Origin of the sequence: Colwellia piezophila ATCC BAA-637 (genome assembly GCF_000378625.1) — a bacterium.
GTDB lineage: Bacteria > Pseudomonadota > Gammaproteobacteria > Enterobacterales > Alteromonadaceae > Colwellia > Colwellia piezophila.
Window position 1 is genome coordinate 159,223 of sequence record NZ_KB905160.1, and the last position, 115,343, is coordinate 274,565.

The 115,343-nt window shown below is 39.3% G+C and carries 101 protein-coding genes and 2 pseudogenes (1 of these 103 running past the window's edge); 68 read left to right on the forward strand and 35 right to left on the reverse strand.

The genetic code is table 11. From position 1 onward, the window contains the following. From F580_RS0100755 to recR, 16 genes are all read left to right on the forward strand, one after another. Nucleotides 1–71, forward strand: the end of a protein-coding gene (locus tag F580_RS0100755) for a class I SAM-dependent methyltransferase (RefSeq protein ID WP_019025782.1). It extends 904 nt beyond the left edge of the window; only the last 71 of its 975 coding nucleotides appear in the window; its start codon lies off the left edge, out of view; its stop codon occupies nt 69–71. Between the two features lie 131 nt (nt 72–202). Next, complete coding sequence (locus tag F580_RS0100760) at nt 203–661, forward strand: hypothetical protein (protein WP_019025783.1); 459 nt, start codon at nt 203–205, stop codon at nt 659–661. Nucleotides 662–1,130: 469 nt separating this feature from the next. Continuing rightward, complete coding sequence (locus F580_RS0100765) at nt 1,131–1,910, forward strand: DUF3450 domain-containing protein (RefSeq protein ID WP_019025784.1); 780 nt, start codon at nt 1,131–1,133, stop codon at nt 1,908–1,910. Beyond that, nucleotides 1,910–3,259, forward strand: a complete 1,350-nt coding sequence (locus tag F580_RS0100770) for a MotA/TolQ/ExbB proton channel family protein (protein WP_019025785.1) — start codon at nt 1,910–1,912, stop codon at nt 3,257–3,259. Before F580_RS0100765 ends, F580_RS0100770 begins: the two co-directional genes overlap by 1 nt. Further along, a complete protein-coding gene (locus F580_RS0100775) occupies nt 3,259–3,783 on the forward strand; it encodes a MotA/TolQ/ExbB proton channel family protein (protein WP_019025786.1) in 525 nt (174 codons plus the stop codon). Before F580_RS0100770 ends, F580_RS0100775 begins: the two co-directional genes overlap by 1 nt. A 12-nt stretch (nt 3,784–3,795) precedes the next feature. Then, nucleotides 3,796–4,197 carry an ExbD/TolR family protein gene (locus F580_RS0100780; protein ID WP_019025787.1) on the forward strand — a complete coding sequence of 134 codons (402 nt, stop codon included), beginning with the start codon at nt 3,796–3,798 and terminating at the stop codon, nt 4,195–4,197. Nucleotides 4,198–4,200: 3 nt separating this feature from the next. Continuing rightward, nucleotides 4,201–4,815, forward strand: coding sequence for an energy transducer TonB (locus F580_RS0100785; RefSeq protein WP_019025788.1), 615 nt, complete (start codon nt 4,201–4,203; stop codon nt 4,813–4,815). A gap of 2 nt (nt 4,816–4,817) precedes the next feature. Then, nucleotides 4,818–6,113, forward strand: coding sequence for a tetratricopeptide repeat protein (locus F580_RS0100790; RefSeq protein WP_019025789.1), 1,296 nt, complete (start codon nt 4,818–4,820; stop codon nt 6,111–6,113). A 192-nt stretch (nt 6,114–6,305) separates the two neighbouring features. After that, nucleotides 6,306–6,725: an HvfA family oxazolone/thioamide-modified RiPP metallophore gene (locus F580_RS0100795; protein WP_019025790.1), complete on the forward strand. Its 420-nt coding sequence runs from the start codon at nt 6,306–6,308 to the stop codon at nt 6,723–6,725. 156 nt (nt 6,726–6,881) lie between these two features. Further along, nucleotides 6,882–7,361 (forward strand): aminoacyl-tRNA deacylase, encoded by a 480-nt coding sequence (locus F580_RS0100800; protein WP_026301159.1) that lies wholly within the window; start codon nt 6,882–6,884, stop codon nt 7,359–7,361. 65 nt (nt 7,362–7,426) lie between these two features. Next, entirely contained in the window at nt 7,427–8,107 is a 681-nt protein-coding gene (locus tag F580_RS27205) for a DUF1456 family protein (protein ID WP_019025792.1), read from the forward strand. Nucleotides 8,108–8,278: 171 nt separating this feature from the next. Further along, nucleotides 8,279–8,674: a response regulator gene (locus tag F580_RS0100810; RefSeq protein ID WP_019025793.1), complete on the forward strand. Its 396-nt coding sequence runs from the start codon at nt 8,279–8,281 to the stop codon at nt 8,672–8,674. Between the two features lie 114 nt (nt 8,675–8,788). After that, nucleotides 8,789–9,334: an adenine phosphoribosyltransferase gene (apt, locus tag F580_RS0100815; RefSeq protein ID WP_019025794.1), complete on the forward strand. Its 546-nt coding sequence runs from the start codon at nt 8,789–8,791 to the stop codon at nt 9,332–9,334. A 29-nt stretch (nt 9,335–9,363) separates the two neighbouring features. Then, on the forward strand, nt 9,364–11,655 hold the full coding sequence (gene dnaX, locus F580_RS0100820) for a DNA polymerase III subunit gamma/tau (protein WP_019025795.1): 2,292 nt from the start codon (nt 9,364–9,366) through the stop codon (nt 11,653–11,655). A 251-nt stretch (nt 11,656–11,906) separates the two neighbouring features. Next, the gene (locus F580_RS0100825; protein WP_211215596.1) at nt 11,907–12,236 is read left to right on the forward strand and encodes a YbaB/EbfC family nucleoid-associated protein; all 330 of its coding nucleotides are present in this window, start codon (nt 11,907–11,909) and stop codon (nt 12,234–12,236) included. 758 nt (nt 12,237–12,994) lie between these two features. After that, nucleotides 12,995–13,600: a recombination mediator RecR gene (gene recR, locus F580_RS0100830; protein WP_019025797.1), complete on the forward strand. Its 606-nt coding sequence runs from the start codon at nt 12,995–12,997 to the stop codon at nt 13,598–13,600. Nucleotides 13,601–13,642: 42 nt separating this feature from the next. Here recR and F580_RS0100835 read toward each other — a convergent pair whose 3' ends face one another. From F580_RS0100835 to F580_RS0100845, 3 genes are all read right to left on the reverse strand, one after another. Continuing rightward, entirely contained in the window at nt 13,643–14,041 is a 399-nt protein-coding gene (locus F580_RS0100835; protein WP_019025798.1) for an SUI1 family translation initiation factor, read from the reverse strand. 213 nt (nt 14,042–14,254) lie between these two features. After that, the gene (locus F580_RS0100840; protein WP_019025799.1) at nt 14,255–15,181 is read right to left on the reverse strand and encodes an electron transfer flavoprotein subunit alpha/FixB family protein; all 927 of its coding nucleotides are present in this window, start codon (nt 15,179–15,181) and stop codon (nt 14,255–14,257) included. Beyond that, a complete protein-coding gene (locus F580_RS0100845; protein ID WP_019025800.1) occupies nt 15,178–15,930 on the reverse strand; it encodes an electron transfer flavoprotein subunit beta/FixA family protein in 753 nt (250 codons plus the stop codon). Before F580_RS0100845 ends, F580_RS0100840 begins: the two co-directional genes overlap by 4 nt. A gap of 546 nt (nt 15,931–16,476) precedes the next feature. Here F580_RS0100845 and F580_RS0100850 point away from each other — a divergent pair. Continuing rightward, entirely contained in the window at nt 16,477–18,138 is a 1,662-nt protein-coding gene (locus tag F580_RS0100850; protein ID WP_019025801.1) for an electron transfer flavoprotein-ubiquinone oxidoreductase, read from the forward strand. Between the two features lie 138 nt (nt 18,139–18,276). On the opposite strand, the gene F580_RS0100855 is transcribed toward F580_RS0100850, so the two are convergent. The 4 genes from F580_RS0100855 to F580_RS0100870 form a co-directional block, all read right to left on the reverse strand. After that, the gene (locus F580_RS0100855; RefSeq protein WP_245560574.1) at nt 18,277–19,029 is read right to left on the reverse strand and encodes a YggN family protein; all 753 of its coding nucleotides are present in this window, start codon (nt 19,027–19,029) and stop codon (nt 18,277–18,279) included. Between the two features lie 53 nt (nt 19,030–19,082). Beyond that, nucleotides 19,083–20,771: a flagellar assembly protein A gene (locus F580_RS0100860; protein ID WP_019025803.1), complete on the reverse strand. Its 1,689-nt coding sequence runs from the start codon at nt 20,769–20,771 to the stop codon at nt 19,083–19,085. A 114-nt stretch (nt 20,772–20,885) separates the two neighbouring features. Further along, nucleotides 20,886–21,212: a hypothetical protein gene (locus F580_RS0100865; RefSeq protein ID WP_019025804.1), complete on the reverse strand. Its 327-nt coding sequence runs from the start codon at nt 21,210–21,212 to the stop codon at nt 20,886–20,888. A 160-nt stretch (nt 21,213–21,372) separates the two neighbouring features. Further along, nucleotides 21,373–22,665 carry a CinA family nicotinamide mononucleotide deamidase-related protein gene (locus tag F580_RS0100870; RefSeq protein ID WP_019025805.1) on the reverse strand — a complete coding sequence of 431 codons (1,293 nt, stop codon included), beginning with the start codon at nt 22,663–22,665 and terminating at the stop codon, nt 21,373–21,375. 110 nt (nt 22,666–22,775) lie between these two features. On the opposite strand from F580_RS0100870, the gene F580_RS0100875 reads away from it, so the two are divergent. The 3 genes from F580_RS0100875 to dapA all read left to right on the forward strand — a co-directional run bounded on the left by F580_RS0100875 (nt 22,776) and on the right by dapA (nt 25,438). Then, the gene (locus F580_RS0100875) at nt 22,776–23,552 is read left to right on the forward strand and encodes a DUF4097 family beta strand repeat-containing protein (RefSeq protein ID WP_019025806.1); all 777 of its coding nucleotides are present in this window, start codon (nt 22,776–22,778) and stop codon (nt 23,550–23,552) included. A gap of 508 nt (nt 23,553–24,060) precedes the next feature. Continuing rightward, nucleotides 24,061–24,453, forward strand: coding sequence for a hypothetical protein (locus F580_RS0100880; protein WP_019025807.1), 393 nt, complete (start codon nt 24,061–24,063; stop codon nt 24,451–24,453). Nucleotides 24,454–24,517: 64 nt separating this feature from the next. Next, on the forward strand, nt 24,518–25,438 hold the full coding sequence (gene dapA, locus F580_RS0100885; protein ID WP_019025808.1) for a 4-hydroxy-tetrahydrodipicolinate synthase: 921 nt from the start codon (nt 24,518–24,520) through the stop codon (nt 25,436–25,438). A gap of 84 nt (nt 25,439–25,522) precedes the next feature. Here dapA and F580_RS0100890 read toward each other — a convergent pair whose 3' ends face one another. After that, entirely contained in the window at nt 25,523–26,521 is a 999-nt protein-coding gene (locus F580_RS0100890; protein WP_019025809.1) for a pseudouridine synthase family protein, read from the reverse strand. Nucleotides 26,522–26,648: 127 nt separating this feature from the next. Between F580_RS0100890 and F580_RS0100895 the strand changes: the two genes are divergently transcribed. Continuing rightward, nucleotides 26,649–26,987, forward strand: coding sequence for a ribonuclease E inhibitor RraB (locus tag F580_RS0100895; protein ID WP_019025810.1), 339 nt, complete (start codon nt 26,649–26,651; stop codon nt 26,985–26,987). A 79-nt stretch (nt 26,988–27,066) separates the two neighbouring features. Continuing rightward, on the forward strand, nt 27,067–27,282 hold the full coding sequence (locus F580_RS0100900; protein ID WP_019025811.1) for a hypothetical protein: 216 nt from the start codon (nt 27,067–27,069) through the stop codon (nt 27,280–27,282). 47 nt (nt 27,283–27,329) lie between these two features. Here F580_RS0100900 and F580_RS0100905 read toward each other — a convergent pair whose 3' ends face one another. Then, a complete protein-coding gene (locus tag F580_RS0100905) occupies nt 27,330–28,004 on the reverse strand; it encodes a nitroreductase family protein (RefSeq protein WP_019025812.1) in 675 nt (224 codons plus the stop codon). 242 nt (nt 28,005–28,246) lie between these two features. Next, nucleotides 28,247–32,206: a phosphoribosylformylglycinamidine synthase gene (gene purL / locus F580_RS0100910; protein ID WP_019025813.1), complete on the reverse strand. Its 3,960-nt coding sequence runs from the start codon at nt 32,204–32,206 to the stop codon at nt 28,247–28,249. Nucleotides 32,207–32,407: 201 nt separating this feature from the next. Between purL and mltF the strand changes: the two genes are divergently transcribed. From mltF to F580_RS26245, 3 genes are all read left to right on the forward strand, one after another. After that, nucleotides 32,408–33,958, forward strand: a complete 1,551-nt coding sequence (mltF, locus tag F580_RS23685; RefSeq protein WP_083926923.1) for a membrane-bound lytic murein transglycosylase MltF — start codon at nt 32,408–32,410, stop codon at nt 33,956–33,958. 489 nt (nt 33,959–34,447) lie between these two features. Beyond that, nucleotides 34,448–34,843: a DUF3718 domain-containing protein gene (locus F580_RS0100920; protein ID WP_083926924.1), complete on the forward strand. Its 396-nt coding sequence runs from the start codon at nt 34,448–34,450 to the stop codon at nt 34,841–34,843. 231 nt (nt 34,844–35,074) lie between these two features. Beyond that, a complete protein-coding gene (locus tag F580_RS26245) occupies nt 35,075–35,218 on the forward strand; it encodes a hypothetical protein (RefSeq protein ID WP_019025816.1) in 144 nt (47 codons plus the stop codon). A 324-nt stretch (nt 35,219–35,542) separates the two neighbouring features. Here F580_RS26245 and F580_RS0100930 read toward each other — a convergent pair whose 3' ends face one another. The 8 genes from F580_RS0100930 to F580_RS0100965 form a co-directional block, all read right to left on the reverse strand. Continuing rightward, nucleotides 35,543–36,277 carry a PP2C family protein-serine/threonine phosphatase gene (locus tag F580_RS0100930; RefSeq protein ID WP_019025817.1) on the reverse strand — a complete coding sequence of 245 codons (735 nt, stop codon included), beginning with the start codon at nt 36,275–36,277 and terminating at the stop codon, nt 35,543–35,545. A gap of 605 nt (nt 36,278–36,882) precedes the next feature. After that, on the reverse strand, nt 36,883–37,434 hold the full coding sequence (gene tadA / locus F580_RS23690) for a tRNA adenosine(34) deaminase TadA (protein WP_019025818.1): 552 nt from the start codon (nt 37,432–37,434) through the stop codon (nt 36,883–36,885). Next, entirely contained in the window at nt 37,431–38,588 is a 1,158-nt protein-coding gene (gene hemW, locus F580_RS0100940; RefSeq protein ID WP_019025819.1) for a radical SAM family heme chaperone HemW, read from the reverse strand. Before hemW ends, tadA begins: the two co-directional genes overlap by 4 nt. A 39-nt stretch (nt 38,589–38,627) precedes the next feature. Then, complete coding sequence (gene rdgB, locus F580_RS0100945; RefSeq protein ID WP_019025820.1) at nt 38,628–39,239, reverse strand: RdgB/HAM1 family non-canonical purine NTP pyrophosphatase; 612 nt, start codon at nt 39,237–39,239, stop codon at nt 38,628–38,630. 419 nt (nt 39,240–39,658) lie between these two features. After that, complete coding sequence (locus F580_RS0100950) at nt 39,659–40,099, reverse strand: DUF4426 domain-containing protein (protein ID WP_019025821.1); 441 nt, start codon at nt 40,097–40,099, stop codon at nt 39,659–39,661. Between the two features lie 105 nt (nt 40,100–40,204). Beyond that, the gene (locus F580_RS0100955; protein WP_019025822.1) at nt 40,205–40,750 is read right to left on the reverse strand and encodes a YggT family protein; all 546 of its coding nucleotides are present in this window, start codon (nt 40,748–40,750) and stop codon (nt 40,205–40,207) included. A 49-nt stretch (nt 40,751–40,799) separates the two neighbouring features. After that, nucleotides 40,800–41,621: a pyrroline-5-carboxylate reductase gene (proC, locus tag F580_RS0100960; protein WP_019025823.1), complete on the reverse strand. Its 822-nt coding sequence runs from the start codon at nt 41,619–41,621 to the stop codon at nt 40,800–40,802. A gap of 9 nt (nt 41,622–41,630) precedes the next feature. Further along, nucleotides 41,631–42,368, reverse strand: coding sequence for a YggS family pyridoxal phosphate-dependent enzyme (locus F580_RS0100965; RefSeq protein ID WP_019025824.1), 738 nt, complete (start codon nt 42,366–42,368; stop codon nt 41,631–41,633). 175 nt (nt 42,369–42,543) lie between these two features. Between F580_RS0100965 and F580_RS0100970 the strand changes: the two genes are divergently transcribed. Together F580_RS0100970 and F580_RS0100975 are read left to right on the forward strand one after the other, a co-directional pair. Beyond that, nucleotides 42,544–43,587: a type IV pilus twitching motility protein PilT gene (locus tag F580_RS0100970; RefSeq protein WP_019025825.1), complete on the forward strand. Its 1,044-nt coding sequence runs from the start codon at nt 42,544–42,546 to the stop codon at nt 43,585–43,587. Nucleotides 43,588–43,627: 40 nt separating this feature from the next. Beyond that, nucleotides 43,628–44,752, forward strand: a complete 1,125-nt coding sequence (locus tag F580_RS0100975) for a PilT/PilU family type 4a pilus ATPase (protein ID WP_019025826.1) — start codon at nt 43,628–43,630, stop codon at nt 44,750–44,752. Nucleotides 44,753–44,853: 101 nt separating this feature from the next. On the opposite strand, the gene F580_RS0100980 is transcribed toward F580_RS0100975, so the two are convergent. Then, nucleotides 44,854–45,408, reverse strand: coding sequence for a hypothetical protein (locus tag F580_RS0100980; RefSeq protein ID WP_019025827.1), 555 nt, complete (start codon nt 45,406–45,408; stop codon nt 44,854–44,856). Nucleotides 45,409–46,736: 1,328 nt separating this feature from the next. Between F580_RS0100980 and cobT the strand changes: the two genes are divergently transcribed. From cobT to F580_RS0101005, 5 genes are all read left to right on the forward strand, one after another. Continuing rightward, entirely contained in the window at nt 46,737–47,909 is a 1,173-nt protein-coding gene (cobT, locus tag F580_RS0100985; protein ID WP_019025828.1) for a nicotinate-nucleotide--dimethylbenzimidazole phosphoribosyltransferase, read from the forward strand. Further along, a complete protein-coding gene (locus F580_RS0100990; RefSeq protein ID WP_019025829.1) occupies nt 47,906–48,745 on the forward strand; it encodes an adenosylcobinamide-GDP ribazoletransferase in 840 nt (279 codons plus the stop codon). Before cobT ends, F580_RS0100990 begins: the two co-directional genes overlap by 4 nt. Then, nucleotides 48,742–49,311 carry a bifunctional adenosylcobinamide kinase/adenosylcobinamide-phosphate guanylyltransferase gene (gene cobU / locus F580_RS0100995; RefSeq protein ID WP_019025830.1) on the forward strand — a complete coding sequence of 190 codons (570 nt, stop codon included), beginning with the start codon at nt 48,742–48,744 and terminating at the stop codon, nt 49,309–49,311. Before F580_RS0100990 ends, cobU begins: the two co-directional genes overlap by 4 nt. A 22-nt stretch (nt 49,312–49,333) precedes the next feature. Further along, nucleotides 49,334–50,134, forward strand: coding sequence for a histidine phosphatase family protein (locus F580_RS0101000; RefSeq protein ID WP_019025831.1), 801 nt, complete (start codon nt 49,334–49,336; stop codon nt 50,132–50,134). Between the two features lie 107 nt (nt 50,135–50,241). Next, nucleotides 50,242–51,762, forward strand: coding sequence for a cobyric acid synthase (locus tag F580_RS0101005; RefSeq protein ID WP_040356699.1), 1,521 nt, complete (start codon nt 50,242–50,244; stop codon nt 51,760–51,762). A 180-nt stretch (nt 51,763–51,942) separates the two neighbouring features. Here the strand turns inward: F580_RS0101005 and F580_RS0101010 are convergent, their stop codons facing one another. From F580_RS0101010 to F580_RS0101020, 3 genes are all read right to left on the reverse strand, one after another. Next, nucleotides 51,943–53,112, reverse strand: a complete 1,170-nt coding sequence (locus tag F580_RS0101010; RefSeq protein ID WP_019025833.1) for a DUF805 domain-containing protein — start codon at nt 53,110–53,112, stop codon at nt 51,943–51,945. 126 nt (nt 53,113–53,238) lie between these two features. After that, nucleotides 53,239–53,541 (reverse strand): DUF3301 domain-containing protein, encoded by a 303-nt coding sequence (locus F580_RS0101015; protein WP_019025834.1) that lies wholly within the window; start codon nt 53,539–53,541, stop codon nt 53,239–53,241. A gap of 13 nt (nt 53,542–53,554) precedes the next feature. Next, nucleotides 53,555–54,619 carry a DUF3549 family protein gene (locus F580_RS0101020; protein ID WP_019025835.1) on the reverse strand — a complete coding sequence of 355 codons (1,065 nt, stop codon included), beginning with the start codon at nt 54,617–54,619 and terminating at the stop codon, nt 53,555–53,557. A 122-nt stretch (nt 54,620–54,741) separates the two neighbouring features. On the opposite strand from F580_RS0101020, the gene F580_RS0101025 reads away from it, so the two are divergent. Both F580_RS0101025 and F580_RS0101030 read left to right on the forward strand, forming a co-directional pair. Then, nucleotides 54,742–55,077 (forward strand): YqcC family protein, encoded by a 336-nt coding sequence (locus F580_RS0101025; RefSeq protein WP_157442953.1) that lies wholly within the window; start codon nt 54,742–54,744, stop codon nt 55,075–55,077. Between the two features lies 1 nt (nt 55,078). After that, nucleotides 55,079–55,993, forward strand: a complete 915-nt coding sequence (locus F580_RS0101030) for a tRNA pseudouridine(65) synthase TruC (protein ID WP_019025837.1) — start codon at nt 55,079–55,081, stop codon at nt 55,991–55,993. A gap of 95 nt (nt 55,994–56,088) precedes the next feature. Here F580_RS0101030 and F580_RS0101035 read toward each other — a convergent pair whose 3' ends face one another. Continuing rightward, complete coding sequence (locus F580_RS0101035; protein ID WP_019025838.1) at nt 56,089–56,688, reverse strand: 5-formyltetrahydrofolate cyclo-ligase; 600 nt, start codon at nt 56,686–56,688, stop codon at nt 56,089–56,091. Between the two features lie 92 nt (nt 56,689–56,780). Then, nucleotides 56,781–58,220, reverse strand: a pseudogene (locus F580_RS23695) (peptide MFS transporter). A gap of 398 nt (nt 58,221–58,618) precedes the next feature. On the opposite strand from F580_RS23695, the gene F580_RS0101045 reads away from it, so the two are divergent. From F580_RS0101045 to F580_RS0101085, 9 genes are all read left to right on the forward strand, one after another. Then, nucleotides 58,619–61,387, forward strand: a complete 2,769-nt coding sequence (locus F580_RS0101045; RefSeq protein ID WP_019025841.1) for an SLBB domain-containing protein — start codon at nt 58,619–58,621, stop codon at nt 61,385–61,387. Nucleotides 61,388–61,477: 90 nt separating this feature from the next. Continuing rightward, nucleotides 61,478–62,758 carry a Vi polysaccharide biosynthesis UDP-N-acetylglucosamine C-6 dehydrogenase TviB gene (tviB, locus tag F580_RS0101050; RefSeq protein ID WP_019025842.1) on the forward strand — a complete coding sequence of 427 codons (1,281 nt, stop codon included), beginning with the start codon at nt 61,478–61,480 and terminating at the stop codon, nt 62,756–62,758. Between the two features lie 119 nt (nt 62,759–62,877). Further along, a complete protein-coding gene (locus tag F580_RS0101055; RefSeq protein WP_019025843.1) occupies nt 62,878–63,921 on the forward strand; it encodes an NAD-dependent epimerase/dehydratase family protein in 1,044 nt (347 codons plus the stop codon). 235 nt (nt 63,922–64,156) lie between these two features. Next, nucleotides 64,157–66,487: a hypothetical protein gene (locus F580_RS0101060; RefSeq protein ID WP_019025844.1), complete on the forward strand. Its 2,331-nt coding sequence runs from the start codon at nt 64,157–64,159 to the stop codon at nt 66,485–66,487. A gap of 187 nt (nt 66,488–66,674) precedes the next feature. Then, nucleotides 66,675–68,312, forward strand: a complete 1,638-nt coding sequence (gene pstA, locus F580_RS0101065) for a phosphate ABC transporter permease PstA (protein WP_019025845.1) — start codon at nt 66,675–66,677, stop codon at nt 68,310–68,312. A 94-nt stretch (nt 68,313–68,406) separates the two neighbouring features. Further along, entirely contained in the window at nt 68,407–69,246 is an 840-nt protein-coding gene (pstB, locus tag F580_RS0101070) for a phosphate ABC transporter ATP-binding protein PstB (protein WP_019025846.1), read from the forward strand. Nucleotides 69,247–69,307: 61 nt separating this feature from the next. After that, a complete protein-coding gene (gene phoU / locus F580_RS0101075) occupies nt 69,308–70,018 on the forward strand; it encodes a phosphate signaling complex protein PhoU (RefSeq protein WP_019025847.1) in 711 nt (236 codons plus the stop codon). A 195-nt stretch (nt 70,019–70,213) separates the two neighbouring features. Continuing rightward, entirely contained in the window at nt 70,214–70,894 is a 681-nt protein-coding gene (locus tag F580_RS0101080) for a TIGR00153 family protein (RefSeq protein ID WP_019025848.1), read from the forward strand. 10 nt (nt 70,895–70,904) lie between these two features. Continuing rightward, complete coding sequence (locus F580_RS0101085) at nt 70,905–72,200, forward strand: inorganic phosphate transporter (RefSeq protein ID WP_019025849.1); 1,296 nt, start codon at nt 70,905–70,907, stop codon at nt 72,198–72,200. A 106-nt stretch (nt 72,201–72,306) separates the two neighbouring features. Here the strand turns inward: F580_RS0101085 and F580_RS0101090 are convergent, their stop codons facing one another. After that, a complete protein-coding gene (locus F580_RS0101090; protein ID WP_019025850.1) occupies nt 72,307–72,585 on the reverse strand; it encodes a peptidylprolyl isomerase in 279 nt (92 codons plus the stop codon). A 685-nt stretch (nt 72,586–73,270) separates the two neighbouring features. On the opposite strand from F580_RS0101090, the gene F580_RS0101095 reads away from it, so the two are divergent. The 9 genes from F580_RS0101095 (at nt 73,271) to F580_RS0101135 (ending at nt 83,571) form a co-directional block, all read left to right on the forward strand. Continuing rightward, the gene (locus F580_RS0101095; protein ID WP_019025851.1) at nt 73,271–73,822 is read left to right on the forward strand and encodes a DUF2058 domain-containing protein; all 552 of its coding nucleotides are present in this window, start codon (nt 73,271–73,273) and stop codon (nt 73,820–73,822) included. 209 nt (nt 73,823–74,031) lie between these two features. Then, nucleotides 74,032–74,400: a glutaredoxin family protein gene (locus tag F580_RS0101100; protein ID WP_019025852.1), complete on the forward strand. Its 369-nt coding sequence runs from the start codon at nt 74,032–74,034 to the stop codon at nt 74,398–74,400. A 369-nt stretch (nt 74,401–74,769) separates the two neighbouring features. Then, nucleotides 74,770–75,324, forward strand: a complete 555-nt coding sequence (locus F580_RS26665; RefSeq protein WP_019025853.1) for a hypothetical protein — start codon at nt 74,770–74,772, stop codon at nt 75,322–75,324. Between the two features lie 145 nt (nt 75,325–75,469). Continuing rightward, complete coding sequence (gene msrP / locus F580_RS0101110) at nt 75,470–76,480, forward strand: protein-methionine-sulfoxide reductase catalytic subunit MsrP (RefSeq protein ID WP_026301167.1); 1,011 nt, start codon at nt 75,470–75,472, stop codon at nt 76,478–76,480. A 6-nt stretch (nt 76,481–76,486) separates the two neighbouring features. Beyond that, nucleotides 76,487–77,116, forward strand: a complete 630-nt coding sequence (gene msrQ, locus F580_RS0101115; RefSeq protein WP_019025855.1) for a protein-methionine-sulfoxide reductase heme-binding subunit MsrQ — start codon at nt 76,487–76,489, stop codon at nt 77,114–77,116. Nucleotides 77,117–77,268: 152 nt separating this feature from the next. Next, nucleotides 77,269–78,783, forward strand: a complete 1,515-nt coding sequence (locus tag F580_RS23705) for an amidohydrolase (protein WP_019025856.1) — start codon at nt 77,269–77,271, stop codon at nt 78,781–78,783. An 11-nt stretch (nt 78,784–78,794) separates the two neighbouring features. Then, nucleotides 78,795–80,093 carry an amidohydrolase family protein gene (locus tag F580_RS0101125; protein WP_019025857.1) on the forward strand — a complete coding sequence of 433 codons (1,299 nt, stop codon included), beginning with the start codon at nt 78,795–78,797 and terminating at the stop codon, nt 80,091–80,093. 212 nt (nt 80,094–80,305) lie between these two features. After that, complete coding sequence (locus tag F580_RS0101130) at nt 80,306–82,513, forward strand: patatin-like phospholipase family protein (protein WP_019025858.1); 2,208 nt, start codon at nt 80,306–80,308, stop codon at nt 82,511–82,513. 143 nt (nt 82,514–82,656) lie between these two features. Beyond that, complete coding sequence (locus tag F580_RS0101135) at nt 82,657–83,571, forward strand: D-hexose-6-phosphate mutarotase (protein ID WP_019025859.1); 915 nt, start codon at nt 82,657–82,659, stop codon at nt 83,569–83,571. 37 nt (nt 83,572–83,608) lie between these two features. Here F580_RS0101135 and mutH read toward each other — a convergent pair whose 3' ends face one another. After that, nucleotides 83,609–84,298 carry a DNA mismatch repair endonuclease MutH gene (gene mutH / locus F580_RS0101140; RefSeq protein WP_019025860.1) on the reverse strand — a complete coding sequence of 230 codons (690 nt, stop codon included), beginning with the start codon at nt 84,296–84,298 and terminating at the stop codon, nt 83,609–83,611. Nucleotides 84,299–84,428: 130 nt separating this feature from the next. On the opposite strand from mutH, the gene rppH reads away from it, so the two are divergent. From rppH to F580_RS0101170, 6 genes are all read left to right on the forward strand, one after another. Beyond that, a complete protein-coding gene (rppH, locus tag F580_RS0101145) occupies nt 84,429–84,944 on the forward strand; it encodes an RNA pyrophosphohydrolase (RefSeq protein ID WP_019025861.1) in 516 nt (171 codons plus the stop codon). Between the two features lie 138 nt (nt 84,945–85,082). Further along, nucleotides 85,083–87,422 (forward strand): phosphoenolpyruvate--protein phosphotransferase, encoded by a 2,340-nt coding sequence (gene ptsP, locus F580_RS0101150; protein ID WP_019025862.1) that lies wholly within the window; start codon nt 85,083–85,085, stop codon nt 87,420–87,422. 109 nt (nt 87,423–87,531) lie between these two features. Next, nucleotides 87,532–88,404, forward strand: a complete 873-nt coding sequence (locus F580_RS0101155; RefSeq protein ID WP_019025863.1) for a sulfite exporter TauE/SafE family protein — start codon at nt 87,532–87,534, stop codon at nt 88,402–88,404. 153 nt (nt 88,405–88,557) lie between these two features. Beyond that, the gene (lgt, locus tag F580_RS0101160; protein ID WP_019025864.1) at nt 88,558–89,451 is read left to right on the forward strand and encodes a prolipoprotein diacylglyceryl transferase; all 894 of its coding nucleotides are present in this window, start codon (nt 88,558–88,560) and stop codon (nt 89,449–89,451) included. Further along, on the forward strand, nt 89,451–90,302 hold the full coding sequence (locus tag F580_RS0101165) for a thymidylate synthase (protein ID WP_019025865.1): 852 nt from the start codon (nt 89,451–89,453) through the stop codon (nt 90,300–90,302). The genes lgt and F580_RS0101165 overlap by 1 nt, the downstream gene beginning before the upstream one ends. A gap of 126 nt (nt 90,303–90,428) precedes the next feature. Next, nucleotides 90,429–92,933 carry a bifunctional diguanylate cyclase/phosphodiesterase gene (locus F580_RS0101170; protein WP_040356707.1) on the forward strand — a complete coding sequence of 835 codons (2,505 nt, stop codon included), beginning with the start codon at nt 90,429–90,431 and terminating at the stop codon, nt 92,931–92,933. Between the two features lie 63 nt (nt 92,934–92,996). On the opposite strand, the pseudogene F580_RS25825 reads toward F580_RS0101170, so the two are convergent. Next, nucleotides 92,997–93,522: pseudogene (locus F580_RS25825) on the reverse strand (aldehyde dehydrogenase family protein); the annotation flags it as partial. 154 nt (nt 93,523–93,676) lie between these two features. On the opposite strand from F580_RS25825, the gene F580_RS23710 reads away from it, so the two are divergent. The 3 genes from F580_RS23710 (at nt 93,677) to F580_RS0101195 (ending at nt 97,723) form a co-directional block, all read left to right on the forward strand. Continuing rightward, nucleotides 93,677–94,312 (forward strand): SRPBCC family protein, encoded by a 636-nt coding sequence (locus tag F580_RS23710; protein WP_019025867.1) that lies wholly within the window; start codon nt 93,677–93,679, stop codon nt 94,310–94,312. Nucleotide 94,313: 1 nt separating this feature from the next. Beyond that, on the forward strand, nt 94,314–95,186 hold the full coding sequence (locus F580_RS0101190) for a sterol desaturase family protein (protein ID WP_019025868.1): 873 nt from the start codon (nt 94,314–94,316) through the stop codon (nt 95,184–95,186). A gap of 320 nt (nt 95,187–95,506) precedes the next feature. After that, the gene (locus F580_RS0101195) at nt 95,507–97,723 is read left to right on the forward strand and encodes a TonB-dependent receptor family protein (RefSeq protein WP_019025869.1); all 2,217 of its coding nucleotides are present in this window, start codon (nt 95,507–95,509) and stop codon (nt 97,721–97,723) included. 141 nt (nt 97,724–97,864) lie between these two features. On the opposite strand, the gene F580_RS0101200 is transcribed toward F580_RS0101195, so the two are convergent. The 3 genes from F580_RS0101200 to pabB form a co-directional block, all read right to left on the reverse strand. After that, nucleotides 97,865–99,241: an L-serine ammonia-lyase gene (locus tag F580_RS0101200; protein WP_019025870.1), complete on the reverse strand. Its 1,377-nt coding sequence runs from the start codon at nt 99,239–99,241 to the stop codon at nt 97,865–97,867. A 587-nt stretch (nt 99,242–99,828) separates the two neighbouring features. Next, complete coding sequence (locus F580_RS0101205) at nt 99,829–100,404, reverse strand: CoA pyrophosphatase (protein ID WP_019025871.1); 576 nt, start codon at nt 100,402–100,404, stop codon at nt 99,829–99,831. A 143-nt stretch (nt 100,405–100,547) separates the two neighbouring features. Then, entirely contained in the window at nt 100,548–101,888 is a 1,341-nt protein-coding gene (gene pabB, locus F580_RS0101210; protein ID WP_425393309.1) for an aminodeoxychorismate synthase component I, read from the reverse strand. A 616-nt stretch (nt 101,889–102,504) separates the two neighbouring features. Here pabB and F580_RS0101215 point away from each other — a divergent pair. Further along, a complete protein-coding gene (locus tag F580_RS0101215; RefSeq protein WP_019025873.1) occupies nt 102,505–104,022 on the forward strand; it encodes a fumarate hydratase in 1,518 nt (505 codons plus the stop codon). Nucleotides 104,023–104,099: 77 nt separating this feature from the next. Here F580_RS0101215 and F580_RS0101220 read toward each other — a convergent pair whose 3' ends face one another. Together F580_RS0101220 and F580_RS0101225 are read right to left on the reverse strand one after the other, a co-directional pair. Then, complete coding sequence (locus F580_RS0101220) at nt 104,100–104,309, reverse strand: hypothetical protein (protein ID WP_019025874.1); 210 nt, start codon at nt 104,307–104,309, stop codon at nt 104,100–104,102. A gap of 133 nt (nt 104,310–104,442) precedes the next feature. Continuing rightward, a complete protein-coding gene (locus tag F580_RS0101225; protein ID WP_019025875.1) occupies nt 104,443–105,162 on the reverse strand; it encodes a pirin family protein in 720 nt (239 codons plus the stop codon). A gap of 209 nt (nt 105,163–105,371) precedes the next feature. On the opposite strand from F580_RS0101225, the gene F580_RS0101230 reads away from it, so the two are divergent. Beyond that, a complete protein-coding gene (locus F580_RS0101230; RefSeq protein ID WP_019025876.1) occupies nt 105,372–106,286 on the forward strand; it encodes a LysR family transcriptional regulator in 915 nt (304 codons plus the stop codon). Nucleotides 106,287–106,610: 324 nt separating this feature from the next. Further along, a complete protein-coding gene (locus F580_RS0101235; RefSeq protein ID WP_157442955.1) occupies nt 106,611–107,366 on the forward strand; it encodes a hypothetical protein in 756 nt (251 codons plus the stop codon). A 56-nt stretch (nt 107,367–107,422) separates the two neighbouring features. On the opposite strand, the gene F580_RS0101240 is transcribed toward F580_RS0101235, so the two are convergent. Next, nucleotides 107,423–108,346, reverse strand: coding sequence for a glutaminase (locus F580_RS0101240; RefSeq protein ID WP_019025878.1), 924 nt, complete (start codon nt 108,344–108,346; stop codon nt 107,423–107,425). 325 nt (nt 108,347–108,671) lie between these two features. On the opposite strand from F580_RS0101240, the gene F580_RS23715 reads away from it, so the two are divergent. Next, complete coding sequence (locus F580_RS23715) at nt 108,672–110,366, forward strand: methyl-accepting chemotaxis protein (protein ID WP_019025879.1); 1,695 nt, start codon at nt 108,672–108,674, stop codon at nt 110,364–110,366. A 207-nt stretch (nt 110,367–110,573) separates the two neighbouring features. Here the strand turns inward: F580_RS23715 and F580_RS0101250 are convergent, their stop codons facing one another. Then, on the reverse strand, nt 110,574–111,380 hold the full coding sequence (locus tag F580_RS0101250) for an AraC family transcriptional regulator (protein WP_019025880.1): 807 nt from the start codon (nt 111,378–111,380) through the stop codon (nt 110,574–110,576). Between the two features lie 159 nt (nt 111,381–111,539). Here F580_RS0101250 and F580_RS0101255 point away from each other — a divergent pair, with 159 nt between their 5' ends. Then, nucleotides 111,540–112,778 carry an MFS transporter gene (locus F580_RS0101255; RefSeq protein ID WP_019025881.1) on the forward strand — a complete coding sequence of 413 codons (1,239 nt, stop codon included), beginning with the start codon at nt 111,540–111,542 and terminating at the stop codon, nt 112,776–112,778. 111 nt (nt 112,779–112,889) lie between these two features. Here F580_RS0101255 and F580_RS0101265 read toward each other — a convergent pair whose 3' ends face one another. Beyond that, nucleotides 112,890–113,765, reverse strand: coding sequence for a LysR family transcriptional regulator (locus tag F580_RS0101265; RefSeq protein WP_026301172.1), 876 nt, complete (start codon nt 113,763–113,765; stop codon nt 112,890–112,892). Between the two features lie 209 nt (nt 113,766–113,974). On the opposite strand from F580_RS0101265, the gene F580_RS0101270 reads away from it, so the two are divergent. After that, the gene (locus tag F580_RS0101270) at nt 113,975–114,574 is read left to right on the forward strand and encodes a cytochrome b (protein ID WP_019025884.1); all 600 of its coding nucleotides are present in this window, start codon (nt 113,975–113,977) and stop codon (nt 114,572–114,574) included. 73 nt (nt 114,575–114,647) lie between these two features. Continuing rightward, the gene (locus F580_RS0101275) at nt 114,648–115,247 is read left to right on the forward strand and encodes a YceI family protein (protein WP_019025885.1); all 600 of its coding nucleotides are present in this window, start codon (nt 114,648–114,650) and stop codon (nt 115,245–115,247) included. Nucleotides 115,248–115,343 lie beyond the last annotated feature (96 nt).

Below are 115,343 nucleotides of genomic sequence, written 5' to 3' on the forward strand. Positions count from 1 at the left end.
CATTTACATTAACGGACGTGATTGACCCGCAGGGTAAAATTGCTTGTCAAATATCGGCAGTGAAGTCTTAGGGGGATTTTGATTGTATTTTGGCGATATTGTTACAAAAGTGTTTCAAGGAGAATGTTTACTTACATTAATTGACTGTTTAATACTTCAATCTATGCGTAATATTCAATGAAACTTAAATAAGGAAATTACAATGAATAACAAACTATTTTTGTCAGCCGCTTTATTGATGTCTATGACCTTTTCAGTATCAGCACAAGAGAATACTCCAGTCGCAGAGCCTTCAGGGCAGGCTGCAACTATTCAAGGATGTGGCGAGATTGTTTTATATAATAAGCCACCATCAACGCGTAATATGCACTTTGCCAGTATTGGTTCAATTGATGGTCAAACTGTCAGCCTTAAATCTAGAAGCTTTAATTTGTCAGCAGGTAAGCACATAATACGTGTACAAGAGCATATAACTGAAGCGTCACTTACTCGTCGTCGTGGCGAGGCAAAAAATTATCATTTAATTGAATTTGTAGTAGAAGCTAATAAGAAATATTCCTTAGGAGCAAAATATATTCGTAAAAATAGAAATAAGTTTGCAACGGGTGAGTACTGGGCCCCTGCGGTATGGAAAACAAGTGATGTGGAATGTAGCGCATAATAGTAATCCACATCACTTAAACAAGGTACGCCATAGCGTGCCTTATTTTTTTTCTGCTTTCACTCTAGGCAATACTTGCGCAACTATCAACCATTCTCACCACAGTTTTTCCAAACAGACGCTTTTTTAAACGTTTTATTCAAATAAATTTGACTTACTACGAAGATGTTAGTAAAACATACCTCTACAAAATTTTTGTCCCTCAAATGACTTAAGGTGATTTGAGTAATTTTGTTAGCAAAACGATACATTTTAGCGTTATTAATATGTGTAACGTTAAAATTTAATACATCGTCTTTACAGTCTCACCTTGACAGCTCTGCTGTCATTTGGGATTATTGCTCAGTTGTATTCATAAAAAGTTACATTTAAAAAAACGACAGACTTTTATATTCGCGGTAATCGACGTTCTAGCAAATCCTTTGTTTGAACAGGTTATTAAGATTAAAAATAGCAATGGTTGGGAACTATGTCCAAAGTAAGTAAGAAAAGCCTTATCGCAACAGCGATGGTTGGCGCACTAGCACTAGCGGGTAGCAATATCGCTGCTGCTGATGTATTAACAGACCTTCAAAAAGCTGAAGCGAAAATCTTCAAGCAATCAGCAAAGTCACAAAATAAAATCAACAGCATCTACGAGCAGACGCAAGATCTTCTTGCTGATTATCGTAATACTGTCGACGAAGCAGACGTATTACGCGGTTATAATGACCACGTTCAACGTATGGTTGATGATCAAAAAACCAGAATTGCTTCATTACAAAAGCAAATTGATAGTATTGATGGCGTTAAGCAAGGCGTTGTACCACTAATGTACAAAATGATTGACGCTCTTGATAAATTCATTGAATTAGATATGCCAATGAACATCGAACGTCGTAAAGAGCGTCTTGCTAATCTTCGTGATGTAATGAACGATTCAAACGTTACTGTTTCTGAGCAATTTCGTTTAGTACTTGAAGCCTATGAAATTGAAGCCAGTTACGGTGGTATTTTTGACGCATATCAAGGCGAACTTGACCTTGGTGATCGTACTTTAACTGCTGATTTCGTTCATATGGGCCGAATTGCTTTAGTTGCACAATCACTTGATGCGAAGAATTCTTGGTTATGGAACAATGAAACACGTTCATGGGATGAGTTAGGTGATGAGTATTTAAAGCCTATTACTGATGCTGTCCGTATGGCTCGTAAACAGTTGCCAATGGACCTAACTAGACTACCAATCTTTGCAGCAGGAGCGAAATAATGAAAAAAGTTTTAAATTTTGTATTGCTAGCAGCGTCTTTAACGACTGGTTTTGTAGCAACTACTCAAGCAAATCAATTAGATGATTTACTTAAACAAGTAAAAGCTGATCGTGTATCAGAAGCTAAGCTTGATAAAAAACGTGAAGCTGAATTTTTATCAGCTCGTGCTGATAAATCGGCTTTATTAACTAAAGCTAAAAATGAATTAGTTAATCAAAATACTCGTAACAAACGATTAACTAACGAATATGCCGCTAATGAAATTACTATCAATCAAAAGTCTGTTGAACTAGACAATGCCACTGGTACTTTAGGCGAAATGTTTGGTGTTTCACGTGCAGCGGCCGCTAATGCTTTTGGTCAAATTAGTACTTCAATTGTAAGTGCTGAATTTCCTAACCGTGGTGAGACGCTAAACCGTATCGCTAACTCAAAAGAAATTCCAAGTATTTCTGACCTTGAAGAACTATGGTTTGCTTTACAAACAGAAATGACTGAGTCTGGAAAAATCTCACAATTTAGTGTTGATGTAACTAACTTAGATGGTACTAAATCTACTGAAACGATTACTCGTATTGGTACATTCAACCTAATTTCTGCTAGAGGTTACTTAACTTATAATGATGAAGTTGGCCAAGTTCAGCCGCTACCTAAGCTGCCACCGGGCTATATCAATGAAACAGCAGAAAACTTTTCTGGTCTAACTTCTGGTTATGCACCGCTTTATGTCGATCCTTCACAAGGTGGTATCTTATCACTTGAAACACGTAAGAAAACGCTTGAGCAATTCTTCCATGAAGGTAAAGAAGTTGGTTACGCCATCACAGTATTATTCATTGTTGGTATTATTATCGTACTTGAACGTTTAATCGTTCTAGGCGGTATGGGTGCTGGTATTAAGGCACAAGAGAAAAACCTTGATAAGCCAAATGAAAATAACCCGCTAGGTCGTTTGCTTAAAGTTTTCTATGATAACCAATCAGCAGATGCTGAAACGTTAGAATTGAAACTTGATGAAGCGATACTTCGTGAAACCCCGCAAGTTGACCGTGGTGTTAACTTAATCAAAATGTTTGCTGCTATTGCTCCGTTAATGGGTCTATTAGGTACAGTAATCGGTATGATTATGACTTTCCAAACAATTATGTTGTTTGGTACCGGTGACCCGAAAATTATGGCGGGTAACATCTCTCTAGCTCTTGTAACTACGGCATTAGGTTTGATTTGTGCATTACCACTTATCTTATTACACTCAATTGTTGCTGGTAAAAGTAAGTCTATTTTACAAAAATTGGACGAGCAAAGCGCTGGTCTAATCGCTGCAATCGCAGAGAAGGGGTCTAAATAATGTTATTCCTGATAGAGCTTTGGGAATCTGTCAGGGGTTTTATTGCGACAGGTGGCAACGTACTTTATGCTGTTGCTTTCGCACTCTTATTAATGTGGATACTGATGATAGAACGTTTTTGGTTCTTATCATCAGAGTACCCAAAACTTAGAGATAGTATTATCGCTAATTGGGACGCTCGCAAGGACACTACGTCTTGGTATGCACATCGAATTAGAGAAACTTGGATCTCCGAAGCAGCAGTAAAACTTGAACAGAACATGATTACCATTAAAACCTTAGTGGCAATGTGTCCTCTTATTGGCCTACTGGGAACAGTAACCGGTATGATCGGCGTATTTGAAGTTATGGCTGAACAAGGTACTGGTAATCCGCGTCTAATGGCCGCTGGTATATCGCAAGCAACTATTCCGACTATGGCGGGTATGGTAGCAGCGCTATCTGGTGTGTTCTTTAGCTCAAGATTAGACGCTAAACTTAAACTAGCAAAGGCTAAACTGATTGACAGTTTACCTCATCACTAGAGAGAACTATTCATGGCACGTAAAAAAATCCGTGAGGACGAAGAAGCAATGATTGATATGACACCGATGTTAGACATCGTATTTATCATGCTGATCTTCTTCATCGTAACCACTTCTTTTGTAAAAGAAGCTGGTATTGAAGTTAATAAGCCTAAAGCGGCTAACCAAACTAAACAGAAAAATGCCAATATTTTTATTGCCATTAGAAAAAATGGTGAAATTTGGTTAGACAAAGGTCGAGTAGACATTGAACGTGTTGGCGCAAGAATTGAAAAATTACTTGCTGAGCAACCTACCGATGTTGTTATCATTCAAGCTGACAAAGATGCCAAACATGGTGTGGTTGTTAAAGTAATGGATGCAATAAAAGATGCTGGCATAGACCGAATTTCTATCGCGGCTGCTAAGGGGTAGTATATGGTTCGCTTTTTAGGATCAATACTACTAGGCGCTTTTGTTGCCTTTGGCTTATTTGCTTTTATGGCTTTTCTTGTTTCTAGCGGTGATAGAAATAAAGAAGATCAACAAGACAATATTATCGTAGAAGTAAATACTACGCCGCCAAAGTCTGCAGCAGAACAGCGACGACGTGTACCACCACCGCCGCCTCCGCCGCCTAAAACGCCACCGAAGCAACAAGCGCCGGAGCCTGAAACCAACAATAATACTGGTGGTATAAGCTTCAATATGCCAGGTGTACAGATGTCTAGTGCATCAACAGGTTTGAATGCTCCTGGAGCAGGTATGGGACGTGATGGCGATGCGACACCAATTGTTCGTATCGAGCCTAAGTATCCGATTCAAGCTGCTAGAGATGGTAAAGAAGGTTACGTTATTCTTTCCTTTACTATCAATAAAATTGGTGGTGTTGAAGATGTTAAAGTACTTGAAGCTAAACCTAAGCGTGTCTTCGATAAAGAAGCTCGACGTGCACTTAGGAAGTGGAAATACAAGCCGAAAGTTGTTGATGGTAAACCTTTAGTACAAAAAGGCTTAACCGTGCAACTTGACTTCAAGATGGGAGTTGATTAGTTATGTTTAATAAATTAGTGTTTAAAAATTTAAAACTTAAAAGATTATCAACTTCTCTTGTTGTGGTCGCTTCGCTACTTGTTGCTCAGGCACCTTTAGCAAATTATGCAGAAGCTGCCGGTGCAGAACAAGTTGAGAAGAAAAAGAAGCGTAAGACTCAACTAGTTGGTCCTCGTGTTGGCAAAAAAGTACAAAAAGCTTTTGAAGCTTTTAGTGCTGACGACGTCAAAGGTGCTTTAGCTATATTGTTAGAGGTTGATGCTTCAAAAGCTTATGATAAAGCCTATGTTGCTCGCATGATTGCCATTTTGTATGCTCAGTTAGGTGATAATGAGCAAAAAACCATTGATTATCTAAAAATAGCTATTGAGCCAGATATCCTTAATGAAGGTGATCAAAGCGAGTCTTTAAAGTTATTGGGTGACATGCAAATGCAAACCAAAGACTTTGAAGGCGCGTTAAAAGCTTATTATGCTTGGATGGATTTCTCTGGTAAAGAAGATGGACAAACCTATATAAAAATTGCTAATGCGTATTACTCATTAAAGCAATTAGATAAGGTTATTGTGCCAGCTGATAAAGCCATTGTTGCTTTTGGTGATAAACAGAACCAAAACCCGTATATCTTAAAGATTACTTCTTATTACGAACGTAAAAAGTATAAAGAAGCAGTTAAGGTGTTGGAAACGGTTATTCAACTTTTCCCAGAGAAACAGCAGTGGTGGGTTCAACTGCCAATGTTTTATTTACTGGTTGAAGATTATGATAAAGCAGCACAAACACTTGATTTAGCTTATAAGCTTGGTCATTTGACTAAAGAAGGCCAAATTAAAACTTTAGCAAGCTTATACTCTCAAACAGAAGTGCCTTATAAGGCGGCGATGTTATTAGAGAAATATATTGCTTCAGGTTTAATTAAACGTGATGATAAAAATATCTCCACGTTGGCTAATGCTTGGCATTCAGCACAACATATTGATAAAGCAGCAGGTTATTACGGTGAATTAGCCAAAATGACTAATAGTGCTAAGCATTATCGTAAACAAGGTATGTTGCTAAAACAAGATGAGCAGTTTGCTAAAGCTATTGTTGCTTTGAATAAAGCTCTTGAGTTAGGTGTTTCTAATCAAGGCCGAATTCATATGAGTATTGCTGAATCGTATTTCTATCTTGAGAAGTACAAGAAAGCCTATGCAGCTATTCAAATAGCAATGAAAGATCCTAGTGCACGTAAGTCCGCGAAGGGTTGGAAAAGCTTTATTGTTGACACAGCTAGAAGAAAGAACGTTCGCATCTAATAGAGTTTTATAAATGCAGCGTTGTGATAAAGCCAGCATATCTTTTTAGATATAGCTGGCTTTTTATTAACTAAAATTCGTTGCGGATGAAATTTTTACTTAACGTTACAGGTCTATTTAAAAAGTCATATAACTAAATCTCAAATATAATGAGACAGTTTAAAAATAAATAAAATCAAAAGGAAATAAATCATGAAAATAGTTAAAAAATCATCATTAGTCGCGGTAGTTAGCTTGCTAGCCTTTAGCCTTTTTGCCAGTAATGCTGCAAAAGCGGAAACAAACCCATTCGCAGCGAATGAACTTGCCACTATTGTTACCGCTCATACAGACAGTAAATGCGGCGAAGGTAAAATGAAAGACCATAAAAAAGGCAAGTGTGGTGAAGGGAAAATGAAAGATCACAAAAAAGGCAAGTGTGGTGAAGGGAAATGCGGCGAAGGTAAAATGAAAGACCACAAAAAAGGCAAGTGTGGCGAAGGTAAAATGAAAGACCATAAAAAAGGCAAGTGTGGTGAAGGGAAATGCGGCGAAGGTAAAATGAAAGACCACACAAAAGGTAAATGTGGTGAAGGTAAAATGAAAGACAAAAGTAAGAAGTGTGGTGGTTAATTGAGTTAGTGAAATAGAATTAGAGATATAAAATAAAGGGGCTTAGGCCCTTTTTTTATGTCTCTAATAAGTGACAAAAATAAAATTGTTAGGCAAGTGAATTGCAGTGATTATGGCTATACTGTTAACAGAGTCTCAACTAAATCCGAGGTTTATATGAACACTTCAACTAGACTTACTCGCTACTTGACTGAAAAGAGCATGCCCTTTAAGTTGTTACCACATTTCCATAGTAATAGCTCTGTTGGCTCAGCAATCACGGCTAACATATCATTAAAGCAATTAGCCAAAGCCGTATTGTTAATAAATCATGATGATAAGAAACTTATGGCAATATTGCCCGCAGCGAATAAAATTAACCTGTCAGCGCTTAATGATAGTTTACATGGTGTGTACCGGTTAATGACAGAAAAAGAAGTCTATCAACAGTTTTCAGATTGTAGTCATGGGGCTATACCTCCAGCGCCTGATTCTTATCATTTAAATATGGTTTTCGAGCAAGTATTAGAGCAACTAAGTGAAGTTTATCTTGAGTCGGGAGATCATGAAACTTTGATTTGCATCAGCCAAGCATCCTTTAAAGCATTAATGACCCAAGGAAAGCACCTTAACTTTAGCCGAGAAGTATTTCATTAACTGATTTGTCAGCTATTAGCGTATAATAGCCTGCTTATGCTTATGCTTATGTACTGGATACAACTGTGAACAATAATGATATTTTGCGCCGCTTGCGTTATACCTTTAACTTTAATGATAAACAAATGGTAGCTATCTTTGCCTCTACAGGTGAAGAGGTTAGCCGTGAGCAGATCAGTCAATGGCTGAAAAAGGATGATGATAGCGACTTCGTTGCTATTTTTGATACCAAGTTAGCTGTATTTTTAAATGGCTTCATTAATGAAAAGCGTGGCAAAAAGCCTGGTGCTCAAGCTATACCTGAAAAACGTTTATCAAATAATATCATTTTAACAAAACTTAAAATTGCCTTGAACCTGCAAGCTGAACAAATAATCTCCTTATTAGAAGAGGTAGGCTTTAACCTGGGTAAGGCGGAATTAAGTGCCTTTTCAAGAAAAGTTGACCATAAACACTATCGTGAATGTAAAGACCAAGTTTTACGTAATCTTCTTCAGGCTATTGATAAAAAATATCATGTTGAAAGGACCAGTAAAATAACAAGTCCAGCACAAGGTAGTGCTAAGTCACCGGCAAGTAACGCCAAAACGACTTATGATAAAAAGAGTTATGCTAAGAAAAAAACCGGTAAACCTGCACCTACATCGCCGTGGGTAGAAGGGGCAAGACCCAATGCCAGTAGTGTTTATATTAACCCGAAGAGCTCAACTACCCCAAAACGTAAACAACTTAAATTATCGAAATAAGTAATTTATTGTTGGGGTGAGTATCCATTGGCACAGAGTTTATACATAAATGTGCCGTTTATATTACAGCTGATTTTTTTTGCCTAAGCTGATTTTAGATAACCCTATATACTGTAATAGTTTTAGGGTAAAATCCGCGACAATTAGGTATTTCTGTTAAAAAAGTTGTATATGAATATATTAGTTGTTGATGATAATAAAGCAGTTCAGGATATGTTATGTGAGTTAATCAGCTCACAAGGGCATAATGTTGATAAGGCCATTAATGGCCTAGACGCGTTAGGGAAAGTACAACAAGGAAATTATCATCTATTTGTGATTGATCATTTAATGCCATTAATGAATGGTTTACAGCTTACTAAGAATATTAAAAACAATCCTGCATTAGCGGGTGCGAAAGTCATATTTATGACTACCCAGGGCATGGAAAGTATTAAAGGTCTGGCAGAATTTTCTCTTTTTGATAAAGCGATTGATAAGCCAATTGATACCGAACAATTTATTGCGGTGTTATCTGAGCTTACCGCTACCAACTATGAATGCGATACGCTGCAGGTTATTGGCTAATAACAGCCAAGCTATTATTTTATCGCTATAAAAACAGCATGAATTGTTTTATGCTCTGTCTATCTATTTATTACTATCAGATAAAGCTAAATCAAAGCTTTCTAATATACTTTCATGAATAATATACAACAGCAGCAGTTAATCAATGCGATCCGCACAGTACCAGACTATCCAGAAAAAGGTATCATGTTTCGTGATGTCACCAGTCTATTAGAGGATGCCGAAGCCTTCTCGTTAACCATCGAGCTATTAGCTGATGTTTACAAGAATAAAGGTTTTACTAAAATCGTTGGCACAGAAGCTCGTGGTTTTCTTTTTGGGGCTCCGTTAGCCTTAGCGTTAAATATCGGCTTTGTTCCAGTAAGGAAGCCGGGTAAGTTACCCCGTGACACCTTTGCGCAAGCTTATCAATTGGAATATGGCGAAGATATTTTAGAAATTCATCAAGATGCCCTAAAGCCAGAAGACAAAGTATTGATCATTGACGATTTACTAGCTACTGGTGGCACTATTGAAGCAACGACAAAATTGATTCGACGTCTAGGTGCACAAGTAGCAGATGCAGGATTTGTAATCTCCCTACCTGACTTAGGTGGTGAAAATCGTTTAGTGGCCCTTAATATTAAGCCTTACTCTTTAGTGCAGTATCAAGGCGAATAACCTCTCCCAGAACCAAAAAGTACTTTAATATGAGTTATCAAGTTTTAGCAAGAAAGTGGCGTCCTAAGAATTTTCAGCAGTTAATGGGACAAGAGCATGTGGTTAACGTGCTTGCCAATGCTTTGTCACAAAAACGCTTGCATCATGCTTATCTTTTTACCGGCACTCGTGGCGTTGGTAAAACTACTATTGCGCGTATTTTTGCTAAAAGTCTTAATTGTGATATTGGTATCACAGATACACCGTGCGGCATTTGTGATGCCTGTATTGATATTGACCAAGGGCGTTTCGTTGATTTACTAGAAATAGATGCCGCCTCAAAAACGAAAGTTGATGATACCCGTGAAATTCTTGACAATGTTCAATATGCTCCGAGTAGAGGGCGTTTTAAGGTATACCTGATAGATGAAGTTCATATGCTATCTCGCCATAGTTTTAATGCCTTACTCAAGACGTTAGAAGAGCCGCCGGAACATGTTAAATTTATTTTAGCAACTACCGATCCACAAAAATTGCCTATTACTGTCTTGTCACGCTGTTTACAGTTTCATTTAAAAGCGTTAACGGTAAAACAAATAGAAGAAAAACTTGCCGAGATTTTATTACACGAAAAAGTAACTTATGAACAAGGTTGTTTAACCTTATTAGCCAAGGCTGCTCGCGGTAGTATGCGAGATTCGTTAAGTTTAACCGATCAAGCTATTGCGCAAGGACAAGGCAATATTAGCTTAGCTAATATTCAACAAATGCTTGGCGGTATCGATCAAAACTGGGTTTACAAAGTTGTCATCGCTTTACTCAAACAAGACAGCCAAGGCTTGATGGCGTTATCACAAGAAATAGCGTCTTATGCACCAAGTTACAGTCGACTATTTGCTGAGTTAATTCAATTGTTTCACCAAATTGCCTTAATACAAATAGTTGACCAGCACTTTGATTTACCGGCTGACTTACTAGTTTTACTAAAGAAATTTAGTCAAGCCATGTCAGCAGAAGATGTACAGCTGTATTATCAAATATCCCTTAATGGTAGAAAGGACTTACCTTATACCTTTGATGAGCAAGCCGCGTTTGATATGACTCTGTTGCGACTTCTTGCCTTTAAGCCAATGATTAAATCACAGTTGGCTCAGCAATCTACACCCAATCAGGGACAACTCATCAGTGACACTAACTTCGATGAGGTTAAGTTCTCGACTACCGCGGTAAGCGATGACAGTGCTTTGGTTGCTCAATCGACCTCAGTATCATCAGTTCAGGTAGAGTTAACTGAAAGTGATACCTTCAAAATTGATTCAGATACAGAAAAAGGGCCTAATGTTATTGAACCTAAGGCCTTAGTTGAGCATCATTTAGTTGATGATGACTTAGTTAATAAAAATATCGATGAGCAAGCAGAGCCAAACGAGTTAAGTGTGTTAAATGAAGAAATGCGAAGTATTGAACAACACGCTGTTGAGCTTAAAACGGCTGATAATTCATTAATACATTCAACGCCGATAGAACCAGACGTCGCTCAAGAGCCGACACCCGCAACTATTATCTCAAAATCAATAGCGCAAACACCAGCTCAAGTACTAGTCGCGCCAGAAAAACAAGACAATAACGAACAACAACAGCCTGCGCCAGTGATATCAAATCCGCCACTTGTAACAAATGAGCCAGTAAACTCGCTGAGTATTAATAGCCCTGTAGCCTCGGTACTTGCTACTCGAAATATGTTACGTAGTCGAAAGAAAGAGTTGGAGAAGCAAGCAAAAAAGCCCGGTGACGCAGCTCTGCGTCACCCTAGTAATGAGGGCAGCAAAAAAATCAGCACTATCGAAACGTCTGCTAAAGGTTCCCATAGCGTAGTAGCTGAAAAGTTAGTGATAGCGCCGGAGCCTGAAGTCCCGTTTCACCAAGATAATATTGACCCTGCAAAAGTAAAAAAAGCTAATCAAGTTGATAAATGGGCGCATATGATTGACTCTATGCAGCTCACTGCGCGGATTCGACAATTAGCGATACACGCAACTATTAGTGAAGACTCCACTGATGATAACTTGATCCTCAAACTAGATCAGGCTACCAGGCACTTAAGTACTGAAGTCGCGCATCAGCAATTACAGCGTTATATTAGTGACTTCCTCGGTAGAGATATTACGGTCACGCTCGATATTGTTGATGAAACCGTGGCAGACCCGTACCAAATTCAAGTACAAATAAATGACAAGCGTCTTGAATACGCAAAAGCCTTGTTGAAAGAGGATGCGGTGGTGATTGCCTTACAAGATACTTTTCAAGCAGAGCTTAATGAAGACACGATATCACCACGTTAGCTGTTAACGATAACGTTGAACGCTTGTTTTGATCTAGCTGTTACCATTCAAAGTGCACTCTGAAATCTGAATTTTGATTGCTAACGGGTATGTAAGCAGTATTATATTACAATTAATTCATTTCATTTACGTTCAAAACTTGCAGTACTTCAGGTAAAATAGCTGCAATTACGTAATATACCCAAACCACATGAAACACGCAGCTTCAAGTCGCTTGGGTATATACAGACAACTTAGCAATATTGGAGAATATAATGATGAAAGGCGGAATGGGCAACTTAATGAAGCAAGCCCAACAAATGCAAGCCAAAATGGCTAAAGCGCAAGAAGAGTTAGCGAAAATGGAAGTTGTTGGTGAAGCCGGTGCTGGTTTGGTTAAAGTAACTATGACCGGTAGTCACAGCGTACGTCGTGTAGAGCTCGATGACAGCTTAATGGACGATGATAAAGACATGATAGAAGATTTACTTGCTGCAGCTGTAAATGATGCGGTACGTCGTGTTGAAGAGCAAAATAAAGATAAAATGGGTGCTTTAACTGGCGGTATGCAATTACCACCAGGTATGAAAATGCCGTTTTAATTTTTTAATAAAACAGTACTTACCAATAAAAAGCTCAAGAATTCCTTGAGCTTTTTTGTTTCTCAATTTAAGTTATCAAAAAGTCATTGTTTATTAGGCTATTAAAAAATTTGTTTAGATAAACCGCATCACCAATTAACCCCGATTGCCTCTCGGAGATAATCCAATTCGGTGGTATATAAGTCGGTGTTTTCTTTTTTAAATAGGGCATTGCCCTCTAACATCAAACCTCATTCTAAAACCCTTAATTCAAGGTGTGCTCGCCGAGAGTATTTGTATTGAATCGGCCTTTTTTTATTGCCCATTATTTGTTGTTTTTATGACATTTGTTATGGAGGGTGGCAGTCAAGAGAAAGCTGATTTTTAACTCAGCGGTTACTATCTGGTACGCGTATCAATGAAAGTGGCTTTACTGTTTTTATTCTTGCCTTGAAGGCGGTAAATATTATTTAACCTGAACTCTGGATAATGAGTGCTTGATGTTTAAGTAAAAACAACAATTTACGATTATTAAGAATAAATTTTACAAGGTTAAGTAGCGATATACTCTATCAATGTTTCAATTTATTCGATTATCAAGGCAAAACGTTTATGAATAACGGGTTATTTATCGACGTTTTAACGCTGATAATCAGATAAAGGGGAATATTGAGCAAGTGCTGCTTATCCAGAGTTCAGGTTATTTAAATAATGCACTACTATTTTGTGGTTAATTTTATTAAAATTAGTCACAATTATTGCAAAAAAAGTTGTTATCTATGAAATTTAGCCCCCTAGTTCAAGAGTTAATTGATTCACTAAAGTGTTTACAGGGCGTTGGCGCCAAGTCAGCCCAACGTATGGCATTTCAACTGCTTGAACGTAATCGCCGCGGTGGCAGTAAACTCGCGAGTACTTTGGCCAAAGCAATGACAAATATTGGTCATTGCCAACAATGTCGTAACTTTACCGAAGAAGTTTTATGTGAGATTTGCCAATCGCCTAAACGGAAAATCGCTACGACTTTGTGTATTGTTGAATCCCCAGGTGATGTGATTGCTATTGAACAAACCGGTGAGTTTTCTGGGCGATATTTTGTCTTGATGGGGCATTTATCACCGATTGATGGCATTGGACCAGATGATTTAGGTTTGGATATTCTTGCTAAGCAATTTACTAGTGGACAGTTTAGTGAGGTTATTTTGGCTACTAATCCTACGGTGGAAGGGGAGGCTACTGCTCATTATATTGCCGAACTTGCTCAGCAACATCAAGTTAATATCACTAGGATTGCCCATGGTGTTCCGGTAGGGGGGGAATTAGAATATGTTGATGGTAATACCTTGTCTCATGCTTTAGCAGGCCGAAAAAGTTATGAGCCTTAGCGAGTAAAGCTCGTTAGTGAAAAAGCCTAAAAAAGGTGAAAGTTAACCGCCGGTAAACTTAACTTTAAAACCAGATTTTTCTAAAACCTGTTGTATTACGTCTCTTTTATCGCCTTGAACCTCAATGGTTTCACCAACGACTGAGCCGCCACTACCGCAGGTTTTCTTTAATTTTTTTGCTAATTCTTTTAGTGCCTTACTGTCTAGACCTAGGCCGCTGATGACAATAACGCCTTTCCCTTTTCGTCCCTTAGTTTCACGCCTAACCTTGGCAAAACCATCACTTGGCGTAACCACTTTTTCTTTTTGTTGGTTAATGCGGCCAGTGTCCGTTGAATAGACCAGTGAGTCATCACTTGCGGGTGTCGATTTATCACGCTCAATGGGGGCTTTACCAAAAGCTGCGGCTAAATCACTTAAACTAGACAAACTATTTTTCATATCTCACTCAGTACTATTACTATTAATGATTTAACTTAACTAACCACATTGCAGATAAAATAAAACCACAACTTACTTTCGTAAGTGTGGTTTTATTATATCAATATTACTTTGTGCTTAGTACTGAATATTACTTTGTGCTTAGTACTGAATATTACTTTGTGCTTAGCCCTATTCGACAGGACTGCTTGAAAGTAAAACTCGGTGTTCGAGTTATAATTTACTTTCTAACTCAGGTAAAGCCTCAAATAAGTCAGCAACAATACCGTAATCGGCAACTTGGAAGATTGGTGCTTCAGGGTCTTTATTGATAGCAACAATGACTTTTGAATCTTTCATTCCGGCTAAATGCTGAATAGCACCGCTAATACCTACAGCAATATATAAGTCCGGTGCAACAATCTTACCTGTTTGACCAACTTGCATATCGTTAGGAACAAAACCAGCATCTACAGCAGCACGTGAAGCACCAATAGCAGCGCCAAGTTTATCGGCAATACCGTCAAGCAACTTAAAGTTCTCGCCATTTTGCATACCGCGACCACCTGAAATTATCACGGTAGCTGCGCCTAGGTCAGGTCGTTCAGAGACAGTGAACTCGTCACTTACATGGCTTGATATACCAGCATCAGTAACAGTATCTAACGTTACCACTTCAGCATTACCATCGGTCGCTACGGCATCAAAGCCAGTAGTACGGACCGTGATAACCTTTTTGCTATCTAAGCTTTGTACTGTGGCAATCGCGTTACCTGCATAGATAGGACGAACAAAAGTATCACTACTTTCAACGGCAATAATGTCAGAAATTTGCGCTACATCTAATAATGCAGCAACTCTAGGCATAAAGTTTTTGCCGGTAGTTAATGCCGTCGCTAAGATATGTTCATAATCAGCCGCTAATCCAGTGACTAATAAGCTGATATTTTCAGCAAGCTGATGTTCATAAGCGGCGTTATCACAAACTAATACTTTCTTTACGCCATTTATTTTCGCTGCGGCATCAACAACATTTTGACAATTAAAGCCAGCTACTAGCAAGGTGATATCACCACCAATTTTTTGCGCAGCGCCAACGGTTTTTAGCGTCTCAGTTTTTAACGAGCCGTTGTCGTGTTCAACAATTACTAAAATACTCATGAGATCACCTTGGCTTCATTTTTTAATTTATCAACTAATTCATCAATACTTTCGACTATCACACCGGCTTTACGCTCTGCTGGCGGGGTAACTTTCAATAATTTAGTACGTGGGCTTAAATCAATGCCAAAATCTGCCGCAGGTCTTACTACTAAGGGCTTACGCTTAGCTTTCATGATATTAGGTAAAGAAGCGTAGCGCGGTTCGTTTAAGCGTAAATCTGTGGTTACAATTGCAGGCAAATTTAGCGCAAGCGTTTGTAAACCGCCATCTACTTCACGGGTAACATTGACTTTATCGCCATCAAACTTCACTTCTGAAGCAAAGGTACCTTGAGGCATACCTGTTAGTGCCGCTAACATTTGGCCAGTTTGATTGTTATCACTATCAATAGACTGTTTACCTAAAATAACAAGTTGCGGTTGTTCTTCTTCAACCACTTTTTGTAATAATTTAGCTATGTTCAATGCATCTAGGCTTTCATCAGTTTCAATTTGAATGGCGCGATCGGCGCCTAAAGCTAATGCAGTACGTAATTGCTCTTGGCAAGACTTATCACCGATAGAAATTGCAATGACTTCTGTTGCTATACCCGCTTCTTTTAAACGTACAGCTTCTTCAATGGCAATTTCACAAAAAGGATTTATCGCCATTTTTGTGTTGGCAAGATCTACATTGGAATGATCGGGTTTTACTCGAACTTTGACGTTATAGTCAATAACACGTTTAATCGGAACTAGTACTTTCATCGTAGCCTCTGAGAAGTTTGTTAATTTACAATAATAGTTAAAAGATACCTTTGGTTTACGTCAACGTCAACGTAATCTTGGTGAAAACTTTTAAACTAAGATACAATCTATATAAATGCGTATACCAAGTCCATTAAGTTAGTTCACACTCAGAGCTTGCCAGCGGCTTGAGAACAAATAGAATTTTTTTGCATATAGTCATTCTATATGAAAGAAATTCTGTGCGGTTATCGAATCGCTGGTAAGCTCCCAAAGGGCGAGTTTAAAATGCTTAAACGCTGCGTTATTGATTTTGATAAGGGAATAACCATTATCTACACTCAATGCCTTGCCTCTAAGCTTTTTAACTCTCGCTGAGTGGGAAGAAACTTATTGGAATTGGTATTTATCAGTGCCTTGCTTGGACATCTGTTATAAGATACTATCAAACACTTGTTTGAATATCAAACGCACGTTTGAATTTAAAAATAATACCATAATTATACTGTAAATTTATAAATTATACTGTAAGTTTGAATGTAAAGATATATTACCCTGGGAGATCTTATGGAACGCGAATCGATGGAGTTTGACGTAGTCATTGTTGGTGCTGGCCCTGCCGGTTTATCAACTGCGTGTCGCTTAATGCAACTAGCACAAGAAAAACAGCAAGAGTTAATGGTTTGTGTGGTGGAAAAAGGCTCGGAAGTGGGCGCACATATTCTTTCTGGCGCTGTTTTTGAGCCAAGATCTTTAAATGAATTATTTCCTGATTGGCAAGAGCGCAATGCACCATTAACCACCAAAGTCACCGGTGATGACATTTATTTGTTAAATAGTGAGAGCTCGGGTATCAAACTACCTAATTTTTCTGTGCCAAAAACTATGCACAATGACGGTAATTACATTGTTAGCATGGGTAATGTTTGTCGTTGGTTAGCTGAGCAAGCCGAACAGCTAGGTGTTGAAATTTTCCCAGGTTTTCCTGCGCAAAGTGTTATTTATAATGATGACGGTAGTGTTGGCGGTATTATTACCGGTGATATGGGCTTAGATGCCGAGGGTAAAGAAAAAGATTCTTTTATGCCTGGTATGGAGCTACGAGCTAAATACACTGTTTTTGCTGAAGGTTGTCGCGGCCATTTAGGTAAAGAGTTAATTGAAAAGTTTAGTCTTGATAAACACAGCTCGCCACAGCATTACGGTTTAGGTTTTAAAGAAATCTGGGATATAGCACCAGAAAAGCATCAAGAAGGTTTAGTGGTACATACCGCAGGTTGGCCATTAGATAAAGATACTACCGGTGGTGGTTACCTTTATCACGCGGAAAATAACCAAGTATTTGTTGGTTTAATTGTCGATCTAAATTACAGCAATCCACATTTAAGTCCTTTTGATGAATTTCAACGTTATAAACATCACCCTAAAATTAGTCAGTACCTTGAAGGTGGTAAACGTGTTTCTTATGGTGCACGTGCTATGGCGAAAGGTGGTTTTAATTCTTTGCCTAAAATGACCATGCCGGGGGCATTATTGGTGGGTTGTGACGCGGGTACCATTAACTTTGCAAAAATTAAAGGCAACCACACTGCGATGAAGTCTGGCATGCTCGCTGCTGAAGCAATTGCCCAAGCGTTAATTGCTGGTGAAGGTATTGCCGAAGAGGGTAAGCAAGATTTAACTAACTTTACCCAGCTTTATAAAGATTCTTGGTTATATGAAGAGTTATACAATACCCGCAATTTTGGTCCAGCAATGCACAAGTTTGGCACCCTGTTAGGTGGCGCTTACAATACTTTAGATCAAAACTTCTTTGGCGGTAAATTACCCTTTAACTTTAAAGATGACAGTTTAGACTATGCGCAGTTAAAACCAGCAGCAGATATGCCGGTTATTAATTACGCTAAGCCTGATAATAAGCTAAGTTTTGATAAACTATCGTCAGTCTTCCTGTCAAATACTAACCATGAAGAAGAGCAACCTTGCCATTTAAAACTTAAAGATGCCGATATTCCAATTCAGGTGAATTTAACTAAATACAATGAGCCTGCGCAGCTTTACTGTCCTGCGGGAGTGTATGAGGTTGAAAAAACCGAAGAAGGCAATAAGTTTGTTATTAATGCGCAAAACTGTATTCATTGTAAAACTTGCGATATTAAAGACCCTAGTCAGAATATCACTTGGGTAACACCAGAAGGCACGGGTGGTCCAAATTACCCTAATATGTAATGCTCGCTGAGCAAACCATTGATTATAAAAAGGCCCAAGATACTTGCCGAGTATCTTGGGCCTTTTACTTGTAAGCGTGAGAAAGTAGTGGTAATTGCTAAGTCTTTTATAAGGGCTAGAGCCGGAGCAGATATATTACTAATTGGATGATTCGATAAGGTTATAGTTTTTTAAGGCTGGTATGGCTTGATGCAATTGAGCTTCTACCAGGTCTAGTTGCGTTAACTTTTGACAGAGGTGTGCTGCTTTTTTATCCAATGCTTTAGCTCTTTCGGTGACATCTAACTCCAAACCTTGACTAATGCTTGTTAGTCGTTTGTCATAAGTGCTAATGCGTGTTTCTCCGCCATATTCATTATTACTATTATCTGCAAGCATTGATTGACCAACCGCTTCTAATATTGAACCGATTGAAGCTGAAATCATCGCTTCAATTTCTTGCTCAAACTCCCCGGCAAACATTTTATCAAAATTATTTAAGTCTTGTGGGGCAATGTAGTAGTTATTGGCACTTTGGTTAAAACGCGCTCTTATCCGCCACTTTATTTCATCAAATTTAGCCTGTACTTTTTGCTGTGCGGCACTATTTTCACCGGTAAGACCGGCAACGACCTTATTAACCGCTTTTAAACCTATATCAGCACCTTCAATAGCAATTGAAACAATCTCTGGTACTTGTTGGCGGATGCCTTCACTGAAACTGTTAAGTAGCTGCTGTTGTTCATTAGATAAAGGGATTTCTCTACCTCGAATAAATAACTGTTTGCTATTATTTATTTGTACTTGCGTTTGGCCTTGTTCGACGATGCGAATATGTTTAGGATTAATGATGAGCCCATAGTTAAGGTTGATTGAGCACTCTTGGGCATAAGCCAGTTGGGAAAATGGCATTAGGGCTACGCCCAATACTGTGTAGTTAATTATTGAAAGATTGCTCATTATTTTTAAGTGTTCACTATTGGATCAATAATTACTTTTCTCTCACGATAAATCATCTTACTCGGTCCATATTCACGGCGAGATCTATCATTAAAATCACCGACAATTAACTCAACACCATGATAAAGCTTCACTGTTGCTTCAATATAAACACTCGCCATATACTCTTGTAAGCTTTGTTCAAGTGCTTCTTTATCATTAAGGATTTCACCCATACGTTTAGCATGAAATTGATAAGTAGGAATTATCTTGGCTAGTAATTCTGGTTTTGCTTTTCCTTTAGGAAGGTTTTTCAACTTCTTTATTGCGTTTTTTAATTCATTGGTAGCATTAGACTCGATTTTAAGTAGTGCGTCTACTTGATGAATATCTTCTTTAAATTTTAGGATTTTATGTTCAAAATTAACAATAGTATTACTTCCGGCGGTGGCGCCAATCATACCTGCATGAACGGAAGTTCCAACTTTAGTATAACCACCAATGAGCTTACCGTTAGCCTGTTCGTTATTGCCAATCCATAATCGGCCGTTTATATCCAATATGCTATGCAGTAATTGGTTTTCAATACGAACATCTTGGCTACAAGTGATTTGGGCATATTGACCATATTTAGCAAAAACATTACCCTTAGCATTGATATTTACACTCATGCGGACATGGGTAATCTGTGTTTTTTCAATATCATGTTTTCTACCAATAATACCACCAGAAATAGTGATGTCGCCACCCGCTTCAAGGATTGCTGATTCGACAAAACCACCGACAGTAATATCACCCGATGCTACCACTTTCATGCCTTCAGTGACATCGCCATCAATAATAACACTACCGGTAAAGTTGATATTACCAGTGGCGACAGTGACATTTTTAATCTTGTAAACTTCATCAACTTCCATACCATTATTAATGAGCTTGGGTAAGCCGACCTTCTCTGAAATAAGTAGGTTATTATTTTGTGGACTTATATTGGTTCCTTCTCCCACCACAAGTTCAATATCATTGCCTGGTTCAGGAGATAAAGGTGTGGCCGTAACGGTGTAACCTTGCACGCCCTGTGTTAAAGGAACCTTTTTTGCCAGGGGATCACCCACTTTAACGCAAATTATATCGCCTAAGTCTCGCATGTCGACACTACCATCGTCACGTTTTTTTGGTTGTAGAATCCGTGCTTGGGCACTTACCACTAAGGGTTGTATTAGGGCATCTTTCCCATTTACGGCGACTTTTCCGGTGGCTATTTGCAACTCCACTTGACAGTTGGGTGCTTCTTTAGCCGCTAGTTGGGCAAGCTCAATTAAATGCTCTTTGCTAAAGCCTTTCTTTACTCCCGCTTCTTGCGCGGCAGTTAATATCGCTTTTGCTGATAAATGCTTGCCACCTTGAGCACTAACTATTTCAGCGCTAGCACCCATCTCATCAGTTTCGATGGTTACATTGATAGTGGCATCAATGCGTTCAAGTACTTGATAGCGAATTGTTCGTCCAGATTTTTTATCTTGTAAGGGCTTAAGTACATCATCTAACTCAGCAACGGCATTTTTTATATTGCCATTATTTACGCGGAGTTTGTTAAATTCAGAGGCGGCAATTAACTCGGCGATACTTGCCGTCGTAATGCTGTCGCCACCTTTAATAGGCTCTAACACTAAGTCGATATTGTTCTTATTATTGCCGATTAAGCTAGCTGTGGTCATTTTTTATTCTCCCGCTAACCGCTAGATACTGCTGAGCTAAATAGCTGTAGGTGTTGTTCTTTTATTATAATTATGATGTGGAGTGTCGTGAATCAGGCTTTAGTGGTACTTAACCTACATATAATGGTTTTGATGAATTTTAATAAAGCTATTGGTATTTTCTTTACTGTAATCAATTTTATATTCAACACCATCAAGGGCCTGTATAAACACTAAAGTTTTCTCTTCACCAAAGACTTCTCTCGATGAAATATCAACAATGTCTTGATAAGATTTTTTGGCAATAGAGCGCTTAGCGGGTACTTCACCTTTATATATACCTATGCCTCGGTGGCTAATAATCACTACACACTTCTCTCCATTGATAATAAGTAAATCAAATTTTTTCACTTTATGTATTATGGTATTACGGCCGCTAGTTATAAAGTTTTTTTCTATCAAAATAAGCTCCTGATATTAGGTTGTCGTTTATCTTCATTATAGCTCTAATATATAAATTTTTACTAAACTAAGCAATGACTAAGCTGACCATTATCAACTGATAATGGTCTTCTAGTTGATAATTTTGTGGATATTCTTGTCTATACCCTTTGACATAGTATTAAGCGCTGGCCCTTTCTGTGACATAGCTAGGTGTTGTTATTAAATTTTTCTGGTATCGACGTAGAAAATCTAGCCCAATTTCTGCAACAAAATACTGAAATTGACGTCTGTCATAGGGTAATAATAAACATTGTGTTTTGATATCATTAAGACTACCCCAAGCAAACCATACCGTACCAACGGGCTTATTTTCACTACCGCCATTGGGACCCGCAATGCCTGATACCGCAATAGTTAAGTCTGCGTTTGATTTCAACAGAGCGCCTTTTGCCATCGCGATAACGACAGCCTTGCTTACGGCGCCATCTTGTTCAAAAAGCTGTGGCGGCACATCAAGCATTGCTGTTTTCATTACATTGCTATAAGTAACAAAACCCGCTTCAAAGCTGCTTGATGAGCCACTCACTTGTGTTAAATGGCTGGCAATTAAGCCGCCAGTACAAGACTCTGCTGTGGTTATCTTTAAGTTGTGTTGTTGTAATTGATTCAGAAGATGTTCAGCAAGCGATTTAGCTTTGCCTTGAACTTCTGCTATCAAATGATCGCCAAGTACGCTAGCTAGCTTCTCTTGCCATAGAGGTTTCAACGCTAGCCCTTTATTTGTATTGGTGGTGAGTTTTACTTCAAGTAATGGTAAGCCGGCCCGAAAACCCAGTTCTATCTCAGTTGGCCAGTTGGGTAATTGTTCATCTATCATCTTTTGTAAAGTTGACTCGCCTAAACCAAAAACTTGTAAGCGAGTGACACTAGCGATTAAATGATCGGGTAAGTTACTCTTAATCATGGGTACCATTTGCTCAGTCATCATTTTTTTAAGTTCATGAGGAACACCAGGCGTACAATAAATATCACAATCTTTATAACGCACGGTAAAACCGACGGCACTACCACAGCTATTCGCTATTATTTGGCAACCGTTAGGTAAAATGGCCTGTTTCCGATTCGGTGCATTTAGCTCGGTACCTCGTTGGCGGCACCACTGAGTGACATGTTTGAGTGCTTGAGGATGCTCAATAAGCTCTTCTTCTATGGTCAGCGCTAATGCTTGTGCCGTTAAATCATCAATGGTAGGGCCTAAACCGCCATTAATAATTAAGATGTCGCTAGTTGTTGCCATGTAATTAATTTCGTTAACAAGCAGTGTTAAATCATCGGCCACGGTAACTTTTCGACTCACCTCAAGGCCAAGTTCTTTTAATACTTGCGCCATCATGGCTGAATTACTGTCAACAATATCACCAGTCATTAATTCATTACCTGTTAAGAGTAATTGTACTTTTGGGGCAGACATCTTTCATTTTCCTAGCGGTAATTATTTGTTGATAAATTTAAACCTTTTTATCGGAACTTACATCTAATTTTTTTGAGAACGTAACAATAACTATAATTAAGGGAAAACCAATGGGTAAGATAATAAAAAATAGCTTGTTAAGTTTAGTGATCTTTATTTCATCTATTTTACTTAGTCTGCAAGTTGCAGCACAAATTAATGACCAAATTGAAAAGTCTTTTATCGTAGCTGATCAAAGTTATTTTAGTTTAGATAACATTAATGGTGAAGTAGCGATTACTAGCTGGCAAAAAAATACCATTAAGGTGGTGGCTACTATTAGCGCTGAATCACAAGAGTCTCGTGATGATGTAACTATTACAATGGCTCAGCATGGGCAAAAAGTATCAGTAACTACTGATTACAAAGAAAAATCTTATCGCCAAAATAAGCCGATGGCTAAAGTTGATTACCAAGTATGGTTACCAGCAGATACTAATTTATCAGGTATTGAACTCGTAAATGGCAGTTTAACAATAAAAAATATTGATGGAGAGGTAGAAGTTGAGGTTGTTAATGGTTCAATCTATGCCACAGGTTTAGGGGGCGATAGTGAGATAAGTGCTGTCAATGGCAGCGTAGATATTTTTTATAGCGTCGATGCTACTAACATTAATAACATTGACGTGGAAACTGTTAATGGCCGTATTAAATTGTACCTTCCAGAAAATATCAATGCTGATATTACGGCAGATACTATGCACGGCAGTATAAATACTGCTTTTGGGCTAGAAGCTAAAAAGAATAGTTTTATTGGTCGTAATTTGCGTGGAAAAATAGGTAGCGGTGGTAGTAAAATTAATTTAGATAGTGTCAATGGAACTATTAATATACTAAAAAGTGAATAGCTATCTGTTCCAAGTGAGTTAGGACATTATTACCATTAGTATTGAAAAAGAGAATTATTTTTATATATTGGTACTTTTTACCTCAATATAACCATAAACTTGTTGATTCAAGCTTATGGTTTTTTTATGATTATACCAATTTGATTAAATTCTTCCCAACTCAGAGCTCTGCTCAATGTTCAATAACAAGGGAAATTTGTTTCGGTTTAGTCATTCTAAATCAAATAAATTTAACGATGTTAGTGGGCATCGAGCAAGCTCCCAGAGGGCGAGTACCTAATAAAAGGCAAAGGCTTACATGCTGAGTTATTGATTTTGACAAGGACGCTGCATGGATGCAGCTTCTTAGAGAATGCAGGAGCATATTCTCCTGAATAACCATTCTCTTCAATCAATTCCTTGCCTATAAACCTTTTAACTCTCGCTGAGTGGGAAAGAACTTAATCAACTTGGTATTAACTAATAACTTAAAGTTCTAATTCCATATGGCAAAATTTGAGGGAAACACATGGTGAGTAAAAAGACTTATCCCCGAGGTTTACTTTTTGGTCGCTGGTATCGAAATGATATTGATGAGAAAGGTCATGAAACCGTTGAATATGCTCAGCTTAGCAGTGATGGCAGCTTTGAATTTACCTTTATAACACTTGATGAAAAGGGAGACGTTATTGAGGAAATCACCGAACTTGGTGATTGGGGGTTAGTAGGCGACATTCACTTTACCCTAACTAAAAATGAACTCATTAATGAAGAACTATATGCGTCAGATTTAAATAATGATGATAATTATCAAGCATATAAAGTACTAGCGTTGGATCATAAAAAATTTCATTACCAACATTTATTAACTGATGAAGAATATATTATGAGACGGGTTGTTGATGACCTCGGTCATTGTTAGAATAATGGCAAGAGTTTACTGATTTACCTAAATATTAAAATCAAATAAGAATTAGAGATAGTTAATGAAGCGATTAAAAGCAGCAAGTTTAATTACCGCAATAAAAACGCCCTACACTGAAAAAGGGGAAGTTTGTTTAAAAAGTTACGATTTCTTGATAAAAGAGCAAATCGCTGCAGGTGTTGATGGCATAGTCGTCGGTGGTACAACCGGTGAAGGCCATCTACTTAGCTGGGAAGAGCATTTAATGCTCATTGCTCATTGTGTCAATCACTTTGGTGATAAGTTAATTATTGTTGGTAATACGGGTAGTAATAATACTCGCGAGGCAATTAAAGCCACCGAATATGGTTTTGCTATCGGTATGGATGCAGCACTTCAAATTAATCCTTATTATGGCCGAACGTCTCTTAAAGGCGTAATAGAGCACTTTAAAAAAGTACTCGAAATTGGTCCTGCCTTTATTTATAATGTGCCTGGTCGAACAGGACAAGATTTAACACCCGAGTTCATTGAGCCTTTATCAACGCATAAAAACTTTATCGGCGTAAAAGAGTGTGCGGGTAACGATCGCATTGCCTATTATGAAAAACAAGGCATTGCTTGTTGGTCAGGTAATGATGATGAAAGTTATGCGGGTCGCCATGAATATGGCTCACATGGCGTGATTTCTGTGACTTCAAATATCATCCCGGGCATTATGCGCCAGTTAATGGATAAAGAGAATTTAACACAGACCACGCTTGTTAATGAGCAAGTGAAAGGTTTAATGGAATGGCTATTTTGTGAGCCTAATCCGATTGCCATTAATACTGCGTTAATGATGACAGATGCAGTACCTAAAAATATCCGTCTACCTTATCAAGCGCTCACTTTAGAGCAGCGTCAGCAAGGCTTTGAGTTATTAAAAGTGATTGCCAGCAAAGAGTTGGTTGGTGATAGCTTGTCTTTACTTGAAGATAGCGATTTTAATTACTGCATCTAAGCGACGTATATAGGCGCTATGTTCTGGTAAATATATTTCAGCGCGAGACAACCTATAAATTTAAAGCCTCAGTTCTAACATATGTTACAACTGAGGCTTTAATGTTTCTGGCAATTCAAAAAAGTGTTCTTGCTGCGTAGTAACCTTGTCAGCTGCAGGCGTTATCTTTGCAGGTAGTGGACAAACAAAGCGTAAGCTTACTGCACACAACTGCAAATTACTTTGCTCATTTTCATCTGCGATGCCATGTAATCTATCGCCAACTACAGGCATACCTATGCTCGCGGCATGGATGCGTATTTGATGTTTTCTACCACTGTCTATTTTTACTTTAATTAATGAACGTCCGGTAGCGCTATCATAAGCCAAACAAATAAAGGTACTACGGGCACTTTTACCATTAACATCACTGTCAATGATTTCGGGCTGCGGCCTTTTACTGTGATCACCATGGACAACGATTTGATAATGTTTTTCTAGTTGATGATGCTCAAACATTGTTGACAACGCTCGTGCCGATTTTTTACTGTGCGCGATAAGGATCAATCCTGTTGCCGCTCTATCTAATCTATGGACAATAAAAGCAGGGCGCTCATTCGGTAAGTTTTGTTGAGCGAAACGAGCAATAGTACAATGGTCACTCCATTTAGAGCCTTGTGATAACATGCCGTAAGGCTTATACCATACGCTGTAATCAATTAAGTCTTCAATGAGTATGGCTTGTGGAACTGGCGTTGACAGCACTGCACTATTGTAATAAAAATGCAGTTCATCACCTATCGATAATTGCTTTTTAACACGACGTAGACGTTGGGTTTGTTTTTTGTTCTTTGCTGGCGTTAACCATAATGCACCTTTACTTATGGCCAGTTTTAATTCAGCTTTAGACAGGGATTTTTGTGGTGAATTACTTTGTGCATCACGATAATTCTCTAATATTGAAATGGCAGTGCGATGTTCTTTTTCATTGGCGCTATTCTCAGTGCTCCTTTTATCGGTGACAACAATATGCCATTCAAAAGTTTGATGTTTATCAGTTGATTTTTCATCTTTATTATCTGAACGGCTTGGTTCTATTGGCATGCTTTAAATGGCTAACGAGGGCTTTGACGTTATTTTACTAGGTTTCTTGACTTAGCAAAGCTAAAATAGTGAATTGTGGATAATAATCCCTAAAATTGACCTGAATTAACAATAAATGAGAGTAAAGATGACACGTGATTTAGCACTTTTCCCTGAAGATGAAATCGGCACTACCCTTTGGCAGATGAGCCAAGATGGTGATGATCTTAATAGCGAGCGTGAAATTGAATTCTCAATGTTATTTCCTAGTCAAGAATTAGCGCTTAAGTTCGGCCAGTTATTATTAGAAAACAATCAAAAACTTTCTTTTACCCCTTCTGAAACGAATGCTGATTTACCTTGGGAAATTACTGCTTACCCGCAAATGCCAGCAAGCCATGAAAATATAATCGGCTATCAGCAATTGTTAGAGTCAAGCGGCGCACCTTTAAACGGCCAATTTGAAGGCGTTTATTTTATCGCTTAACAATTCTTAAAAATGGCTTAATTATCGTAATTTATTTAAATGTACCAATAGTTTTATTAATAGCGAGTGTGACAAGTATATGAGCATAGATCTTAAACAATTTTCAGCGTTACAAAAAGCCAGTAAAGACTCTTTTTTTGAGCAAAAGAAATTACTTAAACAAGTGATGTTAGGTAAAACCGTACTCTGTAGCGTCTGCAGACAACCGTTAAAACTCTATACCCCTGAGCAAAATGAGCCAACCGGCGTACGCTGCGTAAAAGGCTGTACCGATATATCATTAGACTTTGTTTAGCTAATTATTTCAATAATTGTCACTAGCGGGTTAGCTAGTACAAACTATTATAAAAAAGTTGCGATATCATCCAAGCTTTTTTTCACTTGTGCATGAGCAGGCACGGTTGCATCTTTACTTGGGTATCCGGCAATGAGCAACATATAAGCGCGCTCATTATCACCACGCTGACAAACCTGGTTTAAAAAGGACATTGGCTTTGGTGTATGCGTTAACGTGGCTAAACCGGCATTATGCAGAGCGGTAATCAATATGCCCGTGGCTATACCAACAGACTCATGGACATAATAATTAGTCTTTTTATCTTCCTCTGCAGTACCGCCTTTCTTTTGACTAAAAATAGCAATCAACCAAGGTGCATGTTCTAAATATGGCTTGTTAGCATCAGTACCTAAATCTTTTAATGCACCTAGCCACTCTTCTCCCGCACGGCCTTGATAAAAACCTCGCTCGTGAATTTCAGCTTGCTCTCTAATTTTTTTCTTAATATCGGGAGAGTTAACAGCAACAAAATGCCAAGGCTGATGATTTGCGCCACTGGGTGCTGTTCCTGCGGCTCTCAAACAGTTTTCTATGACTTCCTTATCGACAGGCCTATCACTAAAGCTTCGTACAGAATGACGGCGCTTTACTTCATCATAAAAATCTAACGATCGCGTTAACATTTCGGCGCTAGGGTATTCAATATAATCGCTGAGGGGAGAGCAGTCATGTTGTTGCATAAGCAAGGTTTCCTTTATTGTTTTAGTAATACGGTTTTAGTAGTTACGTTGTCTGATAGTTACAATATTTTAACATTGAAAAAAAGGCAATAAAAAACCGGGAAATCTCTTAACAGAAATTTACCGGTTCTATTTTATTGTTTATCTTGCAGCTAGTCAGTCCAAATCAAAGGAAAAAGCACGGAGCTGACGAATGTCAGTGAGTACTTTTGACAAATGATTTAGGCTTAATAGCAAAAAGATCAACCGATAAAAGCGCGAGCGTTACGAAACATACGCACCCAAGGTGAATCTTCACCCCAGCTATCTGGATGCCATGAGTTAGCAACGGTTCTAAATACACGCTCAGGATGTGGCATCATAATGGTGACACGACCATCGGTAGTCGTTAACGCTGTGATACCATCAACTGAGCCGTTAGGGTTAGCAGGGTATGTTTCCGTAACGTCACCGTAGTTATTAACGAAACGCATTGATACTGTGCCTGAGTTGTTGGCAGCATCAATAGCAGTATCCGAGCTAAATTCAGCATAACCTTCACCGTGCGATACCGCGATTGGCATACGTGAACCGGCCATGCCCTTGAATAATACCGACGGACTCTCTTGAATTTCAACTAATGAGAAACGTGCTTCAAAACGCTCTGATTTGTTTTGGACAAAGTGAGGCCAGTGTTCAGAGCCTGGGATGATGTCTTTTAAGTTTGACAACATTTGACAGCCGTTACACACACCTAAGGTGAAAGTATCTTGGCGCTCAAAGAATGTTTTAAACATAGTGCGTGCATCTTCGTTAAATAAGATTGATTTTGCCCAACCTTCACCAGCACCAAGTACATCACCGTAAGAGAAACCACCACAAGCAACTAAGCCGTTAAAGTCAGCTAAGTCAGCACGACCTGATAAGATATCAGACATATGTACATCAACAGCAACAAAACCAGCTCGGTCAAAAGCGGCCGCCATTTCTACATGAGAGTTAACACCTTGCTCACGTAAGATTGCAATACGTGGATTGGCTATACCATTGCTAGAGCTTTGCGCATCTTTTATGATTAAATCAGCAACAATATCTTCGTTGATATCAAAAGTAAGCTCAGTGTTTAAACCTGGATCTTCAGTATCAAATTTAACATCGTGCTCTTGTTGTGCACATTCTGGATTATCACGCAGTGACTGCATTCTATAAGTCGTTTGTGCCCAAACAGTACGGTAATACGTACGAGAATTTTCTAGGACAACTTTTCCATCACGGCTAAAGCGGATAGTATCTTCGTTGTTCAAATGACCAATGTCAGTACAATAATCGAGAATGCCATGTTCAGCTAAAATTGCGTCAATAGCTTCAACATCGCTTTCACGAATTTGCATAACTGCGCCAAGCTCTTCATTAAACAAGGTCGCTAAATCATCACTTGCGCCGTTTGATAACTTACTGATATCAATATCAACACCGGTATGACCAGCAAACGCCATTTCAGTCACGGTAGTGAATAAACCACCATCTGAAATATCATGATAAGCAACAAGCTTCTCTGCGCGTACCAGGGCTTGCATGGCGTTAAAGAAACCTTTTAGTACTTCAGGGCTATCAACATCAGGGGTTTCATTACCTAGCTGTTTGTAAACTTGCGCTAAACATGAGCCACCAAGGCGTTTTTTACCTTTTGATAAGTCGATAGCGACTAGACGTGTCTCGCCTTTGTCGCTGCGAAGCTCAGGCGTTACTGTTTTACGAATATCTTCAACAACACCAAAAGCGGTGATGATTAATGACATAGGTGAAGTGACAGATTTTTGTTCACCGTTTTCTTCCCACTGGGTACGCATTGACATTGAGTCTTTGCCTACCGGAATGGTTAAACCAAGGGCTGGACAAAGTTCTTCACCAATGGCTTTAACCGCTTCATATAAACCGGCATCTTCACCAGGGTGACCCGCAGGCGACATCCAGTTAGCAGAAAGTTTAATACGGTTTAAGTCGCCAATATCAGTACCGGCAATGTTAGTGAGTGATTCAGCTACGGCTAAACGAGCAGAAGCGCCAAAGTTCAATAAGGCAACTGGCGTACGCTCACCAAGAGACATTGCTTCACCATGGTATGAATCTAATGCAGAAGCGGTAACACCACAATCAGCTACTGGAACTTGCCAAGGCCCAACCATTTGGTCACGGTTAACCATGCCTGTTACGCTGCGATCGCCTATGGTAATTAGGAAGGTTTTTTCAGCAACCGTTGGTAAACTTAAAATACGGTCAGCAGCATCAGTTAAGGTGACATTGCTTAACTCTAATGAATCACCAGCAGCGGTTGCCGTTTTAACGTCTTTGAATATTTTAGGTGTTTTACCTAATAATACCTCAAGCGGTAAATCAATCGGCGTATTCAGTTTTTCGTTGTCACTAAAGTGTGCATCAGTAACGGTTAATTGTAATTCTTCGGTGGCACGACCAACAACAGCATACGGTGCACGTTCACGGGCACATATTTGTTCAAAAACGGCTAAGTTCTTGTCTGATACGGCAATAACATAACGTTCTTGAGATTCGTTACACCAGATTTCATGCGGCGCCATACTACGCTCATCGTTTGGTACGTTGCGCAGTTCAAAAACACCACCACGACCACCATCAGAAACGAGCTCAGGGAAAGCATTAGATAAACCACCAGCACCGACATCGTGAATAAAGGCGATAGGATTCTCTTCACCTAATTGCCAACACTTATCGATAACTTCTTGGCAACGACGTTCCATCTCTGGATTTTCACGTTGCACAGAAGCAAAATCTAAGCTTTCAGCTGACTGACCTGATGCCATTGATGAAGCAGCACCACCGCCTAAACCAATGTTCATGGCCGGGCCACCTAAGGCAATTAAGTTAGCGCCAACGATAATTTCACGTTTTTGTACGTGTTCATCACGAATATTACCTAAACCACCAGCAAGCATAATTGGCTTGTGGTAACCACGTACCTCAACACCGTTAAAGGAGTTAACTTCTTCTTCATAAGTACGGAAGTAACCTAAAATAGCCGGGCGGCCAAATTCATTGTTAAATGCCGCGCCACCTAATGGGCCTTCCATCATGATGTCAAAAGCAGTAACAATACGGCTTGGTTTACCAAAATCAGTTTCCCAAGGTTGCACAAATTCAGGAATACGTAAGTTCGATACCGAGAAGCCCACTAAACCGGCTTTTGGTTTTGAGCCGATACCGGTTGCGCCTTCATCACGAATTTCACCACCGCTGCCTGTCGCGGCACCAGGGTAAGGAGAGATAGCGGTAGGGTGGTTATGAGTTTCCACTTTCATCAATATTTGAATATCTTCATGGTGGTAACCGTAAACATTGGTTTCTGGGTCAGGGAAGAAGCGACCGCCTTTATTACCCACCATTACTGCTGCATTATCTTTATAAGCGCTAAGTACGTAATCACCGTTAATCTCATGAGTATTACGGATCATTTTAAACAGAGACTTCTCTTGCTTAACACCGTCAATAGTCCAGTCAGCGTTAAATATTTTATGACGACAATGCTCTGAGTTTGCTTGAGCAAACATATAAAGTTCAATGTCGTGTGGGTTGCGACCTAGTTTAGTGAAGTTTTCAAATAAGTAATTTACTTCATCATCCGCTAAAGCCAAACCTAATTCTACGTTCGCTTTAACAAGCGCTTGCTTGCCGCCATTTTCAATATCAATAACCGTTAATTCACCCGGCTCACTGCTAGCGAATAACTTACTTGCCTCGGCGAAATCATTAAAGACACTTTCCATCATACGGTCGTGTAATAAAGTATTTACTTGTAATTCTTGCGCTACTGTTAATTCGGCACCGTCTTTTAATGAGATGTAATAAGCAATACCTCGCTCTAAACGAACAACTTTAGCTAAGCCACAGTTGTGAGCGATATCGGTAGACTTTGATGACCAAGGAGAAATAGTGCCCGGACGAGGAGTCACTAATAAAAACAAACCAGCAGGTTGATGCTCTTCAATTGTTGGGCCGTAAGTAAGTAATTGCTGTAAAACATTCTCTTCGCTGGTACTTAACGCTTGATTAAGTTGAGCGAAATGGGCAAATTCAGCATAAATATCATTTACAGGCAGTTGTAACTGTTCACATTGAGCTAATAATTTTTTAACTCTGAACTCAGAAAGTGCTGGAGCGCCACGAAGGTTTTTAATCAACATCGTCATAGGGTAATCACCAAGTTTTAGGTAAGGTTTTGATTGACTTTTACTGCATGATTTAGGCAATGAAAGCTAACCGAAAATTTCGCGCGTATTATAGTTTAAAATAAGGCGTTTGTTAATGGAAAAAGTCAAGTAATAACCTGTCGTGTGTGTCAGGTAAAAAAGAGCTTGGTTATTAGAGTAATACACGACACAATTGGACTTATGATTAAATATCTTCCTATTTTGCAGAAAGCTAAGCTTAGTAATACCTCTGTCGCCAGGGTAACCTTGATGATTTTGGCGATCTTTGCCGCTACGTTGTTAAGTGCTTGCGATCAAAAAGATGACAACGCGAGTTTATCCCGCATTTTAGCGCGAGGTTACATCAACGTAGGCACTATTTTTGGTCCCACTAATTACTACACTACAGCCAGTGGCTTTGCTGGTTTTGAATATGAATTAGCAAAAAAATATGCTGACTCGCTTAATGTTGAGTTACGCATTATCCCAAGTTATAGCCTGAATGAACTTTTTATCAAGTTAAATACCGGTGAAGTTGATTTGTTGGCTGCGAGTTTATCAAAAACAGAAAAACGCCTACAACGTTTTCGATTTGCGCCGAGTTATGAAACTATCAGCCAGAAATTAGTTTTTAAGCAAGGCAATATCAGACCGAGAAAAGTGGCTGACTTAACGGGTAAGTTAATGGTTACTACCGGGTCAAGTTATGTGGAGAACCTGGAAAAGTTAAAACAAATGCACAGTGAACTTACTTGGCAAGAAACCATTGAATTTGACAGTGAAGAACTACTGGCTAAAGTACTCAGTGGTGAAATAGATTATACCGTAATTGATAGTAATAATTTAGCCATTAACCGCCGTTATTATCCAGAGATAAGCATTGGTTTTAGCATTAATAATCCAGAGCCTTTAGCTTGGATGGTCAGTAAAAATGGCCATGATGATATATTGGCAAGTTTGGTCGAGTTTTTTGGCATAGTGCATCACGATGGCACTTTACTGGCGCTTGATGATAAGTATTATGGCCACATCGAACAGTTTAATTATGTTGAAACCCGTACCTTTATCAAAGCGGTAGCAAGTACTTTACCTAAGTATCAACATCTCTTTGAAAAATATGCCCAAGAGCTTGATTGGCGTTTATTAGCCGCCATTAGTTATCAAGAATCACATTGGAACCCAACGGCGCGTTCCTATACCGGTGTGCGCGGTATGATGATGCTAACATTAGCAACAGCGAAGCAAATGGGTATTAAAAGCCGTTTAGATACCGAGCAAAGTATTCGAGGCGGGGCAAAGTACTTTAAGCGCATGATCGCGATGATGCCAGACAGGATTCCAAGCCCTGATCGTATTTGGTTTGCGCTTGCTTCTTACAATATAGGCTTCGGTCATTTAAACGATGCCAGGATTATCACTCAACGCCAAGGTGGCGACCCAGATCGTTGGGTTGAAGTAAAAACACGCTTGCCACTATTACAGCAGAAAAAATATTATAAAAATACTAAACATGGCTATGCGCGCGGTGAAGAGCCGGTACATTACGTTGACAATATTCGTCGCTATTATGACACCTTAAGTTGGTTAGATGACAAAGCTAAAGAGCAAGCTATTACCGCAGCACATCAGCTAAAAAAGCAACAACAAGCGTTACTGGTAAACCCTGAGCCTGAGAGCCAACTACCCAGCAGCAATATGTCATCAGCAACAGATGCGAACCCAGTTCAGGCTGAAAAAGACAAAAAACTATAATGCAGTAGGGTTAAAAAATCCTAGTAGCAGCACTGCGGACTCATTTAATTGTGTCGAGCTGTAGTGAATTGTAATGAATTGTTTGAAATTTAACTATCTATTAATATATCAACAGCTGATGGCTACTTTAAACCCATGATGCTGTAAAAATAATATGAAAGTTGTTTTTTCTTTACACTTTACTTACCCCACTTTAATAATTTCCACTTTATTGTAATTATTGGCTTTTATTGACATATCAGTAAATAATCAAGTCTACTCGTATGGTTTAATTGTCAGCTATTTTTACAACGACAGTGTCGTTTAGCGGAAAATTTCGAAGGCATTAACCTAGATGATTGTTTTCTTTATCGTTAACGTACAAGGGAATAACAGGCGTTTTATATGCATCACAAATAGTCCAGTGTAAACCTCACGACTTAGCAGTTTTGCTGTGTTTGGTCTTCTACCATTGCACACCTTGTTAAGCTAAAGAATCTCAGGAGTATTATGATGAATGTTCTAAAGTTTATATTATTGATTGTCATCGCCTCTTTCGCTTTTAATGCCAACTCAATCCAATACAAATTTATTGCGGGTGATAATAGCTTTGCCACTAAAGTCTGTATTTTTGCTGGCTCTGATAATAAAAAAGCATTAAGAAGGTCAAAGCAGTACTCTATTGATAATGTAAGATTAATTGCTAATTCTGTTCTCTGCAATGACATGCCTATTGCTAGTTTTGCTAAAAAATATCATGCGATGAATACCTTTCAGTATTTGAACAGAGTGACAAAACGGAGTCTTCGCGAATACGAAACCAATGTTGAAATCAAAGATATAACAACCGCAGAAGCTGATACCAGTGATGTAGTTCAGATTATTTATGTCCGCTCTGCTAAATAGCGAGGAGCATTAGGATTTACTCACTTCATTAAGCCTTATAGTCAATAAGGCTTATGCCTCTTAACGATTTTTTTTTGATGTTTTACTGCTTATACTTTTAATCATGTTCACTGGTGTGACAAGAGCATTTTTTTGGGCGTAACTAGCGAAAAAAGCTTGTTAATGTCATAAAAATGTCATTATCGAGCGTTATGATTGGACTGGAATTATAACTTTTTGGAGAGGATTTAAATGAAAAGACCACTAAGAAGTAATCAACGTAAAAAGCAGTTAAGTCGGCAACATCAAAAAATGACGGCACGTAGGCGCTCACACTTTAATCAAACGATAAATGAATTATTTGGTTTACAAACTAGCGAAGAGCATAGCCAGTAATTATCGGTATTTATGCTAGGGTCTGTTGATCTTTCGAGATTATTTTTACAGCAACATGTTTGATATTTAGGCAAGGCAGAGCATGTGAAGTGGTGTGGCTACATGAACATGCGATAACGCCGTATAAATTTCAAACAAGTGCTGCCCTTTGGGTTCATTTAAAACGAACTTACTCCTTGTTGCTCGCTTATTTAATAGAATAACTATGATACAAAGCTCGCGCCGCGATTAAGCCCGTTTTAAATTGAATAAATTTTAACCCTGAAAGATCAACAGACCCTAGCTTACGTCTCACTATTTTAGCGATATTTTAGTCTTTATCCGTTAATTGAAATTGATTAAACCTACTGTGAGATTATCTCTACTACTGTTGGTCATTGCTTGGTTTACCATGTCATGACACAAATTTTTATTTATAGAAAACTCTGATAAATATCGACATATGTCATGTTCAGTTAGGTAGTCATGTAAACCGTCGGTAGATAACATCAAAGTATCACCTTTGTTAATGGCGATAGTTTGAGTATCAACCGATATGTTCTCTCTGACACCAATCGCTTGAGAAAGTAAATTTCTACTTTTTGAACTTCTCGCTGTCTCTGCTGTTATCGCACCTTGATTAACTAACTCTTGCAGCATAGTGTGATCTACCGTTTCTTGTACTAAGACATTAGCTTTTAGTGAGTATGCTCTAGAGTCACCCACCCAGCCAATGTGGCAGGTGTTTTTGCTCACTATCATCAAAATGCCAGTAGTTCCCATCCCTTGCTGCGCAGGAGTCTTTTTTGCTTGCTTGATAATCACTAAGTTTGCGTGATGAAACTGCTCGCTAATCCATGAACTCCAATGAGCGGGGATTTTACATAGACCAGTCAGTGCTTGTTTCATATGAGTAACTAGCAAGGCACTCGCGACTTCACCAGCATTATGCCCACCCATGCCATCAGCAACTAACATCCAAACAATACTTAATTCTTTGTTGACGCCGCAACTGATCGCATCTTCATTATTGTCTCGAATCGCTCCCGGGTGACACAGAGATTTTATTTGATAATTCATAAGAAGTTACTGTTTCTTAACTTGAACTTTACGTTGGCATGAAAGTATTTAACAAGGGGATCTGACCAAATCAATAACATCAGATAAAACCAATCCATTTGGTATAGGGGGATAATACGATAGAACATAGGTGGTGATAACCTTGAGATCTTTTAGAATTTTTATAGTGCAGTTATTATGCCTCTATTAATACCTCAATGTACTTGATATATCAAATCTATACGGTGAAGTTATGAGAAATTGTGTTTAAACATAATACCAAGTCCATTAAGTTAGTTCCCACTCAGAGCTTGCCAGCGTTTTGAGAATAAATAGAATTTTTTTCATATAGTCACTCTATATGAAAGAAATTCTGTGCGGTTATCGAATCGCTGGAAAGCTCCCAAAGGGCGAGCTTAAAAGGCTTATATGCAGCGTTATTGTTTTTGATAAGGGAATAACCATTATCTGCAATCAATGCCTTGCCTCTAAGACTTTTAACTCTCGCTGAGTGAGAAGAAACTTATTGGAATTGGTATAGGTTCACTTCAATTTTGAATTGAAGCTCTACCGTAAAATCCTTTTGCTTTGCTGCTTTGCTGCTTTGCTGCTTTGCTCTTTACTCTTTACTCTAGCAGTTCTTTCTTTGCTGCTTGTCTGGCTTGTTTTTTTTCTTTTCTACGGCGTTTAAAAAAAGCAGAAAGCAGCTGACTACACGCTTCTTGCATGGTATTTGATTGTACCGCTACCTGATGGTTTAGTTGCTGATTATTGACCAAATTAAATGCACTACCCGCGGCACCTGTTTTCAAATCACTGCAGGCATAAACTAAACGCTTTATTCTACTGTGCACTAATAAACCTGCGCACATAGGGCAGGGCTCAAGGGTAACGTATAAGGTACAATCGACTAGCCGGTAGTTTTCAAGATAAGCCCCCGCTTGGCGAATGGCATTCATTTCAGCATGGCTAGAGGGATCATTAAGCATGATAGACTGGTTAAAACCTTCGCCGATAATTTTCCCTTGATAGACGACAACCGCGCCAACAGGAATTTCATCATGTTGCTCCGCTTGTTGTGCAAGCTCGAAAGCTCTTTGCATAAAGGTTAAATCAAGCTGCTGTTGTGCTGTGTTGTTATCTAAAGCAGATGTACTTACTGAAGATTGCTCCGTCATAAGAATAACTCTAACAAATCATTCAAGTACCGTTGTCCTGTTTCAGTCACTAGCCAATATTCTTCATTATCTATTAGCTGACAATCCATAAATTGCTTTTGCTGTGCTTCTTTGAGTTTAGCAATTACAGCGCTGATTGGCAGGCCTGTACTTGTCTGGAATTGCTTAATACTAAAAGCTTTATGTAATCTCAATTGGTTCATCATAAACTCAAAAGCACGTTCACCTTGATCGACCTCTGATAGCTGATCTAAGAAATCGCGAGTTTTATCTAGATAACCCTTAGGATGTTTTACTTTAACGGTACGCATTATCTGTTGAGTGCTACTATTGGTAATCTTGCCATGAGCGCCACAACCGATGCCCAGGTAATCGCCATATTGCCAATAATTCAAATTATGCTGACATTGATATCCAGGTTTTGCGTATGCCGAAATTTCATATTGCAGATAACCTGCTTCATGAAGCAATTTCACCCCCTGATCTTGAATCTCCCATAAAATGTCATCTACCGGTAGCTTAGGTGGCTTGGAATGGAAGATAGTATTGGGCTCAATGGTTAGTTGATACCAAGAGATATGATTAGGGTTTAAGCTGATTGCTGTCTTTAAGTCATCAAGGGCATTATCTATTGATTGGTTAGGTAAGCCATGCATCAGATCTAAATTAAAACTTGTCACACCACTTGCTGTCGCTAATTTTGCTGCTGTTTTCGCTTGGTTACTATCATGAATTCGGCCAAGCTTAATTAATTTATCAGAAGAAAAACTTTGTACGCCTATAGAAAGCCTGTTGACCCCCGCATTGAAAAATCCGGTGAATTTATCTGCTTCGATAGTACCTGGATTTGCTTCTAGGGTGATTTCTATTTCTGGTTTATGGTCAAACCGACTGAGTACCTGTTGTAGTATGCTCTTAATCGATGCCGCGGAAAATAAACTCGGTGTGCCGCCACCAATAAATATTGAGTGTAAGGTACGATTAGTTAGTTGAAAACGCTGAATATCGGCATCTAAATCGGCAATTAACGCATTGACATAGTCTTGCTCAGGAATCGCCTCTTTAACTGCATGTGAGTTAAAGTCGCAATATGGGCACTTTTCCACACACCATGGAATATGTATATAAAGTGAAAGGGGTTGGTTTTCTAACATATCTGATATACCTAACATAAGCACAGGGCTCTAAAAGTGTTATTTTGAAGCAAGGTTAAGTTTCTCGACTAACTTATCTAATGCTTGACCGCGATGACTTCGTTGATTTTTAACTTCTCGTGATAATTGCGCAGAAGACATCTGTAAATCCTCTTGCCAAAAAATCGGATCGTAACCAAACCCTTGCTCGCCTTGCTTTTGTCGGGAAATAGTCCCATGCCATACACCGTGGCAAATAAGTGGCGTTGGGTCATGCTCATGTTTCATATAAACCAGTACACAATGAAAACGCGCTGTGCGCTGCTCATCTGGGGTATTGATTAAGGCCGCGAGTAACTTGTTGGTGTTATCGTCATCGGTAATGGCACCTTGGGTAATATCTTCGGCGTAACGAGCTGAATAGACTCCAGGGGCACCATTTAAGGCATCCACTTCTAAACCAGAGTCGTCAGCAATTGCCGGTAAGCCGGTGATTTTTGCGGCATGACGCGCTTTAATGATGGCATTTTCGACAAATGTAGTCCCAGTTTCGGCAACATCAGGTACATCAAACTCGCTTTGCGGGACAATTTCAATGGCTTGCTTGGCCAGTAAGTGCGCTAATTCCTTAACTTTTCCTTGATTTCCTGTGGCTAATACAACTTTTAACATGAGAGCTACCTATGGTTTATACCAAGTACATTAATTAATTGACCACTTAGCGAGAATTAAAAGGCTTAGAGGCAAGGCATTGATTGAAGAGAATGGTTATTCTCTTGTCGAAATCAATAACGACGCATGTAAGCCTTTGCCTTTTATTAGGTACTCGCCCTTTGGGAGTTTATTAGCAAACTGATAACGGCACAAAATTAAAGAAATATAGAATAACTATGTTTAAGTAATGTTGCTTGTTCTAAGCTCGCTAATATAACTCTAAGTTGATCAATATATTAGTGTAATTGGTATTATTCGAGTTTTATCAATGAAATTTTAATCGCGCTATTCTACCTCAGATAGTAATACCACTAAAGTTAACAATAAAAAAAAGAGCCATGAAGGCTCTTTATGGGGGAAAAATATTACTTAGGGGATTAATCCACATAGAATTTTTGGGAAAACTTTAACTGCTGTTTTTCTTTACCATCATTAATCATGATATTAAAATGAATGGTTTCTTCATTGTGATAGTTAACCTGAGCAAGGTAATAAATAGCACTGCCTTCTTTAACTTCTTTAAAGTCTAAATCTTTAAATTGTCCTAAGTTATTTTTAGCTGTACCGGTGATGCTAACGGTTTTTGCGGGCGTACCTTGCTGGCTATTGTCTAATACTGAAATATTGATTAAACCATTGTAACGGCTACGCGTAATGCCATAAGCTTTGGCTATTTCAGGGGTAAAGAATGTTGAGCCAATAGCGATGTAATGCACATTCATCGAGCCGAGTTTTTTCATATTCTCAGCGCTAGCGCTGGTCATCACAAACAAGCTAAGGCTTAACGCGATAAATAGTTTGATGATTGAAATTTTCATGTTGTTCTCCAAATAAACAGATAGAATCTGGGGCGGCTCTATTATATTAGTTAATTATAGAACAGAGCCAAGAAAAGTTGATACCAATCACTACAGAGTACTCTATTACAATGCGCCCCAATAAGGCAGAGAGTTTGATAGCATTATATTAATGACATTCATCGCTAAAAACGCCACTAACATCGATAAATCCAAACCACCCATATTTGGCATTATCTTACGAATAGGGGTTAAAAAAGGTTCGGTTAATTGGCTCAGCACCATTAATGTCGCATTGTAGCCTTGCACTACCCAACTCATAATGGCCATGATGATCATAATAATAAACAGTAAAAAACCGGCTTGTTTTAATAACACTAATAAACCAATATAAAAAGCTAAAAACCCTAAGCTTTCACCCGATAAAGCGGCAAGAGTGACAAACTTTAAGGTGGCTACTGCATATGCAATGACGACGGTTGCTAGGTCCAAACCACCCAGACTTGGAATAACTCTACGAAATGGCACCACTAATGGGTTACTTACTTTGACAACGAATTGGCTTAATGGGCTATAAAAATCAGCTTTAACCCATTGTAACCAAACACGGATGATCAAGATCATTAACAAAGCATCGAAGGCGAATCTAAGCAAGTAAATAATTGCTTCCATTGGTATTCCTCTAATTAATTTTATATTTTATAATTGTGATTGAAATGAGCTATTTAGCCATTTCTTCAGCGCGAGCTATTGCAGCATCCATAGCCTTTTTTACCATCTCGTCCATGCCTTCATTTTTTAGCGTCTCAACTGCAGCATGTGTTGTGCCACCCTTTGAAGTGATATTCGCGCGCAATGTACTGATAGTATCATCATTTTGTTCTACCATTTGCGCAGCGCCAAGGGCGGTTTGCTGTACTAGCATGCGGCTTTCTTGGGCCGAAAAACCTAATTGTAGTGCTTGTTTTTCCATCGCTTCCATAAATAAGAAGAAGTATGCTGGAGCAGAGCCAGCTACTGCGATAATATCATTAATCTTAGCCTCATTGGCAAGCCATATTATTTTACCTACCGCGGTCATGAGTTTCTCAGCCATAGCCTTTTGCTCAAGGCTCACTTCGTTTGATGCAAATAAACCACTCATACCTAGGCCAAGTTGCGCAGGGGTGTTCGGCATAACACGAACTACTGGTGGCAATGTTATGTTGTTATTATTTGATAAGGCTAACTGAATTTGGGCAACGGTTGTGCCTGCGGCTACAGAGATAAAAAGCTTTCCTGAGATATTAATCGCTTGACTTATTCTCTGACAAACCTCTGCTATAAAATGTGGTTTGACACAAAGCACGACAACATCAGCAAACTCACTGGCTTGGTTATTATCATGGGTTTGTAAAACGCCCAATGTTTGTGCTAACTGTAATCTCTTTTCTGCCGATGGATTAGCAACCATAATATTCTGAGGTGAAATACCTGACTTGACTAGGCCAATAATAATCGCACGTGCCATGTTTCCAGCACCGATAAAGGCAATTTTACTCATAAGATAATCCTAAAGGTTAATTTTTTTTGTTCGTTCGCCAAAGATAGCGGTACCAATTCTCACCATAGTAGAGCCGTGGGCGACCGCTTGCTCTAAATCGTTAGACATGCCTAAAGAAAGGGTATCGACACTAGGGTAGCGTTTTTGTAATTGTTCAAATAAGTGCTGCATTTTTTCATAACAGCGATTGTGAGCATTTTTTTCTGGCACAGCCATTAACCCTCGTAAGATGAGATTATCACAGTTGTTGACCACCTCAGCGAGCGAAAAAAGCTCATCGATATCAATACCAGACTTTGACTCTTCATTACTAATATTCACTTGTAAACAAATGTTTAGCGGAGTATTGTGACCATTATCATTTTGAATATGTTGGTTTAAGCGCAAAGCGATTTTTTCTCTATCTACGCTATGAACCCAAGAAAAGTTACTGGCGATCAGTTTGGTTTTATTCGATTGGATTGGGCCGATAAAATGCCAGGTTAATTCAGGGAAATGAGATAACAGCGCTATTTTTTCTAGCGCTTCTTGCAAGTAGTTCTCACCAAAATCATTCTGTCCGGCCAAATGAGCTTGTTCAACCAGTGACGCCGATTTGGTTTTACTGACCGCGAGTAGTGATACTGGACTGAATTGCGCTGATATTTGCTCTGTTAATTCATTAAGAGCAATTAATCGACCATTTTGTTGGCAAGCATGCTGAATTTGCGCTTTAATTTTATCAAGATTATCTTTAATGTTTATCATGTGCAGTATGGTGAACTATTTTAACTTAATTTATTTTCTGGTTAGTATAACCTATTACATTATTACCTATTAAATAATTACCTAATAAATAATGACTTATTCAATCATTATTTAGTAAATAATACCGATAAAAGATAAAACCATTATTTTTTATTACACTATAAAAGAGGCCTTTATGGATATTACCGAATTACTCGCATTTAGCGTACAACATGAAGCATCAGATTTACATTTATCAGCGGGCTCGCCGCCTTCTATTCGTGTTGATGGCGATATACGTAAACTCAATATTCCGGCCTTTGATGCCAAAGATGTTAATGCTTTAGTGTACGACATTATGAATGACCGTCAGCGTAAAGAGTACGAAGAGAATTTAGAGGTTGATTTCTCTTTTGAAGTGCCTAATTTAGCACGTTTCAGGGTTAATGCTTTTAATCAAAATCGTGGCCCAGCCGCGGTGTTTCGTACCATACCGAGTAAAATTCTTTCACTTGATGATTTAGGTTGTCCCGAGATATTTCGTGAAATCTCTAATACCCCTCGCGGCTTAGTCTTGGTTACCGGGCCTACTGGCTCAGGTAAATCAACCACGTTAGCCGCCATGGTTGATTATATTAATGATAATAAACATGATCACATTCTAACCATTGAAGACCCAATAGAATTTGTTCATGAAAATAAAAAGTGTCTGATAAACCAACGAGAAGTACATCGAGATACGTTAAGCTTTTCAGCGGCATTACGCTCAGCGCTACGCGAAGATCCCGATGTTATCCTCGTTGGTGAAATGCGAGATCTAGAAACTATTCGCTTAGCGATGACGGCAGCAGAGACAGGTCATTTAGTCTTTGGCACATTACATACCACTTCAGCACCAAAAACCATTGACCGTATTATTGATGTCTTTCCTGGCGAAGAAAAGTCTATGGTGCGCTCAATGTTGTCTGAATCACTGCGCGCAGTAATTTCACAAACGCTGATCAAAAGGGTTGGCGGTGGCCGTGTTGCTGCCCATGAAATTATGATTGGTGTACCGGCAATTCGTAACCTTATTCGTGAAGATAAAATAGCGCAAATGTATTCTGCTATTCAAACGGGTATGCAGCATGGCATGCAAACCATGGATCAATGTCTACAAAACCTAGTTAACCGTGGCATGATCACCAAGCAAGACGCCATGGAAAAAGCGGTTGATAAAAATCAATTTAAAGGTTTATAGGAATTACAGTTTTGCGGATAAATGAAATAGAGGGTATTAAATGAGATTTCATGAATTATTAGAAAGAATGGTAAAGCAAGACGCCTCTGATATGTTCGTTACGGCAAAAATGCCGGTAAGCGCTAAAATCAATGGCGAGTTGAAACCCATAGATGAGGAGGCACTCACTGCTGAAGAATCGTTAGGTTTAGTGTATGACGCGATGAACGAAAAGCAAAAGCATCAATTTAATAACGAAAAAGAATGTAATTTTGCCATTGAAATTGAGGGCATTGGCCGCTTTCGGATCTCTGCTTTTTGGCAACGTGATATGGCTGGTATGGTTGCTCGTCGTATTGTTACTGATATTCCTGATGTCGACGATTTAGGTTTACCGCCTATTTTAAAAGATGTCATTATGTCTAAACGTGGATTAGTTCTCTTTGTTGGTGGTACTGGTACGGGTAAGTCGACATCGATGGCATCGTTAATTGGCTACCGTAACCGAAACTCAAGTGGCCATATCCTCACCATCGAAGATCCGGTCGAGTTTGTTCATGAACACGGTAAAAGCATGATCACCCAACGTGAAGTTGGTTTAGATACCGAGTCTTTTGATGCAGCATTACAAAGTTCATTACGCCAAGCACCCGATGTTATCTTGATTGGTGAAATTCGTAATAAAGAAATTATGGAGCATGCGTTAAGTTTTGCTGAAACAGGCCACTTATGTATTGCGACTTTGCATGCCAATAATGCGAACCAAGCCATTGATCGTATTATGCATCTAGTACCTGCTGATCAGCATGGTAAATTGTTATTTGATTTGGCATTGAACCTTCGCGGTATCATAGCCCAACAATTAGTGCCCACCCACGACGGTAATAGTCGAGTGGCAGCGATTGAGATATTACTTAACTCACCTTATATTAGTGAGCTAATTAAAAAAGGTGATCTTGGTAGTATTAAAGAGGTGATGGAGAAATCTAATGAGTTAGGCATGCAAACGTTCGATCAAGCATTATTTAAGCATTATAAGCAAGGTATGATCACTTATGCCGATGCCTTACATCATGCAGATTCGCCTAATGACTTACGTTTAATGATCAAGTTGCGTAGTAATGAACAAGGTGGCACCGGGGGCTTATCTGGAGTAACGCTAGATGGTTTTGACTCTGAAGAATAATTAACCACTCGTTATCTCTTACTTATTTAACCTCGACAGTTAACTGATATTTACCTGTTCATCTGAGTAAATATCAGTTAAAGAAATACTCTAGCTAAGGGCTACTTAGCTTTTTTATTTGTCGGCTTACTACTATTACCCACATAATAGTAAATTTTCCACGTTGTCGAAAATAGACCCGATGTTGGCACTAAGTGTGTTGAAAAGGTTACCTTCTCACTACGTTTAGCATCATGATTAGTAAAAGTTGTTTTCATGCCATCATCATGTTTTCTCTCACTTTCTTCAAGTTTCCACTCATCACCTAAACATTGTTGGGTGATTTTTTTTGCATTTTGGTAATAATTTCTCGCGGTTTCTTCATTCGGTGCCACTAAGCTGCATGAATAAGTATGCTGTTTTCCTCCCCAGGAAAATACTTGGCAATTTTCACCAAAAAGCTGATATTTAGCTTTCCACATATTACTTACTCTACCACCTATGTTAACTTCTTTTAGTTGTGCAAAGTCATCATAATAAGCACTTTTGAGCAATTCTAGTTTAGTGCATGGGTTGGTGGTTGGCATAATATTAGCAGAAATCTTGGTGTTTTGATTTACGCAACTGGCCAAAAAAACGCTGGAGAGAATAAGGGTATATTTGGTATATGGGTTCATAAAACTATATCAGCCTGACGTAAAATTTTAAGGTGAAATCTCTTATAGCAATTACACTAATATATTGATCAACTTAGAGTTATATTAGCGAGCTTAGGACAAGCAAAATTACTTAAACATAGTTATTCTATATTTCTTTAATTTTGTGCAGTTATTAGTTTGCTAATAAACTCCCAAAGGGCGAGTACCTAATAAAAGGCAAAGGCTTACATGCGTCGTTATTGATTTCGAGAAGGACGCTACATGGATGTAGCTTCTTAGAGAATGCAGGAGCATATTCTCCTGAATAACCATTCTCTTCAATCAATGCCTTGCCTCTATGCCTTTTAATTCTCGCTAAGTGGTCAATTAAATAATGTACTTGGTATTAGTTACGATGGTACAGAGTTTTACTACTTTTTCCTAGTGAAGCGATAAGTAAACTTAAAGGCGAATAATTAAAACATTATCCATTACAAATGATTAAGCTAGCCCCAAGGGCTGACGAATCCCTACAACTTTTTACAAAGTACGTGCTTATAATTTTAGCTTCTGCTTTTTGTTTCTTCAGCGTCGCGGTGGCGACAACACCCAGAAAAGAAAGAGGACTACCGCGTTACGCCTAAGTTAAGCTCTCTGGACTCTCCACGCTACGAATAACAAAAATGTCGTGAAAATTTTTGAATCGCTTTAGCTAACCTGCTAAGCAGGTGAGTATCATGGATGATACGAGTAAACCTAATCTTGCATTCAATCAAGTGCTTCAAGGAGCCGCGTTGATGTACGTCCGTGTACACGCCGCTTTTTCATCATCAGGACAATATGCGTCCTGCATTGTCTTATAAGCTGCATCCTTGCAGCGTCCTGATGAAAACACCTGCGCACTTTCAATCATTTCAGGGTTTTATCACGCAGATTTGGTGCTTTTGTCTTCTGGTTCTAATTCAGCCATGCAAGCGCTTTTGGGTTATTGGCATTCCCTGAACGTTGGTAGGTAATGCGTTGCTGAAGTAATAAAAGTGAGTATCACAAGCATGACGGTATATGGATATACCTTAATAGACAGTGCAGGAGCACACTGTCCTGATGCTTTTGTAGGCCCCATGGATGGGATTATGTTCAGGACGAACGGTATATCGCGGTGACAGGATGTCAAAGAGCGTGTACGCGTCTCGCTTGTTTACTCAGTAATGCGGAACAATAACTGGTCATTGCTTACATTAATATTTGTGGGGTTTCCTCAGCCCCAAGGGTATATCATAGAGAAAAGAGTTATGTTTTTAGACCTTCAAATAGCTTAAAATACCCTCCTTACTTTGCTATTTTTACCACCACCTAGACTAGAGCTCATGATAACTATCTCTCCTTTAAATAAAGATACCTTAGCGCTTATACAAGAAAAAATTGATACTAAAACTAAACCGTTAGGTGCGCTAGGTGCACTAGAGCCCTTAGCTTTGCAACTTGCCTTGATTACCGAGCAAAGAACGAAAGTCAATGCCGAGCTAAATAAGCTAACGCTTAGTCATCAACCTAACAACAGCCCAGTCAGTTTACATAACCCGACTATGTTAGTGTTTGCCGGTGATCACGGTATCAATGAAGAAGGACTAAGTATTGCCCCAAGTTCCGTCACTAAACAAATGGTCGTTAATTTTTTACAAGGTGGAGCGGCGATAAATTGTTTTTGTCAAAGTAATGATATCGCCCTTAGTGTGGTGGACTGCGGTATTTTAGAAGCGGTGAGTCAAGATGAACTTCATTTATCGCTCAATGGTAAGGTAAGTGACGTTAAACTTGTTGAACAAAGACTTGGCGCAGGCACAAATAATTTCTCAGTTGAAGCAGCTATGTCAATGACTCAGCTAGAGCAGGGGTTTTCACAAAGCAAAAATCTCATCGAAACAAAGGTTAAACAAGGTGTTGAAATTTTCTTATTGGGTGAAATGGGTATAGCCAATACTAGCGCTGCTGCGGCGTTAATGTCTGCATTAACTTCATTTAGTGTTGAAGACTGTGTTGGACGAGGAACCGGTATTTCTGATGAGCAATTATCAAATAAAATAACCTTGATTGAGAAAGCGTTAGCACGAACATTACTAACCAGTAAAAAACAGGGTGAGTTAACCGAAGCTGAAGTTCTACATTTACTGGCCGAGCTTGGCGGCTTTGAAATCGTGCAAATGGTCTCGGCTATTTTATCCTCCGCAGCGTTAAATATTCCTATTGTTATTGATGGCTTTATTGTTAGCGTTGCCGCCTTAGCAGCGCTTCGACTCAATAAAAATGTCGCTGATTATCTGATCTTTTCTCATGTCTCTCAAGAAAAAGCCCACCAAGTATTGCTCGATGAACTTCTTGCAGGCCAAACGTTTTCTGCTATTAGAGGTCAACCATTATTGAATCTTGGCTTACGTTTAGGCGAGGGTACCGGTGCTGCGCTTGCTTTTCCGCTGATAAAAGCAGCCGCAAGTTTTTATAATAATATGGCCAGTTTTGAAAGTGCAGGCGTAACAGTATGACCGAGCAATTAAATACTCAAACAATAAGCTCGCTAAAAGATAAAATTTCAACGCAGTTAAATTTGTTTTATTTGGCTTTAAGTTTTTTTACCCGCATCCCCGTGCCTAAAAAAATGCATTATTCAGTGACGCTATTAAATAAAGCCAATCGATATTTTTCTTTAGTTGGCATCGTTATAGGCTTGTTGTTGGTGGTTAGTTATGTCGGATTCAATACCTTTTTACCGAGTAATATCGCTATTATATTAACCATGGTGTTAAGTTTACTTTTAACCGGCGCTTTTCATGAAGATGGCTTAGCCGATATGGCGGATGGCATAGGCGGGGCTTTCTCGATAGAAAAAAAATTGGCTATTATGAAAGATAGTCGTATAGGGACTTATGGCAGTGTCACCTTAATTATGGCCCTGTTACTAAAGTTCACTTTGTTAGTGGAACTGGCTGCACTAGATAGTAACCACTTACTTTTAGCCTTTATTCTAGCGGCAAGCTTATCAAGAGCTATTGCGGGTAGTCTTATTTCAGCCATGCCTTATGTTACGGATGAAGCGCAAAGCAAGAGCAAACCGTTAGCCCAGGCACAATCGACACAAGAATTAATTATTTTGTTGTTCATTGGCTGCGTTCCATTGCTATGGTATTCCAGTGAAATAGCTTTTTCTATCTTACTGCTGCTACTGGTCTTTCGTTGGTTATTCAAAAAGTGGCTGATGGCTAAAATAGGTGGTTTTACTGGTGATTGTTTAGGGGCAACGCAGCAGATAGCTGAATTACTGATTTATTTAACACTGGTCGCTTATTTGAGCGCTGATTCTTTTGTTGGAGCCGCGGCATGATCCATTTTGTTTTAGGCGGAGCTCGCTCGGGTAAATCACGATTTGCTGAGCAGCAAGTCACAGCACTTTCACAATCACAACAAAAGTCTGCCGTTTATATTGCCACGGCAACGGCCATTGATGCAGAGATGGATACTAGAATAATTAAGCACCAAAGTGATAGAGGGGATAACTGGCAGCTAATTGAATGTCCGCTATCTTTGGCAGACACGTTAAGTAATCTAAAGAACAACAATATATATTTAGTAGACTGCTTAACTTTGTGGTTAAACAATCATCTTTATGCAGTCCATAAAGAGAATAGAACTGCACAAGGTAAGTATTTACAAACTGAGATAGATAAACTAATCAAGCGTTTGGTATTACTCAATGCTGATATTGTTATTGTCAGTAATGAGGTTGGTTTAGGTGTTATCCCTATGGGCGAATCGACTCGTTTATATGTTGATTATTGTGGTTGGTTGAACCAAAAAGTTGCGGGAATTGCCGATAAGGTTACTCTGGTAACGGCAGGTATACCCATGACGATAAAGGCTGATAATAAGTCGACTGACTGTTTTTTATGATTACTTGTTATAAAGGGTAATTATGATTGAAATAGATTTGCTGAGACATGTTAAGGTCGTGGGAGAGCCCGCATTATATGGTCGTACTGATATTGCGCCCATCGCTGCTGAAAATACTCGCTTACTGGCGCGTTTAGTGGCTGGACGAAGCAATACACCGCGTTACCATAATATCATTTGCTCACCTTTAGCGCGTTGTCAAAACTTAGCGTTAGATCTCGCTAAAGCATGCGATATCCCCTTGGTCGTCTCTCCTAGTTTGCAAGAAATGAATTTTGGCTGTTTTGATGGTGTGCCCTTTGACCGTATTCCCTTTGCCGGCAGTCCTTTTGACGAGAAGCAGAACTTAAAAAATGCTGATAAAAATAGCCAACTGACTTGGTCACGCCTTGAGGACTTTTTTCAAACGCCCGCTGAAAACACCTTACCTGAAGCTGAGACGTTAGCTGACTTCCACCAACGAGTAATACAAGGTTGGCACCGCTTAGTAGCGCAACAACTTACCGATGTTAAAAGCCAAGCACAAACATTACTGACTCAGTGCGAGCATGGCACGTTGGCTAAACCACAATCACTGTCAACACCAAGGCGAGTGCTGATAATCGCACATGGCGGCGTTATTCGTATGATCTTAGCGCATATTTTACAACTAGATTGGCAACAAGCGAGTTGGCATCAACAATTAAAAATTGGCCATGGCAGTCTCTCGCGTATTTGTGTTAGTCAACCTTACCCAGATAAACATGATCAGCAGCCGCAGTTTCATCAGCAACTTCACCAAGAAGTGAAGACTATTGCTATGCCGCTGTTAGAGGAGTTTTAAAATTGTCCCTTGAACAAGTTAAGCAACAAAAAATAAATAACCATAATCGCAGTCAAACTAACCCAAATCCTGTTCAATTGGCTTCTTTAGCTCAGGGAAAAACTTTGATGGTGCAAGGGACTACCTCTGACGCTGGAAAAACGACCTTAGTGGCCGGGCTTTGTCGATTATTTGCCGATCTACAAATTAAGGTCGCCCCTTTCAAGCCACAAAATATGGCCCTAAACAGTGCCGTTACCCCTTGTGGTGGTGAAATTGGTCGAGCACAAGCATTACAAGCGAAAGCCGCACGTTTACCTTTAGATGTTGATTTTAACCCTATCTTATTAAAGCCAAACAGTGATACTGGCGCGCAAGTGATTGTACATGGCAAGGCGCTAACTGATCGACAATCATCGAATATGGAAGCGAGTGACTATCAAGATTATAAAAAAATAGCGATGCAAGCCGTGCTGACTTCTCACCAACGCTTAATAAAACAGTATGAATTAGTTATTGTTGAGGGGGCAGGCAGCCCCGCTGAAATAAATTTACGCGAGGGTGATATTGCTAACATGGGCTTTGCTGAAGCCGTTGATTGCCCAGTATTAATTATTGCGGATATTGATAAAGGTGGTGTTTTTGCGCAGTTAGTGGGTACCTTGATGTTATTGTCTCAATCAGAGCAAGACCGAGTGGTAGGTTTTGTTATTAACCGGTTTCGGGGCGATATCAAGTTACTTGAGTCAGGGCTGACTTGGCTAGAGCAAAAAACCAATAAACCGGTGTTGGGCGTTTTACCCTATTTACATGGCTTAGATATTTCCTCAGAAGATGCCTTGGTGACAAAACAATCATCTAGTGACGCTACATTACCCGCAACTAAAGTACGCATAGTGGTATTAGTTTACCCGCATATGAGTAATCACACTGACTTTGATGCCTTGCGTCACCACCCAGATATTGATTGTCAGTTTTTGTTTGCCAAAGGGGTAGAGGGCAACAATAAACCTGAAAAAATAGCGATACCTGCGTGTGACCTCATTATTTTACCGGGTAGCAAAAATGTCCGTAGTGATCTTGCTTTTTTAAGAGAACGTGGCTGGCATGATGATATAGCCAAGCATCTTCGCTATCAAGGTAAGGTTATTGGGATTTGCGGTGGTTATCAAATGTTAGGTGAGTTCATTGAAGATCCTCAAGGACTTGAAGGTCACCCAGGTATCAGTAATGGTCTAGGTTATTTTGCCATACGTACGGTATTAAAGCCGGAAAAAGTTTTGATTAATGTTGCGGGTGTTTTAAACATTGCTCAGCAAAGCGCCGAAATTAGTGGTTATGAAATTCATGCCGGTGAAAGTAGGTTTATTGATGAACATAGCCATATTCATAGCAAGTTACTTGATATTGCCAGTGAAACACATGGACTGTTATCAAGCGACGAACAAATAGCGGGCTGTTATCTGCATGGTTTATTTGATAAACCCGCAGCCCTACAACTCTTTATGCATTGGCTTGGTCATAAGGTGAGTGAAGCGCCGAGTGTTGAAGCACTGGAAGAGCAAGCCATTGTTCGAGTGAGTCAAGCCTGCCAAGCCCATTTGGATATGGTTAAAATAAAAAGCATCATAACGCAATGGTACCAATAGCCTTTAATCAATAGTGCTATTAGGTATTGTTTCGTGGCTAAATATTGCAGGAAATCGCTGATAAAGAAGGCTATTCACCTAAGTTGAACAGCCTTTTTTGTTACTGCCGTTATGAACGAAGCTTATCAATAAAGTAATATTAATAAGCGTTGTTCATAACGTTCGCTCATAAGTTAAGCGTTAAGCATCTTTGTCTAAGAAGGGGGCATAATTGGTATGTTTACCTAACACTGCTTGGCTGCCCTTAAGAGAAAAGTTATAACCACACAAAGAGAATTTACCACGAAAAGCCAATGCTTGTATTAACTCTGAGCTGTCAAGGGGGGAAAAACTAGCAAAATAATCACTACCATTTTCAACCGAAACAGATAAGGGGCGCAGGGATGAACCTTTATTAAAGGTAATACGTTGACAGCTTTTATCGCCACGCGCCGTTACTTGTGACCAGAGTTCGCCATCAGGTACCTGATCCGCTTGCCAATGGATAATAATGCCCTGAAACTGTGATTGGTATAGATTAAAGTTATCAGGCATCTCTAATAAATGATCTTTATTGGTCTTGATATTGGTAACGCTATTCTCATCGTTGAGTTGCTGCTTAGTCGATTGTGCTTGCTCAACATCGCTAGGCTGCTGGTTCATAGAGCTAACGAGACTATTAACCAACACCGCTACAATAATGAGTACTACACTGGCAATAACACCAAGCTGTAATTTACGATTACCGAGGAACTTTAAGCGAATAAGTTCGCCAATATCAGTTTGTTTATTATCGCCATCAGGGTCGGCTTGATATTCTTCTTGGTATTGATTTTCGTATTCTGGCGTAAAGTTGTTCTCTGCCATTGCTTCATTAACATAAGGTTGTTCGCTAATGCTACCTGCTGCCATTGTCGGTTCAATACGTCTGCTGTGGCTGCTAGCCACGTTAGTTGTATGTCTGTAGATATTGAGGTCAACAGGACCGTAGTAACCCCATATATAGCTATTACGCGCTTTGTTATTTCTACTTGGATAGGTAAGTAATAAAGCGACACTTAATGCCGGTACAATTAATAAATAGTAACTACTACTATTTTCAATCAGTAAACTTAATATACCGGTCAGTAAAAACAGCCCTGCAGGTACTAATTGCCAATTCTTATTGAGCTTGGCATCGTGTAAACGACGTTTGGTACTGCAGGCTAGTGCCGCAGTGAAAAGCAATAATATGATAATATTTACGGTGAAATAATCAGAAAAAAGAGCAGAACAAAAAATAAAACCGATAAGGGCAATCATTGAAGTTGCAAAGAATCGACTACGATCATCAAATCCTTTTATACAAAATACAGCTTGTAAAAATGGCACGAAAATCTCCAATAGATAGAATAAGGGCTTTTAATGCCTTAAAGGCACCTCTACTTGAAGGCGATTAAGGCTGTTGACTGGTTATAATAATGGTTTTGTCGCTAAAGGTCAGTATTAATTAACCAACTAATTAACCCGGTAAGCAGGTAGCTTAATTTGTTCGAGCTTTAAACCATGCAGGGTGATACAACCTTGATTATTTGACTCACCATCACCGCTAAAATCAAAATCGAAAATACTGTAAATACAAAGCCCGTATTGTTTTGAAAATTTCACTCGGCTCGATCGCCTTGCTAGTGATATAAATTGTAAATCACCTTGCTTGCAATAGCGTAATACATGACGTTTGGCGGCTTCAGATACCTGCCTTAAGTAAATGAAGTACCAGCAAAACAAACAAAAAAGTAATAAATAATAAATATTTTCCATCAGCGAATTTCCCTTAACCCTGTCTAAATAATTGTCCAATGGCTTGTGCTAATGCCGGAGAACGTTCTGCTGAGCGAATAGATAAAAAGACGAAAGGCCGCAATGAAGGCAGAGCCACTAAATCTTTAAAAATATGGCTAAAAGTGGCTAAATCATTATGGTTGAGTAAGTGTTCAAAATAACAGCTAAGCACCTTCTCATCAGCCAAAGCTAGCCAGCATCGACCAGCTAAAGTAATTAGTAACTCATTGCTTAGCTGTTTTTTAGCTAAAATTTCTGCCACTGCTGCTTTGACGTGAATGTGTTGGCTATTTGCGGCTAGTGCTCGTAATAATTGTGTGCTCTTTGATACTTCTTTTGCTGACGTTAGCGAGTCTTCTAATGTGCTTGTTAATGAACTTAATAATGTATCAATGAGTGCAACAGGATATTGCTCATTCTCTAGGGCACTACAAACGGGCGAGAGTACTTCTTCAGGCAGGTGAGGCAAGGCCTTAAGTAGTAATTCACTATGATTATCTTCTTTTATTCTGGCAATAAAGTCAGTAATACCTTGTACGCCGACACCTTGCCAACTGTTCCAATCAGATTCTTGGCTCAGGTATTTTTTAAAGGGTGTAAAATACTCACTTGGCTGTTGCTTTAAATCGACTTTTATTTTGCTGTTTAAACTCGCTAATTTGTACTGCGCGGGTGTGAACAGGTAAGGGTTGCTACTCAGTAACTCTTCTTGTTTTTTTGAGGTGTCTTGGGTTAAATCCGCACCTAAGGCTTCGACAATAATCGCGATAAAGTGATTTCTCGCCCCTTGGTTTAACAAACCACGCTCATCAAGTGGTAGTTTCAGTAGCCATAAGTAAGGTTGTACTGATTGCTTTTGCCAAAAGGCGATAGCTATACAAGCGTGCCCTTGAATAGGGGTTGGATAAGGTATCTGGTTTAATTCAACTTTTTCAAATTGTTCTTTAGATAACTTACTGACTAATCGCCCAATATCATAAAGGCGATATTGAGATCCTGAAAGTTTAAGTAATTCTGATAGGGTGGCTATGTTCTTTGCGGGAGCTGTATCATTCATAAAATCAAAAGTATTGCTGCTTGTTTTAGGGCCTTATTATAAGGATAATGACGCCATTAACATAGTAAAAACATTAACCTTAACGAATAGACCCTAACCAATTGACCTTAAATTGCCGGTAGATGATGAAAATAGATATTGAACGTACCATTACTTTGCTTGATGAGTTAACACGAATGTTACAGGCACTTAAACTTTGGCAAACACTGCCTCTTACTACTGATGAGCTAGCCAGTAGTGCCCCTTTTAGCTGCGACACCTTAGCCTTTGAGCAATGGTTACAATTTATATTTATCCCCAAAATAATGCAGATGATCAAGTTAGGGCAAACATTGCCAACTACAATGGCGTTATCGCCAATGGCGGAACAGGCCTTTGGGCATTTAACGGTTAATGTAGCGCCTTTGCTTGATGTTATCCAAAAATTAGATAAAACCATGACCGAGCAGGGTAAATAAAGTGACTGAAAATAATTCATCTGATGTAAACCTAAGTATTACTAAAAACCACGGTGAAGCGTTAACAAAGCCAGTGCTGACAATCTTATATCAAGATGAGTATATGGTGGCGGTGGATAAACCTGCTGGCTTATTTGTTCATCGCAGTTATATGGACAGAGACGAAATTTATTTTGCACTGCAACTGGTACGTGATCAAATAGGGCAGTATGTTTATCCCGTGCACCGTTTAGACAGACCGACCTCTGGGGTGTTACTTTTTGCCTTAACCAAAGATATAGCGACTAAGCTAAGCCAAGCTTTCGCCAATAAAGCTAGTCGAGCTGAGTTGGAGTTAAAGACTGAACTTAACAAGGAAGCGAATACTGAAAATAAACCGCAAGAGCAAGTCGCCGAAAACAGGGCTATTAATACTGTTGAGAGCAGTAGTCTGGCCATGGTGAAAACTTATTATGCCTTAGTGCGAGGTCACCTAGCCCAGCCCATTGGCTTTATAGATCATGCCTTAAAAGAAAAATTAGATAAGTTAGGCGATAAAAACGTCAGTCGTGACAAGCCGGCGCAATCAGCGCAAAGTTATTATCAAGTCATGGAGCAAGCAAGTTTACCGATAAAAGTCGGTAAATTTGATAGTGTGCGTTATTCATTGGTTAAAGTGCAGCCTATAACGGGCAGACGTCATCAAATTCGTCGCCATTTGGCGCATTTACGCCATCCTATTTTAGGGGATATCAACTATGGCGATAACAAGCAAAATCCATTTTTTATTGAACACTTTGGTTTTAAGCGCTTAATGTTACACGCGCAATCATTAGAGTTTAATCATCCGGTTAGTGAGCAAAGGATGAAAATATCAGCACCGTTTGATCGGCACTGGCAGCAGGTTTTTATTGAATTGTCATGGCCAGTGATTTAAATTCCCTCAATAGATAAAGGCAATTAACTCGCTAATATTTATCAAGTGTGAGTGATTTTTTTATGCCTTGGTGATGTCTTTTATAAAATAGCACTTTAACTCTCAAGCTGACATAACTCGGGGAATAAGTAACTTTTACTTGGTGTGATTATTTCCGGTAAAGGAATATCCCAACTCTCTATGGGGATACATTCGACTAGCTGACAGTCATGGGCAAGCCCAATCGGGTAAAGCTTGGTTTGTTGCCAGTGAGCCAGGCTTCGGTCATAAAATCCGCCTCCCATTCCTAACCTCGCGCCGGTATTATCAAAAGCGACTAGCGGAGCGCAAATTATATCAAGCTCAGCTAATGGGCAAACTTTGGTGACATCGAGTTTTGGCTCTAGAATGCCGAACATATTTTCTGCCATTGAGGTGTTTTTTTCATAGCGTAAAAATAATAGGTGACCGAGACAAAAAGGGTGCAATACCGGCAGATAGACTTCTTTACCTTGTTGCCAACACCAATGAATAAAACTCATGGTATCAAGCTCTGAATCATTGGCTAAATACAGGGCGATGCGTTGGGCATTTATTATTTTTTTATGGCTAATGAGGTGTTCTTTAAGTCGCATGCTGGCTTGTCGTTGCTCTTCATTTGAAAGCTGTTGGCGTTGTTGGCGAACCGCTGTTCTAATTTGTACGCGCTTATTCATGAGGCTGGTTTCTTCGGATTTTATTTATAAAAAAAGCTGGATGATTACTCACCCAGCTTAATACTATTTTTGTAACTTGTAACTCTTACGAATTATCTGTGTGTTTCAGAAATACCTTCGTGCGTACCGGTTACTGAAATTTCTTCTTCAATCTTAGCTTCTAAATCATGGCTACTCTCACCTTCAGCACCATGCATCCATTCAACTAATTTACCTGCTGAAAGGTAGATGATAACACCGGTAATTAAAGCACCAATACCAACACCCAGAAAGATATTTGCGGCATTATTGACCATCTCTTCACCTTCACCAACAAATGAGCCAATAAATGCAGCTAACCAGTTTGATAAGGCGGTAAAGAAGAACCAAATACCCATTAATAGAGAGGTAAATTTAAGTGGTGCTAATTTAGTTACCATAGACAAACCAATCGGTGATAAACATAACTCACCTAAGGTATGGAAAAGGTAAGCGAATACTAAGAACAACATGCTTACTTTCACTGCAACATCGCCGCCTTGAACCATGGTAGCTCATAACATCACGAAGAAACCTAGTGCTAAAAATAACATCGCCAGAGCAAATTTCTTCGGTGAAGTTGGCTCGTTTGAGCCCATTTTAACCCAAGTAGAGGCAACAAAAGGCGCTAACATAATAATGAACATGGCATTCAATGATTGAAATGATGAAGCTGCAATTTCAAAACCAAAGATAGTACGGTCGGTGAAGTCAGAAGCATAAATGGTAAATAAACCACCAGCTTGTTCAAACCCCGCCCAGAAAATTACCGAGAACATGCTCATAATTAAAATAACTTTCATGCGGTCGATATCTTGAGGGGTTAACGGTGCATCTGCTTTTTGCTCACCTTTAGTGCGTTTAGCTGATGGCTCGACACCTATGTCACCTAAATATTTATTCGCTAGGGTAAGTTGCAACGTTAAACCAATTAACATACCACAACCGGCTAAGATAAAGCCGTAATGCCAGTTAACGGTTTCGCCAAGAACACCAACAGTAATAGGTGCTAAGAAAGCACCTAAGTTAATACCCATATAGAAAATAGTGAAAGCGCCGTCACGTCTGTGATCGCCTTCTTCATAAAGCTCACCGACTAAACTTGATACATTGGCTTTAAATAAACCATTACCAATAATGATAAGTGCTAAACCAAGATAAAATACCGTTTCTTCCATGCCGACAATCATCGACTTAGGAATACCTAAGGTAAAGTAGCCCAGGGAAAAAATAAGGCCACCCCAAATAATAGCTTTACGCTGGCCGATATAGTTATCGGCTAACCAACCACCGATAACTGGTGTTAAATAAACTGCCATGGTGAAAAAACCGTATAGCCTTAACGCTTCTTGGTTGGTCCAGCCAAAACCACCGTCTTGTGTTGAGGCAATAAGATACAATACCAATAAGGCACGCATACCGTAATAACCGAAACGCTCCCACATTTCAGTACCAAATAAAAGGAAGAGTCCTTTAGGGTGGCCAAACAGCGTACCCGCATTAGGTTGAGTCATATAATTATCCTAGATTTTAATTTTTATAATCATTACGTTAGTTTTTACTGTAACATTTTATGTTGATTTTTTTCAGTAAAGGGGGAGTTATACCTGTGTGCACTAATAAAGGCAAGCTTTGTTATAAATCCGTGTTTACTGTGCTTTGGAAGCCGTAGAGAAAAGTTTCCTAGTGCAGAACACAATGGCTTTTGTTTTAGCCCTTTTGCTAGATGTCAATATATACTAGGCGAACGGGGATGTTAAGCTAACGTATTGTTTGCCTACCTATATACTGGTAAACTTCAACGTCACTAAATTTAATGACTAAGCTGAGGCTGTTAATCTTATTCAGGGATAGACGACAGTTCTTTGTTAAGTGTACTACCGCACAAGTTTTATAGGAATTCTTTGTTAAAATGATAACCGCTACAAAACAATTTTTAAAAAATCATCATACTAATACCTTAAGCCTTTTTGTACCGGCTATGTTGGTATTAATTTTTTCTTTAGCAAGCCTATCCTTTAAAACACAGGCTTTCGCGCAACCGAGTCAAGCGCAAATTGAGCAATTTAAAAAGCTACCGCCGGCGCAGCAAGAAGCCCTTGCGAAGCAAATGGGGGTTGACATCAGTAGTCTTAAAGGTCAATTGTCAGGCGGTAGTTCAAGTAAAGAGCAACAAAACACAGAAAACTTCCCCCGTGGCACTATATTTGACGCGCAAGGTAATCCTATTTTTGATGAGGAAGAAGAACTAGCCGAGCTTGAAGACAGTGATGAACTAAAACCGTTTGGCTATGATGTTTTTGCCAATGCGCCACAAACTTTTGCCCCGATGATGGATATTGCCATTCCGGCTGAATACGTTATTGGCGCAGGAGATCAAATTTCCATTCAAGTTTTTGGAAAAGAGACTAAAGAGCTTGAACTAACTGTCAATCGTGAAGGTCAGGTAGTGCTGCCATCACTCGGGCCGTTTACTGTTGCGGGCTTATCGTTTGCTGAAATGAAACGTTTAATCACTGCACGAGTTAAAGAGAAAATTATCGGAGTTGATGTTGTTGTTGGTATAGCCAAATTGCGCTCTATGCGTATTTTTGTCTTAGGGGACGCTTTTAAACCGGGACCTTATACCTTAAGTTCTTTATCAAGCATTACCCATGCTATTTTTGCTGCTGGCGGTATTAGTGATATTGGTAGTTTGCGTAATATCCAACTGAAACGTGCCGGTAAATTAGTGAGCACTTTAGATTTATATGACCTACTGATCAATGGTGACTCCAGTGGTGATGTATTATTACAATCGGGCGATGTCGTTTTTGTTGCGCCTAAAGGTCATACGATTAGTGTTGAGGGTGAAGTTCGACGTCCTGCTATTTATGAATTAATTGAGAATGCGAACTTTAAAGATATTCTAGCAATGTCCGGTGGCCTGTTACCGACAGCATTCGCAAAAACCACTCGCGTTGAACGCTATAACAGACACGCTTTACGCACCGTTATTAATATCGATTTAACTAATACGCGTGATTTAGCCAGAAAAGCACGCGCAGGAGATGCGGTTCATGTGATGAAAGCGGCAGAAATGTTTGAAAAATCTATCACTGTGATTGGCGCCGTAACACGCCCAGGCAAGTATCAATGGCAAGCAGGGCAACGCATTACCGATATTTTCCCTAATATCGCTTCTCATTTATTGCATTCGGCAGACCTTAATTACTCGATAGTGGTGCGTGAAGTTGATATTGCTCGCAATATAGAAATTCTCCAGTTTGATTTAAGTAAAGCGATCACCTCGCCAAATTCAAAAGATAACTTGCTCTTAGAGGGTAATGATAAAATCTTAGTGTTTGCGAGCATTGTCAAATTAGCACAGAGTAAAATTAGTTTAGATTCTTTGGCCTTTACTCAAGAAAATCTTGCGAAAAAAGAGCAACAGTTGGCGAAAGAGAAGTATAAAGAAAAACAATTTTGGTTAAAGTATGGGGATAGTGAACAAGTCGCCCTACTTGATAGTGAAGAGGAAGCTGCGGCTAAACGCATCGAACAATCTATCGCGCAATTTAGTGGCGGCGAATTAGAAGAAGAAGTTAACCTTAAAGAATTAACACTTTTCTCGCGTCAACGTTTGTTATGGCCAATTATTGAACAGTTAAAGCGCCAAGGTAAATCAGGACAGCCGATATTATTGGTTGAAGCTGATGGTGAAGTGAAATTCCCAGGGTTTTACCCACTGGCTAAAGATGCCCGTGTTGCTGATTTAGTTGCTGCTGCCGGTGGCTTAACGGAATCAGCCTATGTAGTACGCGCTGAAGTGACCCGTAATAGAATCGTCAATCATATGGCGCAGCAAACCTCTATTACTGTGAACTTAGGTGCAGCGCTAGCGGGTGAAGAACAAGATAATGTTTTATTAAGCTCAAAAGATCGACTCAATATCCATCAAATTCCGGCGTGGAGTGAAAATAATGTCATTGAACTTAGAGGTGAGTTTGTCTTTCCAGGTAAGTACACGGTACGCCGCGGCGAAAGTTTAGCTGACTTAATTACTAAGGCCGGTGGTTTTACCCAATTTGCTCATCAAGAGGGTTCTGTTTTTACTCGGGTGCAGCTACGTGAGATTGAGCAACAGAACTTATTGAAGTTGACCGCTGATCTCCGCATCGAGATGGCGTCAAAATCTATGACAGACCAAAACTACTCACAAGATTATGCTGAAGTACAGCAGATGTTAGCGGATATGGCCAATGTTCAGCCCGTTGGCCGCTTAGTACTAGATTTACCTAAAGTACTGAGCGATAAATATTATGATGTTCTCTTGGAAGGTGGCGATGTACTTTACGTACCCACTAAGAAAAATTCTATTAATGTTGTCGGTCAAGTACAAGTAACCTCATCACACATGTATGACGTGAGTTTATCGGCAGAAGACTATTTAGCACAAAGTGGCGGCAGTAAAAAACGTGCCGATGAAGACCGGATCTATATTATTTCTGCCAATGGTAGTATTAAAATGATGGACAGTGGCAATTGGTTTACCAGCGACGCCGGTGATAATTTGAAACCTGGCGATACTATCGTGGTACCACTTGATGCAGAATATATGAATAACCTAGCGTTATGGAGTAGTGTTACTACCATTATTTATAACTCAGCAGTGGCCTTAGCCGCTATCAGTGGTATCTAGCTGAATCGAGATGTTTAATTAAATCAATACGGCTAGGTTTTAATGCCTAGCACGTAATAAAATACTAACAAAACATTAAATGGACCGAGTATGTTGTATGAATTAAAAAACGTAAGTTTAGGTATAATTGGCCTAGGTTATGTAGGGTTACCCTTGGCGGTAGAGTTCGGTAAAAAATATCCAACCGTAGGTTTTGATATTAATACCAAGCGTATCGAGCAGTTAAAACAAGGCCAGGATTTCACTTTAGAAGTATCAAGTGATGAGTTAGCCGATTCAGCCTTCATTTCATATTCTGCTAATGTTGACGATTTAAAAGCATGTAATGTCTATATTGTCACTGTGCCAACGCCTATTGATCAGCACAAACAGCCTGATTTAACCCCGCTTGTAAAAGCCAGCGCTATGCTAGCTAAAGTGATTAATAAAGGCGATATCGTTATTTATGAATCAACGGTATACCCAGGGGCGACCGAAGAGGTTTGCTTGCCTGAGATTGAACGCAATTGTCAGTTGGTTTTTAACCAAGACTTTTTTGCCGGTTATAGCCCTGAGCGTATTAATCCCGGAGACAAAGAACATAGAGTTACTAATATCTTGAAAGTGACTTCGGGCTCTACCCCTGAAATCGCTGATTTTATTGATAGCTTATACAAATCAATTATCACCGCAGGTACGTATAAAGCTTCCAGTATCCAAGTAGCAGAAGCGGCAAAAGTGATTGAAAACACCCAGCGAGATTTAAACATTGCTTTGATCAACGAACTCGCTGTTATTTTCAATAAACTAAATATTGATACCGAAGAAGTATTAAAAGCCGCCGGTACTAAATGGAACTTTTTACCCTTTAGACCCGGACTCGTTGGCGGTCACTGTATAGGTGTTGACCCTTACTATCTTACTCACAAAGCACAAGCGATTGGCTATAACCCAGAGGTTATCCTAGCAGGTCGTCGTATTAATGATTCTATGGGCGAGTATGTTGTTTCTCAACTAGTGAAAACTATGTTGAAAAGGAAGTTACCGGTCAATGGCGCGAATGTATTAGTGATGGGGTTAACCTTTAAAGAGAATTGCCCTGATGTTCGCAATACTAGAATTATTGATATCGTGTCTGAATTGAAAGAGTTCGATGCTAACGTCGATGTTTTCGACCCTTGGGTAGATCCAAAGCAAGCAAAAAAGGAATATGACATTGATCTCATTTCCACACCAAAACAGGGTCACTATGATGCGGTCATTTTTGCGGTAGCACACCATCAATTTAAAGCTTTATCTGCCGATGAGATTAAAGCTATGATGAAAAAAAATCATGTAATATATGATCTTAAATATATGCTTGATAAAGAGTTAGCAGATATTCGCTTGTAAAAATTTAATGATCGTTAAAAGAAACTATGCGATAAAATACCTTTAACTGATATTCAGCTAAAGGTTTTTTTTAAGCAAATGTTTATTAATTAATGGGCTTTCCAAAGAAGGAACAGAAAATGACTCAATTTCAAACCATCAAACAAGTACTACTCAAGTCACCAAAAACCTGGCTTATTACAGGCTGCGCCGGATTCATCGGGTCAAACTTGTTAGAAACCTTGCTGTTATTAAACCAGAAGGTAGTGGGGTTAGATAATTTTGCTAGCGGTCACCAGCATAACCTTGATGAAGTTCAAACACAGGTTACCAAGCAGCAGTGGCAGAATTTCCATTTTGTTAAAGGTGATATCCGTCAATTGGGCGATTGCCAAACCGCTTTAAACCACCATGATACGGGGGTTGATTATATTCTTCATCAAGCCGCACTTGGCTCAGTACCACGTTCAATTGCCGATCCGTTATTAACAAACTCGGCAAATATCACTGGCTTTTTAACCATGTTGACGGCAGCTAAGGAAACACAAGTAAAAAGCTTTGTTTATGCTGCCTCTAGCTCAACGTATGGTGACCACCCGGCTTTGCCTAAAGTGGAAGAGACTATCGGAAAACCGTTATCTCCTTATGCAGTAACTAAGTACGTCAATGAGTTATATGCGGATGTATTTCACAAAACATACGGCTTAAACTGCACCGGCTTACGTTACTTTAATGTCTTTGGTAAAAGGCAAGACCCCGATGGCGCTTATGCTGCGGTGATCCCTAAGTGGACCGCAGCGATGATAGCCAATGAAGACGTACTTATTAATGGCGACGGCGAAACTAGCCGAGATTTCTGTTTTATTGAAAATGTCGTGCAAGCTAATATTTTAGCCGCGACAGCAAATGATGCCGGTAAAAACCAAGTGTACAATATTGCCTTAGGTGATAAAACAAGCCTCAACACCCTATTTGAAAGCTTGAAAACCGCACTGCAAGCCAATGGTGTCGAGTATAGAAAATCGCCAACTTATCAGGATTTTCGAGCCGGTGATGTTAGGCATTCCCAAGCGGATATTTCAAAAGCAAAATCTTTAATTGGTTTTGCCCCAGAGTTTAAAATTCAACAGGGCATAGATAAAGCGATGCCTTGGTATATTAACTTTGTAAACTCGCAGGGTTAACAAGGGAAAATTCCTTTTAGCACAACATGCTAAGCTAATATCAGACCGTTTGGTAAATAGTGACTAGGCAATATTAAAAGCAGTACCCCAGTTGAGGTACTGCTTTTTTATTTCTGTAACATAGAGCTGTAATATAACTGTCACATAACTGACTTATACTTCGCGCTATTAATTCATCCTAGTCGTAATAATAAACACGCTTGTTGCTTGTTTATTACTTAAAAGGTTAATTTTAGTGGTAACTCTTATTAGTTCATCCCGTAGCCGGGGTATCAAAAATTCATTGGCAAAATGGTTAATAACCTTAGGGGGTATTAGCGTATTATTTACCCTGGTACTGATTTTTTTATATTTACTTTACGTCGTTAAACCTGTTTTTGATTCGGCTCAAATAGAGCCAGCAGTGAGTATTAGCATTGATTTACCCACTGATACTCGCATATTAGCTACGGGTGTCGATGAGTTACAAGAGTTGGCATATCAAATTAGTGATACCGGTCAGATTGACTTTTATCATTTAGTCGCTAGTACAGAGCAAGCTGATAAGCAGTTCTCTATTGGTGATAAATCAGTTTCGACGTCTTTATTTGGGAGTGATGATTTTAGCCAAGAAAAAATAATTAGCCTTGCTAACTCTTTTTCTGGTCATAAATTACTTCATACGGCCAGTGCTAAAACTTTACTCATTCAGCCAAGCTTTTATGCTAAATATACGGTAGACAGCCGTGAAATAATTGCCCAAGTTAATTATCCTTTAGGCAAAAAATCACTAGTCATTGACGAACAGCAGCAGTTGTTAACAAAACTCGCTTTTGCGATGGATGATGAAAAAGCAGTCTTTGTCGCTTTTACTGAAGATAAACGCTTAATCAAAACAACGTTTCTTGCTGAAGACGACTTTAGTTCAACCAGCGAAGACTTTGTTGTTGAGTATGAAATAAATTATCAACAGATAGACTTTAGCGGGGGGGGCGTTGATGAAGTACAAGTAACACCTGATGCCAGTATGGCTTTTGTTCGCAGCGGCTCAACGGTGTTTGTTTATTCACTATCTGATGACGATTTCAGCCTTAAAGCAACAATTACTCCAAAATTAAAAAATAGTGAAACATACCTGACTTCAATGGCGCTTCTTTCGGGTAGTAGTTCAGTTTTACTGGGCGATAGTAGCGGGCAAGTGAGTCAATGGTTTGAAGTCGCCACCGATTCGGGTCGTGAGTTTAAACAAATAAGAACCTTTATAGCTAATGACCTCTCTAATGATGGGGCTAACGGTAAAGTTTCAAAAGCGATAACGGCTATTTATCCTGAGCAGTTTAGGAAAAGCTTTTACACTATGACAGCTAGTGGTCTAGTGAATGCTTTTTATACCACCAGTTCAGCACATCTATGGCAAGGGCAGTTGACGACTAGTCAACCTGCAGCCCTAGCAATATCACCACGAGCTAATGGTTTGATTATCATTGATGATAGTTCAGCTACTCCCAGTAGCTTAAAAATACAAACCTTTACTGTTCATAACGAGCATCCAGAAGTAACTTGGCAAGCGCTATGGCAAGAAGTTTGGTATGAAGGTTACCCAGAGCCTGATTATATTTGGCAATCAACTTCTGGCTCTGATGATTTCGAAGGTAAATTCTCTCTAGTGCCAATCTCTTTTGGTACCATGAAAGCGGCTTTCTATGCCATGCTATTCGCTGTGCCTATTGCACTAACGGCTGCCATCTATACCGCATATTTTATGACAGCAGGCATGCGAAAAAAGGTGAAGCCTACTATTGAAATGATGGAAGCATTACCTACCGTTATTTTGGGCTTTTTAGCGGGGTTATGGCTTGCGCCGATAATGGAAGAGTATTTGCCAGCAATATTTTTACTCTGTTTTTTCATCCCTTTGGCTACTTTATTAACGGCATTCGCTTGGCATAAGCTGCCAAATTATTGGAAAAACAAACTACCTGAAACCTTAGCGCCATTATTATTGATACCGGTCATTATATTAGCAACTTATATAGCGTTTTCCTTATCGCCAGTGCTTGAAGATGTCATGTTTGGAGGTGATATGCGCCAATACTTAACCAATGATCTGGGCATAAACTTTGATCAACGTAACGCCTTAGTTGTCGGTATTGCCATGGGCTTTGCGGTTATCCCGACCATATTCACTATGGCTGAAGATGCAATCTTCAGTGTACCAGGGCACCTAACCAGTGGTTCATTAGCACTGGGTGCAACCCAGTGGCAAACCTTAATAGGGGTAGTACTGTTGACCGCAAGTCCTGGGATATTCTCCGCGGTTATGATGGGCCTTGGCCGCGCGGTTGGTGAAACTATGATTGTGTTGATGGCAACGGGTAATACGCCAATTTTAGATTGGAGCATTTTCCAGGGCATGAGAACACTGGCGGCAAATATTGCGGTAGAAATGCCAGAGTCAGAAGTGGGCAGTACCCATTATCGAATATTATTTTTAGCAGCCTTTGTACTCTTTATATTCACCTTTATTTTCAATACAGCAGCCGAGTTTGTTCGCCAACGCTTACGAGAAAAATACAGTTCAATGTAGCAGATGTCATTTTGGTTTTTAGAAACAGCAAGCAATTTTAAGAAATAGTAGCTATTCAGCTTTAAGCTAGAACGCTCAATTTAAAAGAAAAAGCACGGAGTTGATGACTATCAATGAGTACTTTTGATGCATTAATTGAGCGCTCTAGCGACAAGATAATAGTTACTTACTAAATAAGAGTTCCTTTATGAATAAGTGGTTTAAATCAGGCTCCCCCTGGATCTGGCTATCGGCCGGTGGCGTAAGTATCAGTTTAATTTCAGTGTTAGGCTTGTTATGGCTTATCGCATCACGAGGTTTGTCATACTTTTGGCCAAGTGAGCTATATCAATTTGATCTTATTGATAAACATGGCGCTAAGAGTGTTGTGATTGGTGAAATATATAACCGAGAGGAAATTCCGGTAAGCCAATTAGCGCATTTGAATTTAGTGCTAGACCCAGAACAAGAAGTATTAGAACGCCTATTAATCAAAACAGGTAACCGAGAGTTGGTTAGTTTGGATTTTCGTTGGTTGTTAAGTCATTACATCCAAAAGACACAAACCCCTAAGGACCTAGTGTCTGTTGAACGTCGAACTAATGGTAATTTCTATGGTTATATTGAAAGTGTTGTTGTCGATGGTAATGAAGTCGATTCAAATCAGTTAGATAAACTATTAACCCGTGTGGATAATTTTCAAGATAAGATTGATGAGCTACAAAAATCTGATATCGGTGCGATAAACTATCAGTTAGAACGCTTACGTCTAAAAACGCGTAAATATAAATTTCAAGATAAGCTGACAGCTGAGCTTAAAGCACAAATCGATAGTGAAGTAGCGACATTAAATCAAAGCTATATAATATTAGAGCAAGAATTGATGGGTTATCGCCAAGCCATCTCGCGTGACCACATTGTTATGCGTGCTATGGATGGTCAATTAGTCACGATAAACTTTGAATATATTCTTAAGGTGACTTTTAATAATCAACTTAGCATAGTAGAGAAAACGGCTATGTTTTTTAGCCAAATAGGCTATTTTCTTATTGAAGATCCGCGCGAAGCGAATACTGAAGGTGGCGTATTCCCGGCTATCTTTGGCACCGTGCTTATGGTGCTATTAATGACGGTTATCGTTTCTCCTTTGGGCGTAGTCGCTGCTATTTATCTTCATGAGTATGCGGGTAAAAATGCGTTTACTAAGCTATTACGTATTTCCGTTATTAACTTAGCAGGTGTGCCCTCTATTGTTTACGGGGTATTTGGTTTAGGTTTCTTTGTTTATATGGTGGGTGGCTCACTCGACCAGTTGTTTTATTCAGAAAACCTGCCAAGTCCAACATTTGGTACTCCAGGGGTTTTATGGTCGTCGTTAACGTTAGCCATATTGACTTTACCTGTGGTAATCGTGTCAACTGAAGAAGGCTTGTCACGTATTCCATCAGAGATGCGCTTTGGCTCACTCGCGTTAGGTGCAACCAAAGCCGAAACGTTATGGCGTATTATATTACCAATCGCCAGTCCCGCCATTATGACGGGGATTATTTTAGCTATTGCTAGAGCCGCAGGCGAGGTAGCTCCATTGATGTTAGTTGGCGTTGTTAAAATGGCTCCTAATTTACCTTTAGATGGAAACTTTCCCTACTTACATCTAGATAGAAAGTTTATGCATTTAGGCTTTCATATTTATGATGTTGGTTTCCAAAGCCCGAATGTTGAAGCCGCAAGACCGCTAGTGTTTGCAACCGCTTTACTCTTAGTCACTATCATTGTTACCTTGAATATGACGGCTGTTTCTATCCGTAATAGATTGCGTGAGAAATATAAGATGTTAGAGCACTAGCTTGCACAAATAACAATTTACTATGAGTAATGTTAAATTACTAAATTGACATAACTTAATACGATTAATGACAAGTAATTAGAGAATACCTATTATGATTTCTATCAGCCCAAGAGCATTAGCTACTGGCTCAGACCCATCACTTGCAAGCAAGTTGGATCTAAATAACTTAGCACCTGAACAAGTTGCCTTAGATATTAATAAGCTAAATTTATACTATGGTAAAAAACAGGCGCTCAACAATATAACCATGTCAATTCCTAAGGGGCAGGTAACTGCGTTTATTGGACCAAGTGGTTGCGGTAAATCAACCTTATTACGTTGTATTAACCGTATGAATGATTTGGTTGATGATTGTCATATTAGTGGTGAAATTAACCTACATGGTAATAACATCTATAACAAACATGTTGATGTTGCCGAGTTAAGACGCAAAGTGGGTATGGTATTTCAACGTCCTAATCCCTTTCCGAAAACCATTTATGAAAATGTTGTCTATGGTTTACGTATTATGGGTGAGAATAACCGTCGACGTCTAGATGACGCCGCTGAAAAGTCATTACGTAGCGCAGCACTTTGGAATGAAGTAAAAGATAGATTGCATGAAAGCGCTCTAGGCCTATCTGGCGGACAACAACAGCGTTTGGTGATTGCTCGTGCTATCGCTATTCAGCCTGAAGTACTACTGCTAGATGAGCCAACTTCTGCATTGGATCCTATTTCAACCTTGACCATTGAAGAGTTAATCAATGATCTTAAAAAGCAATTTACAGTGGTCATTGTTACGCATAATATGCAACAGGCAGCACGGGTGTCTGATCAAACGGCATTTATGTATATGGGTGATTTAATCGAATACAGTGATACCAACACTTTATTTACTACCCCGCAAAAAAAGAAAACTGAAGATTATATTACTGGCCGTTACGGTTAATTTTCCAGTATTAATGCATTAGCAATAAGTAGACAAGAACATACCTATAAAAGGACATCCCATGGATAATTTACAAATTGGCCGTCATATTTCTGGCCAGTTCAATGAAGACTTAGAGCGCGTTATTAATAATGTTATGCATATGGGCGGCTTAGTAGAAAAGCAATTAAGTGATGCACTGGCATCGGTTGAACAAGGCAATATTGATTTAGCAAAGCAAGTATTAAGTAATGATTATCAAGTTAACAACTATGAAGTTAGAATTGATAATGAATGTACTCGCATCATTGCTAAGCGTCAGCCTGCGGCAGGCGACTTACGGTTAATCATGGCAATAGTAAAGACTATTTCTGATTTAGAGCGCATCGGCGATGAAGCCCAAAAGATAGCGAAAGTTGCCTTAGAAAGCTTTTCTTCCTCGCAGCAAGACTTATTGGTTAATTTAGATAACTTAGGTCGCCGGGTTTTAGAGTTCTTACAACTGAGTCTTGATGCTTTTACCCGTATGGATTGTGACGCGGCTATTAAAATTCATCAAATGGATGAGAAAATTAATCGTGAATATGAAGCGTTAATGCGTCAATTGATGACCTATATGATGGAAGACCCACGTTCAATCCCACAAGTGATGACGGTTATTTGGTCAGCTAGAGCGTTAGAGCGTATCGGTGATCGCTGTCAAAACCTTTGTGAATACATTATTTATTTTGTTAAAGGTAAGGTTGTTAGCCACAGCACAGCAGAAGATATAAAAAATCTAGAAGCAAAATGATAATTAAAATACATTAAATTCAATTGATTAGGTAAGTGCTTTGGTGGTGCTTACCTTCAAAGTAATTAGCCTGTTGCGGTTAGCTATTAAAGCGGTACATTTTAGCTAATATTAGCATTTAACTTTAGAAGTTAAATGGGTTACTATCCGCGGCGAATAGCAATGACGAGAGTTAGACTGACTGGAAACACAATTATGGCCAGAAATACAATCATAGGTGTATTTGCAAAATCACCGATTAAACCCTTAGAAAAACATATTCAAATAGTTGTTAAATGTACTAAACAACTTATCCCATTTTTTGATGCATGTGTTGCAAAAGACTGGAGTGAAGCGGCAATAATTCGTCGTAAACTTTCAAAACTAGAGCAAGATGCGGATACCCTTAAACGTCAATTACGTCTAGAACTTCCAGGTGGCTTATTTATGCCAGTTGATAGGGCTGACTTACTTGAACTGCTTACTCAACAAGATAAAATAGCGAATAAAGCAAAAGATATCGCTGGACGCGTCTTAGGACGTGAACTGGAAGTACCGGTAAGCTTACAAGCTGAATTTTCTGTTTATCTTAAGCGTTGTATTGATGCGACCGAAAAAGCAGCTGAAGCGATTAATGAATTAGATGATTTATTAGAAACAGGCTTTCGCGGTCGTGAAGTGGCATTGGTCGAGAATATGATCAACCAATTGGATGCAATCGAAGATGATACCGATGGCTTGCAAATTATTTTGCGTAGAAACTTATTAGCGATTGAAAAGGATTTGAATCCAGTTGATGTAATGTTCTTATATCAAATTATTGATTGGGTTGGTGACTTAGCCGACCTTGCTGAACGTGTAGGTGCACGTTTAGAAATTCTTCTTGCTAGAAAATAAGGCTTAACTGATGGAAATTATACTTAACTCAGGTGGCACTTTCGTAATCATTGCTGCCGTAGTTGGCTTCTTCATGGCATGGGGTATTGGTGCCAATGATGTTGCGAATGCAATGGGAACCTCTGTGGGTTCAAAAGCCTTAACAATTAAACAAGCCATTATTATCGCAATGGTATTTGAGTTCGCGGGTGCTTACCTTGCCGGTGGTGAAGTAACATCTACTATACGTAAAGGCATTATTGATGCCAGTTATTTTATTGAAACCCCTGAACTGCTTGTTTACGGCATGATCTCTGCTCTTTTTGCCGCTGCTACTTGGTTGCTTATCGCGTCAGCTTTAGGTTGGCCGGTATCTACTACTCATTCTATTGTCGGTGCGATTGTTGGTTTTGCTGCTGTTGGCGTAAGTCCTGATGCCGTAGAGTGGGGCAAGGTTCTCGGTATCGTTGGTAGCTGGGTTATTACACCACTGATCTCCGGTGTTATCGCTTTTATTATTTTTAACAGTGCCCAAAAGCTTATATTTGATACAGACAAACCCCTAGTACAAGCTAAACGTTGGGTTCCTGCTTACATGTTCCTTGCCGGCTTTGTTCTATCATTGGTTACTATCAAAAAAGGTCTTAAGCATGTCGGCCTTGAAAGTGTTGACTTGGGCTTTGTCAGCTTGGAAATTAAAGGTGCGGGTGGCTTCTACTTAGCCGCGATAGTTGCTGTTATCGTTGCGATTATTGGTAAAATATTTATCAACCGCTTAAAGTTTGATGAAACACTTGCTAAAGAAGCACACTACGCTAATGTCGAAAAGGTATTCGCCGTCCTTATGATCGTGACTGCTTGTGCTATGGCTTTTGCTCACGGTTCAAATGATGTTGCTAATGCTATTGGGCCACTAGCCGCCGTCGTTAGTATTGTTGAAAATAATGGCGAAATTGCCGCTAAATCAGCGATTGCTTGGTGGATTCTACCTTTAGGTGGTTTTGGTATTGTTGCCGGTCTTGCCTTGTTTGGTCATAAAGTTATTGCAACTATTGGTCAAGGTATCACTCATCTTACGCCAAGTCGTGGTTTCGCTGCTGAATTAGCGGCTGCCAGTACTGTGGTTATCGCATCGGGTGCCGGTTTACCTATTTCAACAACACAAACACTTGTTGGTGCTGTATTAGGTGTCGGTATGGCCCGCGGTATTGCGGCCATTAACTTAGGCGTGGTACGAAACATTGTTGTTTCTTGGGTTATCACCTTACCTATAGGTGCTGGTTTATCCATTTTATTCTTCTGGATGATGCAGGCAACTTTTAGCTAAGTCGTTACCTAACAGACTATTCCAGAACACAGCAACAAAAAAGCCGCAATCAATTGCGGCTTTTTTATTTGCTTGGACTGTTAACGTACCTCGCTTAACGGGTTGTTTAGCTACGTGCAGTCACTTCTAATAAGTGGTAACCAAACTGAGTTTTTACTGGCCCTTGTACTGTATTTAAAGGCGCTGAAAACACTACTTTATCAAATTCAGGAACCATTTGGCCTGGACCAAAACTACCTAAATCACCACCTTGGGCTTTTGACGGACAGTTAGAATGCTCTTTAGCTACTTCAGTAAAGTCTTTACCGGCTTCAATTTCTGCCTTTAAGGCTAAACATTGTTCTTCTGTATCCACTAAAAGGTGGCGTGCACTTGCTTGAGACATACTTCTTTTCCTATTTCTTTAAGGTGAAATTATAAATATATTTTAATTATTTATATAATTGAGCGGATGTACAGTAACGTATTTAATTAATAATTGAAAGTCAGTGAAATCAAAGAAATTCATTAGTTATTGAATTTATTAAGTTATTAACTAACCTGAACTCTGGATAATGAATGCTTGATGTTTAAGTAAAAACAACAGCTTAGATTGTTAAGAAAAAAATTCACAAGGTTAAGTCGCTATATACTCTATCAATGTTTAAATTTATTCGATTATCAAGGCAAAACGTTTATGAATAACGGGTTATTTATCGACGTTTTAACGCTGAGAATCGGATAAAGGGGAATATTGAGTAAGTGCTGCTTATCCAGAATTCTGGTTAACTAATCAGTATTGCTGTTTAAAACAGTCTTACTTATTTATACCTCGCTAACTTGCTCTATTTATTGAACTTGAAATCAGCAAGCTAGCAAAAAATTTAATAATCGATTTGATTGAAAGGTTATCGATTTAGTTTATTAGCCAAAGCATAGCCTGACACAATTTCGACGGCAAAAGTCCCATTTACCCTCGAGGCGCGAGCAGATTCGCACTTCACGCTAAATATAGGTAGAATAGCGCCTAATTTTATTCATTTATTTTACTGACCTAGTGCTAAACAGTGCCAAATCAGTAAGGACGACTTATGGCCTCCCTTCAAGACCAATTACTTAAAGCAGGGTTAACTACCAAGCAAAAAACACGTCAGGCAAATTCTGACAAGCGTAAGAAAAACAAACAACAGCGTAGCGGTGTTGAGCATGGCGCAAGTTTACAAGAGCAAGTTAAGCAAGACTTGGCTAAGTCACAAGCCGATAAACTCGCCAAAGATAGCGCGCTTAACGACGTTAAAAAACAAAAACTAGCGAGCAAAGAGCAGACGTTGCGCATCAAGCAAATCCTCGAGCATCATCAGTTGACCGGTGTTCGTGGCGAAAGTGAATATAACTACACTTTCAATAATAAAGTTAAGAAGTTAGCGCTTAATACTATTACCCATAAAGCGTTGGTCAATGGCCGTTTAGCCTTGTGTGGCTTAAATGAAACCACTTACCTTGTTACCAGTGAAACGGCTGCTAAAGTCGCTGAGCTTGATAACACTATTGTCTTAGTGCAAAACGATAAAGTGGCAGAACAAGAAACGGATGAAAATGATCCGTATGCTGATTATCAAATCCCTGATGATTTGATGTGGTAGTCAACTCTCATAACAGCACATTGTTATGGTTGTTCACATTGTAGAGACGTTCCGGCGGATAATTGGCTGTTCAATGTGTTAGAATATCCGCCAATTACGGTGTGTTACACACCTAAAATACCAGTACCTATACTATGGCTAACGTAAACAAACGCTTAGCAAAAGACTTAGGTTTCCATTATTAACTAGAGTTATTATTTATTATGTTGATGAAAGCTATCCGTTGGCCAATAGGGCAATTAATTTTATTACTAAACTTTATCTTTTCACCCCGTTCACCAAAACGCGCTGCAGCAGAGCAAGCTAAAATTGATGATAAAACGCAAACATTAAGTCTCTATCAACTACCCTCATGCCCATTTTGCGTCAAAGTGCGTCGTACAATGAAGCGCGAAGGACTCAAAATTGAGTTGCGTAATATCAGTGGTAAAAATGATTTTTCAGACGAGCTGACTCGTGAAGGTGGTAAACGTAAAGTGCCTTGTTTGCGTATTGAAAAAGCAGACGGTCAAGTGCAATGGTTATATGAGTCAAATGATGTCGTTGCTCATTTACAAAGCTTAACTAAAGCAGCTTAACTGAGCTTCAGTGAAGTAATGAAAGCCTAGTTTAGCTATCGCTAAGTAGGCTACCATAGACACACTATTAAGTGTGCCCCAGTTGGCGCACTTTTTATTCTTAATTTTAGTGATGTATAACTCCTTTCTTGATTTATACCCTTCGACACCATTTCCTCAGTAAATACATCTGTTCACATTTTATCCGTTTATATCGCTTTATGAGTTAATAACTTTATACCTAAAGAAAGTTGTCTTAATTAGCACAGCTTTTGGCGCATATTGCAAAGAGTTCGATATTAAAACCATTTACAATTTCTATATTAAACAGGCTAAAGCGTAGGTGATACGTGATGGCTACAAAGTTATTTACTTAATTAGAGAATTTGAATGAAGAAAACATTGTTAGCAATATCGACATTAGCATTATTAACTACTGGTTGTTCAAGCAGATTGGCAGATTTAACTATTGTATCGACAAAGAATGTTAGTGAACAACAGTTAATCGATAGCAAAACACAAGTTAAACGTAGCATTGGTGAGGATATAATGCACATTATAGTATTTATACCTACTGGTGTAGCAAATATGGAAGAGGCAATGGATAATGCAATTGAAAGCGTACCCTGTGGTATAGCATTGAAAGATGCCACCATTACCCACAAATCTTTTTATATTCCTTATATATACGGACAATCTGGATATGAAGTAGAAGGAAATGTAGTTCAAGATAACAAATGTTTAGTTGAAAATAATATATCCACTACGGTCGATGAGAAAGCGGTTGTCGATATGGACACTGCAATCACCCCTTGGGAATATAAAGGTGTTAACCGTAATAGTTTCGGTATTATGTGCCAGTATAAGAATACTGAAACAGGTAAGACTAAATCAGTTAAGCGTAAGCGTAATTCAGCATGTCCTAAAGTGTATCTTCCTGAGTAATTAGGCATCCTTACTGCTAAAGCCTCTATTTGAGGCTTTTTTTATACTCTAGATAAAATATTAGTTAATCTGCTTTTATTTCTGAAATTTAATTGTGCTCAAACCTTTCTTATTACTAGTTGTAAAATTTAATAAGGTATTAGTTGTGCTGATAAAAACACCCAAGCTTTCCGATCTAAAAGAATCTGATGTAACACCTGAAAGTGTTTACATGAATAGACGTGATCTATTAAAAGGTATGGGCTTTTTAGGTGCTGGTGCTTTATTAGCTGGCGCAAGCAATAAAGCAAATGCTTTAGATTGGTTTAGCAAAGACGAACCGACCAAGTTTAAAACAACACCGTTAAATTATACTCCTGATGCAAATACAGATAACTTAATTCTTACCCCCGAAAGTAAAGTAACCACTCACAATAACTTTTATGAGTTTGGCGCACAAAAACACCAACCAGCCGAATTATCACAGAACTTTAAGGTAAACCCTTGGCAGCTAACTATTTCAGGTGAGTGCGATAACCCCATTACCTTAGATTATGATGACTTAACCACCATGTTTGCCCTAGAAGAGCGAATTTATCGATTGCGCTGCGTTGAGGCTTGGTCAATGGTGGTACCGTGGATTGGTTTTTCTTTAGCGGATTTATTAAAAAGAGTCGCGCCTAATTCTTCTGCTAAGTACGTGTTTTTTGAAACATTGCATGATCCACAGCAAATGCCGGGTCAAGAGAATAGACGCCTAGGTGGTGGCATTGCTTACCCTTATGTTGAGGGTTTACGCATTGATGAAGCAATGAATCCTCTGGCGTTAATGAGCGTTGGTTTATATGGTAAAACCTTACCGCCACAAAATGGTGCGCCGATACGTTTAGTGGTGCCATGGAAATATGGTTTTAAAAGCATTAAGTCAATAGTATCAATTAAGCTAGTACGCGAACAACCCCAAACTACATGGCATAAGTTAGCGCCGAGTGAATACGGCTTTTACGCCAATGTAAATCCCAAACATGATCACCCCAGATGGAGCCAAGCCAGTGAAAGACGGATAACGTCTGGTGGTTTATTTGCTCGAAATCGTATTGAGACCTTAGCTTTTAATGGTTATGGCGAGCAGGTAGCTCATTTGTATAAAGCTATGGATTTAAGGAAATATTATTAGGTCTTCATGCTTATGAATAAAAAATTAACCAGCTCAAATAAAGTATTTATATTAAAAATCGTTATTCATCTAGCGGCGCTATTGCCCTTGATTAACTTATATTATTTAGCTTTTAATGATCTACTTGGTGCTGATCCGGTAGAAAGGGTGATTCACTTTACCGGTATTGGTGCTTTTAATCTGCTGTTAATAACGTTAACGGTTAGCCCCATTGCCAAGAAATTTAAGCAAGGTTATTTGTTGCAAGTAAGACGCTTGTTAGGTTTGTATGCTTTTAGTTATGCCTTCATGCATGTACTTAATTTCTTAGCTTTTGACTTACAGTTTGCTTGGTCGTTATTTCTTAGCGAAATTGTTAAACGCCCTTATATCACTATTGGCATGGTTGCCTTTGTTTTAGTGACCGCTCTAGCGGTAACTTCACACAATAGTCTCAGGCGAAAACTGGGTAAATCTTGGCAAAAACTTCATAACCTTAATTATCTGATTGTGCTTTTAGTCGCGATACACTTCTATTGGTCGGTTAAGTCTGAACTTATCTCACCCTTGTTTTACCTGTTAATGACACTGACGTTATTAGCGTTTCGTTTTAAAAAAATAAAAGCACTATTTTTATCACTATTTAACCAGCAGTAGCTCTAAGCTACTGCTGGTTAAATTGCGCTTTTTATCCTTAATCTCGAATTATGTTATTAAACGTAATTTATGGACTGTTTATCGTCATAACCTTGTTGTTTTAACAAAATAAATTTATGGTATGGGCAATATATTTCTCAACTGGAATTAAGATGCATAAAACTTCATTATCGCGTACCTTGATTTTTAGTAACCTTGCCAATAAAGTTATTAATAAAAAAAGTGCCCTTACCTTGTTCTCTACAAGTTTATTGACGTTAGGTTTAACGGCTTGTCTACCCAATGAAAAACAAGACGCAAAAGTCGTCATCAATAAAAACCCTTACCCAAGTACGTATCAGGCACTACCTGCTCAAAATACTTTATTAACCAATGCCACTATTTTAACGGGTACGGGTGAACGCTTAGATGATGCGGATATCTTGTTGGTAAATGGCAAGGTTATGCAAGTAGGTAATGATTTAGCCTCAGAAAATGCCAATGTCATTGATATGACTGGCAAGTGGATAACTCCAGGCATTATTGATGTTCACTCACATTTAGGTGTTTATCCTAATCCACAAGTAGAGTCTCACTCTGATGGTAACGAGATGACCTCGCCTAATACCTCAGAAGTTTGGTCAGAACATAGTGTTTGGCCACAAGATCCCGCTTTTCAAGCCGCGCGCGCTGGTGGTGTAACCAGTTTACAAATCTTACCGGGCTCAGCTAACTTATTTGGTGGTCGTGGTGTTACGTTACGTAATGTGCCAAGTCATACTATGCAGGGCATGAAATTTGCTGATGCACCTTACGGTTTGAAAATGGCTTGTGGCGAAAATCCAAAACGTGTTTATGGTAGTCGAAAAGTATCACCTTCAACACGCATGGGTAATGTTGCGGGTTATAGAACCGCTTGGCTTGCCGCAACGGAGTACAAGCGTGAATGGGATAAATATGACAGCGATTACAGTGCTGGTAAAAACCCACAAGCACCAACACGAGATTTAGAACTTGATACGCTAATGGGCGTTTTAGAGGGTGAAATTTTAATTCATAACCATTGTTACAAAGCCGAAGAAATGGCGGTAATGATCGATCTTTCTAATGAATTTAACTACCATTCAGGTACTTTTCATCATGCTATTGAAGCCTATAAAATTGCCGATTTATTAGCTGCTAATGGTAATTGTGCCGCTATGTGGCCAGATTGGTGGGGCTTTAAAATGGAAGCTTTTGACATGGTTGAAGAAAATGCAGCCATTGTAGATGCAGTTAAAAATTCTTGTGCTGTGGTTCACTCTGACTCTAGCACGACTATTCAACGTTTAAACCAAGAAGCGGCGAAAGTGATGTATCGCGCCAATGAAAATGGTTTTGCCTTAAAAGAAGAAGATGCGATTAAATGGATTACGGCCAATGCTGCTAAATCATTAGGTATCAGTGAACACGTTGGTAGTTTAGTTGCCGGTAAAAATGCTGATGTTGTGGTTTGGAATACAAACCCGTTTAGTGTTTATGCCCAAGCAGAGCAAGTGTTTATCGATGGCGCTAAAGTCTATGACCGATTTGATGATAAGTACCAAGCACAAAGTGATTTTTTACTTGGTCAAAACTTAGATAATCTATTAGACAAGCAAGTAGAAAACCAAGTCACTAAAGCATCTACCACACCATCTACCAAATAAAGGGAACCACAATGAAACATACTCATTTACTTACTTCATTGCGCTGTGCTTTATTTGGCGCATTTGCTGTGACTACCAGCCAAGTACAAGCTGAATCTATTGCCATCACCAATGCCACGGTTTATACCGTCGCAGAACAAGGCATTTTATCGCAAGCAACCGTCGTTATTGACGATGGTAAAATCATCGCGGTTTATAGTAAAGATGAAGTGCCTAAGTCACTTAGCGCAGATACTTTGATTGATGCTAAGGGGCGTATTTTAACGCCGGGTTTTATTGCTTCTCAAAATTTACTTGGCCTGGTTGAAGTAGGCGCTGTATCTGCTACGCGTGATGGCTCAGATAAAAAAGCTGATTTAACTTTTGATGCGAGTTTAGCCTTTAATCCTAAGTCGAGCTTAATTGCTTATGCTCGTAAAGGCGGTATTACCAGTAACTTAGTTATGCCACATGGCGGCGATAAAGTCTTCACTGGTCAAAGTTTTATCGTTAATCTATCGGGTGAATTTGACAGTGTTATTAGCCAAACCAATGCAGTGATTGTGTCATTGGGTAGTAGTCGTAAAGGCTCTCGAGCGTTAAAACTACAGACATTAGCTAATGAGCTTGAAGATGCTCAAAAATCTTTAGCTAAAGCAGAAAAAGCGGAAGCTAAGAATAAAAAAGCTAAAGCTAAAGATAAGAAAGAAGCGAAAGAGCCTTCTCGCTCGCAAAAAGTTTTGTACGCTTTATTAGCCGGTGAAAAACCACTATTGGCTTATGCAGATAGAGCCACTGATATTTTAGCTTTGTTGAAATTAAAGCAACAATATAAGCTGGATTTGGTGTTAGTAGGCGCGAGTGATGCGGTTTTAGTTAGCGATGAAATTGCTAAAGCCAATGTGACTGTGATGATGAGTGCTATTGATAACTTACCGAGCAGTTTTGATTCATTACATAACTCATTAGCTAATGTCGCTAAACTGACCAAAGCGGGCGTGAAGGTAATCATCAGTAATAGTGGAGAGAGTCATAACATTAACCAATTACGTTTTGATGCCGGTGTTGCTATTGCCAATGGCTTAGCTGAAACTACCGCTTTAGCGGCTATTACTGCCAATGTTGCCGATACCTTTAACCTAAATTCTGGTCGTATCGTGGTTGGTAAAAATGCTGATTTAGTTTTATGGAGTAATGACCCGTTTGAAATTAGCACTAAAGTAGATGCCATGTGGATTAATGGTCAAGCTATGTCGTTAAAATCCCGTCAAGATGTTTTACGTGAGCGTTATACTACTGATTCAAATATGCCACGCGCTTATACTAAGTAGCTGATAAGAAAATATCTTAAGCATTCATTGAGTGCTCTGGGTTAATTGAAGAAAACCCGTATATTTAAGTGAGCTTAACTATGCGGGTTTTCTTTTTTAAGTCGAGGATTAATTTGTATAAGATAATAGTGATAATAAACTTGTATTTTAATTACTGATCATTATCATTGTGCTACTTCTAAACTTAACTGATTCTTTTTAAGTAACTATTTATGCGCTTTGCTCTTTTATTATTGCTCTTTGTTAAGCTGTGTAGCTTGGCTGTCCCTGTTCATGCCCGAGACAAAATTGGCCTAGTATTAAGTGGCGGCGGTGCTAAAGGCTCGGCCCATATTGGTGTGCTAAAAATACTAGAACAAAACAATATCCCCATCGATTATGTTGTTGGTACCAGTATTGGTGCTTATGTGGGGGGCATGTACGCGTTAGGTTATGACGTTGAGGAAATTGAAAAAATTATGCTGACGCTGCCTTGGGATAATGGCTTTTCAGACTTTATTCCCAGAGAATCTTTATCTTATGTCAACAAACAACATAGAGATAGATACAACTTATCCATCAGGTTGGGCTACAGTGATGGTGGATTTAAGGTACCGCACGGTTTGTTACTCGGTCAAAGCGCTTATCAAATACTACAACGCTCAACTGATACCGTGAGCTCTTTTGTTAGTTTTGATGACTTAGCTATTCCCTATAGAGCTGTCGCTTCAGATATTGCCACAGCACAAATGGTTGTACTCGACTCAGGTAGTATTAACCAAGCAATGAAAGCGTCCGCGTCAGTACCTGGTATTGTCGCGGCGGTTGAAATTGATGGCCGAATGTTAGTCGATGGTGGCATTACCAATAATATGCCGATTGATGTCGTTAAAAAAATGGGCGCGGATATTGTTATTGCTGTCGATATTGGCTCACCCTTAGCAAGGAAAAGTGAGCTCACCAGTACAGTGTCAGTGCTAAATCAGCTGTCTACCATTCTTACCAACAACACCAGTTTGACGCAAAAGGCATTACTGAGTGATAAAGACATATTATTACGGCCTGCCATTGATGAGTTAAGTACTACTGATTGGGCGGTTATGCCTGAAGCTTTGAAGTTGGGCGAACAAGAAGCTAGTGCACAATTACCAGCATTAATGAAGTTAGCAATCAGTGATGTTGAATACCAAGCCTATAAGCAAAAAAAACGTGTTAAGGCTAACCAATGGTTTGCCGAGTTACCTAATAAAATCATTCAAATACAATTTAAAAACAACTCGAAAGTGGAGAATGATATTATTTCGCTGCACTTTGCTGTTGAGTTGGGTAAAGGGCTGAGTAAGGATGAATTAGATTTAGCCATTGATAGGGTTTATGCCCTTGATAAATTTGAACAAGTCACTGTTGAGTTTAACGACACAGAGCAGGGACGTATTTTAACCTTACACACAAAAGCAAAGTCTTGGGGCCCAAACTATTTCGACTTTGGTTTTAATTTAAAAACTGACTTTGCCAACAGGGCTATCGTCTCACTTAATATGTCTTATATGATGACAGATGTTACCGATAATGGTGGTCGTTGGTTGAATGAAGCAAAAGCTGGTTGGGAAACTTTACTTGCTACTGAATTCTATCAACCGTTAACTAAGTCGCATGACTTCTATAGTCGTGCCAGAGTTTCCTATGTTCAAGATAAGTGGGAAAAAACTAAAACCCGCCCAGAGCTGAGTAATGATTATTACCTGGGGATTTTAGCTCTAGGTTATAACTATTCATTTAATGGCATTCTAGAGGTGGGTGGTTTAGCCCAAACAGGAAATCTCTCTTTTGTTGCGCTTGCGGGAGGTGATTCTGACTACAACTCCTATGGCGGCTTCGTAAAATTTGGCTATGACACGCTAAATAGTATCAACTTCCCGACCCAAGGCAATAAACTCTCAATGAAAGTGCAGTGGCTCAATGATGAATATTCATCACAGCTAAGCGTTGCAGATACCGATAAATCGGTAGTGTTGAACCTTGATTGGCGTGGTGCTTTTGGTTTTAGGAGTCATACGTTTGTTGGTATAGCTTCTTTAGCCACCGTTGAAAATGAAGAGGCGTTTAGCGTGCATGTTACCGAGTTAGGCGGCTTTTTAAACCTATCAGGCTATCAAGAAGATGCACTCATCGGTGTTCATAAAGTATTTGTTGCCGTTGTTTATCAATATGATTTAGGTCGTGAAATGCCAGCAGAAGGCGGTTTACCTGTTTATTTAGGTGTCAGTGCTGAAGCCGGTAATATTTGGCAAGTTAACGAAACGGTGAAATACAGTGATTTAATTCACTCAGGTAGTATTTATTTAGGTACCGATACCAGTTTTGGTCCGGCGGTCTTTGGTATTGGTTTTGCATCAGGCGGTAAGTCTTCAGTGTTTTTATCAATAGGTAAAAACTTTTAAAAGCTAACATCAAAGGCTGTGGTTTTAGGCCGCTGTAATATTTTATGCTTTCAAACATAACAGCCTTTTTATAGAATTTACGGTCGTTAGCATCTGGCTAAACTTCCCCATATTAAATCAACTGAACCTAAGTAGTTAATTTCATGACCGAAAAATTATTAGATAACGATTTTGCTCAAGTTACCACCATGACATTAAGCCAAGGCACTCTTTCTCAAAGTAATAGTGAACCTCTTGAAGGTCTGAGTATTTCTCATGCTCATTGTAAAGCAAAGGTCAGCTTGTATGGTGGACAGGTATTGAGTTTTAAACCAACAGGTCAGCAAGAAGTGTTATGGCTCAGCGAGCAAGCAAGTTATCAAAGCGGTAAAGCGATTCGTGGTGGTATACCACTGTGTTGGCCGTGGTTTGGTGAAAATGATAAACAAGCCGAAGATGACAAGTCAGTAAAACATGGCTTTGCTAGGCAACTTCCATGGCAATTAGCCGAGGTAAAGGCCGATGAAGATGGCGTTACGCTTATTTTGATTTTAAAGGGTGAAAAACAGCACAGGCTTTGGCCGAACGCCTATGTTTTAAGACAAACGCTGTTTTTTGGTAAAAGCCTCAAACAAACCTTAGCGATGAGCAACTTGTCTCAAGAGGATGCGCATTACTCAGCAGCTTTACATAGTTACTTTCGCGTCAGTAATCCAGGTCATGTCAATATCGATACGTTAACAGGGCTTAATTATGATGATAAATTATCGTCTAGCTCAAGTATTCAGCAACGGGCGGTAAGTTGTATTGGTGAAATAGATCGTGTTTATCATAGCGGCGCAGCAATGAGCATTGTTGATGCTCAATGGCAGCGTAAAATAGAGATTAGCAGTGATAATTGCCAACAGTGGGTATTATGGAATCCAGGCGCGGAGCTCGCTAATACTATGACGGACATTCACCCGGGTGGTGAACAAGAGTATGTTTGTTTAGAAGCGGCAAATACAAAGTGGCACGTTATTCCTGCTGGCGAAACTGTAATTATTTCTCAAGAAATAACAGTTAGCACGTTAGGGTAGTTGATTAGTCTAGTGTTAGTCATTGCTTAGTTGGATTTTAGTTAATCCTTAAGTAACGGTGTAATAAGCTTTGAGTAAAGTTAATTTTCAGATAAAAACCACGTGGTAAGGTCATAAACGGTTTACCGTTTTTATCAAAGGCTTGGGTTTTTACTTTGCTGTTGGCCGCTTTCGGTCTTAACTGCATCACTTGACCATGTTTGCCATGAATATTCTCAACTTCACCTAGTACTATCATATCGGTCAGTTCTTGCCAGTCTTGCGCTAATAGCGCTTCCTCTTCTGCATTAGGTGACCATAAAAAAGGCGTGCCAACTAAGCGCTCAGCTATCGGCAAATCTTTCGGTGTAATCACAGGTACCCACAGAACCTTTGCTAATTTTTTGCGCACATAACAATTATGCCAATTGATGCCAACAAGCCCAGTTAAGGGGGCAACGCTGACAAACGTAGTCTCGAGGGGTTTTGCTTGTTCATTGATGGGTAATGATTTTAATTCAATGCCTAAGTGGGGGAAGTCTGGCTCAGGTCTTGAGCCCGCACTCGCGCCTAACACATGCTCAAGTAACAAACCTATCCAACCTTTATTACGGGTTAAATCTTTTGGCACGCTAATACCTGCTTTCGCGGCTATTTCCCCTAAGGTCAAGCCGGCTAGATGTTGCGCGCGTTGCATCAGTTCTTGTTCAGAAGAAGGAATGTTCATATTTGAAGCAGAATTAACCATGAAATATTTTCTTACTAGAGTTAACCATCATTATCATGGATTTACTAAAAAAATCAAAGTAATCATTTGCTCCACTGACGTTAATATGGTTGAATTGATGTAAGAATTTTATATATTGTCAGGAGTTCCTGTGATCGATGCCGAAGGCTATCGCGCCAACGTCGGCATAGTAATAATTAATGACAGGGGACAAGTATTTTGGGCAAGACGGTTTGGACAACATTCATGGCAATATCCACAAGGTGGTGTTGATGAAGGTGAATCGGCTGAGCAAACCATGTATCGAGAGTTATATGAAGAGGTTGGCTTAAAACCCGAACACGTGAAAATTGTTGCTTCAACCAAGCACTGGCTAAAATATAGATTACCAAAGCGCTACATTAGGCATGACTCTAAACCCGTTTGCATTGGTCAAAAGCAAAAGTGGTTTTTATTAAAGCTAACCGCAGCTGAATCATCAGTTGATTTACTACACACCTCGCATCCTGAATTTGATGATTGGCGTTGGGTTAGTTATTGGTATCCGGTCAGGCAGGTAGTGTCTTTTAAACGAGATGTTTATCGTAAGGTCATGAAAGAGTTTGCTAGCTTTGCTTTACCGTTAACGTATGAAAGGCGGCCTGAACGTCGAAAACGTCGTGCTTAGTCTCAATAAACTTAATTATTACTATGATTTTCGATTAGCGCTAAAATCCAATAGCCCACTTTATTGTGGGTTATTTTTTTCTCAACTTTTATTTATGGTAAACAAGCAATATTTAGTAATCAGTAAATAAGGAATTTAATGTTAACTACCCTACGTCGAATAGTGTTGGAATTTAGCCAAGAGGCTGAGCTGCAAATTGCGCTAGAACGTATGGTATATCATGTTAAAAAAGCGATGGAAACAGATTGTTGCTCGATCTATCTTGCCGATTACCAGCAACAACATTTTATCTTAATGGCTTCCGATGGTTTAGCTAAAACCTCACTTGGGCAAAGTTTTGTCGGTTTTTCTGAAGGTTTAATTGGCTTAGTTGGTCAACGCGAGGAGCCTCTCAATATTGCCAATGCTAAGCACCACCAACACTTTATTCACGCACCTGAAATTGAAGAAGAAGCCTTTAATGCCTTTTTAGGTACGCCAATTATTCATCAACGTAAAGTCTTGGGGATTCTGGCTATCCAACAAAAGCAGTCGCGTCATTTTACCGAAGATGATGAAGCCTTTTTAGTGACGCTATCAGCGCAGTTAGCTGGCGCTTTAGCGAATGCAGAAATAAAAAACATACTCAATCAGCACCAAGAGCAAAGCTCAGGCACCAAACAACTGCAAGGTATTGCAGGCTCTCCTGGTTTTGCGTTAAGTGAAATTGTCGTTTGCCAACCGCGAGCAGACCTTGGGGCAGTATCATTAAAAAAATCCACTGATAGTCAAGAGCAACTTTTACGCTTTGAACAAGCTCTTGAGAAAACTCAATTAGAATTTAACGCGCTAAGTAGTCAATTAAGCGAACACATTGATGATGACAGCTTAGCTATTTTTGACGTCTATAATCAATTATTAGCCCAAGCCAATTTAGGCCAAGAAGTTGGTGCTAAAATAGCACAAGGTTGGCGTGCAGATAGTGCTTTAAAATTAGTGATAGATCACTATATCAGCCAATTTGAAGCCATTGAAGACAGTTACTTTCGAGAGCGTGCTAGTGATATTCGCGATTTAGGCACACGTTTATTGGTTAACATTCAACAACAAACTCAAGAAGAGCTGGCATTACCCACGGAGTTTATTTTGTTAGCGCAAGATATTAGTGCTTCGATGGTCGCTCAATACCAGCACCTAGGGTTGTCAGGCATTATTTCGTTGTCAGGCTCTAATAATTCCCACGCCGCTATTTTAGCGCGGGCTCTAGGCTTGCCTGCTATTATGGGCGTTAATGCACAAGTACTGAATCAATTGCATCAACAACAGGCTATTATTGATGGTTACAGTGGTGAGCTATTCATCAACCCCAGTGATACTTTAATACAAGAATACCAATATTTATTAAATCAAGAAAAAGCACTTACCGATAAAGTCTTGGCGGTAGCGCAGTTACCCTGCATCACACAAGATGGTCGAGCCATTGAAGTGTTACTTAATGCCGGACTATCGGCAGGCTTTGAACATACCGCCCAACTTGGTGCCTTGGGCATTGGCTTATACCGCACAGAAATACCTTTTATGAACCGGCACTGTTTTCCCACAGAGCAAGAGCAAACACAGCTATACCGGAAGGTACTGCAAGTTTTCCCTAAGCATGGTGTAACCATGCGCACCTTAGATGTTGGCGGCGATAAATCATTACCTTACTTTCCTATTAATGAAGAAAACCCCTTTTTAGGTTGGCGTGGCATTCGAATCACCTTAGATCACCCAGAAATATTTTTAGTGCAAGTCCGCGCTATGTTACGTGCTAATCAAGGCTTAAATAATCTTGAAATTATGTTACCCATGATTTCAAATGTTGAAGAAGTTGATGACGCTATTCGCTTAATTAATCAGGCCTTCTTTGAGCTCAAAGCCGAGCTTAAGGCGGAGGTCGTGGCTAATAACGATGACGTGGCGTTAACCTTGTCTGAAATTCACCTTAAAGCAGATGTTGCTGCACGACAGTTAGTACGACCTAAAATAGGTATCATGCTGGAAGTTCCCTCGGTTATTTTTCAGATGGAAGCGTTAGCGAATCGGGTGGATTTCTTTTCGGTGGGCAGCAATGATTTAACGCAGTATTTATTAGCGGTCGATAGAAATAATAGCCAAGTTGCGAATTTGTACGATGCTTTTCATCCGGCAGTATTAAAAGCCTTATATAGTCTTGCTCTGCAAGCCGCAGAGCAATTAACGCCGATTAGTTTATGTGGAGAGTTAGCTTCAAAGCCTGCAGGCGCAATTTTATTGTTGGCTATGGGTTATGACAAAATTAGTATGAACGGTCATAACGTGCCACATATTAAATGGGTTATTCGCCATATAACGTTTGAGCAAGCGACCGTTATTTTGGCTGAAGTATTAACGTTAACGACCACTAAACAAGTCCATAGTTATTTAAATGAGCAACTAGAGTCGTTAGGTTTAGGTGGTTTTATTCGCGCGGGTTGTTAGTTTGTGCCTGGCACTTTTTTCAGGGTAAACGTTCAGGGAAAACGTTCAGGGCTAATGTTTAATGCGTTAATTCTCAAGGTAAGTGACTGGGTTTAGCTGACCCACGTCAATGGTAAATATCAAGTTAGGTCGTGTTGCTAGCTTGGCAAGTACAATCATTTTTAGGAGCGATTTTTCGTTAAGTAGTATGATGTTAACTGTATTGATTTCTTGTCTCGTCTTAGGCAGCCTAGTGGGATTTTTGGCCGGGCTTTTGGGTATAGGTGGAGGTCTTATTATTGTGCCTGCGCTGGTTTATTTATTGCCTTTGGTCGGTGTAAACCATGAAATAGTCATGCCTATGGCACTCGGGACTTCTTTAGGGGCAATAGTTATTACCTCAAGCAGTGCTGCCTACGCTCACCATCGTAAAAAAAATATTCCTTGGTCATTAGCAAAGCCCTTAATGACCTTAGTGGCAGTTGGCGCTTTGTTAGGTGCTTTTATTGCCGACTCGCTGTCGAGTGAAGTGTTAACTGTTTTCTTTTCTATTGTGGTGGTTTTATTGGCTGTTTACATGTTACTTTCGGTTAATGCTTCAAAAACAAGGTCACTGCCTGCCACCTATGTTCTACAATCAATCAGCTTTGTCACTGGCATTATTGCCAGCTTAATGGGCATTGCGGGTGGGGCTATTTTAGTGCCAATGCTAAGTTATTTCGGCGTATCGGTACGTCATAGTATTGGCATCGCAACGGCCTGTGGTGTAATGGTGGCCTTATTTGGCTCGCTTGGTTACATTATAACCGGCTTTAATTTATCGGGCCTGCCTGATTGGAGCTTAGGATATATTTACTTACCGGCATTATTGGCTATTGTCATCAGCTCGTCAGTATTTGCGCCAATCGGGGTGAAATATGCCAGTAAATTACCGGTAAAAACCTTGAAGAAATTCTTTGCGGGCTTCCTTATTTGTGTGGCGATAAAAATGTTGTTCGGCTAATTAATTTCAGTGTTGTGGCGTTCAATGCAGTACTTTAAAGCTAACCTTTTAGCCATAACAGGGTATAATCTCGACCAACAACTAAATAGTTTTACTTTTCGAATACTTAACCTTCTACTTTTTAACTCTCAACCTTGAGAAAACGGACAAGCAATGACAGATAAGTTTTTACAATTCCCGGTAATAGACCCAATCATTTTTAGCATTGGCCCAGTATCATTACGTTGGTATGGCACCATGTACTTAATTGGCTTCTTAGCCGCCATGTTTATGGCAAACAAGGCGGCGGATAGAAGCAATGGCTTATGGACACGTGAGCAAGTCAGTGACTTATTGTTTTATGCTTTCTTGGGGGTTATTCTAGGTGGTCGTGTGGGTTATGTACTGTTTTATCAGTTCGATTACTTTCTATCTGACCCTTTATATTTACTGGAAATATGGCAAGGCGGCATGTCTTTTCACGGCGGTTTCCTCGGCGTTATTTTAGCGGCCTTTATTTTCGCCCGTAAAACCAATAAATCCTTTTTAGCGGTCGGCGACTTTGTCGTGCCTCTGGTGCCTATTGGTTTAGGTATGGGCCGTTTAGGTAACTTTATTAATAGCGAGCTTTGGGGGCGTCAAACTGATGTGCCATGGGCAATGGTATTCCCAACAGATCCATTACAAGTACCACGTCATCCATCACAGCTGTATGAATTTGCCCTCGAAGGTGTGGTTTTATTTATCATCATGTTAGTGATTATTCGTAAACCGCGCAGTTTGGGACTTGCCACAGGCAGCTTTTTTATTGGTTACGGAGTTTTTAGAAGTTTCGTTGAGTTCTTCCGTGAGCCTGATGCCCATCTTGGTTTGTATTTCTCCTTTATCTCTAAAGGACAAATCTTAAGTATTCCGATGATACTCATTGGCATGTTCATCATCTATTGGGGTTACAACCAGCAGCAAAAGTCGGCCATTAAAAACAGTAAAAAAATAATCGGAACGAGTGATAAGTCGACCAGTAAAACCGCTAGTTCATCAAAAAAAACGGCCAAAGGAAATAACTAATGCGTGCTTATTTAGATTTATGTCAACGTCTTATTGACCAAGGTACTTGGGTTGAAAATGAGCGTACAGGTAAGCGCTGTTTAACCGTGATCAATGCTGATTTAGAATATAACGTTGGCGATAATCAGTTCCCATTAATTACCACCCGGAAAAGCTTTTTTAAATCAGCGATTGCTGAGTTTATTGGCTATATTCGTGGTTATGATAATGCCAGTGACTTTCGTAAGTTGGGCACTAAAACTTGGGATGCCAATGCGAACTTAAATGAGGCTTGGCTTAATAATTCACACCGTAAAGGTGATGATGATATGGGCCGAGTGTACGGAGTTCAAGCTCGTGCTTGGGCAAAGCCTGATGGCGGCACTATTGACCAATTGAAAAAAATTGTTGATAACCTTAAAAAGGGTATTGATGATCGTGCTGAAATTATGACTTTTTACAATCCCGGTGAATTTCACCTGGGTTGTTTAAGGCCTTGTATGCATACCCATAATTTTTCTTTACTTGGTGATACTCTACACCTAACCAGCTTTCAGCGTTCATGTGATGTGCCGCTAGGGCTTAACTTTAACCAAGTACAAGTATTTACCTTTTTAGCATTAATGGCGCAAATTACCGGTAAAAAAGCCGGCATGGCTTATCACAAAATAGTAAACGCGCACATTTATGAAGACCAGCTAGATTTGATGAAAAACGTACAGTTAAAGCGTGAGCCATTGGCATTACCTAAACTTATCATCAACCCTGAAATCAAATCATTAGAAGATTTAGAAACTTGGGTAACGATGGATGATTTCAAAGTAGAAGGTTATGAGTGTCACGACGCGATTAAGTATCCATTTTCCGTGTAAGGTTTAATTGTTTTTTCGACAAAATAAAGACTAGGGTTACTTCATAATAAGTGACCCTATTTATTTTACGACTACACTGCTAATCAGCCATTCAAGCTGCTTTATCCATTGAATATGAGTGATGAAATGCACATAGTTCATGATAAAAAATTACTTACGTTAATCAAGGTTATACCGCCAGTCCTAGTGACAATGTTTGCCTGCATAGCGATATCTATTGTGATTAATCATAATAGAGCACAGCTTAGCGGTGACATTGAAAGTTTGCAGCAAAACTTTATTGCCGCTGAAAAAGACATGATTAAGATACAGGTTGAGCAACTTGTGCAGCAAATTTCTTATGAAAGAAACAGTACCGAAGCGCTATTAAAAAAAGATATTAAAGATCATATCTATCAGGCTCATAGCATAGCTACTAGTATCTATGAAAACAATCAACACCAATCAGCGCAAGAAATTAAAACGTTAATTACCACAGCGTTGAGGAATATTCGCTTTAATGACGGACGTGGCTATTTCTTTATTTATAGCCTTGAGGGGCAGAGTATATTGCACCCGGTGTTACCCCAGATGGAAGGAACTTCAAAAGCTGACTTTCAAGACAGTCGAGGTAATTACATTGTCCGAGACCTAGGGACATTGGCTAAACAGCATGGTGAATCTTTTTATCACTGGTGGTTTGTTAAGCCTGAGGATAAAAGCCAAGAATTTGAGAAGATTGGTTTTGGTAAGTACTTTGCCCCTTATGATTGGTTTATTGGTACAGGAGAGTATTTGATTGATGTTGAAAATGATATAAAACAACGTTTAATAAAGCGGATTTCCAAAATAAATTTTGGCGTAAATGGCTATATTTTTTTGTTAGATTATCAGGGCAATGTGCTTTCTCATTTTAATAAAGACTTTCAAGACACCAATTTACTAACGAATTCTGATAAGCAGATTGTTAAGGTAACTCAGCAATTAATAGCTATCGCTAAACGCGGCGAAGGTTATTTAGAGTATCTTAGCCCCATAATGCCAAGTACCGGAAAACCCGGGGATAAAATTAGTTTTGTCAGTGGATTCCCCGAATGGAATTGGGCGATTGGTACAGGATTTTATAAAAGTGAAACAGATAAATACTTAGCTAACAGAGAGCTAACTATTGCTCAAGAAAATCAAAGCCAGTTATGGACCCTACTTGGTTTAAGTTTTATTGTTACTATATTTTTTGTCAGCTTGTCACTTATATTGACTAAATATTTGTCTAGACGTTTTAACTTGTATGAACAGCGAATCAATGATGACTTTAATGAGTTAAATAAAGTTAAATTGCAGTCTCAGTACCAAGCATTACATGATGCTTTAACAAAGTTACCCAATCGAATGCTGTTAGATGAACAAATATCACAAGGGATCAAGTTATCCCAAAAAAATAACAAAAACCTTGCTGTGATGTTTGTTGATTTGGATGATTTTAAGAAAACTAATGATCTTCATGGTCATTCAGTAGGTGATAACTTACTTGAGGTACTAGGCGAAGAGTTTAGAAAAATACTTAACAAGTCCGATAGTGTTGCGCGCTTTGGTGGTGATGAGTTTATTTTTTGCTTTCCAAACCTCAGTGATAAAGCTGCAGCACAACAAAAGGTTGCTGAGATACAACAAATATTTGCTCAAGAATTTATTATTAAAGGTAAGTCTATCTACTCTAGTTGTAGTGTTGGCGTTGCTATGTATCCGAGTGATGGTGATGTTGCCGAAGAGCTAATCAGTAAAGCAGACATTGTGCTTTATAAGTCTAAATCATTACAAAAAGGGCGGTCATTATTTTTTAATGAGAGTATTAATAAGCAAGTAAAACGTGACTTTCTTATTGAATCAGAGCTTAGATTAGCGTTATCAGGACAAGAATTCTCCGTTGTATATCAACCGCAAATAAATGTCGAAAGTGGCAAAATAGTTGGGGTTGAAGCGCTTATTCGCTGGCACAATAAAGTACTAGGTCATGTGTCTCCGGTAGAGTTTATTCAAATAGCTGAAGATATAGGTATTATTAATGACATAGGGCGTTTTGTTATAGAAAAGGCCTTGCAGGATATCTTGCAGTTTAACCTTGGTAACGTTTACGAGCTGGAGTTATCTCTTAATATTTCGCCAAAGCAACTACTCGAAGCGGATTTTGCTGAGCAGATGATAGAAATTATTGAAAAGTTTGCTTTCAAGGCAAACTTAGTGACTTTAGAAATTACTGAAAATATTTTCATTTCTGACTTAAATAAAGTACAGCCTATTTTAAATCGTCTGAGAGACTACGGCTTTAAGCTATCGTTAGACGATTTTGGCACGGGTTACTCATCTTTAAGTTATTTGAGTAATTTACCCATGAATGAAATAAAAATTGACCGGTCTTTTATTGATAAATTGTTAATCAGCAGCCAAAGTGAATTATTAGTGAAAAGCATCATTACTATTGGCCAGTTTTATAATTTAACTGTTGTCGCAGAAGGTGTTGAAACTAAAGAACAATTTGAACGATTAAAATACTATAACTGTGATTTGATTCAGGGTTATTACTTCGATCGCCCTCTCTCCATTGTCAAGTTAAGTGAGAAGTATTCCAATGAAGGCATTCTGTTAGCAAAGTAAATAATTACGGCAGCCATTGTTACCTCGTCTTGATATATACCCGTTCTACTTGAAGATGCATTTTTAAGTTGAACGGGTATAGGTGACCATTTTTAATGGCAGGCCGCTCTCAACAGGTGTCATTACTTTGCCCTGTGCTAAAACCGTTTTTGCTTTTGAAAACGTTAAAAAACCTTCTTTGCCATGATAATGGCCCATATTTGAATCACCAATACCGCCAAAAGGTGCATCGTTAGCATAAACGTGCAAATGGTATCGTTAATATAAACGCCACCAGAGTGAGTCTTATCAAGCCGCAGTTGTTGCGTTGTTTTGTCAAAGCTCATGATATATAAAGGGAGTGGGCGACATTGATGTACTCAATAACCTTATCTACATCCTGATACGGCATTATTGGCAATAACGGAGCAAAAATCTCCTCCTCCATTAATTGCATATCATCAGTTACTTGGGTGATTAATTGCGTGGCAAGTAAGCGAGATGAACGGTTAATTTCTTCCCAACTTGCTGAAACCACCTTCGCACCTTTATCAATTGCATCATCAAGCCAATAAAGTAATGGCTTGTCCTGTGCATCATTAATAATATTGTATGTACTTTAATTAATGCCTAATAAAAGTGCTAGTACCACTCGTCACTTTTCATGTTTATTTCCAATGAAGTAAAAATAAACACTTGTTGTTTTTGTGTAACTCTGGTTGAATAAATTTAATTAAACACCTGTATGATTTTTGCTGAGAATTATGATTACCATAATAATAAAACAACAAGTACCCGCTCCTTTGGAGCAAGTAAGCCAAGCTTTATTAGCTCATGCACAGCTAGAGCGATTTTTTAATGCCAAAGTAACTCTGATAAAACCACAAAATAATGGTGAATTACTGGGTGGTAAAGGTGCTATCCGCCAAATAGCTATTGGAAAAATCGTCTTTAACGAAGAAATCATTAGCGCTAGCAATGAACACATTTGCTATCGCATTGTCGGGAACTGGCCAGTATCTGCTCATCAAGGTGATATTCGCTTAACTCAGCAACTAGCGCCTCAGTCTCAAGTGAAGGCTCAGCACTTGCCTGAAATAGCCGCTCAAGCTCCTGTTCAGGCATCACATCCGGTAACTGAACAAGGGGTTGCTATTGAAAGTACCCAACTTGATTATGTCATTCAGTTTAAGGCACCTAGATGGTTACCTGACTTTTTGTTAAAGTTTTTTGTTCAGCGTGATATTGTCCAGGCGATGAAAAAATTAGCGAAGCACTTTGCCGATCTCCAGGTTAGCAATGATAATATTGCCAGTAAAAGCTGTGCAGCGGGAGATTCTACCACCGAAAATTTGGTAACTGAACACTCTTCAAAACAACCTGCTTCTAAGGAACATTAACATGAGTATTGAAGTGATTTTATTGGCATTAAGCCCAATATTTCTTGGTTTTGTTAGTTATGAGTTTATTAAATATCGTAAGTTTTATGACATCAAAGACAGTTTGACCAATACCGCTTTAGCCCTTTTACATCAGGGCTCTGATGCTATTGCTTTAATATTGTTAATGCCATTTTTTTATTGGTTACATCAGTTTGCCGTGTTTGAAATATCACTCAGTGTTAGCACCGTTTTTATCGCTTTTTTATTACAAGACTTTCTTTATTACTGGTTTCATAAAGCGTCACATCATATTCATTGGCTTTGGGCCGCACATGTGGTCCATCACAGTTCGACTAAAATGAATTTCTCCACCGCGTTTAGACAATCCTTGATGTACCCATTAGCGGGGATGTGGGTTTTTTGGCTGCCGATGATAGTTATTGGCTTTGATCCCAATACGGTTTTTACTGTCGTGGCACTTAATTTGGCCTTTCAATTTTTTGTTCATACCCAAATTGTTGATAAATTGGGTTGGTTTGAAAAGGTCTTTAATACTCCCTCACATCATCGGGTGCATCACTCAATTAATAAAGCTTATTTAGATAAAAATTTTGCTGGCGTATTAATTATTTGGGATAAATTATTTGGCAGTTATGTGGAGGAAGATACTGAAAAAAATGGCCCTTGTCGTTACGGTATTATTGGTCAAATTGAATCACATAACCCTTTCTTTATTAGTTTCCACCAGTGGATTCATTTATTTAAAATGACTTGTCACGCTAAAGGAGTCATGGCTAAGGCTCGAGTAGTTTTTAGCTATCCAACTAGTTCAGTTGACAAAAACAAGCCTAAAAAAGCAAGCATTACCACGGTTACCGTGAATGACGCTTAACTCATCATGTGTGTGAATGTCAGGTAGTGTTAGCTCATGTAAGTTTTATTTAATAGCAGATAGGGCTTAATAGCTGATAAAAACCAATAACGAAAGTTATTGGTTTTTTTTGCGCTAAAACACGTTAGCTTACGCTAAAACAAGTTAGCTTAAGGTAATTGTAATAAAATTGTCACTCGCCTTTAAATGGTATTGATTCGTGTTTCTATTGATGTTTTAATGCGCGTAATATAAGCATGTACTACAGGGTTTAGCGCTGTATTCAATCATGTATTCAACACGGTAATCAAAAAAGTTTTCACAATATTTTGGAGTTAAAGGTGTCAATTAAATCTTTTAAGCCAAGCTTAATCAGCTTGGTTATCGCTAGTGTCATTGCTAGCACAGCCTCTACTAGCGCTTTTGCCGATGAAGCGGTTAAAGAAGCCTCAGTCGATGAACAATTTACTATTTTTGGCAACAGTACCGCAGTTAATAATATTCCCGGTAGTGCTCATCAATTATCACAAGCGGATCTGGAAAAATTTGATTACACCGATATTATGCGCACCTTAACGTCTATTCCAGGAGTGTATGTTTTAGAAGAAGATGGTTATGGTTTACGCGCTAACATAGGTATGCGTGGTACTGGCCAAAACCGTAGTGAAAAAATAACTATTATGGAAGATGGCGTATTGGCGGCTCCTGCTCCCTATGCCTCACCTGCAGCTTATTACTTTCCAACTGCCGGTCGTATGCAAAAAGTAGAAGTACTCAAAGGTACTTCAAGTGCTATGTATGGTCCACGCACTACAGGCGGCGTAATCAATATGGTCTCACGTCAAATCCCGGAAGAAGAATTAGCGGGACAGCTTAGTGTGCAAGCAGGTCAAGATGGTTTTGCCAAAGTACATGGCGTTATTGGCGGTAAAGGTGAAAATATAAGTTCAGTATTTGAAGTGTTCCGTTATCAAGCGGATGGTTATAAAGACATTAACCACAGTGACCAAGACACCGGTTTTGTTAAAAACGATGTCTTGGGTAAAGTGCGTTATAACACGGATGACAAGGCCACTTTTTATCAAGAAATTGAATTTAAAGTTAAATACTCAGATGAAGAATCCGATGATACCTATATGGGCTTAACGGAAGCTGATTTTAATAGCGACCCTTACAGCCGTTACTCGGCTTCACAAAAAGATAAGATGACCAATGAGCATCTACAACTGCAATTAAGCCATGTTATCGATTTATCAACGCGCTTCAACTTAGGCACCACCGTTTATCATAATGACTTTAGCCGTAACTGGTATAAGACCAGTAAAGTTGGACAAATGGAGATTGATGACAAAGGTAATTCAAAGGTTGTTTATCAAAGCTTGAGTAAAGGCTCACAGCTCGCTTCGGATTATGACCAAGGCCTTACCGACGAATTATATACGCAAGTAAAAGCTAATAACCGTGATTACTTATCACAAGGTATTCAAACGGTGTTAGATGCTGATTTTGATAGTCATCAAGTGAAATTTGGTATCCGTTACCATAAAGATGAAATGGACAGATACCAATGGGTTGATGAGTATTATATGGATGCAGATTACAATATGACCCTAACTGAAGCGGGTACTCCAGGTACTGATTCTAACCGTATCGATAGTGCCAGTGCCTTAGCGTTATTTGTTCATGATGAATGGACTGTCGGTAAATTTGTTGTTAATGCCGGTCTGCGTTATGAAGATATGGTTATTGAGCGTGAAGAGTGGGGCAAAAAAGATCCTGATCGTGATATGGCGCCAAAGCTAACCAAAAACACCGTCGATGTAGTCTTACCGTCATTAGCACTGACTTATCATTTAACCAATGAGTTGGTTCTAATTGGTGGAGTACAAAAAGGTTTTGCGCCGCCATCACCCGGTAATGACGATGCTACTAACGAAGAAAGTATTAACTATGAGTTAGGGGCGAGATACGGTAAAAATGCCTTTAATGGTGAAATGTTATTTTTCCTATCAGATTACGACAATATGCATGGTAACTGTACTGCTAGTCAAAACTGTGATGATGAAAATATTGGCGAGCAATATAATGCCGGCGCCGTTAAAATTACCGGTGTTGAATTTAAAGTCGGTTATGAATTTGATCTGGGTGATATAGCAATGCCTATTGATTTAACCTATACCCACACTCAAACTGAATTTTTAAACAGCTTTGACTCACCTTTTTGGGGTGATGTTAACGCCGGTGATGAATTCCCTTATGTCCCACAAAATCAATTTCAATTTGTAGTGGGTCTTGAAGGAGACAATTGGCGTACTAACATACTTGTTCGTTATACCGGTGAAATGCGCAGTGAAGCAGGAACGGGTGCTAGTGCAGAGAATATAGAGGCCCATACCGTGGTAGATTTTGTTGCCAGTTATGATCTTGCTAAAAATCAACAAGTACGCTTCAATATTGAGAATTTACTTGATGAAACTTATATGTCAACCCGTATGCACGGCTCTGTGATGGTAGGTAAACCATTAACGGTGTCTGTTGGTTATCAATATAATTTTTAATTAGTTAACGGTTAGTATTAAATTATAATCAAAGAAAAGCCCCAACAAGACTAACTTGTTGGGGCTTTTTTATTTTATGTGCTAAGTACTAAAGCCGTGGGCACTGGGCTAATATGCAACTAACACTCAACTGATATTAAACTAACATTCGATAATATTTACCGCTAAACCACCACGTGAAGTTTCTTTGTATTTAGTCTTCATATCATTACCCGTTTCCCACATGGTTTTGATTACTTTATCTAAAGAAACTTTTTGTGTGCCAGTACCGCGCAGGGCAAGACGTGAGGCGTTAATTGCTTTGACTGAGCCCATGGCATTACGCTCTATACATGGTACTTGTACTAAGCCGCCAACCGGATCACAGGTTAAACCAAGGTTATGTTCCATACCTATTTCAGCGGCATTTTCTACTTGTGGGGGAGTGCCACCCATAATTTCAGTTAATGCACCGGCGGCCATTGAACATGCAACACCAACCTCACCTTGACAGCCAACTTCAGCGCCAGAAATTGAGGCATTGGTTTTATATAAAATACCAATAGCAGCGGCAGTTAATAAATAGCGAACACAGTCCTCATCGGAAACTGGTTTTACAAATTTGTCGTAGTAACTAAGTACCGCTGGAATAATACCGGCAGCACCATTGGTTGGCGCGGTAACTACGCGGCTACCGGCGGCGTTTTCTTCATTTACCGCCATAGCAAATAAGTTAACCCAGTCCATCGCGGTCAAAGGATCGGTAGATTTTTCTACCAATAAAGAGCGATACAGCGCCGGGGCACGGCGAGCTAATTTTAAACCGCCAGGTAGAATACCTTCGGTGTTCATGCCGCGATCGACACTGGCTTTCATCGCGTCCCAAATTTCAATTAATTTAGTACGGATAGTCGCTTCATCATTTAAGCACTTTTCGTTATCCATCATAATGGTACTAAAACTTAGACCTTTAGTACTCGCTAAGGCTAATAACTCATCACCAGAGCTGAAAACATGAGGCCGCTTAATATTGGTATGAAGGGAAAGGGCTTTATCTTTTTCTTGTTCAAAATCACAGGCTTCAACAATAAAACCACCACCGATAGAGTAATACGTTTGCTCTAACAATAAGGTATCATTTTGATAAGCATATAAGGTCATGGCATTAGCATGAGCGGGCAGCGTTTTTCTCCTGTGATAGATAATAGCGGTATCTTTAGGGAAACTCACTTCGTGGCTGCCATTAAGTAATATTTTTTGACTAGCGACTACTTCAGCTAAGATTGTTTCTATTGATTCTACCGGAATGCCTTCGGGGGTTTGGCCGGTAAAACCGAGAATAACGGCTTTGCCAGTACCATGACCGATCCCTGTTTGCCCTAAAGAGCCAAACAATTCGCATCTAGCTCTGTCAACTTTAGTCAATAATTCTTGCTTAACTAATTCATCAACAAATAATTTTGCCGCTTTCATTGGGCCCACAGTATGTGAGCTTGATGGGCCTATGCCAATAGAAAACATATCAAATACACTGATCATATTATTTTACCTTTGCTCTGCTTTTGTAATACCACATGGCTTAAGCCACGTGGGTTAATACCAAGTACATTAATTAATTGACCACTTAGCGAGAATTAAAAGGCTTAGAGGCAAGGCATTGATTGAAGAGAATGGTTATTCCCTTATCGAAATCAATAACGACGCATGTAAGCCTTTTAAACTCGCCCTTTGGGAGTTTATTAGCGAACCAATAACGGCTCAAAATTAAAGAAATATAGAATAACTATGTTTAAATAATTTTGCTTGTTCTAAGCTCGCTAATACAACTCTAAGTTGACCAATTTATTAGTGTAATTGGTATATTCACACTATTCTTTAATTATAGACCTTAGAGTGCTCGAACAAGAAAACGAGGCAAACCAGGTTGCTCAATATAAAATTTGGATGTTTAAGTGATTATCCAAATAATAATTGTCTTTTTGTTTGAATAATGAAATTATTGTCGGTTGTTTTTACTTAGTGGTAATTTTAGCTGAAAGTTATCAGATAGAGAAACAAAATAATCGCCTAAACCAGAACTAAATGCGCTAACCAAGGGAAATATTAGGGGATGGCTCGGATAATAATTAATTTAGATGAGCGACTAAATCTTTGAGCATTACCGCGGTCGCACCCCATATATGGTAGTGCTTGTAGGGTAAAAAATGCACATTGTGTTGTTTGCCACCTTTATGAGCAACAAAAACATGATGGTCTTGGGTGGTTAAAAAGTGCTGTAGTGGCACTTGAAATATTTCAGCCACTTCATTTTTATCTATTTTATAAGTTTGTGAGCTAGCAACAATAGCGACCACAGGAGTAACGTGAAAACCGCTAATGGTTTCATAAGGCGGTAGCTGCCCAACGACAGTGATGGCTTGGCGAGATAAACCAATTTCCTCGAAAGTTTCTCTAAGCGCGGTATCTATTATAGATTTATCGCTTTGCTCTACCTTACCGCCGGGGAAACTCACTTGTGATGGGTGATGTCTTAAATGACTAGCGCGTTTAGTTAATAAAACTTGCAAACCTTCACCCTTGTCAGACTCAACCAAAGCAATAAGCACAGCTGCAGATCTAAGCGGCGATGAGTGTTGATAATTATGCTCAGACTCAACCAACTGCAATAAATTAAAGCGTAATAGAAATTCATCTTTGGTCATAGGCGTACAACTTATCGCTTTATCAAAAAGAGGCAACGAAGAGCCTAGTTAGTTCAGACATTCCAGCTGAATACAGTCTCTTCAAGTTAACTGGGTATAACTTAAGGCATAACTTAAGGCATAACTTAAGGCATAACTTAAGCCTACACCTGATTGAGCTTTGATAATACCGGTAAAATGCAATTAACTTTATCAAAGGTTTCTTGATACTCACTCATCGCGGTTGAGTCGGCAACTAGGCCGCCACCAGCCCAGCAATGAATAGTCTTGTTACCGTTAGGCACGGCATTAGTAAACGGCTCATTTGGCTGACAAATTAAAGTACGAATGGTAATACTGGTATCCATAGTGCCACAATTAGAAAGGTAGCCAATTGAACCACAATAAACACTGCGGCGATGTGGCTCTAACTCTTCAATTATTTCCATCGCGCGTATTTTAGGGGCGCCGGTAATTGAGCCACCCGGAAAGGCACCGCGTAATAAATCGGTAGCATGCTTATCACTAGAAAGTATGCCTTCAACCGTACTCACCAAATGATGCACTGCAGGAAAACTTTCAATATCAAAAAGTTTAGGAACTTTTACCGAGCCGGCTTGGCAACTTCTGCTGATGTCATTACGCAGTAAATCAACAATCATCAAATTTTCAGCATTGTCTTTAGTCGAGTGTCTTAAGATTGCTGCGTTTTTAGCGTCTTGTACTTTATCATCACTGCGTGGCATGGTGCCTTTAATCGGCTTGCTTTGCACTTTACCTTGTGAAAGTTGTAAAAAACGTTCCGGTGAAACACTCAAAATGGCAGCATTGTCTAAACGAATAAAAGCTGAGAAGGGCGCTTTGTTGGCTTCTTTAAGGGCTAAGTAAGCTTCGAATTCGTCACCTTGATACTGAGCGCTAAAACGCTGGGCGAGATTAATCTGGTAACAATCGCCGCTTAATAGGTATTCCTGTACTTGTTTGAATTTTTCAATATAACTGGCTTTATCCATATTGGCTTGCCAAGTCGTATTTAACTGAAAACTACCGCTACTCGCTTTACTGACTCGGTGGCTTAAATTAAGCAATGATGTCTCAAGCTCAATACGATCACTGTCAGGGCAAACTAGGTGAAATATTTCTGAGTGCTTATCATAAATAACCGCTTTTTTATAAAGACCTACCGCCATCTCGGGCAAGTTAATATCTTGTTTGGCCAAGCTAGGCAGTTGCTCAAAACGTCGGCCTAAATCATAGGCGAAATAACCTAAAGCGCCACCTAAAAAGGGTAAGAATTCATGGGTATTATCGGGCGTGTTAAATAATTTAGCCTGTAGTTCTTTAAGTAATAATAATGGATCTTCAGTACTTATTTCACTTAAACCTTTATCAGGCAAGGAAATCTCAGTATCAAGGCCTTGTGTGGTTAAGGTTGCGATAGGGTGCCACACTAAAATATCAAAGCGACTATCAACGTGATCGCTATTGCCTGAGTCTAACCACATTGCCCAGGGCTGATCAGCAAAGTGACTAAATATTGATTCGGTGCTAGTACCGCTTTTTAGCTCCAGTTCTTTAGCTGAGATAACAGGGGCTTGGTATGTGTCAGGTATAGTCTTGAACAAGGCTTTTTTCACTTAAGTATTCGCTAGTTAAATAGTACATATCAGTGATTTGCTCTGGCAGCACTTTCAATAGCGGGTTATTATATATAATAGAGTTATTATAACTTTCAACTACCCAGTATTAAAGGGTATTAAAGAATATTAAAGAATATTAAAGAATATTAAAGCTAGGGACTATTGAACTTTCAATTTAGTCTCTGCTATCAGCTAATTTTAGAGTTAACAAGGCGGAAAGAGTGTATATGTAGTCACTCAGGACAATGTGCTCCTGCATTGTCTATTAAGCTACATCCGTGTAGCGTTACCTGAACGATTTTCAACGATGATAACTTGAAAATTAGCTATAGCCCTTCGGGTTGCGCTTGAAAAAGCGTCACTCTTTGTTTTTTAATATGCATTTGGAAAAACCAAACATTATATTAAATGCCTCAATTGCCACATTTTCAAGGGCAACAGAGGCTAAACCTGAAAGTACAACAGTCCCAAAGAGAGCACTATGGCCATCATTAAACAGCAAGACTTAATCGACAGTATTGAAGATGCACTGCAATATATTTCTTATTATCATCCGATTGATTTTATTCAGGCACTAGAAAAGGCCTACAACAAAGAAGAATCAAAAGCGGCGAAAGACGCAATCGCGCAAATTTTGATTAACTCACGTATGTCGGCGACAGGTAAACGTCCAATCTGTCAAGACACTGGCATTGTGACCTGTTTTGTTAAAGTAGGTATGGCCGTTCAGTGGGATAAGACTGACATGACAGTTCAACAAATGGTTGATGAAGGTACGCGTCGTGCGTATTTAAATCCTGATAATCCATTACGTGCCTCTATCGTTTCAGATCCTGCCGGCGCACGTACAAATACTAAAGACAATACGCCAGCGGTTGTACATATAGACCTAGTTGCCGGTAATGAAATTGAAGTAATGATTGCCGCTAAAGGCGGCGGTAGTGAAAATAAAGCTAAAATGGTGATGTTAAACCCATCAGATTCGATTGCTGATTGGGTGGTTAAAACCTTGCCAACAATGGGCGCAGGTTGGTGTCCACCAGGTATGTTAGGCATAGGTATTGGGGGCACAGCTGAAAAAGCTGGTTTATTAGCCAAAGAGAGCTTAATGGAGCCAGTAAACATTCAAGACCTAATTGAACGTGGTCCCCAAAACGCTGAAGAAGAATTACGCCTTGAGATTTTTGACCGGGTAAATAAATTAGGTATTGGCGCACAAGGCTTAGGTGGCTTAACGACGGTCGTTGATGTGAAAATAAATACCATGCCTACCCATGCCGCGTCTAAACCTGTGGTTATGATCCCAAATTGTGCTGCTACCCGTCATATTCATTTCCACCTTGATGGCTCAGGCCCTGCTGATTTAATACCACCTAAACTTGAAGAGTGGCCAGAAATCACTTGGGAAGTGGGTGAAAATGTTCGCCGTGTAAATGTTGATGGATTGACTAAAGCTGACATTAGCGAGTGGAAAACCGGCGAAACGGTATTACTTAGCGGTACTATTTTAACCGGTCGTGATGCCGCCCATAAACGTATTCAAGATATGTTAGCTAAAGGTGAAAAACTGCCGGTAGACTTCACCAACAAGTTTATTTATTACGTCGGTCCAGTAGATGCCGTTGGAGATGAAGCAGTAGGGCCAGCGGGTCCAACTACGGCAACACGTATGGATAAATTTACTGAGATGATGTTAGCAGATACCGGTCTTTTAGGCACAATCGGTAAAGCTGAACGTGGCGCTGCGACGTGTCAAACCATTAAAGAGCATAAGTCAGTGTACTTAATGGCGGTAGGTGGCGCGGCTTACCTTGTTTCTAAGGCAATCAAAAAAGCGAAAGTAGTTGCCTTTGAAGATATGGGTATGGAAGCTATTTATGAATTTGAAGTAGAAGATATGCCAGTAACCGTTGCTGTTGATAGCACCGGCGAATCAGTGCATGTAACAGGCCCTGAAATTTGGAAAGTTAAAATCCAAGAAGCACAAACCAAGGCTTAGTCGTTTAAAATAGATATTTTTAACGACTAAAAAAGAGCGCTTACCGCGCTCTTTTTTTATGCCTTAAATTTTATTTCTTAGTGCTTGGTTTTTCTATGAAGGATCTTCATAGTTATTGGCATAACAATATAAGAAATTATCGGCACAATAATAGCGACAACAATGCACACTTGTAACAGCTGATTTTCGGGTAAATATGGACCAAGCCATTGCGGGATAAAATACACCAAAGGCACAAGCGTTATATAGTTAATCAGTGCTATTAGGTGTTTATTGGCTGGTTTCATAAATGACTCCTGCTTAATGCTTAATGCTTAATGCTTAAAGATAAGTGCATAATTAAACGTTCGGCCATGTAGGGTAATGGTTTACCTGACATGGCTATTCGTTCACTAAAGATAGCTAAGGATAGCTTGAGCTCTATTTAGCGTGGCTAATGACAATTATTTCTACGTCGCTAGTGGCGACAATGTCGGTTTTATAACTGCGAATTAAATCGCCATCTTCAGCGTTAAAACTATTATTTTCATCACTAAACTCAGCCGTGCCATTACTGACATAAGCTAGAATTTCTTCATTAAAAGTGATTGATTCACCTGATGTTAAACGCACGACATCTATGGTTGTTTTACTAGCAAAAGTTTGCTTTTGATCGTGCGAACCACCGAGATCTTTACTGCCATGCTCTTTACTTCCATATATTCGCGTAACACCTTTGTCAGGTAATGAGTAATGTTCATAACCAGCGGCTTGTCCCGCTACTTCAGGTAATACCCATAACTGCAACATGCGGTTTTTGGTGTTATCAGGGTTTTTCTCGTTATGTGAGAAACCTTCGCCACCCGCACGTTGCACTTGCACTTCACCAGTATTCAAGCTTTGGCCATGCTCTAACGAACCTTCATGACTTACTCGACCTGACATCATGATTGAAATGACATCAATCTCTTTATGAGCATGCATATGTGTTTCGCCATGGGGATTAAACTGTGCATCAGCAAGGTAAACAAAGTTGCCGATACCATCAAAAGTGTTTGGCGCTTTACGGGCACCAAAAACGCGGCGGTCTGTTACTAATCTGTGCTCGGTTAATCCGGCAAAGCCACCTAAAGGTAATGATTTTCTGCTAAGTACTTGCATGTGATGCTCCTAGTTAATTTGTTTAAACTGCTTAAGTTATTTCAGTGATTGCAATAATAGGACTTAGTTATTGTTTGATAAATACCTATTAGTTGATAAGATAATCTCAATATCAACAACAATATATTGTCGACTTTACCTGCCTAAGCTGACGTACTTGAAATAAGGTTAGATGAAATAAAGTGGAGTGACGTTAAAGCGAGATAGTTATGGAACATGATTTAAATGACATGATGGTTTTTTTGGCGGTAGTTGAGACGGGCAGCTTTACTTTAGCGGCTGACAGGCTCGGTATTCCAAAAGCAAATGTTAGCCGAAAAGTTTCTCGTCTTGAGCACAGATTAAGTGTCATCTTGTTGGAGCGTTCGACACGTTCACAACATTTAACAGAAGCCGGGCGCCGCTACTTAACACACTGCAAACGCGTTCATGAAGAACTTGATTTAGCAACGGCCTCAGTATGCGAATTACTGCACAGTTATAAAGGCGATATCAAAGTCGGCGCATCAGTTGCTACCGGCCAACAAATTTTACGGCCGGCGCTGGGTAAGTTTATGCATCAATACCCTGAGCTGAAAGTACAACTTAATTTAGTTAATCGTCGTGTAGATTTTATTGAGGAAGGTTTTGATGTCGTCATTCGTATCGGTCAACTAAAAGACTCGATGTTGATTGCTAAAAAGCTCGGCAGTGTATCCCGTGGATTATTCGCTAGCCCGGCCTATTTGGCTAAAAATGGTAAACCTGAAACGGTATCACAACTAGCCTCGCATCAATTACTGGTAATGAACGCAATCAGTAATACCGTTAATCATGATGTAAAAGTAAACTTGTTATCCAAACAGGGGGAGTCGTTTACTTTAGCTTGCCAACCAAGGTTGTTAGTTGATGATTTTGCTATGCTCAAGCAAGCTATAGTTGATGGCTTAGGCATTGCGGTATTACCTGATTATATGAGTAAAAGGGAAGTTGGCGCAGGTGAATTAGTTAATATACTGCCAGACTGGGGCATGGCAGCCGTGGATATTTATGCACTTTACCCAAAACATCGCGCTAAAATCCCAAAAGTGAAAGCCTTCCTTGATTTTGTTAGTGAGCTGTATGGTGAGGCACTTAAGCCGTAGTGTGGTTTATAAGCTCTATTAACTGACGGTATAGTTGTTGGGATTTTGAGCCATGAAGCATTGTCAAATATTCAATGACCATTTTTTGCTCTTATTTTGTTAATGCTTAGTTTTATTTTAGTTAGATTTTTGCTCGTTTTACTTAGGTTTTACTTAACCTTTAGTTACCAAAATGACTCTTGCTATAGCCCTCAGTCAAAATAGTGTTCATGTGTACACGACTAAAGAAAGTGCCGCTGTAAGCTTTAACCTCGATAAAATTTGATGTGCTACGCTTATAAAAACTAATCACAATATAACGCTAATATGATTTTACGACGCTTAATGGCGCATATTAATGAGCAAAACTGGTTTATTGTTTGGCTTGATGTCTCAGTGGTGATGGTCGGTATTTTTCTTGGTATGCAAGTGACCAATTGGAATGAAGATAGAAAAGAGAATGACTTGCGGCGAATTTATAATGAACGACTTATTGTCGACTTTAATAATGAACGAAAAGGTGCGCAAGCAAGAGTTGATTATTTTAGCGGCACGCAGTTGTATGGCTACCAAGCTTTAAATTACTTGGAACAGTCAAGTTCACAGCGAAAACCAAGCGCCGATATTATTATCGCCTTTATGATGGCTAGCGGCCGATGGGAAAACTCCAGTAACCAGAATACTTATAATGAGTTAATTAATAGTGGTCGTATTAACTTATTAGGCAACTTTACTTTGAGGGATGTAATAAACCAATACTATAGTGATAATACCACGAGGATGGTTGAATTTGCCCGCATGAGTGCCTACTTTATTACCATCCGGTCAATTATTCATCCCATTATTCAAGAAGAAATCTTAAATAGCTGTGAAGAAATAGACGGTGTTCTTCAGGTAATAATCCATATTAAACCCTCATGTCATATTGAAATAAGTCCTGAAACGATAGCGCAGACGATTAAAGAAATAACAGACCATCCGACGTTGAAGTCAGAGCTTAATTACTTAATATCGCAATTGAGATATAACAATGCCCTCTACTTCGAACAAATCTCATCAGCAAGTTATTCTTTAAAGCTGCTGACAGCTAAGGAGCTTTAAAGAACTGTTGAGCCTACTCGTCTTTATTATTTAGCTGTCGGTGTTGTAATGGATTATTAAAAAATAGAATACCCTGTTTTGGTGGTAAATAGCTCTAACGCTTTTGTGCCAACTAATGAGTTGCCTGATTCATTCAGTGCCGGTGAATAAACTGCAATAGCCATTACTCCAGGCACAACGGCGACAATGCCGCCTCCTACGCCGCTTTTACCCGGTAAGCCAACACGAAAAGCAAAATCCCCCGATGCATCATAGTGACCACAGGTTAGCAATAATGAATTAATACGTTTAGCTTGCGTAGAGTTAATCAGCTGTTTTTTTGAAATAGGGTCAGTACCATCGTTGGCTAAATACAACATGGAGCGAGATAATTGTTGAGCATTCATCACAATCGAGCAGTGTTTAAAATAGGTTTTCAATACTTCAATGATACCATTGTCAAAGTTACCGAAACTTTTCATCAAACCCGCTAAGGCCAAGTTCCTATAGCCATGCTCCATTTCAGATTGAGCGACAACCTCATCAACAGTTATATTGCTATCGCCACTGCATTCATGGATAAAGCTTAGGATCTTATCAAAAGCTTTAGTCTCACTGGAAAAATGAGAAACTAAACTATCACAAACAACAATAGCGCCGGCGTTAATAAAAGGGTTGCGAGGAATGCCAGCCTCATATTCTAACTGTACTAAGGAGTTGAATGGATTACCGGAAGGCTCTCGCCAAACACGTTTATATAAGCCGTCCTGATAGGCACGCAGTGCTAGCGTATAAGTAAAAACCTTAGAGATGCTTTGAATGGAAAAGGCGGTTTGGTACGAGCCAACGCCAAATTGTTGACCGTTATTTAAGGTGATTGCCATACCAAATTGCATCGGATCAACATTCGCCAGTGCAGGAATATATGTAGCAACCTTGCCTTGTCCAAGTAAAGGCGCCACTTCCTGATGGATCTCACTTAATACGTCTTTTAGTTCCATAAATAAGCCTATTAAATACCATTAATAAAAAGTGCTAAAGCAAGTGCCAATGTCACTTTATCACTGTGATGGCTCTTTATAGCGCTAAAATAACGCCATTGACAAGACAAAATTGTTCAAAGCCATATTATTTACTCTTTAAGGGAGGCTATTACTATTGTTTGTGGTCATAATATTATAAAAATTATAACTTTTAGCTTTTTAATGCAGAGACCAAAAATGAGCTACACTTTTAATCTATGCTTTAAATTTATAGTAATAATACGGTGATAACGGGCAAGAATATCTGCAGCAGTGTTCTAAAGAGTATTGAGGAGTAATTAAGATGAAAGTTAATTTATCAATCAAGCATCGTATTATGGTTATGGTTATGCTAGCCGTTGCTATACAGTGTCTTACTACAGGCATAATACTATCGCAATTAATCTCCATTGAGCATCATGTTAAATCCGTAGCCAGCACACACATTCCCATTACCAAAGCGGTCACCTCGTTAACAGAGCACCAGTTAGAGCAAGAAATATACTTTGAACAGGCTTTTCGCTTTGCTTTAGCTATCGCCACTGAGCCCAAAGCAAGCGCACACTATAGTGCTGCGGTTAAGCACTTTAACAGTTTAAATAAAAAGATCGACAACGAATTACAGGCAATAGAACATTCACTTGTTCAAGCAAAAAGTCATGCTGAAGAACAGGTGGCCATAGATGAATATGCCAAGCTTTTAGTTGATATCAAACTACTAGAACACCAGCATGAAAACTGGGCTAAACACGCGCAAGCGGTTTTTGTGGCATTAGAGCTGCACAACTTTCATCAGGCTGAGCTGTTAAGCGAAAAAGTTGAAGATGAGGCTCTAGAGCTAACTCAGCATGTTGAAGCGGTCTTAGCTGAAATTGAGCGTTTTACCGAAGAGGCAGTAATAAAAATAGATGAAGAAGCTATCAACCTTGAGTATATTGCTTTAGCTGCAGTGGCAGCTAGTGTACTTGTTAATATAATGAGCGCTTGGCTGGTTATTAAGGCCGTGCAAAAGGGTTTGAACAAAGCAGTAAACTCATTAGAAAATATTGCCCATGGTGATTTAGAGCAACATGTTGTAACAGACGAGCCAGGAGAAGTAGGGCAAATGCTTGAACATATGGAGACCATGCGATCGAGTATTTGTCTTATTTTAACCAAGGTCAATGACTCGACCAATGATGTGCAACAAACGGCTGAGGTATTAGCGCAAGCAAATAACAAGGTGCAAGATAATTTAGCAAATCAATTTCAACAAATTGATTTGGTGGCTACGGCAATTAATGAGTTGTCTTCAACCGCACAAGAAGTGGCAAAAAACACCAACAGTACCCTAGAGTTAACAGAAGCCGCCTCAACAAGCTCTCAGCAAAGTCAGCAGGTAAATTTACAGGCCATGGAGCAAATTAGGCAACTGGTAGAAAGTTTATCAGACAGTGGAGAGGCGCTTACTAAGCTAGAAAAGAACAGTGAAAAAATAGAGTCAGTATTGGAAGTCATCAAAGGTATTGCCGATCAAACCAATCTTCTCGCGCTTAATGCCGCGATAGAAGCCGCCAGAGCAGGGGAGCAAGGCCGAGGTTTTGCTGTTGTTGCCGATGAAGTGAGAAACTTAGCGCAACGTACACAAGAGTCAACTAAAGAAATTGAACAAATGATTGAGCAGTATCGTTCGGGTGCACATAGCGCGGTGGTGGCTATGGATCATAGCCGAGAGCTTAGTGCCAAAACCATAGAGTTCTCTGAGCGCTCAAATGCTTTAATGGCCGATGTTAATGAAGCGATTAGTAGTGTTAATGATATGTCCACCCAAGTGGCGACCGCAGCGGAGGAACAACACTGCGTGGTTGAAGAAATAAATAACAATATCACCCAAGTTAATGATGCCTCCCATGAGAACAAGTTGGAGATTGATCGGGCTGTGGAAGCAACCACTCACTTACAGTCTACCTCGCATGAGTTACATGAGGAGATGAGTGAATTTAAACTTGAAAAAAAATAGTGATAGTTATTCGTTACCGTTAAGGACTAGTAAGTTGGCCTCAAACAAAGGTTACCAGAGTAAGTAGCTAGATACTCTATCAAGGTTTCAATGTATTCGATTATCAAGGCAAAACGTTTATGAATAACGGGTTATTTATCGACGCTTTAACGCTGAGAATAGGATAAAGGGCAATCTTGAGAAAGTGCTGCTTATCCAGAGTTCAGCTTACTTAGCAAGGTACTTTTTAGGTGAGCAACCAAGTTGTTTTTTAAAGCCAGTAATAAATGCTGAGGTTGATTCATACCCTAGTTCAAAGGCAATATCTACCAGTGGCGTATTGCTGTTAAGTAATTCTAATGACTTTAATATCCGCAATTTTTGTTTCCATCGACTAAAACCCATGCCGTAATTTTTATTAAATAAGCGATTTAGTGTCCGACTTGAGGCGCCAACCTTAAGTGCCCATTGCTCTATGGTTAATTTATTCGCGGGTTCTTGATTCAGAGTTTCAATAATAGGTAATAGCCTTTTATCTTGAATAGTTGGCATAAAGAGCTGGTTACTTTTCGCCATGGTTAAGCGGTCGATTAACACTAAAATAAAACGCTGTGTTTGCGCTGTTTCTTGATAATCTTCTGGCCAGCTTGATATTTCCAATATCAATGCTTTTAATAAGGGGTCAATCGTTAACGGCCGTACTTTATTACCGAGCACCTCACTCAGTACTGGATCGATATATAAGCTACGATAGCTGACCTTGTTTTTACAAAAATGCTGATGCGCCATACCTGGGGGTAACCAAAGAGCTTGCTCGGGGGGAATAACAAAAATACCCGCATCGGTTTCAATGTGCATAACGCCCACACAAGAATAAGATAGCTGTGACCAAGGATGAGAATGGCTAACAATTTGAGTCATGGGCTCAAATTCTGCAGAGGTAGGTAATACCGCTCGGGGTAAGCTTGGGTAAAGTCGGCTAGGGCTTTGTTTATGCCAAGTTGATTTTGTCTGAATTGATAAACTAACTGTCATAATTGTCGCTATTGGTCATGTTGAAATCATCATATAATGACCTCTCTAGCGGCACAAGTTGAACTTCATAAGAGAACTATCATTATTTGGTACTGCTTACCTAGTTTTAATTACCAATAGCCAGTAGCTTAGAGTCGCTGTTTAAGACAAGGGATCAGTATGGAAAAATCATCAATAGCACAAAAAAACACAGAAAAATTAACGTCAACTTTAGCTGGGCCGGGTAATAAATGGCAAAGTCCTTTTGCTTTTTTAGCCATTGCCAGCATTATTATGTCTATAACCTTTGCTGGTTGGATGGCCATGCTCAATAATTTTGTTATTGAACAGGCTGCTTTTACCGGTGCAGAAATAGGACTATTGCAATCGTTGCGCGAGATCCCCGGATTTTTAGCTTTTACTACCGTGTTTGTCTTGCTCGTTTTTACTGAACAAGTTTTTGCCTTAATTTCCCTGTGTGTATTATCAATAGGTGTTGCTATTACCGGGTTATTTCCCAGTATTTATGGCCTTTATGCGACTACGGTATTGATGTCTATCGGTTTCCATTATTATGAAACCATCAATACCTCATTAAGTTTACAGTGGTTTAAAAAAGAAGAAGCAGCAGCAAAGCTAGGTCAGTTGATGTCGATTAAGTCAGCCGCTTCGCTCACCTGTTATGCATTAATCTGGTTAGGATTTAGTGTTTTTTCTACTAGTTACCAAGTGATGTATTTGTTTTTTGGCCTGAGCGGACTACTACTGACCTTGTGGCTGGCATTTGCACTGCCTAAATTCCCGATGGAACATGCACAACACAAAAAGATTATTTTAAGAAAGCGTTATAGCTTGTATTACTTACTGACTTTTTTAGCGGGGGCGCGCCGACAAATATTTGTCGTCTTTGCCGGGTTTTTAATGGTTGAGAAGTTTGGCTATAGTGTGCAAGAAATCACAGTTTTGTATATGATAAACCATGTTATTAATTTCTTTCTAGCGCCTAAAATAGGACTTTGGATAGCAAGGGTTGGAGAACGAAAAGCCTTAACCTTTGAATATCTAGGCTTAATTACCGTATTTGTTGGTTATGCTTTGGTTGAATCTGCCAATATTGCCGCAGTGCTTTATGTCATTGACCATCTGTTTTTTGCTATGGCCATAGCCTTAAAAACTTATTTCCAAAAAATAGCCGATCCAAAAGATATTGCTTCAAGTGCTGGCGTTAGCTTTAGCATTAATCATATCGCTGCAGTTGTTATACCGGCGAGTTTTGGTTTAGTTTGGCTATATGATAAATCGATGGTGTTTTATGCCGGAGCGGCTTTTGCTTTACTTTCGTTGACGGCAAGTCAGTTTATTAAAACCGCCAAACCAATGGCCGAGAGTGAACAATATAACGCTAAGCTAACTGAGTAGTGCAGCAAATAGCGAAGCGAAAAGTAGTTGATAACCAGCCTGTTGGCTGGTTTTTTGTTGGTGCGACTAAGCTGTTTATTAACGTATAATCCCAACTAAATAGTGCGACAGTTAATTGCCTAGTGCGGCTTTTAAAAACTGATAAAAGCACTGAATACGGGCACTGTGTTTTAAATCTTTATGATAAACGAACCAAATGCTCTCATCTTTATTGGGAATATCTAAGTCCATATTTACTATTGATGGATTCAAACGCGCTTGGTGCTCACCTAGAGGACCAATGCCTATACCGGCAACGACTGCATCATGAATATCAGGGAAGTGGTTACTTTGAAACACTATTCTATTTTTATCTATTTTATCAACTATGTAGCTAACAAACGGAATACGGTATTTTTCCGGTGTCGGTAGTGCCCAATTGTGCTGATTAAACTCATCTACTGAGTTTGGCTTGCCATATTCATCGACATAACTTTGTGACGCATAATAAGCCGTCCGTAATTGACTCAGCTCTTTAACTACAAGGTCAACACCCGAAGGGCTAGGGCCTGCTCGTAAGGACACATGAGCAGCACCAGAGTCTAGCGGGATAATGTCATCAGTAGAAATAAGTTTAAGGCGAATCTTAGGGTATTGCTCTCTAAATGCTTTTAATGCTGGCGTTATAACCGGAGAGAATGAACTCACCGTTGTGATCCTAAGTTCGCCACTAATATCCCCTTCGACATTTTGCAATTTATTTTCTAAGCTGGAAAACTTGGCCAACATTTCCGGCATTTCATCCATTAACAAGTAACCAGCATCGGTAAGTTTATAGCCACGCTGGTGGCGAATAAATAGTTTTACTTCCAGTGCTTGCTCTAATTGATTTATGCGCCTTAATACCGTGGCATGATTTATTCTAAGGGATATGCCCGCTTGGCTTAAACTGCCATCAATAGCGACCTGGTAAGCTATTTTATAATCATCCCACGAAATATCTTTCAAGACAGCGCTCTCCATTTAGGGTGCAGTTACTATTATGAGTTGTGCATATTTGCACAACAGTTTCGCATTTATTGGTATTTTTTAATAGGCTTTAGTTCGATATAGTAGCGTTAACGTTGATGGTGACTTTGGTAGTTAAAGTTAACAGGGTTGGCCATAGCGAGCTAACTAACTAAAATAGATAAATAAAAAGCGAAAGAGAAAATAGTATGAGTACGAGCATAATAAAGAACACCGAAAATAGTTATGGCCTAGTTGCCATTGCTCTGCATTGGGTGATGGCGCTAATTATATTTTCCCTATTTGGCCTAGGCTTATACATGGTAGAGCTGACTTATTATGATGCTTGGTACAAAGGCTCACTCGATTTACATAAGAGTATTGGTATGACTTTGTTCATTATTTTTATGCTGAGAGTTTTTTGGCGAATGGTAAATGTCACACCAAAAAATGCAGATCAATCTGTCAGTAAGTTAGCAGTCAATGCAGCACATTATGCTCACCTTGCACTTTATGCCCTGATGGCGTTTTTGATGATAGCGGGTTATTTGATTTCGACCGCCGATGGCCGAGCAATTGATGTTTTTGGTCTGTTTTCAGTGCCGGCAATGCCGATTAGTTTTACTAACCAAGAAGATATCGCCGGCAATATTCATGAAATACTTGCTTGGACATTAATTATATTTAGTGTCGGTCATGGCCTGGCGGCCTTTAAACATCACTTTATCAATAAAAATAATACCTTAGTGCGGATGCTAAAAGTATCTGGCAGTAATAACAGCACAACTAAATCAATAACTAAACGTTAAATAATCCAATTAACTCAATCAAAAAACTTACTATTAATTAACTTTATATTAGTAAAAAGACAAGGAATATCACATGAAAAAGACACTATTAACAACCCTAATTACCACCACTTTATTGGCTAGCTCACTATTTGTCAGCTTAGCTGCTAGTACAGCGCAAGCGGCAAATTATAAAGTAGACGTAAAAGGCGCCCATGCTTTTGTCCAGTTTAAAATAAAACATCTTGGTTATAGCTGGCTATTAGGGCGTTTTAATACCTTTGACGGTGACTTTACCTATGATGAGCAAGCACCTAACAAGGCAAAAATTAATATAGAAATTGATACCCGCAGTTTAGATTCGAATCATGCAGAACGTGATAAGCATCTTAAAGGTAAAGATTTTTTAGATGTTAGCCGCTTTCCAAAAGCAACATTCATCAGCCAAAGCATTAAATTTAGTGATAAAGAAAAGGCTGTGGTAACCGGAGAATTTACCTTAAAAGGTGTGACTAATACCATTTCCTTCCCTATCGTTAAAATTGGTGCAGGGCAAGATCCTTGGGGCGGTTACCGTGCCGGATTTTCAGGTACAGTAAGTTTAAAACTTAGCGATTACGGTATTACTTATAATTTAGGTCCAGCATCTACTCATGTAGAAATGGCTTTGCATATTGAAGGGGTGCGTATTTAGCGAACCAGCTTGGGTATATATTTTAAAAGCCAGTTTATAACTGGCTTTTTTATGCTACTTCGAATAAAAACAGTTTGATAAATAGCTGCTGAATTT

Bases quoted from the DNA above. Each gene is read 5' to 3' on its own strand.
- F580_RS0101005 (WP_040356699.1), top strand. From the start codon at position 50,242: ATGGTGCAAGGGACTACCTCTGACGCTGGAAAAACGACCTTAGTGGCC.
- F580_RS0101090 (WP_019025850.1), bottom strand. From the start codon at position 72,585: ATGTCTCAAGCAAGTGCACGCCACCTTTTAGTGGATACAGAAGAACAA.
- F580_RS0101025 (WP_157442953.1), top strand. From the start codon at position 54,742: ATGATGAAAATAGATATTGAACGTACCATTACTTTGCTTGATGAGTTA.
- F580_RS0100800 (WP_026301159.1), top strand. From the start codon at position 6,882: ATGAACACTTCAACTAGACTTACTCGCTACTTGACTGAAAAGAGCATG.
- F580_RS0100900 (WP_019025811.1), top strand. From the start codon at position 27,067: ATGAGCATAGATCTTAAACAATTTTCAGCGTTACAAAAAGCCAGTAAA.
- F580_RS23705 (WP_019025856.1), top strand. From the start codon at position 77,269: ATGCATAAAACTTCATTATCGCGTACCTTGATTTTTAGTAACCTTGCC.
- F580_RS0101250 (WP_019025880.1), bottom strand. From the start codon at position 111,380: ATGACAGTTAGTTTATCAATTCAGACAAAATCAACTTGGCATAAACAA.
- F580_RS23710 (WP_019025867.1), top strand. From the start codon at position 93,677: ATGATTACCATAATAATAAAACAACAAGTACCCGCTCCTTTGGAGCAA.
- F580_RS0100950 (WP_019025821.1), bottom strand. From the start codon at position 40,099: ATGAAAATTTCAATCATCAAACTATTTATCGCGTTAAGCCTTAGCTTG.
- phoU (WP_019025847.1), top strand. From the start codon at position 69,308: ATGGATAATTTACAAATTGGCCGTCATATTTCTGGCCAGTTCAATGAA.
- F580_RS0100965 (WP_019025824.1), bottom strand. From the start codon at position 42,368: ATGATAAACATTAAAGATAATCTTGATAAAATTAAAGCGCAAATTCAG.
- pabB (WP_425393309.1), bottom strand. From the start codon at position 101,888: ATGTGGTTAGACTCAGGCAATAGCGATCACGTTGATAGTCGCTTTGAT.
- F580_RS0100795 (WP_019025790.1), top strand. From the start codon at position 6,306: ATGAAAATAGTTAAAAAATCATCATTAGTCGCGGTAGTTAGCTTGCTA.
- F580_RS0101225 (WP_019025875.1), bottom strand. From the start codon at position 105,162: ATGCAAGTACTTAGCAGAAAATCATTACCTTTAGGTGGCTTTGCCGGA.
- dnaX (WP_019025795.1), top strand. From the start codon at position 9,364: ATGAGTTATCAAGTTTTAGCAAGAAAGTGGCGTCCTAAGAATTTTCAG.
- F580_RS0101275 (WP_019025885.1), top strand. From the start codon at position 114,648: ATGAAAAAGACACTATTAACAACCCTAATTACCACCACTTTATTGGCT.
- F580_RS0101000 (WP_019025831.1), top strand. From the start codon at position 49,334: ATGATTGAAATAGATTTGCTGAGACATGTTAAGGTCGTGGGAGAGCCC.
- F580_RS0100990 (WP_019025829.1), top strand. From the start codon at position 47,906: ATGACCGAGCAATTAAATACTCAAACAATAAGCTCGCTAAAAGATAAA.
- F580_RS0100850 (WP_019025801.1), top strand. From the start codon at position 16,477: ATGGAACGCGAATCGATGGAGTTTGACGTAGTCATTGTTGGTGCTGGC.
- F580_RS0100980 (WP_019025827.1), bottom strand. From the start codon at position 45,408: ATGAACCCATATACCAAATATACCCTTATTCTCTCCAGCGTTTTTTTG.
- F580_RS0101135 (WP_019025859.1), top strand. From the start codon at position 82,657: ATGACCGAAAAATTATTAGATAACGATTTTGCTCAAGTTACCACCATG.
- recR (WP_019025797.1), top strand. From the start codon at position 12,995: ATGAAATTTAGCCCCCTAGTTCAAGAGTTAATTGATTCACTAAAGTGT.
- F580_RS26665 (WP_019025853.1), top strand. From the start codon at position 74,770: ATGAAGAAAACATTGTTAGCAATATCGACATTAGCATTATTAACTACT.
- F580_RS0100835 (WP_019025798.1), bottom strand. From the start codon at position 14,041: ATGAAAAATAGTTTGTCTAGTTTAAGTGATTTAGCCGCAGCTTTTGGT.
- F580_RS0101080 (WP_019025848.1), top strand. From the start codon at position 70,214: ATGGCCAGAAATACAATCATAGGTGTATTTGCAAAATCACCGATTAAA.
- F580_RS0100775 (WP_019025786.1), top strand. From the start codon at position 3,259: ATGTTATTCCTGATAGAGCTTTGGGAATCTGTCAGGGGTTTTATTGCG.
- F580_RS0101130 (WP_019025858.1), top strand. From the start codon at position 80,306: ATGCGCTTTGCTCTTTTATTATTGCTCTTTGTTAAGCTGTGTAGCTTG.
- F580_RS0100780 (WP_019025787.1), top strand. From the start codon at position 3,796: ATGGCACGTAAAAAAATCCGTGAGGACGAAGAAGCAATGATTGATATG.
- F580_RS0100875 (WP_019025806.1), top strand. From the start codon at position 22,776: ATGGGTAAGATAATAAAAAATAGCTTGTTAAGTTTAGTGATCTTTATT.
- F580_RS0101220 (WP_019025874.1), bottom strand. From the start codon at position 104,309: ATGAAACCAGCCAATAAACACCTAATAGCACTGATTAACTATATAACG.
- F580_RS0100920 (WP_083926924.1), top strand. From the start codon at position 34,448: ATGATGAATGTTCTAAAGTTTATATTATTGATTGTCATCGCCTCTTTC.
- F580_RS0101190 (WP_019025868.1), top strand. From the start codon at position 94,314: ATGAGTATTGAAGTGATTTTATTGGCATTAAGCCCAATATTTCTTGGT.
- F580_RS0101085 (WP_019025849.1), top strand. From the start codon at position 70,905: ATGGAAATTATACTTAACTCAGGTGGCACTTTCGTAATCATTGCTGCC.
- tadA (WP_019025818.1), bottom strand. From the start codon at position 37,434: ATGACGGAGCAATCTTCAGTAAGTACATCTGCTTTAGATAACAACACA.
- F580_RS0100790 (WP_019025789.1), top strand. From the start codon at position 4,818: ATGTTTAATAAATTAGTGTTTAAAAATTTAAAACTTAAAAGATTATCA.
- proC (WP_019025823.1), bottom strand. From the start codon at position 41,621: ATGAGTAAAATTGCCTTTATCGGTGCTGGAAACATGGCACGTGCGATT.
- F580_RS0100870 (WP_019025805.1), bottom strand. From the start codon at position 22,665: ATGTCTGCCCCAAAAGTACAATTACTCTTAACAGGTAATGAATTAATG.
- F580_RS0100855 (WP_245560574.1), bottom strand. From the start codon at position 19,029: ATGCCATTTTCCCAACTGGCTTATGCCCAAGAGTGCTCAATCAACCTT.
- F580_RS0101270 (WP_019025884.1), top strand. From the start codon at position 113,975: ATGAGTACGAGCATAATAAAGAACACCGAAAATAGTTATGGCCTAGTT.
- pstB (WP_019025846.1), top strand. From the start codon at position 68,407: ATGATTTCTATCAGCCCAAGAGCATTAGCTACTGGCTCAGACCCATCA.
- F580_RS0100905 (WP_019025812.1), bottom strand. From the start codon at position 28,004: ATGCAACAACATGACTGCTCTCCCCTCAGCGATTATATTGAATACCCT.
- F580_RS0101015 (WP_019025834.1), bottom strand. From the start codon at position 53,541: ATGGAAAATATTTATTATTTATTACTTTTTTGTTTGTTTTGCTGGTAC.
- lgt (WP_019025864.1), top strand. From the start codon at position 88,558: ATGACAGATAAGTTTTTACAATTCCCGGTAATAGACCCAATCATTTTT.
- purL (WP_019025813.1), bottom strand. From the start codon at position 32,206: ATGACGATGTTGATTAAAAACCTTCGTGGCGCTCCAGCACTTTCTGAG.
- F580_RS0100955 (WP_019025822.1), bottom strand. From the start codon at position 40,750: ATGGAAGCAATTATTTACTTGCTTAGATTCGCCTTCGATGCTTTGTTA.
- F580_RS0101055 (WP_019025843.1), top strand. From the start codon at position 62,878: ATGACTCAATTTCAAACCATCAAACAAGTACTACTCAAGTCACCAAAA.
- pstA (WP_019025845.1), top strand. From the start codon at position 66,675: ATGAATAAGTGGTTTAAATCAGGCTCCCCCTGGATCTGGCTATCGGCC.
- F580_RS0101045 (WP_019025841.1), top strand. From the start codon at position 58,619: ATGATAACCGCTACAAAACAATTTTTAAAAAATCATCATACTAATACC.
- F580_RS0101095 (WP_019025851.1), top strand. From the start codon at position 73,271: ATGGCCTCCCTTCAAGACCAATTACTTAAAGCAGGGTTAACTACCAAG.
- F580_RS0101205 (WP_019025871.1), bottom strand. From the start codon at position 100,404: ATGACCAAAGATGAATTTCTATTACGCTTTAATTTATTGCAGTTGGTT.
- F580_RS0101200 (WP_019025870.1), bottom strand. From the start codon at position 99,241: ATGATCAGTGTATTTGATATGTTTTCTATTGGCATAGGCCCATCAAGC.
- msrQ (WP_019025855.1), top strand. From the start codon at position 76,487: ATGCTTATGAATAAAAAATTAACCAGCTCAAATAAAGTATTTATATTA.
- F580_RS0101100 (WP_019025852.1), top strand. From the start codon at position 74,032: ATGAAAGCTATCCGTTGGCCAATAGGGCAATTAATTTTATTACTAAAC.
- F580_RS0100760 (WP_019025783.1), top strand. From the start codon at position 203: ATGAATAACAAACTATTTTTGTCAGCCGCTTTATTGATGTCTATGACC.
- F580_RS0101255 (WP_019025881.1), top strand. From the start codon at position 111,540: ATGGAAAAATCATCAATAGCACAAAAAAACACAGAAAAATTAACGTCA.
- F580_RS0100880 (WP_019025807.1), top strand. From the start codon at position 24,061: ATGGTGAGTAAAAAGACTTATCCCCGAGGTTTACTTTTTGGTCGCTGG.
- F580_RS0100845 (WP_019025800.1), bottom strand. From the start codon at position 15,930: ATGAAAGTACTAGTTCCGATTAAACGTGTTATTGACTATAACGTCAAA.
- F580_RS0100765 (WP_019025784.1), top strand. From the start codon at position 1,131: ATGTCCAAAGTAAGTAAGAAAAGCCTTATCGCAACAGCGATGGTTGGC.
- F580_RS0101125 (WP_019025857.1), top strand. From the start codon at position 78,795: ATGAAACATACTCATTTACTTACTTCATTGCGCTGTGCTTTATTTGGC.
- F580_RS0100890 (WP_019025809.1), bottom strand. From the start codon at position 26,521: ATGCCAATAGAACCAAGCCGTTCAGATAATAAAGATGAAAAATCAACT.
- F580_RS23715 (WP_019025879.1), top strand. From the start codon at position 108,672: ATGAAAGTTAATTTATCAATCAAGCATCGTATTATGGTTATGGTTATG.
- F580_RS0101035 (WP_019025838.1), bottom strand. From the start codon at position 56,688: ATGAATAAGCGCGTACAAATTAGAACAGCGGTTCGCCAACAACGCCAA.
- F580_RS0101165 (WP_019025865.1), top strand. From the start codon at position 89,451: ATGCGTGCTTATTTAGATTTATGTCAACGTCTTATTGACCAAGGTACT.
- F580_RS0101155 (WP_019025863.1), top strand. From the start codon at position 87,532: ATGGTAAATATCAAGTTAGGTCGTGTTGCTAGCTTGGCAAGTACAATC.
- F580_RS0100840 (WP_019025799.1), bottom strand. From the start codon at position 15,181: ATGAGTATTTTAGTAATTGTTGAACACGACAACGGCTCGTTAAAAACT.
- rdgB (WP_019025820.1), bottom strand. From the start codon at position 39,239: ATGTTAAAAGTTGTATTAGCCACAGGAAATCAAGGAAAAGTTAAGGAA.
- cobT (WP_019025828.1), top strand. From the start codon at position 46,737: ATGATAACTATCTCTCCTTTAAATAAAGATACCTTAGCGCTTATACAA.
- F580_RS0101215 (WP_019025873.1), top strand. From the start codon at position 102,505: ATGGCCATCATTAAACAGCAAGACTTAATCGACAGTATTGAAGATGCA.
- cobU (WP_019025830.1), top strand. From the start codon at position 48,742: ATGATCCATTTTGTTTTAGGCGGAGCTCGCTCGGGTAAATCACGATTT.
- hemW (WP_019025819.1), bottom strand. From the start codon at position 38,588: ATGTTAGAAAACCAACCCCTTTCACTTTATATACATATTCCATGGTGT.
- mutH (WP_019025860.1), bottom strand. From the start codon at position 84,298: ATGGTTAATTCTGCTTCAAATATGAACATTCCTTCTTCTGAACAAGAA.
- F580_RS0100785 (WP_019025788.1), top strand. From the start codon at position 4,201: ATGGTTCGCTTTTTAGGATCAATACTACTAGGCGCTTTTGTTGCCTTT.
- ptsP (WP_019025862.1), top strand. From the start codon at position 85,083: ATGTTAACTACCCTACGTCGAATAGTGTTGGAATTTAGCCAAGAGGCT.
- tviB (WP_019025842.1), top strand. From the start codon at position 61,478: ATGTTGTATGAATTAAAAAACGTAAGTTTAGGTATAATTGGCCTAGGT.
- F580_RS0100770 (WP_019025785.1), top strand. From the start codon at position 1,910: ATGAAAAAAGTTTTAAATTTTGTATTGCTAGCAGCGTCTTTAACGACT.
- F580_RS26245 (WP_019025816.1), top strand. From the start codon at position 35,075: ATGAAAAGACCACTAAGAAGTAATCAACGTAAAAAGCAGTTAAGTCGG.
- F580_RS0101230 (WP_019025876.1), top strand. From the start codon at position 105,372: ATGGAACATGATTTAAATGACATGATGGTTTTTTTGGCGGTAGTTGAG.
- F580_RS0100970 (WP_019025825.1), top strand. From the start codon at position 42,544: ATGGATATTACCGAATTACTCGCATTTAGCGTACAACATGAAGCATCA.
- dapA (WP_019025808.1), top strand. From the start codon at position 24,518: ATGAAGCGATTAAAAGCAGCAAGTTTAATTACCGCAATAAAAACGCCC.
- F580_RS0101235 (WP_157442955.1), top strand. From the start codon at position 106,611: ATGGCGCATATTAATGAGCAAAACTGGTTTATTGTTTGGCTTGATGTC.
- F580_RS0100930 (WP_019025817.1), bottom strand. From the start codon at position 36,277: ATGAATTATCAAATAAAATCTCTGTGTCACCCGGGAGCGATTCGAGAC.
- F580_RS0101240 (WP_019025878.1), bottom strand. From the start codon at position 108,346: ATGGAACTAAAAGACGTATTAAGTGAGATCCATCAGGAAGTGGCGCCT.
- F580_RS0100810 (WP_019025793.1), top strand. From the start codon at position 8,279: ATGAATATATTAGTTGTTGATGATAATAAAGCAGTTCAGGATATGTTA.
- mltF (WP_083926923.1), top strand. From the start codon at position 32,408: ATGATTAAATATCTTCCTATTTTGCAGAAAGCTAAGCTTAGTAATACC.
- F580_RS0100975 (WP_019025826.1), top strand. From the start codon at position 43,628: ATGAGATTTCATGAATTATTAGAAAGAATGGTAAAGCAAGACGCCTCT.
- F580_RS0100895 (WP_019025810.1), top strand. From the start codon at position 26,649: ATGACACGTGATTTAGCACTTTTCCCTGAAGATGAAATCGGCACTACC.
- F580_RS0100860 (WP_019025803.1), bottom strand. From the start codon at position 20,771: ATGACCACAGCTAGCTTAATCGGCAATAATAAGAACAATATCGACTTA.
- F580_RS0101020 (WP_019025835.1), bottom strand. From the start codon at position 54,619: ATGAATGATACAGCTCCCGCAAAGAACATAGCCACCCTATCAGAATTA.
- F580_RS0101170 (WP_040356707.1), top strand. From the start codon at position 90,429: ATGCACATAGTTCATGATAAAAAATTACTTACGTTAATCAAGGTTATA.
- apt (WP_019025794.1), top strand. From the start codon at position 8,789: ATGAATAATATACAACAGCAGCAGTTAATCAATGCGATCCGCACAGTA.